The sequence below is a fragment of the Actinomadura sp. 21ATH genome, from assembly GCF_041951345.1.
Taxonomy (GTDB): Bacteria; Actinomycetota; Actinomycetes; order Streptosporangiales; family Streptosporangiaceae; genus Spirillospora.
The window spans coordinates 1,144,285-1,256,221 of record NZ_JBGNUR010000002.1 but is presented as its reverse complement, the minus strand read 5'-3'; the positions used below and the strand labels follow the sequence as shown (position 1 = coordinate 1,256,221).

Genomic DNA, 111,937 nt, shown 5'->3' with positions numbered 1-111,937 from the left:
CAGCCCGTACCCCGGGATGATCGTCGGCGAGATCGCCAGCCCGGAGAAGAACACCACGGCCATCATCAGATGGAGGTCGCCGACCAGTACCGGCGGGACCATCGCGACCGCCATCAGCGCGAGCCCCACCTGGAACCGCCGCTCCAGCGGGCTCCGCCAGCGCCGCGCCCCGTACCAGAGGGCCGCGACCCCGCTGCCGAGCGCGTAGCAGCCGAGCACGACCCCGGCCATCCCCGTCCGCCCCCGCTCCTCGGCGAACGCGACGACGCTGACGTCGATCGCCGCGAACACCACGCCCAGCAGCAGGAACACCGGCGTGATCACGCGGACCGCCGGGTTGCGCAGGACGTGCCCGCCGCGGGTGCCCGGCGGGCGCGGCACGGGCGGCGGCTCGGTGCCGCGCTGCGCCGCCAGCGCCAGGCAGCCCGCCAGCGTGAACCCGGCGGCCGACGCCAGCCCGGCGGCCGGATGGACGCCGGTGGCCAGCGCGGTCACGATCAGCGGCCCGGCGACGAAGATCGACTCGTCCACCACCGACTCGAACGAGAACGCCGCGTGCAGCCGGCCCGGCGTGTCCCGCAGCACGTGCGTCCACCGCGCCCGGATCCAGGCGCCCAGCGACACCTGCGTCAGCCCGGCCAGCGCCGCCGCCGGGAACAGCGTCCAGACCGGCAGCCCGAGCTGGGCGAACGTGATCAGCAGGGCGAAGGCGGCCGCGTTGGCCAGCACGAGCGGGACCAGCACCCGGTGCTGCCCGTACCGGTCGGCGAAGCGGGCGCTGAGCGGCGCCCCGACCGCGTAGGACAGGGAGAGGGTCGCGGCGACACTTCCGGCGATACCGTACGATCCGGTGACCGCGGACACGAGGAGGACGATCCCGATGCCGACCATGGCCATCGACATGCGCCCGACGAAACCCGCGGCCACGAAGGGACGTGCTCCGGGAACGGCCAGCAGTTCCCGGTAGGGACCGGACATCCGCGCCTTCTCTCCATCCTCGGAGGCGGTCGGCCCCCTGACCGGGCGCCCGACCCCGGCGCCAAGATCACGTTACCTGGGCGAAACAATCGAAAAGACCAGCACCCGGTCACGGCGACTCTCGTAGGGAATGGATGTGGCTGCTCCTTCACCCACGCGCGCACCCGGCGGCCCCGGCCGACCGCCGACCGCGCCGCCGCTCGGCAGGGGCCTGCGCCGGGCCGTCGCCGGCATCGCGGTGCTCGCCGCCGCGAACCTGGGCGGAGGCGTCTACGCCGCGGTGACGGCCCAGGACGAGCGGGACGGGCGCGCGGCCCCCCGCGCCGGCACGCCCTCCGGCCCGCCCTCCGGCCCGGTGACCAACGTCGCCGACGGCGGCCAGGTCGCCCCGCTGAAGCGGGTCGTGCCCCCGGACGTCCTCGCGGTCGGCACCCGCCCGATCGGCCAGGCGCAGATCCAGCGGATCGCCAAGCTCGGCCGGGTCCGGGACGTGATCGCCGTCGCGGGCGGCGCCGTCCAGCTCCAGGGCCGCCAGGTCAACGCGTTCGCCGTGGACCCGTCCACGTTCCGGTCCTGGACGCCGCCGGGAACGGCCCGCGACAACGACCTGTGGACGGCCCTGGCCGGCGACCAGTTCGTGACCTCCGCGGCCGCCGCCGACCAGCTCAAGCTCAGCAAGGGCTTCCCGTACCCGGTGGTCGGGCGGACGATGCCCAGCCTGATGATGGGCGGCTCCGGCCCCCTCGGGCTGCCCGGCATCGACATGCTCGTGCACAAGAAGACCGGCCAGTCGATGGGCCTCGTCCCCAACATCGCGGTGCTGGTCAACGCGCCGGGCGTCAAGCCCGCCACCACCGCCCGCGCCGTCGGCAGGATCCTCGGCTCCGGCGCGGACGTGATCAACCTGCACGACCAGAAGTACCAGGCGCCCGCCAGCGGGAACTACCTCGACCTGTACAAGAACGCCGCCAAGTCCTGCCGCGGCCTGTCGTGGACGGTCCTCGCCGCCATCGGCCAGGTCGAGAGCGACCACAACCGCAACCCCGGCCGCTCCAGCGCCGGGGCCCTCGGCCCCATGCAGTTCATGCCGGCGACCTGGAAGTCGTACGGCGTGGACGGCGACCGCGACGGCAAGGCCGACATCATGAACCCGTACGACGCCATCCCCGCCGCCGCCCGCTACCTGTGCGACCACGGCGCCGCGGGAGGCGGCCGGGCGCTGTACAAGGCGATCTGGCACTACAACCACGCCGACTGGTACGTGCAGAAGGTCCTCGCCCTGGCCAAGGCGTACGGCAACCGCTACGGGTGACACCCCGCACCCCTGACGGGGGCACCGCGGCGCGGCTGGTTGGATGGAGGCATGAGTGGAGAGAGCACGTACGACGCGTTGCTCCTGGTGTCCTTCGGCGGGCCGGAGGGGCCCGACGACGTCATCCCCTTCCTGGAGAACGTCACCCGGGGGCGGAACATCCCGCGCGAGCGTCTCGAGGTGGTCGGGGAGCACTACCACCTCTTCGGCGGGGTCAGCCCCATCAATCAGCAGTGCCGCGAGCTGAAGGCGGCGATCGAGGCCGACCTCGCCGGGCACGGCGTGGACCTGCCGGTCTACTGGGGCAACCGCAACTGGGACCCCTACCTCGCCGGCACGCTGCGGCGCATGAAGGACGACGGCGTGCGGCGCGCGGCCGCGTTCGTCACCTCCGCCTACAGCGGCTACTCGTGCTGCGACCAGTACGTCGAGGACATCGAGCGCGCCCGCGCCGAGGTCCCCGGCGCGCCCGAGGTGGACAAGCTGCCCGTCTACTGCCTGCGGCCCGGCTTCGTCGACCCGTTCACGGACGCGGCGCGCGACGCCCTGGAGCGCCTGCCCGAGGGGCCGCGCCGGCTGGTCTTCACGGCGCACAGCGTCCCGCTGTCGCAGCCGGGCCGGCCCGACTACGAGTCCGAGCTGAAGCAGGTGGCCGAGCTGGTCGCGGAACGCGCGGCGCCCGGCGTCCCGTGGGACCTGGTGTACCAGAGCCGCAGCGGCCCGCCGACGCAGCCGTGGCTGGAGCCGGACGTCGTCGACCACCTGGACAAGCTGCACGGCGAGGGCGTGCCGGCGGTCGCGGTCGTGCCGATCGGGTTCGTGTCCGACCACATGGAGGTCAAGTACGACCTCGACGTGGAGGCCGCCGGGCGCGCCCGCGAGCTGGGCATGGCGTACGTGCGCGCGGCCACCCCGCACACCGACCCGCGCTTCGTCGCGCTGCCCCGCACGCTGCTCGCCGACCGCCGCTGACCGCGCACGACAGGGGGACCGAACGGATGAGCCTGCCCGAAGAGCTGCTGGAGCTGGCCGTCGCCACCGCCCGCGAGGCGGGCCGGATGCTGGTCGACAAGCGCCCGGCCGAGGGCCCGGACGTGGTGGAGACCAAGTCCAGCCCGACCGACGTGGTGACCCAGATGGACCGGGCCGCCGAACGCCTGATCATCGAGCGGATCGGCGCGGCCCGTCCCGGCGACGCCTTCCTCGGGGAGGAGGGCGGCACCCGCGCCGGCGGCAGCGGCGTCCGCTGGGTGATCGACCCGATCGACGGGACGGTCAACTACCTGTACGACCTGCCGGACTGGGCGGTCAGCATCGCCGCCGAGGTCGACGGCGAGGCCGTGGCGGGGGTCGTGGAGATGCCCCGGCGCGGCGAGACGTACACCGCGGTGCGGGGCGGCGGCGCCCTGCTGCACACCGCCGCCGGGACGCGCGAGCTGCGCTGCAACTCAGGCGTGCCGCTCGACCGGGCGCTGGTGGCCACCGGCTTCGGGTACGCGGCGGAGCGGCGCGCCCACCAGGCCGGGGTCCTCACCGGCGTGCTGCCGAACGTGCGCGACATCCGGCGCGGCGGGTCGTGCTGCGTGGACCTGTGCTCGCTGGCGGCCGGCCGCGTGGACGCGTACTACGAGCGCGGCGTGCAGGCGTGGGACATCGCGGCGGGGGCGCTCATCGTCGAGGAGGCGGGCGGCCGGGTCGAGGGCCTGGCCGGCGCCCCGGCCGGACCGGAGCTGACGCTGGCCGGCGGCCCGGGGGTCTTCGAGGCCCTGCACGACCTGCTCGTCCCGCTGGACCCGGCCCGCGACGCGTAGCCGTACGCGCGAGGGGCGCCCCCGCCGGGCGCTGCCGCCGGCGGGACCGCCCCTCTGGATCTGGCGTCTTTAGGGCGGGCCCTAGTCAGTCGCAGCGGGGTGGTTCGATGCCGATGTCGTGATTCGCTGCGATCCGGCGCAGTTCCATGATCTCCTCCTGGCGGATGTCGGCCAGGTAGATGTCGCCGTCGGCGTGGGCGTGACGCAACGACTCGTAGGCATCGTCGAGCCGCTGCTGGATGGTGCGTGACAGTTCGCCCATGGGCCTCCCTCCGGATCGTGACCTCCTCTACCCACGCCTACGCTGAAAATAAACCTGTTTCGGGCCCCCGGATTTCCGGTGAACTTCCGGTGAGTTCGCGGTGCCGCAGGAGGCCGTCCCGGGCAGGCTCTCCTGCCTGGGACACCGGCTTACGGGCGTCTTACGGGCGCCATGGCATACCTGGATCGGGCCCCCGGTGAGGGGCCCGCTCAGTGAGGGGGACGCAGTGCGTGTTCTGGTCGTCGAGGACGAGCGGGTCCTGGCGGACGCCATCGCCACCGGCCTGCGCCGCGAGGCGCTGGCCGTGGACGTGGCGTACGACGGCGCCGGCGCGCTGGAGCGGGCGGGCGTCAACGACTACGACGTGATCGTCCTGGACCGCGACCTGCCCCGCATCCACGGTGACGACGTCTGCAAGCAGCTCGTGACCCAGCGCTACCCGGCCCGGATCATCATGCTGACCGCGGCGGGCGAGCTGGACGACAGGGTCGAGGGGCTGTCCATCGGCGCCGACGACTACCTGGCCAAGCCGTTCGCGTTCGCCGAGCTGATCGCCCGGGTGCGGGCGCTGGGCCGGCGGGCCGCGGCGCCGCTGCCGCCGGTGCTGGAACGGGCCGGGATCAGCCTCGACCCGGGCCGCCGCGAGGTGGCCCGCGACGGCCGCCCCGTCGAGCTCACCCGCAAGGAGTTCGCGGTGCTGGAGGTGCTGCTGAGCGCCGACGGCGCGGTGGTCAGTTCCGAGCAGCTGCTGGAGAAGGCATGGGACGAGCACATCGACCCGTTCACGAACGTGGTCCGGGTGACGATGATGACGCTGCGCAAGAAGCTGGGCGACCCGCCGGTGATCGAGACGGTGCCCGGAGTGGGGTACCGCCTGTGAGCACCGCCCCGCAGCCGTCCCAGCAGGCGTCCCCGCCGGCCGCGCCGCAGCCTCAGCAGGGGTACCAGGCCGGGCCGCCCGCCCCGGGCGCCCAGCCGATCGCAGGGGCCTCGCCGCCCGCGGGGGCGGCGGCGAGGCTCCGGCCCGGCGTGAAGGGGCGGATGCCGTCCGGCCGGGTGAGCGTGCGGCTGCGGCTGACCGTCCTGTACGGCCTGCTGTTCTTCATGGCGGGCGCGCTGCTGCTCTTCGTGACCTACATACTGGTGGGGCAGATCCTCGACCAGGTGTTCCCGAAGGGCTACCTCATCATCACGCCCAACGGGTCCCTCGACCCCGAGGTGCTCAAGACGCTGACGATGAAGCAGCTGGTCAGCCGGTCGCTGGTGGCGCTGGCCGGGGTCGGGATCATCGCGCTGGCGCTCGGCTACTTCGTCGCCGACCGGGCGCTGGGCCCGCTGCAGCGGGTGACGACCACGGCCCGCCGGCTGTCGGAGAGCACCCTGCACGAGCGGATCGCGCTGGAGGGCCCGGACGACGAGATCAAGGAGCTGGCCGACACCTTCGACGCGATGCTCGAACGGCTCGGCCAGGCGTTCGACTCCCAGCGCCGGTTCGTCGCGAACGCCTCGCACGAGCTGCGCACCCCGCTGGCGATCAACCGGACCCTGCTGGAGGTGGCGCTGGGCGACCCGGAGGCGTCCGACGACCTGCGCACGGTCGGCCGCACGCTGCTGGCCACCAACGCCCGGCACGAGCGGCTGATCGAGGGCCTGCTGCTGCTCGCCCGCAGCGAGCGGGAGCTGACCACCCGCACCCCCGTGGACCTGGCGGACGTCGCCTCGACCGTGCTGGAGAGCACGGCCCGCCGGGCCGGCGAGCGCGACCACGAGGTGACCGTCCACGAGGAGCTGACCCCGGGCACGACGCTCGGCGACCCGGTGCTGCTGGAGCACTTGGTGTCCAACCTGGTGGACAACGCGATCAAGCACAACGACGACGGCGGCGAGGTCTGGGCCCGCACCGGCGTGCTCGACGGCTGGGCCACCGTGCAGATCGAGAACACCGGCGCGACCGTCCCCGCCTACGAGGTGGACCGGCTGTTCGAGCCGTTCCGCCGGCTCAACGCCGACCGGGTCGAGTCGGCCAAGGGCGCGGGCCTGGGGCTGTCGATCGTCCGGTCGGTGGTGCTGGCGCACCGCGGATCCGTGCACGCGGCCCCGCGCCCCGGCGGCGGCCTGATCGTGACCGTGCGGCTGCCGCTGACCCAGCCCGCCGCCTGAACGCCGCTGCACGGCCCTCAGCTGCCGCCTGCCGGGCTTACTTGTACGCCGCGGTCGCCAGTGTCGGATCGCCCTCGACGTCCATTTCGAGCCCTGTCAGCTTGTCGCTGCGCAGCGCCACGCTCCCCAGGAACATGACGGGGATGAGGGCCATGTCGTCCAGCGCCCGCTTCTCGGCCTCGCGCATCCGCTGGAGGCGGCCGTTCGCGTCGGCGGTCCGCGGCGCCTCGTAGATCAGCTGGTCGAACCGTGAGTCCTTCCAGCCGGAGTAGTTGGAGTAGCCGTTGTCGGCGGTCGCGATCAGGTCGCCCGACAGGAGCGGCCGCATCATGCTGAACGCCGTAGGGACGTCGGGCCGCCAGCCGAGCGTGGCCAGCCCGGACGCGTCGCCGGAGGTGATGTCGCGGACCCACGCCTTGTGGTCGTAGTCGTCCTGGACCTTCAGCTCGACCCGCCAGCCGAGGACGCTCTCCAGCTGCTGCTTCACCACCTCGCCCCAGCGCCGGTACGAGGGCAGCCCGCGCACGTGCAGCGGGACCTCGCTGCCGGGGCCGAGCCCGGCCGCCTCCGCGTACCGCCGGGCGGTGGCCGCGTCGGGGCGGTCGCACGACGGGCAGGAGCCGGCCTTCTCGAACCCGGGGACGGAGGGCGGGACGATCCCGCGCGCCGGTGGGTGCGCGCCGCCGTACAGGGTGTCGCTGATCTTGCGCCGGTCGAGCGCGTACGAGACCGCCAGCCGGGCGTCGCGGGACTTCATCGGCCCGCGCGCGGTGAGCGGGATGAGGTAGTGCAGGGTCTGGGTGGCCCTGGTGACCGCCGCGCGGTCGCGGGCGGTCGCGCCGATCCCGTCGCCCTGGAGGGCGGCCCACTGGTGCTCGCCGGACCGGAACCCGGCCGCGCCCGCCCCGTTCGTGTCCGACGACAGGGCGACCGTCACCCGGTCGAGCCTCGCCTTGCCGAACGCCCAGGCGTCGTTGCGGACGAGGACGATCCGGCGGTCCTTCTCATGCGACTCGATCTTGAACGGCCCGTTCCCGACCGGCTGCCGGTTGTACGCCTCGTTGTCATGCGCGAGCGCGCTCGCCGGCACCGGCGCCAGCACCGGATCGGCCAGCCGCCGGTCGAACTCGCAGTCGGGCGTGGTGAGGTCGACGTCGAACCCGTTCCCGGACGGCCGCAGTCCCGAGAACGTGCCGCTCTTGCCGGTGTTCACGTCCGCGAACCCCTTGACGTCCCCGATGTAGAGGGAGGCCAGGCCGGTGGGGTCCTGGGCGGCGCGTACCCAGCCGCGCACGAACGCCGCGGCGTCGACCGGGTCGCCGTTGCTGAACGTGGTCCCGGTCCGGAGCTCGATCCGCCAGCTGGAGCAGGTGGCGTCGGGGGTGAGCCCGGTCGCCATCCGGTTGCGCACCGCACCGGTCCCGGTGATCTCGACCAGGCCGGTGAACAGCTGCTTGGCGATCATCCGCTCGGTGCCGAACCCGGCGTTGGACGGCGACAGCTCCCGGTCGCTCGCGATCGTGGCGTAGGCCATCGAGAGATCGCCGCCGGTGCGGCCCGTACCGCCGCCGGCGGGCTCGCCGTCGTCCCGGAGCGCCACGGCGAGCGCGGTGCCGCCGACGATCAGCGCGACCAGCGCGGCGCCGCCCGCCCCGGCCAGGATGCCCAGGCCGCGCCGCCGGCCGCCGGGCCTCCCCGGTACGGCGGGCCCGGCGGGCCCGGCGGGTCCGGTCGGGCCGGTGCCGCCGGGCCACGTCGCGGGCGTGCCCCACTGCTGCGGCGGCGGAGCGGGCGGGGGCGCGGGGGCGTTCCACGGCGGGGGCGGCTGCCGGTAGGCCACCGGCGCGTACGGGACGGCCTGGGGCGGCGCCGGGGGAGCGGCCGCCAGGCGGGTCGTGGTGGTGCGGTCCGCGGCGGCCGCGGCGCCCTGGTTGAGCACCGCCGTCGACTGCGCGTCCTGCCCGCCGGGCCCGGCCCGGCCCTCGGCGGTGCCGGCGGCCGGCAGGCTGCCCGCCAGGTGCAGCAGGTGGACGAGGACCTGCTGCGAGCTGGGCCGGTACGCCGGGTCCTTGTGGAGGCAGGACTGGACGAGCCCGCGCAGCGGCTCGCCCAGCGAGCCCAGATCGGGCGGGAAGTTGAGGATGCGGTGCATGACCGCGGGGATCGAGTCCTGCCCGAACGCCGGCCGCCCGGTCGCCGCGTAGATCATCGTGGCGCCCCACGCCCACACGTCGGCCGCCGGGCCGATGGCGGTCCCGGAGAACTGCTCGGGCGCCATGTACGCGGGCGTGCCCACGGCGGTGCTGGACAGCGTGCCGGTGGCGTCCAGCGCCCGCGCGATCCCGAAGTCGATCACGCGCGGGCCGTCCGGGGCCATCAGCACGTTGTGCGGCTTGAAGTCGCGGTGGACCACGCCCGCCTGGTGGATCGCCGCCAGCGCGGTCATCGTCCCGATCGCCAGCCGGTCCAGCGCGGGCCCCTCGCGCGGGCCCTCGGCGGCCAGCACCTCCGACAGGGACGGCCCGTCGATGTACTCGCTGACGATGTACGGGCGGTCGCCCTCGACGTCGGAGTCCAGGACGCGGGCGGTGCAGAAGGCCGCCACCCGGCCCGCCGTCCGCAGCTCGTCGGCGAACCGCGCCCGCGCCTTGGCGTCGCCGCTCAGCCGCGCGTGCAGCAGCTTGACCGCGACCCGCCGCTTCCCGTCCTGCTCGTCCTGTCCTTCTGGCCCGTCCTGTTCGCGCTGGTCACCCTGCTCGCTCTCGCCGAGGTAGACCGAGCCCTGGCCGCCCTCGCCGAGCAGCCCGGTCAGCCGGTACGGGCCGAGCGTTCTCGGATCACCCTCGCGCAACGGGGCGATCTCGGGCATCGCGCTCCTCGGAGCCGGGGGGAAAAGTGATCGAGCGCGGGGGCCGATCACGGGGGATAGATCAACATTAGCCGGTGATCCGGCGCGCGGGGCGCCGGATCACCGGCCGTGGCCGGTACGGGCCGGGTTCAGCTCTTGGTGACGGTGCCGAACGCGGCGTACGTGGAGTCGGACTGGTTCTGCCGCCACTCCCACCGCATCGAGCTGCTGGTGATGTTCTTGAACGTCACGTAGCCGGCGGCGCACTGGTTCTCCGACTGGCCGGAGTAGGGCGTCTCCTGGTAGACGGCCTCACCGCTGCTCTCGCCGCCGGAGATCAGCGTGAGCCGCGTCCGGCAGGTCTCCGAGTCGGCGTAGACGTAGCTCGCCGAACCGGACCGGCCCAGCAGGTAGAACGTCGGGCGGAAGGTCGTGCGGCCCGACCCGGCGTTGGGCTGGTAGCCGGTGCCGCGGTAGGTGCCGATGACGCCGCTGGTGATCCCGCTGGTCGCCGGCGGCGAGTAGCGGAACGTCGGCGTCTCGTACGGGTCGACCTCGGGGTCGTCGTCGCCGCCGATCGCCAGCGCGACGATGAGCACCACGACCGCCAGCACCGCGAGGACGGCGCAGCCGATCCCGGCGATGAGCGGCCCGCTCGACGAGGACTTGCGGGCCGGCGGGGGCCCTGGCGGGTACGGCGGCCGCGGCCCCGGCGGCATGCCCTGCTGCATGGGCATCGGCGGCGGCGTCGACCCCTGCCCCTGGTACATCGGCATCGGCGGCGGGGTGATCGGCTGCGGCGGCGGCGTGTTGGGACCGGGCGCGCCCTGGTGCATCGGCATCGGGGGCGGCGTGATCGGCTGCGGCGGCGGGGTGTGCTGCGGCATCTGCGGCACCCGCGGCGGCGCCGGCATCTGCGCGGCGATCCGGGTGCCCTGGTTGAGCAGGTCCTCCTGCGCGTTCGGGTTGGCCGGGGCCGCCCCGACGTGGCCGAGCAGGTTGAGCAGCAGCTGGGCCGCCGGCGGGCGCAGGCCCGCGTCCTTGGACAGGCAGCGGCCGATCAGGTCGCGCAGCGGCCCGGCGGGCAGCGCCGACAGGTCCGGCTCCTCGTTCAGGATCCGGTTGATGATCACCGGCAGCGTGTCGGCCTCGAACGGCGACTGGCCGGTGCCCGCGAACACCATCGTCGCGCCCCAGGCGAAGATGTCGACCGCGGGCGTGAGCGGCGCGCCGGTGAGCTGCTCGGGCGCCAGGTAGCCGGGGGTGCCGACGACCATGCCGGTCGCGGTGACCGCGCTCTCCTGGGAGTTGACCGTGCGGGCGATGCCGAAGTCGACCACCCGCGGGCCGTCCGACGCCAGCATGACGTTGTTCGGCTTGAAGTCGCGGTGCACGATCCCGGCCTCGTGGATCGCGGCGAGCGCGGTCACGGTGCCGATCGCGAGCCGTTCCAGCTCGGCCGCGCCGAGCGGGCCGTTGTGCGCGACCACGTCGTGCAGCGACGGCCCGTCGATGAACTCGCTGACGACGTAGGGCTGGTCGCCCTGGACGTCGGCCTCCAGCACCCGGGCGGTGCAGAACGGCTCGACCTTCTGGGCGGCCGCGACCTCGCGGCCGAAACGGGCCCGCGCGGCGGGGTCACCGGCCATCTGGGCGTGCAGCAGCTTGACGGCGACGTACTCGCCGTTCGGCGCCTTGCCCAGGAAGACCGCGCCCTGCCCGCCCGCACCGAGCCGCCCGACGACCTCAAACTGACCCAGTGCCCGGGGATCGCCTGGCTCCAGCGGAGCGGCATCCGGCATTTCGACCCTCCATTGACCCGCAGTGGTGTTCCCGCGTGATAGTCCAGCGTCAGGCGGGCACGATATCGCGTAACTTCAGACGTTTCACCGCTGCGTCTGGTTCGCCTCGGGCGCCACCGATCTCGGTAGTCGGCCGGTCGCGGCCCGGTCCGCGCGCGCAAGCCGCGCGGGACCGATATGATCCCCGCCGCCGCGGCTTCCCGCGGCACGCGTTCCGACCCAGATCAACGTCGTGACCTTCGTCCGGATATGTGACATACGGCACATAGGCGGGGATGGTCGCGGGTGATCGGTGTCACCACTGGGGCCCGTCGCGCCTCGTGTGTCGCACGCCACCGCCCGTGACAGAATTTCCCGCCCGGATCGGGCACAAGAACGGTCCCCCGTGCGTTAGATCCGCGCGACGGGGCGCATAAAGCACTGAGGGGGATGGAGATAGAAGATGGCGACCGACTACGACAGCCCACGTAAGACGGACGACGACCTCAACGAGGACAGCCTCCAGGAGCTCCAGGCCCGCCGGGCGGACAAGGCCGCGAGCATCATCGACGAGGACCTGGACGCCGGCGAGGTCGCCGAGCTCCCGGGCGCCGACCTGTCCAACGAGGAGCTGACCTTCCGGGTCGTTCCGCGGCAGGCCGACGAGTTCACCTGCAGCCGCTGCTTCCTGGTGCACCACCGCAGCCAGCTGGCCAGCGAGAAGAACGGCCGGCTCGTCTGCCGCGAGTGCGCCGCCTGATCCGGGGTAACCCCGGAGTCTGGCAAAAGTGGCGCAAACGGCAGGGTGCCTTTGAGTAGAGGGCAATATGTCCTTAATGAGGGGGCGCCACCAGGGAGCGGTCCGTGACGGGAGAGACCGAACGCCACGAGGAGCGCGACGGCGAACTCGTGGCACGGAACGACGACGCGCCGGTGGACGACGAGCCGGTGCGGGACGAGCCGGCGAAGAGCGAACCGGCGAAGAGCGAACCGGCGAAGAGCGCGCCGGCGAAGGACGAGTCGGCCGAGATCGGTGAGCTGATCGGCCGGCTGTCCGCCGGCGACCGGATGGACGACGACACCCGCGGCCGCCTGCTCGGCCGGCTGTCGCGGCTGCTGGGACGCAGCGCGCGGCGGGCGGGCGCGGCGGGTGTCGCGCGCGGCCGCTGGCTCGCCGAGCTGATGATCGTCGCGGCCCCGCACATCCCCATCCGCGACGCGGCGACGCTCAGCGAGCACCACCACGGCCTCACCGGCGAGGAGCTGGCCGACAACCTCGTCCGGGTGGCCAGCAACGGCACCACCGCGGTCGGTGCCGCCGCCGGCGCGCTGGCGGCGGCGCAGTTCACCGCGCCGCCGCTGATGCTGACCGCCCCGGCCCAGCTGGCCGCCGAGACGCTGGTGGTCGCCGCGATCGAGACCAAGCTGATCGCCGAGCTGCACGAGGTGTACGGGGTGCGCGTCGAGGGCTCGGGCACGGTCCGCGGCGCCGCCTTCCTGACCGCGTGGGCCAGGCAGCGCGGCATCAACCCGCTGGAGGCGGGCTCGTTCACCAGCGCGCTCGGCTCGGCGGCCAAGTCGGCGCTGCGCAAGCGGCTGCTGAAGACGCTGGGCCGCAGCATGAGCACGCTGGGCCCGTTCCTGACGGGCGCGGCCGCGGGCGCGGTGCTGAACCGCACCGCGACCAAGAGCATGGCGGCGGCGATCCGCAGGGACCTGTCGCCCAGCCCCGAGCGGCCCGGCGCGCTGCCGGGCCCGTACGCCCCGATCGAGCCGGGCGGGCGCACCGGCCGGCAGAAGCGCGGAAAGAAGTAGCGGCCGGTCCCGCGAGCCACGGGACCGGCCGCGCGCGCCGCCGCGCGGGGGAGTGCTCAGACCTCGGCTTTGAGGTGGGAGGGGAGTTCGCCCGTGCCCTTGGCCCACTGCCGGGCCGCCGCGCGGGTGGCCAGCAGCCTGGCCACCTCCATGCCGATGCCCATCACCACGACCCAGCCGATCGCCTCCTTGAGCGCGACCTCCGGGGACTCGGGGTTGGTCGGCGGCTCCTTGCCGGTGGTCTTCTTCCAGGCCATCGAGATCGCCTTCTTGGCGACGAAACCGCCCGCGAAGGCCGCGGCGCCGGCCGTGACCTTCCAGCCGAGGTCGCCTCTGTCCGCCATGATCGTCCTTCCGTCGTCCGTGTGCCCGACGCTACCGGACCGGCCTTCCCGCGATGACCTTCGCCATGCGGCGGTTTAATCGCGTGCGCGGGGCCGCGCCGTCAATAGCATTGACGCATGACAGCACAGCCGCGTACGCCCGACGTTCCTTCCAAGCCCTCCCTGGACGGCCTGGAGGACAAGTGGGTACGCCGCTGGGAGGACGCCGGCACCTACCGCTTCGACCGCACCCGGCCACGGGCCGAGGTCTACTCGATCGACACGCCGCCGCCGACGGTCAGCGGCTCCCTGCACGTCGGCCACGTCTTCTCCTACACCCACACCGACACCGTCGCCCGCTTCCAGCGGATGCGCGGCCGCGCCGTCTTCTACCCGATGGGCTGGGACGACAACGGCCTGCCGACCGAGCGCCGCGTCCAGAACCACTACGGCGTCCGGTGCGAGCCGTCGCTGCCGTACGACCCGGACTTCGAGCCGCCCGCGAAGCCCGATCCCAAGAAGCAGCTCCCGGTCAGCCGGCGCAACTTCATCGAGCTGTGCGAGCGGCTCACCGAGGTCGACGAGAAGGCGTTCGAGGAGATGTGGCGCCGGGTCGGCCTCTCGGTCGACTGGACCCGGCTCTACACGACGATCGGCGCGGAGTCGCGGACGGCGTCGCAGCGGGCGTTCCTGCGCAACCTGGCGCGCGGTGAGGCGTACCTGGCGGAGGCGCCGACGCTCTGGGACGTCACGTTCCGCACGGCGGTCGCGCAGGCGGAGCTGGAGGACCGCGAGCAGCCGGGCGCGTTCTACAAGCTCCGCTTCCACGGCGAGGACCGGCCGGTCTACATCGAGACGACACGGCCGGAGCTGCTGCCCGCGTGCGTCGCGCTGGTCGCCCATCCCGACGACGAGCGCTACCGGGAGCTGTTCGGCACGACCGTCCGCACGCCGCTGTTCGGCGTCGAGGTCCCGGTCCTGGCGCACCGGCTCGCCGAGCCGGACAAGGGCACCGGCATCGCGATGATCTGCACGTTCGGCGACGTCACCGACGTCACCTGGTGGCGCGAGCTGGACCTGCCGACCCGCGCGATCATCGGCTGGGACGGCCGGCTGGCCGCCGAGCCGCCGGCCGGGGTCCCCGCCGCCCCGTACGCCGAGCTGGCGGGCAAGACCGTCTTCTCGGCCAAGGAGCGGGTCACCGAGATGCTGCGCGAGTCCGGCGACCTGGACGGCGAGCCGCGGAAGATCGTCCGGCCGGTGAAGTTCTACGAGAAGGGCAGCAAGCCCCTGGAGGTCGTCACCACCCGCCAGTGGTACATCCGCAACGGCGGGCGCGACCGCGGCCTGCGCGACCGGCTGCTGGCGCGCGGCGGCGAGCTGGCCTGGCACCCGGCGTACATGCGGGCCCGGTACGAGAACTGGGTCGAGGGCCTCAACGGCGACTGGCTGATCTCCCGGCAGCGGTTCTTCGGCGTCCCGATCCCGGTCTGGTACCGGCTGGACGCCGCGGGGGAGCCGCTCTACGACGAGCCGATCGTCCCGCAGGAGGCGGCGCTGCCGGTCGACCCGTCGTCGGAGCCGGCGCCCGGGTTCACCGAGGAGCAGCGCGGCGCACCGGGCGGCTTCATCGGCGACCCGGACATCATGGACACCTGGGCGACGTCGTCGCTGACGCCGCAGATCGCGGGCGGCTGGGAGCGCGACCCGGACCTGTTCACCCGCGTCTTCCCGTACGACCTGCGCCCGCAGGCGCACGACATCATCCGCACCTGGCTGTTCTCCACGGTCGTCCGCGCACACCTGGAGCACGACTCGCTGCCGTGGACGGACACCGCGCTGTCGGGCTGGATCCTCGATCCGGACCGCAAGAAGATGTCCAAGTCCAAGGGCAACGTCGTCACGCCGATCGGGCTGCTGAAGGAGTACGGCTCGGACGCGGTCCGCTACTGGTCGGCGAACGGGCGGCCGGGCGCCGACACCGCCTTCGACACCGGCCAGATCAAGGTCGGGCGGCGGCTGGCCATCAAGATCCTGAACGCCTCCAAGTTCGTCCTCGGGCTGGGCGAGGCGGGAGACGGCGAGACGGCGGCCCAGGTCACCGAGCCGCTGGACCTGTCGATGCTGGCCGCGCTGGGCGCCGTGGTGGACGAGGCGACCGCGGCCTTCGAGGGGTACGACCACACCCGCGCGCTGGAGCGCACCGAGCGCTTCTTCTGGGAGTTCTGCGACGACTACCTGGAGCTGGTCAAGACCCGCGCGTACGGGGACGGCCCGGCGGCGCTGTCGGCGCGCGCGGCGCTGCGCACGGCGCTGTCGGTGCTGCTGCGGCTGTTCGCGCCGTTCCTGCCGTTCGTGACCGAGGAGGTCTGGTCCTGGTGGCGGGAGGGCTCGGTGCATCTGGCCTCCTGGCCGGAGGCGGGCGCGCTGCCCGCGGGCGGCGACCCGGGCGTCCTGGCGGCCACCGCCGAGGCGCTGCGGCAGGTCCGGAAGGCGAAGTCGGAGGCCAAGGCGTCGATGCGCGCGGATGTCGCGCACGCCGCCGTCCGGGGCGCCGCCGCCGCGCGCGTCGCGCGGGCGGACCTGGTCGCCGCCGGCCGGATCGCGGATCTGTCGATGGAGGAGTCGCCGGGGGCCGACGGGGAGGGCCTCACGGTCACGGTCAGCATGGCCACCTAGATACGGCCCGGCCACGGGACGGGAGACCGAATGACATTCGGGTCAGCGCGCGCTAGCGTAAGCGGACGCTGACACCGACGTCTTCGGAGGAGCCGCCCCGTGACGGATCTGGACGAGTACGGGCGCCGCGCCCGCGCCTGGCTCGACGCCAACGCGAGCGACCTGCCCCGCGAACCCGACCTCGCGACCTGCCGTGCCTTCATGGCGAAGCTCTACGACGCCGGGTACTCCGGCATCACCTGGCCGTCGGAGTACGGCGGGCAGGGGCTCAGCGCCGCCGAGGAGCGCGCGTTCCAGCAGGCGTCGCGCGACCACCGGCTGCCCGTCGGGCCGTTCGGGATCGGCCTGGGCATGTGCGGGCCCACGCTGCTCTCGATCGGCACCGAGGAGCACAAGAAGCGCTACATCAGGCCGCTGCTGCGCGGCGAGGAGATCTGGTGCCAGATGTTCTCCGAGCCGGGCGCCGGCTCGGACGTGGCATCGCTGCAGACCCGCGCCGTCCTGGACGGCGACGCGTGGGTGGTCAACGGGCAGAAGGTCTGGACGTCGGTCGCCCGCCAGGCCGACTACGGCCTGCTCATCGCCCGGACCGACCCGGACGCGGTGAAGCACCAGGGCATCACGATGTTCATCATCGACATGCACGACCCGGGCGTCACCGTCCGGCCGCTGCGCGACATGAGCGGCGACTCGCACTTCAACGAGATCTTCTTCGACGACGTGCGGGTCGCCCCCGACCAGGTCGTCGGCGAGGTGAACGGCGGCTGGTCGGCCGCGGTCACCACGCTCCTGCACGAGCGCGTCTCGATCGGCATGGGCGCGACCCGTACCGAGCGGCCCGCCTCGTTCGGCAACATGGCCGCCGCGGCGCGCGAGCGCGGGCTGCTGGACGACCCGGCGGTGCGCGAGCAGCTCATCGACCTCTACCTCCAGGAGCGCGCGTTCGACCTGTTCAACGCGCGGCTCAGCCAGGAGGTCAAGGCCGGGATCCAGCCGGGCGCGCGCGGCTCGATCGCCAAGCTGCTGCTGGCCGAGCTGACCCTGTCCAGCTCGGACGTGGCGAGCGAGATCCTCGGCGCCGACGCCGTCGCCTACGAGGAGGGCGGCGGCACGATCGCGCGGGCGCTGGCGTTCGCGCCCGGCATGGCGCTGGGCGGCGGCACCAACGAGATCATGCGCAACATCATCGGCGACCGGGTGCTCGGCCTGCCGCGCGAGCCGCAGGTGGACCGCGGCGTCCCGTTCCGCGAGCTCAAGGTCGGCACCCAGGCGAAGGAGGCGGGCGAGTGAAGCTGATCCTCACCGATGAGCAGAAGGAGCTGGCGGGCTCGGTCCGGTCCTTCCTCGCGGACGTGGCGCCGATGGCGCGGGTCCGGGAGGTCGCCGAGTCGGCCGAGCCGTACGACGCCGGGCTCTGGCGGCGGATGTGCGGCGAGCTGGGCCTGGCCGGGCTCGCGGTCCCCGAGGAGTACGGGGGCGCGGGCGCCGGGCACGCCGAGGTCGCGGCCGTGCTGGAGGAGCTGGGCGCGGCGCTCACCCCCTCGCCGTTCCTCGCGTCCGCGGTGCTGGCGGCGAACGTGCTGCTGGAGGCCGGCGACGAGGAGGCCGTCAAGGCGTACCTGCCGGGCATCGCGGCGGGCACCACGGTCGCCGCGGTCAGCGTGCCGGGCGACGGCCCCGCCCCGGCGGTGCGCGCCGGAGACCGTCTCGACGGGACCCTCCCGCACGTGGTGAACGGCGCGGACGCCGACCTGGTCCTGCTGGTGGCCGACGGCGGGCTGTTCGCGGTCGAGTCCGGCGCCGAGGGCCTGACCCGCACGCCGCTGGCCGTCCTCGACCTGACCCGCCCGCAGGCGCGGCTGTCGCTCGACGGCACCCCGGCCCGCCGCATCGGCTCCGGCGAGGGCGTGCAGCGCGCGCTGGAGCTGGCCGCGGTGGCGCTGGCCGCCGAGCAGCTCGGCGGGCTGCGGCACTGCCTGGACGCGATGGTGGAGTACGCCAAGCTGCGCGTGCAGTTCGGCCGGTACGTCGGGTCGTTCCAGGGCGTCAAGCACAAGCTGGCCGACATGCACTGCACGCTGGAGCAGGCCGAGTCGATCGTCCGGTACGCGGCGTGGGCGGCCGACGAGAGCGCCGAGGAGCTGCCGGTGGCGGCGGCGCTGGCGCAGTCGTACATGGGGCGGGCCTACTTCCAGGTCGCGAAGGACAGCCTGCTGCTGCACGGCGGCATCGGCTTCACCTGGGAGCACGACGCGCACCTGTACTACAAGCGCGCCAAGAGCTCCCAGCTGCTGCTGGGCTCGCCGCGTCACCACCGGGCGCACCTGGCCGAGTCCCTGGGCCTGCTGGCCTGACCCCTCCGGGTCGACTCGTGGCGTGTCCCGCCCCGCCGCCCCCTCGCGAAGGGGAACACGCCACGAGTCGACCCCGTGCTCAGTAGTCGAACGGCAGGTGCTTGATGCCGTTGATGAAGTTCGAGAACAGGCGCTCGGGGCGGCCCGCCGCGCGGATCTCCGGGACCCGCGTGAACAGCTCCCGGAACATCACGGTGATCTCCCGCCGCGCCAGGTTGGCGCCCAGGCAGTAGTGCGGGCCCGGCCCGCCGAAACCGACGTGCGGGTTGGGCGCGCGCGTGATGTCGAACGTGTCGGGGTCCTCGAACACCGCCGCGTCGCGGTTGGCCGAGTTGTAGAAGAGCAGCACCTTGTCGCCCGGCCGGTACAGGTGGCCGTTCATCTCGTACTCGCGGGTCACGGTGCGGCGGAACTGGATCACCGGCGTCGCCATCCGGACGATCTCCTCCACCGCGCCGCCGATCCGGCCGTCGAAGTCCTCCATCAGCAGCGCCCGCTGCTCCGGGTGGTCGGTCAGCAGCTTCAGCCCGTGCGACATCGCGTTGCGGGTCGTCTCGTTCCCGGCCACGACCAGCAGGATGAAGAACGAGCCGATCTCCTGGTCGGTCAGCGACTCGCCGTCGACGTTCGCGTGGACCAGCGCGGACACCAGGTCGTCGCCGGGCTCCCGGCGCCGCCGCCGGGCGAGCTTCATCGCCAGGTGGTTCAGCTCGTACCCGGCGGCCATCACGGCGGTGAGGCCGTACAGGACGCCCGCGCGCGTGATGCCCTGCTCGTAGGTCCGCCCGCCGCTGTACTCGGGGTCGCCGAGGCCGAGGATGGTGTTCGACCGCTCGTACACCATCGGCCGGAGCCGCTCGGGGATGCCCATCATGTCGCAGATGACCTGGAGGGGCAGCCGGGCGGCCACGTCGGTGACGAAGTCGCCCGGCCCGTCCAGCTCGTCCACGATCCGGGTCGCGGTCGCCTGGAGGTCGCTCTCCAGCTTGGCCAGCACCCGCGGGGTGAAGGCCCGGGACACGACCCGCCGGATCTTGGCGTGCCGCGGATCGTCCATGTTGATCATCGACCCGAAGTACCGCGCCAGGTACGGGGGCAGGTCGGCGACGCAGTTGGAGCACGGCTCGCTGCTGAACACCTCGGGGTTGCGGCTGGCCTCCACCACGTCGGCGTGCCGGACCAGCGCGTAGTAGCCCGGCCCGTGCTTGATGAACGGGAGCTTGAGCTCGGGGAAGAACGCCGGGCGGTCCCGTTCCCGCAGCCGCGCGAAGCCGCGCTCGCGCTCGCGCCGCGGCCGCGCCCAGAAGTCCAGGTTCGACAGATCGGCCTCGGCGGGCACCGCCGCCTGCCGCATGTCGGTCGCCATGCCGCTCCCTCCGTGTCCGAACACGGTTCGGTTTCCATCGAAACCGCCCCCGCCTGGCCGCGTCAAGCGGCCGCGACGATCCGCCGGTGCAGCACCGCCCGCTCCGCGGCCGTCCAGGCCCCGGAGACCAGCAGGTAGAGCCCCGCCGCCAGCGGCACGAACGCCGCGACGGCCACGGTCGCGAACGGCAGCGCCCGCGCCACGTTCCCCAGCGGCCCCTCGGCGCTCACCCGCCGCGACGACCACCACGCCACCAGCGCCAGCAGCACCAGCAGCCCGGCGAACACGAGCGTCCCGGACGAGAACAGCCCCACGCTCAGCAGGTTCTGCCCCAGCGGAGCCCCCAGCAGCGTGTGCGCGAGCAGCAGGTTCTGGTGCCCGGCCACCGTGGCGGACACGAACAGCTGGTACATGACGGCGAAGAACGGCCACTGCGCCAGCGCGGGCAGGCACCCGGCGGCCGGCGACACCCCCTCCTTCGCGTAGAGGTCGGCGGTCTCCCGCTGGAGCCGCCGCGGATCCTTCGCGTGCTTCTTCCGCAGCGCCTGGAGCCGGGGCGCGAGTTCCATACGGCTGCGTTCGCCGCGCGCCTGGGCGATGCCCAGCGGCAGCAGGACCAGCCGTACGGCCAGGGTGAACAGGACGATGGCCGCCGCCGTGGCCGGCTCGCCGAGCGGGGCGAGCATCCCGGCGAGCGAGCCGACGATGTCATGGGCGGCGGAGACGGGCGTGTCGAGCAGGAACATGGAGGGCCTTCCAGGGGAGAGGGAGATCGGCTAGCGAGCAGCGATCTCCGGCCCCGGGGCCCTCGGCCGCGGCCGCCCGGCCGCGTCCGGATCGCGCTGCGGCAGGAAGGCCGTGCGCAGCGTGCGGTCGCGCAACGTCGTGCGGACGCTCGCCGGCGAGGCGTGCCGGTCCCGCCGCACGACGAGGGCGGCCCCCAGCACGAGGAGTCCCGCGACCGCCAGCGTGCCCAGGCCCACCGCGAGGCCCTGCCCGGAGAGCAGGTCCGCGACGGCCAGCAGCAGCGGCAGCAGCAGCGACACGGCGGGACCCTTCCACGAACAGGCGATCGCCAATAGAGACGTTCCACTCCGGGGAAGGGTTCCCGCGCGCTCCGCCGCGTGTCACGGACCGTTCAGCAGGAGGAGGGCGAGGGCCGCGGGGACGGCCAGGGCGGTGGTCCTCGTGATCCAGGGGAGGCGGGCGCCGACGCGGGCGTCGCGGCCGGGATCCCTGGCGGCGTAGGTGAGGGCGGCGCTGAGGGCCCGCCCGGCGCCGAACGCGGCACCGGCCAGGAGCGTCGGGAGCAGGGGCAGGCGGCTCAGGAGCAGCCCCAGGGCCAGGACGTACGGCGCGCTCGCGGAGACGTACGTGCGGACCCCAGTTCCGAGCTCGAAGCCGAACTGGAGGGAACCCCGGCGCATCCGGAACCGGAGGACCTCCTGCGGGATCTGCCGGGCGTTCTGCGGCAGCGGCACCGCCAGCAGGCCGAACTCGCGGGCCGCGCCCAGGACGGCGACGGCCGGCACCGCTCCCGCGCGCACGGGAGCGGGGACCGGCGCGGCGAGGCCGGACAGCAGCCAGACGGCCGCCGCGCTGAGGGTGCCCCCGAGCAGGAGCCCGAGGATGAAGACGGCCAGGACCTCGCCCTGCCGTACGTGGGCCCGCCAACCTGGCGAGAACAGCACCGACTCGCTGTTGCGCGTTCAAACGGAGCCGGACAGCGAGAAGCCCGCCAGCGCGCCGATCGAGGCCCAGCACAGGACGGCCGCGTCCAGCGCCCCGGCGGCGGCCGCGAGCAGCGCGAGGGCCGCGACGGGCAGCAGCGGCTCGGTGAGGCCCCGGCGCAGCCGCCCGGCCGCCTCTAGTTGCGGCACGAGGTGGCCTTGCGGCAGATGGTCTTGTACCAGTTGCCCTTCGCGGACTTCTTCCAGCCGTCGTGGCAGCGCCAGGTGACGCCCTTCTTGCAGCTGCCGCAGCTCTTGGAGTACGACCAGAGCCAGCCGTCCCAGCCGCTGCCGTAGCACTGGCCGGGCCGCAGCTTGTACCGGCCGGGGTCCGAGACGCCGGACCGGTGGAAGCCCTTGTACTTGCCGCTCGTCCGGCAGCAGACCGAGCACACGAGGCTCGGCCCGCAGCCGGGGGAGCAGTTGTGGTTGGCCGCGTACGAGGGGCAGCGCCCGTAGATGTCGTAGTAGCCGCGCATGCTGTACCCGGCCGCGATGGCCTTGCGGGCGGGCGGGAAGACGCCGAGCGCGTTCAGGCCGGCGGCGGCCCCGGCGGCGGCGACGCCGGACAGCACGCTGCGGCGGGCCACGCGGGCGCGCGGCGCCTCCTCGGCCGCACGGCGGCGGCGGACGCGTTCGGCGCCGGCCGGTCGGGGGCCGCGCAGCGGCGGGACGTCCTCTAGCTCGATCATCGCGTTCCCTCCAGATCCACCGTGGGGTCCATCAGCTCGCGCAGGGCCTCCGGGGACCCCACCGGCTCGGCGGCGCGGACCCGGCCGTCCGCGTCCACGAGCACGGCGAACGGGGTCGCGGGCACCCGGTAGTCGGCGAACAGCCCGTCCCGCTCGTGGGCCAGCGCCGCCGCGGGGGCGCCGTCGGGCGCCGGGCCGGAGAAGACCGCCGTGACCGGGCCCTCGACCGCATCCAGGACCTCGGCGCACACGCCGCAGTCGCGGTCGAGGAACAGCAGCAGCCCGGGGCCGAGGCGGTCGAACGCGGGCGCGCGCGAGCCGGGCGGCGGGCCGAGCGCGCGGCGCCGCGCCCCGGCGGCCCCCTGGCCGAGGGCGTGCACCTGCCGGACGAGCCCGGCGACGACCAGGGAGAGCAGCAGGATCGCGACCCACGACAGCAGGAGCGCGCTGGTCTGGAAGCTCATCCTGCGGTTCTCCCCTCGATCGGTTCGTTCATGGCCCGCGGGAGCGTCCAGAGAAGGACACCGAAGGTGAGCCCCGCGAGCACGGTCACCGCGGTCCCCTCGTCCGGCAGGGGCCGGGCGGCACCGGCGGCGGCCAGCGCGGCGAGGGCGGCGGCGCGCGCGGCGACCCAGCCGGTCATCGGCGTGCCGAGGTCCCCGGCGCAGCCGCAGGGGGCGGCGGGGCGGGTGCGTGCCACGCGCAGGCCGTACGCGGCGTACAGGGCCAGCAGCGCGGCGGCCAGGCCCAGCGCGGGGCGCAGCACGGCGTCCCGGCCCAGCAGCAGGCCGGCCAGGGCCGCGAGGCCGAGCAGCGCCTCGGCGGCCACGGCGAGGACGGCCGCCGGGACGACCAGCGGCGGCGGCAGCGTGCGCTGGGCGCGCAGGGCGGTGCGGAGGAGGCCGGGGCGGCGGAGATGGCCGGCGAGCGAGGCCAGCAGGACCAGCGGGACGGCCACCGCGCCGGTGCCCGCCAGCAGGCCCGTCACCGGACCGCCTCGACCGCCAGCCCGGCGAGGCGTCCCGGGATCTCGCGCACCCGCTCCTCGTCCGGCAGCACGGTCACCAGCAGCGCGCGCGTGGCGAGCAGGAAGTACGGGCCCTGCCCCTCGACGGTGTCCTGGAACAGCTCGCCGTCGCCGACGCGCGCGCCGCGCCAGGGCGGCAGCCGCCGGCGGGTCCGCGCGGTCAGCGCGGTGATCTCCAGAAGCCCCAGCTCGGGCACCTCCTTGACCAGCTCGGCGGGGTCGGGACGGGCGGCGCGGCCGCGCGGCTCGGCGGTGACGCCGTCGTCGTGCTCGCGCAGCTTCAGCGTGTTGAAGAACTCGATCGCGTCGGCCGCGACCCCGTGGTAGAGGTGCGTGAACACCGCGTGCCGGCGGCCCTCCCAGACCGCGGCGAGCACGGGATCGGCGACCCGGGTCTCGGCGTCGCGGGCGCCGGTGCGGCCGAGCCGCAGCCGGCCGCCCTGGAGCCGGTACTCCTGGTGGAAGCGCTCGACCCCGATGTCCTCCGCCCACGCGCGGGCGTCCGCCCGGGTGCCGCTGGAGATCTCGTGCAGCCGGCCGCCGTCGGCGATGCGGGCGACCGAGGTGGTGGGACGGCCGAGCTCGTACGGCCCGCGGAGCCGCACGCGCGTGCCGTCCAGGGACCGATGGGTGACGTCTCGCAGCAATTCGGACCCTCCGTACGAAAAGTACGGTTAGTGACTTCATTGACGCTACGCGCCTGCGGGCTCGCACGGGATGGCCGTGCCGGAAGTGGTCACCCGGCCGGGCCGCGCGGCGTCCCTCCAGTAGATCATGAAAACCCGGCCGTACCCTGCAAGGACGCGCCCGGGCGCCGGGCGGGGCGGCGGTACCCCCGTCCCCCGGTAGGGTTCGGGTCGGCCCGCGCCCCAGCGCATCCCGACCGTGAGGTGAAATCCGTGACGAACAAGGTCGACGTGCTCATCCGCCGGCTCGACCCGGGGCTGCCGCTCCCGTCGTACGCCCACGCGGGCGACGCGGGAGCCGACCTGTTCGCCGCCGTGGACGTCGAGCTGCCGCCCGGCGAGCGCGCCGTGGTCCCGACCGGTGTCGCGATCGCCCTGCCGGACGGCCACGCCGCCTTCGTTCACCCGCGCTCGGGTTTGGGCGCTAGGTTTGGGGTGACCATCGTCAACGCACCCGGTACGGTCGATGCCGGTTACCGGGGTGAGATCAAGGTGACCCTGCTGAACACCGACCCCCGCGCCACCGTACGGCTGCGGCGCGGCGACCGGATCGCCCAGCTGGTGGTGCAGCGGGTGGAGCCCGCGGTCTTCCACGAGGTCTCCGAGCTTCCGGGTGCGGCGCGCGGCACCGCCGGATTCGGTTCCACGGGCGGATTCGCGGATAATGGGTTGAGCGAAGAAGGAGCGTGAGTCGTGGCTTTTGGACGTCGCCGTCAGGCCGATGAGCCCGCGAAGGAGCCTGCGAACGAGCCACAGACGGCCGACGAGGAGACCGAGGCCGCCGCCTCGGCCGCGGACGGCGAGGCTCCCGAGACGGCCGGGGCGCCCGCGGAGGGCGGCCCCTGGGACTCCGAGGACGAGCACCCCGAGCTGCAGCGGCTCGACTTCGGGTCGCTCCAGGTGCCGGTCGCGCCCGGGCTGGGCTTCCAGGTCAACTTCGAGGCCACCCAGGTGGACGACGAGGGCAACCCGCTGGACGGGCGGCCGGTCGCGGTGCTGGTGCAGTACGAGGAGAGCGCCATGCAGCTGCAGGCGTTCGCCGCGCCCAAGCGGTCGGGCATCTGGGACGACATCCGGCGGGACACCGCCAACGACATCCAGGAGGACGCCGGCGGCCAGACGCAGGAGCAGGAGGGCCCGTTCGGCCCCGAGCTGCTGGCGATGGTCCCCGCGGCGCTCACCGAGGAGGTCCTCGCCGAGATGCCGCAGGAGATGCGCGAGCAGATCCCGGCGGAGTTCATCGAGCAGGGCTGGGCGCCGCAGGTGATCCGCTTCATCGGGGTGGACGGCCCGCGCTGGTTCCTCCAGGCGGTCGTGCAGGGCGCCGCGATCGAGGACGAGGAGCAGTGGCAGGTCCTGGAGGACGTGTTCCGCAACATCGTCGTCGTCCGGGGCGAGTCGCCGATGCCGCCGCGGGAGCTGCTCGAGCTGCAGATCCCCAAGGAGTTCAGCGAGGCCGCCGAGGAAGAGGGGGAGGAGAAGGTGGAGACCTTCGACCCCTTCGAGCGCGGCCCCGAGATCACCGAGGTGCGCTGAGCGCGCGTTCGCTCGGCACGAGAGCCCGCCGGGACGGCCGTCCCGGCGGGCTCCGCCGCGTTCGGGGTGTTTGGGCCTTGCCGAACGCGGTTCGCGGGTGGTGAATGCAGGCATGTCGAAGAAGACCCGCAAGCGCCGTACCCGCAAGCGCCGCAGGGCCAACGGCGGCAAGCGGCCCTGCGCCCGGCGCTAGCCGGGCGGAGCCTACTGGATCATTTCGAACGGCATCGCGTGGGTGACGCCGACCTCCTTGCCGGCGGGCTCGACCATGCCGGTGAGGAACTCGCGCGCGTCGAAGTCGGCGCCCAGGCCCGCGAAGTAGACCTTGTGGGCCTGGAGCGAGGCGATGCCGGCGTCCAGGTGGCCGGTCACGTCGACGTAGTGGGTGGCCTCGGGCGAGCCGCCGAACAGCGCGAACCGCACCCCCTGCCACGGCTCCAGCGCCTTTCCTCCTCCCGCCTCATCCCGCCCCAGGTCCCGGAAGACCCAGCGGTTGGCGGCGTCACGGATGGCGTCGACGACGGCCAGGCCGAGCACCCGGTGGTCGGCCATGTTGAAGAACCCGCCGGGGAAGGTGTCCCGGAAGTTCACCGAGATCACGACCTCGGGGCGGTGCCGCCGGATGGCCGCGGCGAGCGTGCGGCGCAGCGGCAGCCCGTACTCCAGCATGCCGTCGGGCAGGTCCAGGAACTCCACGGTCTCCACGCCGACCGCGCGGGCCGCCTCGACCTGCTCGACGCTGCGGACGCGGGCGGCCTCCTCCGGGTCCATCCCGTCGATGCCGGCCTCGCCGCGGGTGGCCAGGACCTCGACCACCGTCTTGCCCTGCGCGGTCCACTTCGCGACGGCGGTCGAGCCGCCGTACTCCAGGTCGTCGGGGTGCGCCACGATGGCCAGTGCCCGCGTCCAGTCCTCCGGTACCGGTTCCATCCTCCGATTCTGGCCGATCTCAGGCCAGATAGCGGAACCACAGGTACGGCGTGGCGAGCAAGATACTGATAAAAGTGACGATCAGACCATACTTCGTAAAGGTCCAGAAGCTGATCGGTGTACCGTTCCGGGCGGCGATGCCCAGGACGACCACGTTCGCGCTGGCGCCGATCGCCGTGGCGTTGCCGCCGAGGTCGGCGCCCAGCGCCAGCGCCCACCAGAGCACCTGGCCGTCCGGGCCGTGCTGGTGGACGAGCGTCTCGACGATCGGGCTCATCGTCGCGACGTAGGGGATGTTGTCCACGATCGCCGACAGCCCCGCCGACCCCCACAGCAGCGTCAGCGCCGCGAACGCCAGCCGCCCGTCGGTGGCCTCGGCCGCCGCCCTGGAGACCGACTCGATGACGCCCGTCTCGACCAGGCTGCCGACCATGACGAACAGGCCCGCGAAGAACACCAGCGTGGGCCACTCCACCTCGCGCAGCGCGTCCTCGGTGGTCACCCGGGTCGCGGCCACCAGCAGCCCCGCGCCGAGCAGCGCGACCACCGAGGGCTCGTAGTGCAGGACGGGATGCAGCACGAACGCGGCGATCACGATCCCGAGCACCGCCAGGCCCTGCACCAGCAGCCGCCGGTCGGTGATCGCCTCCCGCTCCTCCAGCGACATCACCTCGGCCGCGCGCTCCGGGTCGTACCGGAACGACTTCCGGAACAGCACCCGGCACAGCAGGCAGAACACCGCCATGAGCAGTACCACGAACGGCGCCAGATGGACCAGGAAGTCGTTGAACGACAGGTCGCCGCGGCTGGCGATGATGATGTTGGGCGGGTCGCCGACCAGGGTGGCGGTGCCGCCGATGTTGGACGCCATCACCTCGGCGATCAGGTACGGGACGACGTTCAGCGCGAGCCGCTCGCACACCAGGAACGTGACCGGCGCGATCAGCAGCACGGTCGTGACGTTGTCCAGCAGCGCCGACGCGGCCGCGGTGATGAGCACCAGCATGACCATGAGCCGGTACGGCCGGCCGCGGGCCCGCTTGGCCGCCCAGATCGCCACGTACTCGAAGACCCCGGTCTGCCGCAGCACCGAGACGATCACCATCATGCCGAGCAGCAGGAAGATGACGTTCCAGTCGACGCCGCTCCGCTCGGAGAAGAACGCCGCGTGCGCGTCGGTGATGTGCAGCAGGAGCATCAGCGCCGCGCCGCCGAGCGCGACCTTGGTGCGGTCGATCCTCTCCGTGGCGATCAGGACGTAGGCGATGACGAAGACCGCGATCGCGATGGTGGCCTGCACGGTGATCGACCCTAACGCCTCGTCATCGGCCGGGATCGGCGCAGGGGCCCGCGGCGCGGCGCGGCGCGCGGCGGGGCGCGAAAGGTGGGGTTTTGCCTACCCCGGTCGGCGGTGCAGGCCCATGTTCCGGGCCTCCGGCCGTCCATAGCGTCTCTACCGGACGCGGAAAGGGCGGTCTCGATGGGAGGACGGGCGATGATGGGTAATGAGGCGCTCCGGCTGGAGGACGTGCGGAAGGTCTACGGCGCGGAGGGCAACCGGGTGACGGCGCTGGACGGCGTGTCGCTGTCGCTGCCGGCGGGCTCGTTCACGGCGGTGATGGGGCCGTCCGGTTCGGGCAAGAGCACGCTGCTCCAGTGCGCGGCCGGGCTGGACCGGCCGACCGGGGGCCGGGTGTTCGTGGCCGGTGCGGAGCTGGCCGCGGGCGGCGGCGAGGCGGCGCTGACGAAGTTCCGGCGGGAGCGGATCGGGTTCGTGTTCCAGCAGTTCAACCTGCTGCCGGCGCTGACGGTCCTGCAGAACGTGACGCTGCCGCTCAAGCTGGCGGGCCGCAAGGCCGACCGGCGGCGGGCCGCGGAGATCCTCGGGCGGGTGGGGCTGGGCGACCGGCTCGGCCACCTGCCCTCGGAGCTGTCGGGCGGCCAGCAGCAGCGCGTGGCGATCGCCCGCGCGCTGGTCACCGAGCCGGAGGTGCTGTTCGGGGACGAGCCGACCGGCGCGCTGGACACCCGGAGCGCGCGCGAGGTGCTGGCGCTGCTCCAGGAGGCGGTGCGGGTGTACGGGCGGACCGTGGTGATGGTGACGCACGACCCGGTCGCCGCGTCGTACGCCGACGGGGTGCTGTTCCTGGCCGACGGCCGGCTGGTGGGGTCGCTGGCCTCGCCGACCGCGGAGGCGGTGGCCGAGCGGATGACGCACCTGGCCGACGAGGTCGAGCGGCAGCGCGCGCTGGCGGGGGTGTGACGATGTTCGCTCTGGCTCTGCGCTCGCTGCGGAAGCGGGCCGGCGGGTTCGCCGCCAGTTTCGCGGCGCTGTTCCTCGGCGCGGCGATCGTGATGGCGTTCGCCTCGATGCTGGACACCTCGATCCGGGGGAACGCGTCCGGCGCGGCCGCCGAGACGTTGACGATCATGGCGGCGGTGGTGGGGAGCTGGGGCCTGATCCTGGTGGTCCTGGCGGTCTCCTCCACGCTGGCGCTGTCGGTGCGGCAGCGCGCCGAGGAGATGGCGCTGCTGAAGAGCATCGGCGCGACCCCGGCGCAGCTCGGCCGGATGGTCGTGGGCGAGGCGGCCGTGCTGGCGGTGGCCGCGTGGGCGCTGGGGATCGTCCCGGGGCTGCTGGGCGGGCGGGCGCTGCTGGCGATGCTGCACGACACCGGCCAGGTGCCGGCGGGCATCGGGTACGCGTTCGGCCCGATCGCGCCGGCGATGGGCCTGGGCGTCACGCTGGTGTCGGCGGTCGCCGCCGCGATGATCGCGGTGCGCCGGACGGCCCGGGCGCGGGTGGCCGAGTCCCTGGCGGACGCGGCGGTCGGCGATGCCAGGCTCGGCTGGAAGCGGATCGCGGGCGGGATCGTGTGCCTGCTGCTGGGGCTGGACCTGGCGGTGATCACCTCGACCGTGCTGCGGGACGAGGGGGACGCGGCCATGGCCACCGCCGGGCAGGCCGACATCTTCGCCGCGCTGGGGCTGGCGCTGCTGGCCCCGTGGCTGATCCGGCGGATCGCCGGCGCGCTGGCCCGGCCGCTGGGGCTGCTGGGCGTGGCCGGGGATCTGGCGGTGAGCACGCTGCTCCGGCGGACCGGGCAGATGGCCGCGGTGGTGATGCCGATCATCCTGTTCAGCGGCATCGCGGCGGGCACGATCTACCTCCAGGAGATCGAGAGCGACGCCATCCGCGCCGCCGGGCTGCTCAGCACGGTCGAGCAGAAGAACATCGCCACGCTGAACTTCGTGGTCATCGGGATGATCCTCGTCTTCACCGCGGTGATGCTGGTGAACACGCTGCTGGCGGCGACCGCGTACCGGCGCCGGGAGTTCGGGCAGGCGCGGCTGGCCGGCGCCACGCCCGGGCAGGTGGTCGGCGCGGTGGCGCTGGAGGGCGTGCTGCTGACCGTGATCGGGCTGGTGTGCGGGGCGTTCGCGGCGGCGTTCACGGTGGTCCCGTTCGGCATAGCGCGGGCGGGCACGGCGCTGCCCGACCTGGGCCCGCTGACGATGGCCGGGGTCGCGGCGGTGGCCGCGGCGCTGACGATGGCGACGGCGCTGGGCGCGGCGCGGCGCGCGGTGCGGGTCCCGGCCGTCGAGGCCGTCGCCGTGTGACGGAGTGCGGGGGTGCGTGAGGGAGCCCGGGGGCGAGGGCACGCCCGCCCGGAACGGGGCGGCCGCGATGGCGCGGCCGCCCCGTTCCGCGTCCGGGCGCAGGGTCTAGGGTCCTGGTGTGGCTGATCGGGTGAACTGGGACAGGGGGCCGGCGCGCGGGCGGGTCATGCCGGAGGTGTTCGACGCCGCCGAGCGGTTCGAGCCGCCGACCGCGCCGGAGCCGGGCCTGGTCCCGTACCGCGATCCCAGCGATGTCGGCGACCCGGGCACCGCCGCCCGGCCGGGCTCGGACCGGGACGAGATCGGCGGCGCCGCGCAGGCCCCGCCGCCGGGGCTGGCGCGCTCCAGCGCGGTGATGGCGATCGGGACGGTGTTCTCCCGCGCGACCGGCTTCCTGCGCACGACGGTGGTGAGCGCCGCGCTCGGCGTCGGGCTGCTGGGCGACGCGTACCAGACCGCCGACATGATCCCGTTCACCGTGTACGCGCTGCTGCTGGGCGGGCTGCTGTCGAGCGTGTTCGTGCCGTTCCTGGTGAAGCGCCGCAAGCTGGACGCGGACGGGGGAGCGGCGACCGAGCAGCGGCTGTTCACCGCCATCGTCGCCGGCCTGCTGGTGCTGACGGTGGTCGCGGTGCTGGCGGCCGATCCGCTGGTCTCCCTGTACGCGCGGGACTTCGAGGACCGGCAGCGCGAGATCGCGGTGCTGCTGACCCGGCTGCTGCTGACGCAGATCCTGTTCATCGGCGTGAGCGGGGTGGCCGGGACGCTGCTGAACGCGCGGCAGGTGTTCGGCGCGCCGATGTGGGCGCCGGTGGTCAACAACCTCATCACCTGCGGTGCCGGGCTGGCGTTCATCTGGGTCGCGGGTCCGGGGCGCGGCGTGGGCACCGTCACCGACGGGCAGCTGGCGGTGCTGGGGATCGGGTCGGCGGCCGGGACGGCGGTGCAGAGCCTGCTGCTGGGCTGGTCGCTGTGGCGGGCCGGGTTCCGCTGGCGGCCCCGGCTGGACCTGCGCGGCTCGGGGTTCGGCGAGGCGGCGCTGGCGGCGCTGTGGATGTTCGTCTACATCGTGGTGGCGCAGGCGGGGCTGCTGGTGACGGCGAACGTGGCCAACCGGGCGGGCCGCGCCGCCGTGGCCGAGGGGGAGCCGGGGGCGGGGCTGGCGGCGTACAAGTTCGCCGAGGTGGTGTTCCAGCTGCCGTACGCGATCATCGCGGTGTCGGTGATCACCGCGCTGCTGCCGCGGATGAGCGCGCACGTCGCCGACGGCCGCCGGGACCTGCTGCGCGCCGACTTCTCGCGCGGCCTGCGGCTGGCGTCGGCGCTGCTGGTGCCGCTGTCGGTGGCGATGCTGGTGTTCGCCGTCCCCGGCGCGGTGCTGCTGTTCGCGTACGGGAGCACCACGCCGGACGACGCGGAGCGGATCGGCCTGGTGCTGATGGTGTTCGCGGTGATGGTCGTCCCGTTCACGCTGTTCCAGCTCCAGATGCGGGTCTTCTACGCGCTGGGCGACACGCGCACGCCGGGGCTGCTGGCCGTGCCGGCGGGGATCGTCCAGGCGGGCACGGCGATCGCGATGGGGGTGCTGCTCCCGGCCCGGTACGTGGTGCTGGGCCTGCCGGTGGCGTACGGGCTGTTCTACCTGGTGGGCACGGTCGGCGCGACGGGCGTGCTGCGGCGCCGGCTCGGCGGCATGGACGGGCGGCGGATCTTCCGCACGCTGGGGCTGCTGTTCCTGGCGGCGGTGCCGGGCGGGCTGTTCGGGGCCGCGTGCGTGTGGGCCTCCGGGCGGCTGCCGGGCGAGCGGATCCCGGGGCTGGCGGCGATGGTCGTGGGCGGGCTGGGCGGCGGGCTGCTGTACGTGTGGTGCGCGCGGCTGCTCAGGGTGCCGGAGGTGGGCTACTTCCTCGATGTGGCCCGTACCCGGGTGCCAGGTCTCCGTGACCGGGGTTGACAGGCGGCTGAAATTCTCTGCTAATCGGTCACATAGGAAATTAACCAACATCGGGGCGCCCCCATGACGATGACGACCCCCCTCCCTGCTCTCGGGCGCGTCGTCCTCCGGTTTTCCGCGTTCACCACGGACCCCGGCGGGGGCGGCCCCGCGGGCGTCGTGCTGGACGCGGCCGGGCTGGACGACCGGGCCATGACCGCCATCGCCGCCGAGCTGGGGTACCTCGAGACCGCGTTCCTGACCAGGCCGCCGCGCTGGGTCGGCGAACCGGGGCGCACGCACGCCGTGCGCTATTTCAGCCCCAAGGGAGAGGTGCCGTTCTGCGGCCGCGCCACCCTGGCCGCCGCCGCGGCGCTGGCCGAGGGCGGCGCGCGGGGACGGCCGCTGGAGTTCGCGACCCAGGTGGGGCGGGTGGCGGCGGTGGCCGGGACCGGGCCGGGCGGGCTGCCGCGCGCCACGTTCACCAGCGTCGAACCGTACGTGCAGGAGATCAGCCCCAGCTACCTGGCGGAGGCGCTGCGCGCGCTCGGCTGGAGCCCGGCCGACCTCGACCCGGCGCTGCCGCCGTTCGTCGGGTACGCCGGCGCCCGGTACCTGATCCTGGCCGCCGCGACGCGGGAGCGGCTGTCCCCGCTGGACTACGACTTCGACCGGCTCGCGGCATATCTGGTCCCGCGCGACCTGGCGGGCGTGCAGCTGGTGTGGCGGGCGGCGCCGGACGCCTTCCACGTCCGCTCGGCCGCGCCGCCCCGCGGCGCGCTGGAGGATCCGGCGTCCGGTGCCGCGGCCGCGGCGTTCGGCGCGTACCTCCGGCGCCTTGGAGCGGTCCCGGCCGTCGGCCGCGTCACCCTCCGCCAGGGCGAGGACCTGGAGCGCGCCGCGACGCTGCACGTGGAGCTGCGCGCGGGCGACCCGCGCGTGCACGTCTCCGGGACGGTCGTGCCCATCCGCACGTGACCTCCGCGCGGGCCCCCGGTCAGCGCTCCTCCCGGGGGTGGACCGGCTTGCCGAGCGCGCTCCCGGCGACCCAGCTCCGCCACGGGATCTGCCAGTAGCCCCAGCCGTTGTTCCATTCGAGGGGCCGGTCGGTGCCGGTCACGGTGATGACGTCGCCGCGCAGCGAGCGGGCGTGGAACCAGTGCGCGAACGCGGGCGGGGCGTTGACGCACCCGTGGCTGACGTTCCGCTTCCCCTGGTCCCCGACCGACCACGGCGCCGCGTGCACGTACTCGCCCGAGGCCGAGATCTGCACCGCGTGCCGCACCCGCTTCTTGTAGTAGCGGGGATCGTCCGGGTCGGTGACGCCCATCCACGCCGACGTCATCGTGACCGGGTCGTACTTCCCCATGGCCAGGTGGACGCCGCTGGTGGTCGTGTACGCGCGCTTGCCGCCCTTGCCGGCGCTGATCCCGGCGGACCGGACGACGCGGCCGTTCTCCCGCACGGTCATGCGGTGCCGCCGCACGTCGACCGTGCTGATCCGGCGGGGGCCCACGGTGAACGTGCCGGCGTGCCCGCCCGCGCCGTACACGCCGCGTGCGGCCCGCACCCCGGTGGTGCGGGCCAGCAGCGTGACCCGCTGGCCCGCCGGCCAGTAGTGCCGCGGGCGCAGGACGACCTGCCGCGGGCCCGTCCAGTGCCAGGCGGCGGTCACCGGGCGGGACATGCGCACCCTCAGCGCGCGCTCGACCGCGCGGCGCCGGGAGATCGGCCGGTCGAACGTCACGATCAGCGGCATGCCGGCCCCGACCGTCTCGCCCGGCCGCGGCGTCACGTCCGCGATCCGGAACGTCCCGGCGGGGCGCAGCGTGCTGAACCGGCCGGCCAGCGCGGTGCGCTCGCCCTCGGCGCCCGTGCCGGTGGCCGTCACCGTGTAGGACGTGGCGGGCCGCAGCGGCCACCGGGTGCGCCAGCTGCGCCGGTCGGCCGACAGCCGCCCGCCGGCGGTGGACCCGCCGCCGCGCACGATCACCCGGTCGAGCGTGCCGCGCACGGCGGAGACCACCACGGGCCGGTCGGGCCGCACGTCCCGGCTGCCGTCGCCGGGCTCGATCGCGATGGCGGGCGGCGGCGGGGCGGCCCCGGCGGGCGAGACCGCGGGCCGCGCCGACCCGTCCCCGCCGCCGGTGCATCCCGTGCAGCCCGTGGCCAGGAGGGCCAGGGCCGTGACCGGCCTGTACCCATGTCGCAGCATTCCGCCCCCGTTGTACCGCGTGCGACCCCTATGCAGGGATTCCGTTACCGAGAGTGACAATCGCTCGCCAAACTAGCGTCCCCGCGGCCGCCGGGTGGCCGTCTCGCGGAAACCCGCCGCCCGGCGCGCCGAACGGCCCGGACCGGCCGCCGGGCGGGCGGTTCCGGTATGCAGGCACTCCTCCGTTCAACTGGTGATTTGTCCGCTGGGGGCAAGGTTCGATTGGGGGTGGTATGCCGTAGGGTTTCGTGTATGGACGACGTTCCGGCCAGTACGCCGCCGGGTTCCGACGGCCCGGCGGCGCCCGAGCGCGGCCGCCGCGGGCTGCGCCGCTTCCTGCGGCGGATGGCGTCGAGCGACACCGAGCTGGAGGCCGAGGAGCTGCAGAAGACCTCCGGCGAGGAGGGGGCCACGCCCATCACCGCCTGCGCCACGCGCAAGCGGGCCTGCGTCGCGGGTACGCTACGGACCGTGACTCTGCGACCCCGAGGCGGTGCGCCGGCCCTGGAGGCCGAGCTGTACGACGGCACCGATGTGATCAACCTGGTCTGGCTGGGCCGGCGCAAGATCGCCGGCATCGACCCGGGCCGCCGGCTGCGGGCCGAGGGGCTGGTGAGCCTCCAGGACGGCCGCAAGGTCATGTTCAATCCGCGCTACGAGCTGCGCGGCAGCGCGTGACGGGCCCCGAGGAGACCGCGGGCCGGCCGCGGGCGGAGCGCGACGGCGCGGCCGGGGCCCCGGCCCGCGACGACGTGCCGGCCGAGGTGCTCGCCAAGGAGGTGCTCGCCGAGGAGGCGTCCGACGCCGAGACGGCCCTGAAGGCGGGGGCGCCGGGCACGTCCGGGCAGGCGTCCGGCGATGCCGGGGACGGCAACGCGCACGACACCGTCGAGGCGGCCGTGCGGGCGCAGCTCTCCAAGGCCCTGGGCGGCGTCCGGGGCATGATCGAGGCCGCCGTGCCGACGATCGCCTTCACGCTCACCTACGTCCTCACCAAGGAGGTGAAGACGGCCGTCATCCTGAGCGTGGGCGTGGCGGTGCTGCTGGTGCTGGTCCGGCTGGCGCAGCGGTCCAACCCGCAGTTCGTGCTCAACAGCCTGGTCGGCATCGCGGTCGCGGCGTTCTTCGCGCTGCGCTCGGGCAAGGCCGAGGACGCCTTCATGCCCGGCATCCTGCTCAACGCGGGGTACGGCGTGGCCATGCTGGTGTCGATCCTCGCCCGCTGGCCGGTCGTCGGCTTCATCATCGGGTCGGTCACCACCTCCGACCCCACCGCCTGGCGGTCCGACCCGGCGGTCGTGCGGCTGTGCTCCAAGCTGACCTGGATCCTGCTGACGCCCTGCGTCCTCCGGGTGGTCGTGCAGTACCCGATCTACATCGCCGACGGCGACCAGAGCGGGCTGCTGGGCGCCGCCAAGATCGCGATGGGCTGGCCGCTGCAGGTCGCGGCGCTGGCGACGATGGTGTGGGTGGTCGCGCGCGGCCGTACCCCGGTGGAGTCGCGCGGCGCCACCGGATAGTCCGCTTCCGGACATCTCTGCTGTAGAAGGTAATCGAGGGTGACTCCGGGGTAACCTGCCGGTAGGTGTGCCGGGAAGTCTGGTCGGCGTCGTAGCGAGCGAGCCCGCCGACAGGAGACGCGCATGACGCCGCCCGCACCCGCCCCGCTGCCCTCACTGTCCTCACCGTCCCCGCTGTCCCCACGGTTCCCGGCCCCCGGCGGCGCGCTGCGCGGGACGCTCGGCGCCGGGCTCGTCCACGTCCCGCCGGTCCCGTCCCGCGATCCGGCCGAGGCGGTGCTCGCCGACCCCGTGGTGCCCGAGCACCGGCGCTTCTGCGCCGGCTGCGACGCCCCGGTGGGCCGCGGCCGCGACGGCGCGCCCGGCCGTACCCGCGGCTTCTGCCCCAAGTGCGGGATCCGCTTCTCCTTCGTGCCCGGCCTGGCGCGGGGGGACATCGTCGCCGCGCAGTACGAGGTGCTCGGCTGCCTGGCGCACGGCGGCACCGGCTGGGTCCACCTGGCCCGCGACCGCGGCGTGTCCGGCCGCCGGGTCGCGCTCAAGAGCATGATCGGCTCGGACGACCCGGACCTGCGCGCCGCGGCCGCCGCCGAGCGCCGCTTCCTCGCCGCGGCCGATCATCCCAACATCGTCCGCATCCACAACTTCGTGCGGCACTTCGGCGAGGGCTACATCGTCATGGAGTACGTCGGCGGCCGCTCGCTCAAGGACCTCGCCCTGGAACGGCGCCGGGCGGGCGGGTCGCTGCCCCTCGCGCACGTGCTCGCGTACGGGCTGGAGGCGCTGCGCGCGCTCGGCCACCTGCACGGCCTCGGCCTCCTCTACTGCGACTTCAAGCCCGACAACGCCATCCACTCCGGCGACCAGCTCAAGCTGATCGACCTCGGCGGCGTCCGCCGGATCGGCGACCCCGCCGGGCCCGTGTACGGGACCGTCGGCTACCAGGCCCCGGAGATCGCCGAGCACGGCCCGTCGATCGGCTCCGACCTGTACACGGTGGCGCGGACGATGGCCGTGCTGAGCTTCGCGTTCACCGGCTACACCGGCGAGTACCGGGAGTCGCTGCCCGAGCGCGCGGACGTGCCGCTGCTGTCCCGGTACGGGGCGTACGACCGGCTGCTGCGCCGCGCCGCCCATCCCGACCCGGCCGAGCGGTTCGGCTCGGCCGGGGAGATGGCCGAGCAGGTCGCCGGGGTGCTGGCCGAGGTGTGCGCGGACACCGGCGGCCCGCCCCGGCCCTGGCGGTCGGGCCTGTTCCGGCCGGGCCCCTCGGCGCCGGGGCCGGGCCCGCTCCCCGGCGCGGCCTGGGTCGCCGACGTCCTGCCCGTACCCGCGCCCGGAGCCGCGGGCGCGGGCGGCGGCGCGACGCTGCGGGCGGCCGCGGAAGGGCTCCGGCAGGGCGATCACGAGGCGGTGCGGCTGCTGCTGGAGGGGCTGACCGGAGACTGGCGGTACGACTGGTACCGCGGGGTCTGCGCGCTGAAGGCCGGCGAGGTCGACGCGGCGGAACGGCACTTCGACCGCGTCCACGCCCTGGTGCCGGGGGAGCCGGCCCCCAGGTTCGCCCGCGGCCTGTGCGCCGAGCTGCGCGGCGACCACGCCGCCGCGGCCCGCCGCCACGCGGCCGTGTGGCGGGCCGACCCCGGCCAGGCCGGTGCCGCGTTCGGGCTGGCCAGGGCGCGGCTCGCGCTGGGGGAGCGGGACGCCGCGGTGGCGGCCCTGCTGGCGGTGCCCGAGTCGTCCGCCCACCACGCCGACGCGCAGGCCGCCGCGATCGTGGCGGTGCTGGCGGGCCGCGACCCCGCCGGCCTCGACCCCGCCGAGCTGGTCGCGGCCGGCGAGCGCCTGGAACGGCTCGGCCTCACCGGCGTGCCGCACCACCGGCTGAGCGTGCTGATCCTGCGCGCCGCGCTGGAGTGGCTGCGCACCCTGCCCCTGACCTCGGCCGCCGGCCTGGTCCTGCTCGGGCGGCCGCTGACCCAGCGGGGCGTCCGGCACGGCCTGGAACGCGGTTACCGCGCGCTCGCCCGGCTGTCGGACCGCCGCCGCGACCGCGTCGCCCTGATCGAACTGGCCAACGACGTCCGCCCCAAGACCCTGCTCTGACGTCCAGGGAGGCGAACACCCGTGACCACGTTCATGCCCGTGACCGGGCTCGGCGTACCGGACCCGGTACCGCCGCGCCGCCGCCGCTGGAGTACACCTGCCCGGCTCAGGGCGCTGACCGTACTGGCCGTCGTGCTCGCCGTCGCGTTCGGCGCCCTCGTGGCGGTCACCGCCGCGGACCTGCGCGGCGGGCTGCGCCGCGCGGGCGGCCGGGAGGCGCCGCGGTCGCTGGCGGCCGCGGACCTCCGGATCCGGCTCGGCGAGCTGGACTCCGCCCTCGCCGCGCTGCTCGCCGCCGGCGTCCGCGACCGGGACGAGCCCGCCCGCGTCCAGGCCCGGGACCGGTTCCAGCGGGCGCTGGCCCGGGCCAACGCGGACCTGCGGGAGCTGGCCGGCGCGCGCGCCGCCGCGCACGAGACCCGCACGATCATGGACGGTCTCGGCCGCTACCAGGTCCTCGCCGCCGCCGCCGGCGAGGCGCGGGGAGCGGATCGCGCGGCGCGGCACCGGGACGCCGCCGCCCTGATGCGGGAGACGCTGCTCCCCGCGGCGAAACGGCTGGCCGACTCCGCGCACCGCGACCTCGACCGCACGTACCGGGAGACGCACCGCACCGCGGGCGGCACCGCCACCGCGGCGAACTGGCTCGGGCTGGCGCTGCTGGCGGTCCTGGGCCCGCTCAACGCGCTCCTCACCCGCCGCCACCGCCGCATGATCAATCCGCCGGCCGCCGCGGCGTCCGTGCTCGCGCTCCTGCTCGTGGCGCAGGCGGCCGGCATGATGCGGACCCAGGCGGACGGGCTGCGCACGCTCAAGACGGGCCCGTACGAGTCGGCGCGGGTGTACTCCGAGGTCAGGGCGTCCGAATGGACCCGCGAGCCCGCCGTGCACGGCTCGCCGGAACCGGCGGCGCGGCTGAAGCGCGCCTCGCTGTACACGGCGACGATCGCCGGGGACGTGTCGGCCGTGGACGAGGAGTTCCTGCGCGCCCGCCACGAGGAGGGGAGCGCAGGGGCATGGGAGGCGTACGACCGGCTCCTGGCCACCCTGACGGACGTCAACCGGCGCGATCTCGACCGGCGGGCCCGCGCCGCGTCGCGCGAGGTCGAGCCCTGGGCGACGCTCCCGCTCGGCGGCGCGGCCCTGCTGTCGGCCCTGCTGATCGCCGGGGTCCGGCCCCGGCTCGCCGAGTACCGCTAAGCAGCGCCCCGGAGCCGGCAGGGGCCGGGGGCGTGGCCGCGCGGCTCAGCGGGGGCTGAGCAGCTCGGCCAGCTCGTCCTCCACGTCCTGGCTGGCCACGAACATCAGCTCGTCGCCCGGCTCCAGCGTGTCGTCGTCGGCCGGCACCAGCACCCGGCCCTCCCGCAGGATCGCCACCAGCGCCGTGTCGCGCGGCCAGCTCACCGACCCGACCCGCTCACCGCCCAGCGGGGCGTCGTCGGGCAGCGTCAGCTCGACCAGGTTGGCCTCGCCCTGCCGGAACGTCATCAGCCGGACCAGGTCGCCGACGCTGACGGCCTCCTCGACCAGCGCCGACAGCAGCCGCGGCGTGGACACCGCGACGTCCACGCCCCACGACTCGTTGAACAGCCACTCGTTCTTGGGGTGGTTGATCCGCGCGACCACCCGCGGCACCCCGTACTCGGTCTTGGCCAGCAGCGACACCACCAGGTTGACCTTGTCGTCGCCGGACGAGGCCACCACGACCTGGCAGCGCTCCAGCGCCGCGTCGTCCAGCGAGGCGATCTCGCAGGCGTCTGCCAGCAGCCACTCGGCCCGCGGCACCATCTCCACCTTGATGGCCTTGGGGCTCTTGTCGATCAGCAGCACCTCGTGGCCGTTCTCCAGCAGCTCCTGGGCGATGGAGCGGCCCACCGCGCCGGCCCCGGCGATCGCGACCCGCATCACGCGTCCTCCTCAGTGCGCACCGCGACCGCGGCGTTGACCCGTTCGAGATCGCCGGCGCGGGCGATGATGTGCACGATGTCGCCGTCCTGGATCACCGTGTCGGAGTGCGGGACGACCGCCTCGCCCATCCGCGTCAGGAACGCCACCCGCGTGCCCGCCGCCTCCTCCAGCGCGGCGACCTTGTCGCCCACCCAGATCGGGCCGGTGTCCAGCTCGGCCAGCACCACGTCCCCGGTCGGGTCGCGCCACAGCGGCTCGGCGCCCTCGGGCAGCAGCCGGCGCAGGATCTGGTCGGCGGTCCACCGCACCGTCGCCACGGTCGGGATGCCGAGGCGCTGGTAGACCTCGGCGCGTCGGGGGTCGTAGATCCGGGCCACCACGTTGTCGACGCCGAACGTCTCGCGCGCCACCCGGGCGGAGATGATGTTGGAGTTGTCGCCGCTGCTGACCGCGACGAACGCCGACGCCTGCTCGATCCCCGCCTCGGCGATCACATCGCGGTCGAACCCGAACCCGGTGACCCGGCGCCCCCGGAACCCGCTGCGCAGCCGGCGGAAGGCCTCGGGGTTCTGATCGATGATCGCCACCGAATGGCCCTTGTCCTCCAGGATGTGGGCGAGCGTCGACCCGACGCGGCCGCACCCCATGATCACGATATGCACGCCCGTTCCTTCCCCGTTACCGCGGGACCAGTGATCCTTGCCGGGCTGCAAAACTACACATCCGCCCAGGCAAGTTACTACCCAGCCGCCCCGCCGCCTGCCCCTCCCCGGGCCCGCCGGCGGGCGTTTCGGGCCAGGCGGTGATCCGCCCGGGGGGCCGTCGCCCCCAAGGGCTAGAGTCGCCTCCGTGTCGAAGGCCTCGGACCTAGCCAAACGCGCGGTGCTCGGGCGCGCCCTGCGCAGCGCCCAGCAGCACGAGCAGCTGCTCCCCAAGCGGATCGCGCTGCCCGTGTTCGCCAGCGACGCCCTGTCGTCGGTGGCGTACGCCCCGCAGGAGATCCTCATCACCCTCGGCGTCGCCGGGATCGCCGCGTACCACTTCACCCCCTGGGTCGCCCTGGCCGTCGTGGTCGTGCTGCTGACCGTGGTGGCCTCGTACCGGCAGAACGTCCGCGCCTACACCAGCGGCGGCGGCGACTTCGAGGTCGCCACCGAGAACCTGGGCGGCAACTGGGGCGTCGTCGTCGCCAGCGCCCTGCTGGTCGACTACGTCCTCACGGTCGCGGTGTCGATCTCCTCGGCGGTCGACAACCTCGGCGCCTTCGTCGGGATCGTCCGCGAGCACCAGGTCGCGTCGGCGCTGGTGCTGGTGCTGGTGATCACCGTGCTCAACCTGCGCGGGATCCGGGAGTCGGGCTTCGCCTTCGCCATCCCGACGTACCTGTTCATGTTCGCGGTCTTCTCGATGCTCATCTGGGGCTTCGGCCGGCTGGCCATGGGCGCCGACCTCAAGGCCGAGACCGCCGACCTGGAGGTGCACGGCGCCGAGATGGGCCTGGGCGGCTTCGCGCTGGCCTTCCTGCTCATGCGGGCGTTCGCGTCCGGCTGCGCCGCCCTCACCGGCGTCGAGGCGATCAGCAACGGGGTGCCGGCGTTCCGCAAGCCCAAGGGCCGCAACGCCGCCGCCACCCTGCTCGCCCTCGGCGTCATCGCGATCACGATGTTCTCCGGCGTCACCGCGCTGGCCTACATCACCGACGCCAAGTTCGCCGACCCGTCCCACCACAGCACCCTCGTCGACCCCGCCACCGGGCAGGTCGTCACCCAGCAGGACCCGGTCATCGCCCAGGTCGCCCACACCGTCTTCAGCAACTTCACCCCGATGTTCGGGTTCATCACGCTGATGACCGCGCTGATCCTGGTCCTGGCCGCCAACACCGCCTACAACGGGTTCCCCGTCCTCGGCTCCGTCCTGGCCCAGAACCGCTACCTGCCGCGCCAGCTGCACACCCGCGGCGACCGGCTCGCCTTCAGCAACGGCATCATCATCCTGGCCACCATGGCCGGGGTGCTGATCTTCGCGTACGGCGCCGACGTCTCCCGGCTGATCCAGCTCTACATCGTCGGCGTCTTCGTGTCGTTCACCGTCAGCCAGACCGGCATGGTCCGGCACTGGAACCGGCTGCTGCGCACCGAGGAGGACCCGGCAGCCCGCCGGCAGATGCGCCGGTCCCGCGCGATCAACGCGTTCGGCCTGCTCCTGACCGGCACCGTGCTGATCGTCGTGCTGGTCACCAAGTTCACCCACGGCGCCTACATCGTCTGCATCGCGATGCCGCTGCTGTTCCTGCTCATGCGCGGCATCCGGCGGCACTACGACCGCGTCGCCGACGAGCTGGTCCCGTCCGGCGAGGACGTCGCCCTGCCCGCCCGCAACCACGGCATCGTGCTGGTCTCCCAGATCCACAAGCCGACCCTGCGCGCCCTGGCGTACGCCCGCGCGACCCGCCCGTCCACGCTGGAGGCCGTCACCGTCGCCGTCGACGCGCAGGAGTCCCACCGGCTCCAGGAGGAGTGGGACGACCTGGACGTCCCCGTCCCGCTGAAGATCCTCGACTCGCCGTTCCGGGAGATCACCCGGCCGGTGCTCAACTACGTCAAGAGCGTCCGCCGCAAGAGCCCGCGCGACGTGGTGACGGTGTTCATCCCCGAGTACGTCGTGGGCCACTGGTGGGAGCACCTGCTGCACAACCAGAGCGCGCTGCGCCTCAAGGGCCGGCTGCTGTTCGTGCCCGGCGTCATGGTCACCAGCGTCGCCTGGCAGCTGCGCTCGTCGGACCGGCTCAAGGGCCGTCCCGAGCCGGTCGCGCCCGGTGCGTCCCGCCGTCCTCCGCGTCCTCCGAGGGCGCCTGAACAGCCTCCGTCCGGCGGTATCGTTTCCGAACGTGAGTGAACCCGAACTGCTCGACCTCGAGGTCGGCAATGTCGCCAACGGCGGATTCTGCGTGGCCCGGCACGAGGGCCGGGTGGTGTTCGTCCGCCATGCCCTGCCCGGCGAACGGGTTCGCGCCCGCGTGACCGACACCACCAAGAACTTCCTCCGCGCCGACGCCGTGGAGATCATCACCGCGTCCCCGGACCGGGTCGAGGCCCCGTGCCCGTTCGCCGGGCCCGGCCGCTGCGGCGGCTGCGACTGGCAGCACGCCTCCCTCGCCGCCCAGCGCCGCCTCAAGGCCGCCGTCGTCGAGGAGCAGCTCCAGCGCCTCGCGGGCATCACCCGGACGGTCACCGTCGAGGAGATCGACAACCCCGAGTCGCCGCCCGGCCTCGGCTGGCGCACCCGCGTCCAGTTCACCGCCTCGCGCGGCACCATCGGCCTGCGCAAGCACCGCTCGCACGACATCGAGCCCATCGACGAGTGCCTGATCGCCCACCCGGGCGTCGAGGCGATGGGCATCGAGCGCAAGTCCTGGCCCGGCGCCACGTCCGTCGAGGGCATCGTCTCCGCGACCACCGGCGACCGCCTCGTCGCGCTGAAGGGCTCCCGCAAGGCCCGCGTGCCCCGCCTCGACGTCCCCGTACGGCTGGCGCGCAAGGGCGCGGAGAAGACCCCGTACGTCCGCGAGGAGGTCGGCGGCCGCCTCTTCCAGATCAGCGGCAGCGGCTTCTGGCAGGTCCACCCCGGCGCGGCGTCCGTGCTCGCCGACGCCGTGCTCAAGGCCCTGGACCCCCGCCCCGGCGACATCGCCCTCGACCTCTACTGCGGCGTCGGCCTGTTCGCCGGCCTCCTCGGCGACCGGATCGGCTCCGACGGCCTCGTCGTGGGCGTCGAGTCCGACGCCCAGGCCGTCCGCGACGCCAAGTTCAACCTCCGCGACCTGCCGCACGTCGCCATCGAGCGCGGCCAGGTCGAGGAGGTCCTGCCCGACCTGGAGTTCGGCGTCGCCGACGGGACGGGCCGTACCCAGACCAAGCGCGGCGGCGGCCACCACCGCGGCACCCGCCGCCGCGGCGCCGACATCGTCGTCCTGGACCCGCCCCGCGCCGGCGCCGGCCGCGCGGTCGTCGACCAGATCGCCCGCATCGCCGACCGCAAGATCGCCTACGTCTCCTGCGACCCCGCCACCCTGGCCCGCGACCTCGCCTACTTCAGCGAGCGAGGCTGGACCCTGGAGTCCCTCCGCGCCTTCGACGCCTTCCCCATGACCCAGCACGTCGAGTGCCTGGCGGTACTGGTCAAGGGCTGATCGCTTTTCGGAGGGTGTGGAGGCAGAGGGTCAGGGCCCTGTGCTTGGGGGTGGCCTCGCGGGTCTGTTCCCAGGCCACGTACAGGAGGGCCCACAGGACGTTCTGGACCCAGGCGGCGTCCATCTCGGGGTCGATGGTGCCCTCGGCACGGCCGCGTTCGATGAGTTCGGCGAGGGCGCGGTCGGCGTCGGTCTCCTCCTCCCAGCCGGACCAGTCCGCCAGCTGCGGGGTGTCGAAGAGGAGGGTGAGGCGGTCGCCGAGCTCGAAGAGCTCCTGGCAGAGGCGTTCGAGGGCCTGGGGGGCCGGGCCGTCGCCGAGGCGGGCGCGGTCGGTGGCCGCGGCGACCTTGTCCAGGACGTCGGCGCCGATGGCCGTGAGCAGGTCGGAGCGCTCGGGGAAGTAGCGGTGCACGGTGGTACGGCCCACGCCGGCGGCCGCAGCGACGTCGCCGAGGGAGGCGGTGGCGTCGGCTGAGAGGACGGCGACCGCGGCATCGAGGATGGCGCGCCTGGTACGGGTCCGCGTCCCGCTCTCGGTGGGCATGGTCATAAGGTAGCGCGCCGTGCCGTTCCGGAAATCATTTGCCCTCCATGGAACAACTGTGTTCCACTCGGAAGCATGACCGTTCCGTCTTCTCGGCTCTCGATCCTGTGGTCGTACGCGCGGCCGCACCGGGGCACGCTGGTGCTGGGGCTGCTGCTGGCGCTGCTCGGGTCGGCGATGGGGCTGGCCACCCCGATGGTGACCAAGTGGGTGCTCGACGCGCTGGGCGGGTCGGCGTCGCTGAAGGGGCCGGTGCTGGCGCTGCTGGGGCTGGTCGTGGTCGGCGTCAGCGTGTCGTACTGGCAGTGGACGCTGCTCGGGACGCTCGGGGAACGCGTCGTGCTGGAGGCCCGCGAGTCGATGGTGCGGCGGTTCCTGCGCGCCACCGTGCCCGCGCTGGCCCCTCGGCCGCCCGGCGAGCTGGTCACCCGGGTCACCTCCGACACCGTCCTGCTGCGCGAGGCCGCCACCGGCGCGCTGATCGGGCTGATCAATGGGTCGGTCATGCTGGTGGGCACCCTCGTGCTGATGGGGGTGCTGGATCTCGTGCTGCTCGGCACCACCGTGGCGGCGGTCGTGCTGGTCGGGGTGCTCTTCGGGGTGCTGATGCCCGGCCTGGCCAGGGCGCAGCGGCTGGCCCAGGAGCACATCGGGCGGCTCGGCGGGACGCTGGAGGGGACACTGCGGGCCGTCCGCACCGTCAAGGCGAGCCGCGCCGAGGAGCGGATGGCGGACCTGATCGTGGCCGACGCCCGCTCGTCGGCCGAGTTCGGCGTCCGCGCGGTGCGGAGAGAGGCGCTGGCCTGGACGATCTCCTGGTCCGGCCTCCAGCTGGCGATCATCGCGATCCTGGGGCTGGGGGCGTGGCGGGTCGGCGCGGACCTCCTGGAGGTGTCAAGCCTGATCGCGTTCCTGCTGTACGCGTTCGGCCTGATGGAGCCGATCACCGAGCTGAGCCAGAACCTCACCGCCCTCCAGTCCGGGATCGCCGCCGCCGAGCGGATCCGCGAGCTCGGCGGCCTGGAGACCGAGCGGGCGGCGGACCGGCCCGCCGCGGCGGCGGGGCCGGCGGGCGACGGTCCCGTGCTGGAGCTGCGGAACGTCACCGCGGCCCATGGCCCGGACGTGGAGCCCGCCGTACGGGGGATCGACCTGGCCGTCCCCAGGCGCGGCCACATCGCGATCGTGGGGCCGTCCGGCGCGGGCAAGACGACCCTGTTCTCCCTCATCCTGCGCTTCCTGGAGCCGCGGGACGGCGAGCTGCTCCTGGACGGCCGCCCGTACGGCGCCCATTCCCACGGCGAGATCCGCGCCCGGCTGGCGTACGTGGAGCAGGACACGCCGATCGTTCCCGGCACCGTCCGCGACAACCTGCTGTTCGCCTGCCCGGCCGCGCCCGAGGAGCGGCTGCGCCGGGTCCTGGACGAGCTGCGCCTGGCCGGGCGGATCGAGTCGCTCGACCAGGGGCTGGACACGCCGCTGTCGTCCACCGTGCTGTCGGGCGGCGAGCGGCAGCGCGTCGCGCTGGCCCGCGCGCTGATCCACCAGCCGGACGTGCTGCTCCTGGACGAGGCCACCGCGCAGCTCGACGGCCTGACCGAGGCGGCCGTCCAGGAGTGCGTGCGGACGCGGGCCCGCACCGGCGCCGTGATCACGATCGCCCACCGGCTGTCCACCGTGCTCGACGCCGACGCCATCGTGGTGCTGGGGGCCGGCCGGATCCGCGCCCGCGGCACGCACGAGGAGCTGCTGGAGACCGACGCGCTGTACCGCGAGCTGGTCGAGGCGCTCCGCATCGCGGCCCGGCCGGCCCAGCCGGTCACGGGGCGTTGAGGGCCTCGGTGGGGGAGAGCCGCGCCGCCCGCAGGGCCGGGTAGAGGCCGGCCAGCGCGCCGATGAGGAGGGTGGCCAGCAGGCCGCCCGCCATGGCCCACGCGGGGACGACCGTGGGCCAGCCCTGGCCGACCGCGTACACGGCGGTGACCAGCGCGCCGAGCGCGACGCCGCCCATCCCGCCCAGCGCGGCCAGGAGCTGCGACTCGGTGAGGAACTGGAGCCGGATCTGCCCCTTCGTGGCGCCCAGCGAGCGGCGCAGCCCGATCTCGGAGCGGCGTTCGAGCACCGAGATGACCATGGTGTTGGCGACGCCGACGCCGCCGACCAGGAGGGCCACGCCGCCGAGGCCGAGGAGGAGCCCGGTGAACGCCTCGTCGGTGGCGTTCCGCGCGGCGAGCGCGTCCGAGGGGCGGCTCACCTCGATCTCGCTGGGGGACTCCGGCTGGGCGGTGGCGGCCAGGAGCTCCCGGACCTTCTCCACCGAGTCCTTGCGGGCACGGGTGTAGACGGTGGTCGGATGCCCGTCGAACGAGAGCCGCGCGGCGGCCGCTTCCCAGCCGACGAGGGCGGCGGCGTCGAGTTCGGGCACCAGCGCGCTGGGCGCCAGGACGCCGACGACGGTGAACCACTGCCCGCCCAGCCACACCTGGGCGCCGGTGCCCGCGACGCCGAGGCGGTCGGCGGCGGACGCGCCCAGCACGACGGCCGGGTAGCGCGCCGTCGCGGGGTTGAGCCACCCGCCCGCGGCGATCTCCAGCCCGACCGTGCGGGAGAGGTCGAGGCGGGCGGCCTGGACGGAGATCCCGCCGCTCTCCCCGGCCGGGATCCGGTCGTTGCGGTAGACCTTGGCGTCGAGCGTCGCGGTCGCGGACGCCGACTCGACCGCCGGGATCCGGGCGATCATCCCGACGGACTCGGCGGGCAGGGACGTCTCGTCCCCGAACAGGTCGCGACCCGGGGCGACGGTCAGCAGGTTGGTGCCGAGCCGGTCCAGGGTCTCCTGGAGCTGGGCGCGGCTGGACGTGGAGATGCCGACGACGCCGATCATGGCGGCGATGCCGATCGCGATGCCCAGCGCGGACAGGAAGACGCGCAGCGGCCGGGACCGGAGTCCGGCGGCGCCGACGCGGAGGACGTCCGGCGGGCTGAGCCTGGCGGCGTTCACCGGGCGGCTCCCGCGTGCGCCTCGACGATCCGGCCGTCGCGCATCCGGACCCGGCGGGGGAGCGTGGCGGCGATGTCGCGGTCGTGGGTGATCACGATGACCGTGGTGCCGTGGTCGGCGAGCTCGCGCAGCAGGTCCAGGACGCCCGCACCGGACGCCGAGTCCAGCGCCCCGGTCGGCTCGTCGGCCAGCAGCAGCGCGGGCGAGCCGGCGACGGCGCGGGCGATCGCGACGCGCTGCTTCTCGCCGCCCGACAGCTGGTGCGGCCGGTGGCCGAGGCGGTGGCCCAGGCCGACGCGTTCGAGGGCGTCCCGCGCGTGCCCGCGCCGCGCCGCGAGCGGCTCGCCCGCGTAGAGGAGGCCGTCGGCGACGTTGTCCAGGGCCGGGACGCCCGCGGCGAGGTGGAACTGCTGGAAGACGAACCCGATCCGGCGGGCCCGCAGCGCCGACAGCCGCCGGTCGGACATGCGGGAGACGTCCTGCCCCTCGATGAGCACGGTGCCCGACGTGGGCCGGTCGAGCGTGCCGATCATATGCAGCATCGTCGACTTGCCCGAGCCGGACGGTCCCACGATCGCGAGCGGCCCGCCGGCCTCGACGGTGAGCGAGACGGCGTCCAGCGCGGTCACGCCGGGATAGGTGCGGGTGACCTCGCGGAGCTCCACGACGGGGGTCATGACGGCACCCCCACCTTCATGCCCTCGGCGAGGCCCGTCCCCGAGATCTCGACCCTGCCCTCGCTGAACACGCCCGTCTCGACCGGGACGGTCCGGACGCGCCCGTCCTCGACGGCCTGGACCGCGTAGCCGCCGCCCGGCCGGGCCATGAGCGCCCCGACCGGCACGGCGAGGACGTCCGCGTGCCGCCCGGCGGTCAGGTGGACCTCGACCGGCGCCTTGTCGTACGTGCCGAGCGCCCGCTGCCCGCGCACCGCGACGGTGACCGCGACCGTGGTCGGCTCGTCGCCCCGCCCTTCCTTGGCGACCCTGCCCACGCCCGTGATCGTGCCCTTGGTGGTGGTGCCGTCCGGGAGTTCGACCGTCACCGCGGCGCCCTCCTCGGCGAGCCGCTGGTACTCGACGTCGAGGTCCACGCTCACCTTGCGGGTGGTGCCGGTGCAGGTGAGGAGCGCGCCGCCCGCCCGGTCGCCCACGGCGGCCTTGCGCTCGGCGACCCGGATCTCGCCCGGGGCGATCAGCACCGAGCCGGGGGCGACCGTCCCGGTCTCGGGGAGCCCGAGGTCCTCCTGCCAGCGGCGCACGGCGGCGGCCGTGGCGGCGTCGTACGCCTCGTCGACCGTGAAGCCCGTGTGGCCGAGGGCGCCGAGGTTGCGTTCGAGCTGGCGCACGTCCGGCCCCTCGGTGCCGGCGGAGAGGGTGCGGTAGACGGGCAGCGACCCGTACAGCAGAGGCACCGGCCGGTTGTCGATCTTGTAAGCCCAGCGGCCGCGGGCGATCTCGGTGCCCGCCCGGGCCAGCCAGGTGACCGTGCCGCGGGCGTTCCCGCCGGTCACGGTACGGGCGGTGCCGTAGCCGAGCGTGCCGTCCACCGTCCGCGTCTCGACCAGCGTGGTCCGCTCGACCGGGGCGGTGGCGGGCGGCAGCGCGCCGCGGGCGGCGGGGGCCTGGCCGCCGCCGAGCCGGGGGGGGGCCCGGCCCGCGCCGGCGGCCGCGACGGCGCCGGCCGCGGCGAGCGCGGTGGTGCGCGCCCTCCTGCGCGCCCGCTTCACTCGCCGCTCCCGCCGGAGAGGCCGGGACCGCCGCCGTCGTCCCGCTTGGAGTCCAGCCGGCCGCCGCCGTTCTTGTTGCAGATCTTGTCGGCCTTCTTGAAGGCGGTGCTCTGGGGATCGATGCCCCCGCCGCCCTTGCGCCCCCGGATCTGGATGCCGCCCGTCTCGGGATCGGGGTCGGGGAAGTCCGGGACGCCGTTCTCCCGCATGCACTTGGACATGGCGCGCATCTCGGCCAGCTGCTTCGCGTCCGGCCTGCGGGGCTCGCCGCCGTTGGGCATGAGCCTGCGGCACTTCCGCTCGGCGGCCTTCATCTTCTCCTCGCCCGCCTTGCCGCCGCTCACCTTGACCTCGACGCGGCCGTCCGCCGAGGGGTCGGGCATGTCCGCGCCGTTCGCCCGCATGCACTTGGCGTACTCGCGCATCTTCTCGCCGTCGCCGGCCGCCTTCTCCGTACCGTCGCCGCCGCTGCCGCCGCCTCCGCAGGCCCCGAGGGCCAGCATCGGGAGCAGCAGGAGCGCGACGAGCGCGTGTCGTCGCATGAACCGCCTCCGTGTCCCCCGCCGGGACGGTCCCGGCGGGCGAGCAGAAGTCCAGCGGCCCGGCGGTAACCCCGGCGTAACCGCTCCGGGTTATGCCGGCGTTACGCCCCTTCCTCCAGGCTTGGGCGGCGGACGGCGCACGGCACGGGAACGGGGTACGAGCATGCGGATACTGGTCGCCGAGGACGAGCGGATGCTCGCCGACTCGGTCGCCGAGGGGCTGCGGGCCGAGGCGCTCGCGGTGGACGTGGCCTACGACGGGGACGCCGCCCTCGAACGGCTCGGCGTCAACGACTACGACGTGCTGGTCCTGGACCGGGACCTGCCGGTCGTGCACGGCGACGACGTCTGCCGCGCGGTCGTGGAGTCGGGCGCGCCGGTGCGGATCCTGATGCTCACCGCCGCCGGCACCGTCCCGGCCCGGGTGGACGGGCTGCGCCTGGGCGCCGACGACTACCTGACCAAGCCGTTCGCGTTCGAGGAGCTGGTGGCCCGGATCCACGCGCTGGCCCGCCGCGCCCGCCCCGCCGACCCGCCGCTGCTGGAACGGGCCGGGATCCGCCTGGACCCCGCCCGCCGCGAGGTCTACCGGGACGGCCGGTACCTGCACCTGGCGCGCAAGGAGTTCGGCCTGCTCGCCGAACTGCTGCGCGCGGGCGGCGCCGTCGTCCCGGCCGAGCGGCTGCTGGAGAAGGTGTGGGACGAGCACACCGACCCGTTCACCAACACCGTCCGCGTCACGCTGATGAAGCTGCGCCGCAAGCTCGGCGACCCGGCCGTCATCGAGACCGTCCCGGGAGCGGGGTACCGGATCCCATGACCGCCGTCGCCGGGCGGCTGCGGCCCACGATCCGGGCCCGGCTCACGCTGCTGTACGGGGGGCTGTTCATCGCCGCGGGCATCGTCCTGCTCGCGCTGACCTACCTCCTGGTCCAGAACAACCTCCGCGACCAGGGCGAGCCGGAGGCGTCGTTCACGCAGGTGGCGGGGCAGCCGCCGCAGCGGGCGCCCGCCCTGGCCGCGCCGCCGCCCCCGCAGGACCGGCTCAGCGCGGGGCAGGTCAAGGGCGTGCTGGTCGAGGGCCGCAAGAACTACCAGGAGGAGACGATGCGGTCGCTGCTGACGCAGGGCGGCATCGCGCTGGGCGTGGTGAGCGCGGCGGCGCTGGGGTTCGGCTGGCTGCTGGCCGACCGGGTGCTGCGCCCGGTGCACGCGATCACCGACACCGCCCGCCGGGTGGCGCACAGCCACGACCTCACCGAGCGGATCGCCTACGACGGGCCGCGCGACGACGTCAAGGAGCTGGCCGACACCTTCGACACCATGCTGGAACGGCTGGCGCGCGCGTTCGACGGCCAGCGCCGCTTCGTCGCCAACGCCTCGCACGAGCTGCGCACCCCGCTGGCGATCAACCGGACGCTGGTGGACGTCGCGGTCCGCCGCCCCGACGCGACCGAGGACGTCAAGCGGCTCGGGGAGTCCCTGCTGGTCGTGAACGGGCGGCACGAGCGGCTGATCGACGGGCTGCTCACCCTGGCCGGCGGGGAGAACGCCGTCGCCGACGCGAGCCCGCTCGACCTCGCCGACGTCGCGCGGCACGTCCTGGACCAGGCCGCGGCCGAGGCCGCCGAGCGCGACGTCACCGTCCGCCGCGCGACCGGCACCGCCCCCGCAGCCGGCGATCCGGTCCTGATCGAACGGCTCGTGCAGAACCTGGTGGAGAACGCGGTCCGCCACAACCACGACGGCGGCGAGGTGCGCGTCGCCACCGGCGCCCGGGACGGGTGGGCGGAGCTGACGGTCGCCAACACCGGGCCGGTGGTGCCGCCGTACGAGCTGGAGACGATCTTCGAGCCGTTCCGCCGGCTCCGGCAGGACCGGGTGCGCTCCGACCGCGGCTCGGGCCTCGGCCTGTCGATCGTGCGGGCCGTCGCCACCGCCCACCACGGCCGCGTCACGGCCGAGCCCCGCCCTGGCGGCGGCCTCGCGGTGACCGTCCGGCTGCCCGCGCGGGCGGCTAGCCCGCCGTGACGCGCAGCTTCGACTGCTTGTGCCTGTTGCCCTGCTCCCAGTCGTCCATGAACCGCGCCTCCAGCCCGTGCCGCCGGGCCAGCGCGACCAGCGTGGCGGTCCGGTAGTAGAAGTCCTCCCGCAGGACGTGGTGCTCCTGCCCCTCGGTGCGGTTGAACGTGAAGTCGAAGAACCCGCCCGGCGCGAGGATCCGCCCGACATGGGCCAGGCACTCGTCGACGACGGTGATCGGGGAGTGGGAGAAGACGCTGTGCGCGTGCACGACGTCGAAGTGCCGTTCCGGCAGGAAGTCGAGCCGCAGGTCCCGCACCGGCGTCAGGTGGGGCAGCTTGCCCTGGAGCTTGTACGCCGCGACCGTGTCCTCGGCGGCGAACAGGATGTCGGGCGAGATGTCCACGCCGTAGTAGTGCCCGGCGTCGAGATGTTCGATGAAGAGCCGGCCCGCGCGCAGGTTGCCGCAGCCGATCTCCAGCATCCGGTGCGACGGCCGCAGCCCGTGCTCCACCAGGTAGTCGAACTGGAGCCGGCCGATCGCCGCCCACCGGTCCTGGTCGGCCGTGCCGACCGCGCCGTACGGGCTGCGCGCCGCGTCCGAGCGCATCACCGACCGGTAGTACGCCACATGGTCGCGGGCCCGCGCGCGCAGCCACGTGTCGCGGGCGAGCCGCCGCGCGTACGGGACGATCCGCTCCGGGTTCCGTGCCGCGTACCGCAGCTGGTACGCCAGCCGGGCGCGGTCTCTGCTCATCCGGTTCTTGAGCTCCATCGTCCCAGTCAAGGTCGGCCGGAGGCCGCCCGCAAGACTCCCGCCTATTCGGGCGTTTCGGCGCCCTCCTGTCGGCAATGCATGACTCATGCATGATGACCGCACGGCCAACCTGCTCGGTGCCGCCTCGCTGGCCGTCACCGACCTCGTCCTCGCCGCCGCCCGCAAGAAGGGCGTCGGCCCGAGCGCGGCGGCGGCGCTGGTCGCACTGTCCGCGGCGCCCGAGATCACGGTCACCGAACTGGGCCGCCGCATCGGCCTGTCGCAGTCCGCGGCCGTCCGGATGGTCGACGGCCTGGCCGCCGCCGGCCTGGCCGAACGCGGCGGCGGCCGGGGCCGCGCGGTGCCCGTGCGCCTCACCGCCGAGGGCCGTACGGCGGCGGCCGAGCTGCTCGCCGCCCGCGGCGCCGTGCTCTCCGGCGCCCTCGCGGACCTGCCCGGCGCGGACCGCGAGGCCCTGAACGGCCTGCTGTCCCGGCTGCTCGCGAGCCTGTACGGCCGGATCGGCGACACCGACCTCATCTGCCGCCTGTGCGACCGCGAGTGCTGCACGACCGGCGCGCCCTGTCCCGTCGGCGCCGCGGCCCGCGAGGCCGGGGGCGCCTGATGGGCGCCGCGCTCGCGCTCGCCTCGGCGGCCCTCTACGGGGCCGCGGACGTCGCCGGCGGGCTGCTGTCGCGGCGGGCCGCGGCCGCGGCGGTGGCGCTGTGCGGGCAGCTCGGCGGGCTCCTGTTCACGCTGCTCGCCGCGCCGCTGTTCTCCACGGGCGCCCCGGCTCCGGCGGATCTCGCGTGGGGCGCCCTGTCGGGGATCGGGACGGGACTCGGCATGGTGTTCCTCTACCGCGGGCTGGCCCGGGGCGCGATGAGCCTGGTGGTGCCCGTCAGCGCGGTGAACGGGCTGGCGGTGCCCGTGCTGGCCGGGGTGGTGCTCCTCGGCGACCGGCCGTCGGCGGCGGCCTGGCTGGGAGTGGCCGCGGCCGTGCCCGCCCTCTGGCTGGTGTCGCTGGACCCGTCCGCGGACGGGGACGTGACGCGGGCCGCGACCCTGGACGCGCTCGTCGCGGGAGCGGGCATCGGCGTGCAGTACCTCGCGCTCGCGCAGGCGGAGGCGGGCTCGGGCCTGTGGCCCGTGGTGGCCGGGCGGTGCTCGGCGGCGCTGGTCGTCCTTCCGATGCTGCGCGGCGGGCGGCGCCTGCCCGCGCGGATGCTGGCGCCCGCGGCGCTGACCGGCGCGCTCGCCGCGCTGGCACTGGTCTGCTACATGCTCGCGGCGCGCCTGCAACTCGTCACCGTCGCGGTCGTGCTGGCGTCGCTGTACCCGGTGATCCCCGTCCTGCTCGGGATCACGCTGCTGCGGGAACGGCTCGGCCGGGCGCAGGCCGCCGGGCTGGCGGTCGTCGCGGCCGCCGTCGTCCTGTTGACGGCGGGCTGACCCCGCCGCGAGTCCCGGCCCGCCGGGTCAGTCTTCGAGGCGCCACTGGCCGTAGTCGTCCCGGGTGGCCCGGTCGTGGTCCACCGCGACGCCGTCGATCTCGTGCCCGTTGGAGTACTGCTGGATGTGGGCGCGCTCGTCCCACTTCCCGCCCGACCAGGCGTGGGTCTGCCACGCCCACGCCGCCTTCCCGGCGTCCAGCACGCGCTTGGCGGGCCCGTACCCGGCGTACACGCCCACGCGGTCGCGGCCGAGTACCTCGGCGGCGCCGTCGAGGTAGGCGTCCACGGTCTCCTGGTGGTGGGGCTGGGCGTCGAAGTCGACGGCGAAGTAGATCGGGCGGCCGTCCGGCATCCCGGCCTCCCCGGCCTGCCGCGCGGCGTGCCGGGCGTCGGCGACGCCGCCGGCGCGGCCGGACAGAGCGCGGCGGGCGGTCGTCTCCCACACCACGACCAGCGCGATCCCGGCCGCGGACAGCTTCGCGGCCTCGTCCCGGGTGAGGTTCTTGCCGGTGGTGTCGTGCGACAGGTAGCGGCACACGAACGCGACGTCCTTCTCCTTCAGCGCGGCCGGATCGGGGCGGCCCCACGAGTAGTCGACACCGAAAATCGTCATGGCCCCATTCAAATCGTGATGACCCCGTCACGGTATGCGCTTGGCCGATACTTGAACGTGCGCCGCGCGTGGTTCGATGGTCCCATGCGTCTACGGATCTTCACCGAGCCCCAGCAGGGGGCGAGTTACGAGACACTGCTCAAGGTGGCGAAGGCCGCGGAGGAGCTGGGCTTCGACGCCTTCTACCGCTCCGACCACTTCCTGAAGATGGGGGACGTCTCCGGGGAGCCGGGCCCGACCGACGCCTGGGTCACGCTGGGCGCGCTGGCCCGCGAGACCAGCCGGATCCGGCTCGGCACGCTGATGACGGCGGCGACGTTCCGGCTGCCCGGGCCGCTGGCGATCGCGGTCGCGCAGGTCGACCAGATGAGCGGCGGCCGGGTCGACTTCGGCGTCGGCACCGGCTGGTTCGACGCCGAGCACACCGCGTACGGGATCCCGTTCCCGAGCCTGAACGAGCGGTTCGAGCGGCTGGAGGAGCAGCTGGAGATCGTCACCGGGCTGTGGCGGACGCCGGCCGGGGAGACGTTCGACTACGACGGCCGGCACTACCGGCTGGCCGAGTCGCCCGCGCTGCCCAAGCCCGTGCGGCCCGAGGGCCCGCCGGTGCTGATCGGCGGGTTCGGCGCCAAGCGCACGCCGCGGCTGGCCGCCGCGCACGCCGACGAGTACAACGTGCCGTTCCACCAGGTGGACGACACGGGACTGGCGTTCGACCGGGTCCGCGCGGCCTGCCGGGACGCGGGCCGCACCCGGCCGATGGTGTACTCGGCGGCGCAGGTCGTCTGCTGCGGCCGGGACGAGGCCGAGATCGCCCGGCGGGCGGAGGCGATCGGCCGCCAGGTGCCGGAGCTGCGCGAGAACGGGCTGGCGGGCACGCCGGCCGAGCTGCAGGACAAGATCGGCAGGTTCGCCGAGCTGGGGGCCGAGACGCTCTACCTCCAGGTCCTGGACCTGCACGACCTGGACCATCTGGAGCTGCTGGCCACCGAGGTGCTGGGCAAGGTCTGACGCGCGGCCGCGGGCCGTCCCCCCGAACGGAACGGCCCGCGGTGCCCGGCCTCACGCGGACGCCGCGCGGCCCGGCGGCGTCAGCGGCCGAAACCCGCGAAGACCGCCTCGAACGCGGCGTGCCGCGGCGCGCCCGCGGCCGTGTCCCAGACGGCGAAGACGACGTGCTCGAACACGCCCGCGTAGTCGCCCCGCAGCGGCTCGGCGAACGCCTCGGCCACCTCGTACGGGTCGTTCCGGAAGACGCCGCAGCCCCACGCGCCCAGCACCAGCCGCCGGTGGCCGTGCGCGAGCGCCGCCGCGAGGACCTTGCGGGCGCGCCGCCGCAGCGCGCCCGGGAGCAGCTCCAGCCGCTCCGGGTCCTTGATCGCGCCGCGGTTGGGCGCGGCCGAGGTGAGGAAGGCGACCTCGTACGGCTCCTCCAGCAGCCGCCCGGCGTCGTCGCGGAACACCGGCACGCCCGGCGAGTAGATCATGTGGTCGCTGTAGAGCAGGTCGCGCTGCTCGCGATGGAAGTCGTAGAACGCGCGCGCCGACAGCAGCGAGGTGTACAGCCCGGACGAGCGGGCGAGCCCCTCCTCCTGCGCGTGCGCGCCATTGAGGAATCCGCCGCCGGGATTCTTCGCGGAGGCGAAATTGAGCGCCAGCGGCACTTCGCCGCCGCCGTCGCCCAGCCGCCGCGCCGCCGCCAGCGTGGTCTCCCCGGTGACCTCGACCAGGGTCGCGCCGCGCTCGCCCGAGGGCGCGGACTCCAGCTCGGACGGGGTGTGCAGCACGGTCCCGCGCACCGCGCGGTCCAGCGCCCCGGCGATGCCGACCGTACGGCCGGAGGGGGCGGTGTACGCGCCGCGCTCGAGGATGGCCACGGTCTCCTGCGCGGTCGCGCGCCTCGGATGTCTGCTCATTTCCCGTGAATTGTGTCGGCCGCTCGCGGGCCGCGCCAAATCCTTTTCGGAAACGCCGGTTATTCGGCCACACTGTGGGGCGTGCTTTTGACCATCACCACGACGGCGGCCCCGGCGGACGACCTCGGATACCTGCTGCACAAGCATCCCGATCGCGTGCAGGCGTTCTCGCAGTCCTACGGCACCGCCCACGTCTTCTATCCCGAGGCCGGCCGGGAGCGCTGCACGGCGGCGCTGCTGCTCGACGTCGACCCGGTGGCGCTGGTGCGCACGCGCGGCCGCAACACCCCCGACTTCTCGCTCGGTCAGTACGTCAACGACCGGCCGTACGCGGCGTCGTCGCTGCTCGCCTCCGCCATGGCGAACACGTTCCGCACCGCCATGCGGGGCCGCTGCGACGCCCGCCCCGAGCTGGCCGCCGCGCCGATCCCGCTGGAGATCACGCTGCCCGCGCTGCCCTGCCGGGGCGGCCCGGAGCGGGCGGAGCGCTTCTTCGCGCCGCTCGGCTGGCGGGTGGCGGCCGAGCCCGTCCCGCTGGACGCGGGGTTCCCCGAGTGGGGCGACTCGCGGTACGTGACGCTGCGGCTGGCCGGCGAGGTGCGGCTGGCGGACGCGCTCAACCAGCTGTACGTGCTGCTGCCCGTCCTGGACGACGCCAAGCACTACTGGATGGCGCCGGACGAGGTGGACAAGCTGATCCGCGCGGGGGAGGGCTGGCTGGCCGCGCATCCGGACCGGGCCGCGATCACCCGCCGCTACCTGGCCGACCGGCGCGGGCTGGTGCGCGCCGCGCTCGGCCGGCTCGCCGACGCCGACGACTCGCCCGAGGACGCCCTCGACCGCGACCCGCTGGAGGAGGAGCCGCCCCCGGCCGACCCGACCGCGGCCGAGCCGGGCGCCGCGCCCGAGCCGGAGCCGGGGACGGAGGCCGCGCCGCCGCCCGTCCCGCTGGCCGAGCGGCGCATCCAGGCCGTCCTGGAGGCGCTGCACGCCGAGGGCGCCGCCCGCGTCGCCGACCTGGGCTGCGGCACCGGCAAGCTGGTCGCCCGGCTCAAGCAGGATCCCCGGTTCACGAGGATCACGGGGGTGGACGTCTCGTACCGGGCCGTCCAGATCGCGAACCGGCGCGGGCGGCCGGACGCGCACGGCCCCGAGCGGGAGCCGCGCGTGGAGATCCTGCAGAGCGCGCTGACCTACACCGACGAGCGGTTCCGCGGCCACGACGCGGCGGTGCTCATGGAGGTCATCGAGCACATCGACCCGCCCCGGCTCGGTGCCGTCGAGCGGGTCGTGTTCGGCGACGCCCGGCCCCGCGCCGTGCTCGTCACCACCCCGAACTCCGAGTACAACGTGCGCTACGACGGGCTCGCCCCCGGCGCTATGCGCCATCCCGACCACCGCTTCGAGTGGACCCGCGCCGAGTTCGCGGCGTGGGCGGAGCGGGTCGCCGCCGCCTACGGCTACCGGGTCCGGTACGTCCCGGTCGGCGACGACGACCCCGAGGTCGGCGCGCCCACCCAGATGGGCGTCTTCGTGAAGGAGGCGGGCTGATGGAGATCAAGGTCCCGGAGATGGGGCTCGTCGTCCTCGTGGGCGTGTCGGGCTCGGGCAAGTCGCACTTCGCGGCCAAGCACTTCGCGCCGACGCAGGTGGTGTCGTCCGACCGCTGCCGCGGCATGGTGTCCGACGACGAGAACGACCAGTCGGCCACCGGCGACGCGTTCGACCTGCTGCACTACATCGTGCGCAAGCGGCTGCGGCGCGGCCTGCTGACCGTCGTGGACGCCACCAACGTCCAGCCGAAGTCGCGCGAGGCGCTGCTGCGGATCGCCAAGGACCACGACGTGCTGTCGGTCGCGATCGTCCTGGACGTCCCCGAGCACGTCGCCGCCGAGCGCAACGCGGCCCGGCCCGACCGCCGCGAGCTGCCGCCGCACGTGATCCCGCGGCAGCGGCGCGAGCTGCGCCGGGGCCTGCGGGCGCTCCAGCAGCGCGAGTTCAAGCGGTCGTACGTGCTGGAGGGCACCGAGGCGATCGACGCCGCGACGATCACCTTCGACAGGGCGTGGAACGACAGGCGCGAGCTGACCGGGCCGTTCGACATCGTCGGCGACGTGCACGGCTGCCGCGCCGAGCTGGAGGACCTGCTCACCGACCTCGGGTACGAGATCGAGCGCGACGCCCTCGGCCGCGCCGCCGGGGCGAACCACCCGGGCGGCCGCACGGCCGTGTTCGTCGGCGACCTCGTCGACCGCGGCCCCGACAGCCCCGGCGTGCTGCGCCTGGTCATGGGCATGGTCGCGGCCGGGCAGGCGCTGTGCGTGTCCGGCAACCACGAGGCCAAGCTGGTCCGCGCGCTGCGCGGCCGCAAGGTGCGGATCGCGCACGGGCTGGCCGAGTCGCTGGAGCAGATGGAGGCCGAGCCCGCGGACTTCCGGGACGAGGCGCTGCGCTTCATGGACGGCCTCATCAGCCACTACGTGCTCGACGGCGGCCGGCTCGTGGTCGCGCACGCCGGGCTGAAGGAGGACTACCACGGGCGCGCGTCCGGCCGCGTCCGCTCGTTCGCGCTCTACGGCGACACCACCGGCGAGACCGACGAGTACGGCCTGCCGGTCCGCTACCCGTGGGCGCGCGACTACCGCGGCAAGGCGATGGTCGTGTACGGGCACACGCCCGTCCCCGTCCCCGAGTGGATCAACAACACGATCTGCCTGGACACCGGCGCCGTGTTCGGCGGCAAGCTGACCGCGCTGCGCTACCCCGAGCGCGAGCTGCACGCCGTTCCGGCCCGCCGGGTCTGGTACGAGCCGACCCGCCCGCTGGAGTCCGAGCGGTCGATCCCGGCCGCCGGCGGCCACCGGGAGAGCGACGTGCTCAAGATCGAGGACGTCCTCGGGACCGGCGGCGTGGAGACCCGGCTGATGGGCCGCGTCACGGTACGGGAGGAGAACGCGGTCGCGGCCCTGGAGGTCATGAGCCGCTTCGCCGTCGACCCGCGCTGGCTGGTCTACCTGCCGCCGACGATGGCGCCCGCCGACACCTCGCCGCTGGAGGGTTACCTGGAGCATCCGGCGGAGGCGTTCGCCGCGTACCGGAGCCTCGGCCTGGACCGCGTGATCTGCGAGGAGAAGCACATGGGGTCGCGGGCCGTGGCCGTCGTGTGCCGGGACGCGGAGGTGGCCGCCGCGCGCTTCGGCGTGGACGACGGCACCACCGGCGCGCTCTTCACCCGCACCGGGCGGGCGTTCTTCCGGGACGGGGCCCGTACCGCGGGGGTCCTGGACCGCGTCCGCGCCGCGATCGGGGCGGCCGGGCTCTGGGACGAGTTGGAGACCGGCTGGCTGGTCCTGGACTGCGAGCTGCTGCCGTGGTCGGCCAAGGCCATGGACCTGATCCGCACGCAGTACGCGGCGACGGGCGCGGCGGCGGGCGCCGCGCTGCCGGTGGCCGCGGACGCGCTGGCGCGGGCGGCCGGCCGGGGCCTGGACGTGGCGGGCCTGCGCGACCGGATCGACCGCCGGGCCGCCAACGCCCGGCTCTTCCGGGACGCGTACGCGCGCTACTGCTGGCCGGTCGACGGCCTGGACGGGATCAGGCTCGCGCCGTTCCAGATCCTGGCGGGCGAGGGCGCCGCGTGGGGCGCGCTGCGCGGCCACGACTGGCACCTGGAGGTGCTCGGCCGGCTCGTCGCCGCCGACGCCTCGGGACTTCTGCAGGGCACGGAGTCGCACGTGGTCGACCTCGGCGCGCCGGAGTCGGTGGACGCCGCGGTGCGGTGGTGGGAGAAGCACACCGCCGAGGGCGGCGAGGGGATGGTGGTCAAGCCACTGGGGCCTCTCCCCGAGGACAGGAAGGTGCAGCCGGGCATCAAGTGCCGGGGCCGGGAGTACCTGCGGATCATCTACGGCCCGGACTACACCGAGCCGGCCCATCTGGACCGGCTGCGGAAGCGGTCGCTCGGCCGGAAGCGGTCGCTGGCGATGCGCGAGCACGCGCTGGGCGAGGAGGCCCTGACCCGCCTCACCGGCGGGGAGCCGCTGTGGCGCGTTCACCAGGCGGTCTTCGCCGTGCTGGCGCTGGAGTCCGAGCCCGTGGACCCGCGCCTGTAGCCACGCGCCTTCGGCCCGTGCCCGGTGTACGGCGCCCGTGTTACCGGGCGCGGTGTGCGGAACGCCCGCGGGATCGGCCGATCCCGCGGGCCTTCGCCTACGTCCCCCCTGAGCCGCTCAGGTGGACGCTCAGGTGGAGAAGAGCATGTGGAAAACGCCGCCGCCGTACGGGCGGTGGTGCCCGCCGTGGTGGTGGTGGTGCACGGCGGCGGGGGCCGCCGGGGCGCCCCACGCGGGTGCCGCGGGCGCCGCCGGCGGGGCGGGCCGGTACTGCGCCTCCGCCCTGCTCAGGGCCTCCAGCTCGCCGTAGTCGAGGAAGATCCCCCGGCAGTTGTCACATTGCTCGATGTGGACGCCGTTGCGGGTGTAGGTCCGCATCACGCCACGACACTTGGGACAGTGCATCGCCTTGTCGTCCTTCCGGTATGGATCCCCAGGTAGAGGCTAAATGTAGGGCAGGGTCGGCGCCAGGTCATGCCGGGGTGCCCACGCTGGAGATTCTGCTGCAGGTGCCGACGAGGGCCTGTGCGGCCTCGTCGAGCGGCCGGTCGCCCGCCCGCGCGGATTGGACGCACGTGGCGGCGATCTGGATCACCAGAGTCCGCGCGGGCACGTCCAGGACCTCCCACGGATCCCCCTCCGCCGGCACGGCCGGACCGCCGGACGCCCGGTAGGCGCCCAGCAGCCGGGCCCAGTGCTCCGGGTCCAGCACCCCGGCGGAGTAGAGCGCCGCGGGCCGGGCCAGGTCCCACGCCGGGTCCCCGAGCCCCAGATCCTCGACGTCGATCAATCGCCACGTGTTTTGGACGCGCACCATCTGCCCCAGGTGCCAGTCCCCGTGAACGAGATGCGTCCGTTCCGTGTCCGGCGGGTGCCCCTCGCCGCGCAGCCAGCCCGGCAGCGTGCCGAACGCCCGCCGGACCACTTCGGTCTCCGGCCCGCCGGGAAGCTCCGCGACCAGCCGCACCAGCCGCTCCCGCCGCCCGCGCACCGGGGTCCCCTCCGGCGGCGGGACGGCGTGCAGCCGCGCGAGCAGCCGGCCCGCGTCCTCCCACGGCAGGTCGGCCTCCGGATCGACCGGCTCCCCGTACGGCCACAGCGTGACCACCCGGCCGTCGACCTCCAGCGGCGGGCCCAGCGAGGTGAGCAGCAGGCCGGGCAGCGCGTCGGCGATCCGCATCCGCAGGGCCAGCGGCGGACCGCCCTCCCGGTTCGGCTGGTGCGCCTTGACGACCACGTCCCCGACCCGGACGACCAGCACCCCGTGCCGGTCGTACACGACCGTTCCCCCGGCCCCGGGCGTGCCCGCCCGTTCCCGGCCGATCTCGACAAGACGCTCCAGAAGCACCCGAGTAGTCAACCACGCGTCATCGGCCCCGATTTCCCGCCACGGGCGTCAGCGGTCGAAGACCTCCATCTCCCACAGCGAATAGCCGTACACGGTCGCGCGTTTGACGCCGTACATGCGGACCCATCGGGCGTCGCGCGGCGTGAACCGGACCTCGTCGAGCTGGCCGTCGCCGTTCGCACGGGTGTGGACGGTCGTCCAGACGCCGCCTCCCGTGGACGTCTGGACGCGGTACTCCTTGCCGTAGGCGGCCTCCCAGCGCAGCAGCACGTACCCCACGCTGCGCACCGACCCGAGGTCGACCTCGATCCACTGGGCGTCGCCGCGCGCGCTGGACCAGCGGGTGCCCGGCGGTGGGTTGGCCGGGACGCCGTCCACCGCTTTCGGCCCCTCCAGCCCGGCCTTCTCCACGCTGGACACCTTCGTCGGGCGCTTCAGCGCGAGGTTGGCCTTCGGCCTGAACCTGGCGGTCAGCGTGAGCGGGGACCCGGACGCGGTGACGTTGTGCGTCGCGGCGCCGCCGTCCGACCAGCCCTCGAACTCGTACACCCTGTTGCCGACCAGCGTGGCCTGGGTCGGCGCGGAGACCGACACGGTGGAGCCGTCGATGACCGTGCCGGTGAACGGGGCCTGCTGCGTCCTCTCCAGGAGCGTCAGCGGCACCCCGGGCGGGTCGCTGGCCAGCGTGACCGAGCCCGTCCTCGGATGCAGCTCCACGGACCGGGTGTCGGACAGCCCGTCGGAGTCGGTCGCGGTCAGCCGCAGCTCCAGCCACGACGGATGCTCGTGGTCGGGCGCGGTGAACTCGCCGCTCGCGCCGTCCTGCCCGGTCAGCGTGTGGGTGTGGCAGTCGCTCGGGCAGTGGTGCATGATCAGCTGCCATTTCAGCGCGGAGCCGGTCAGCGCGCCGTCCTCGGCGTCGGCGGCCTGCCCGGAGAACGCGATCCGGTCGCCGACCTTCCACGTCAGGCCCGCGCCCGGGGAGGTGATCGACGCCGCCGGCGGCGTCGAGCCGGCCGTGATGACCGTGCTCGCCGTGTCGCTCGCCCCGCGCGTGTCGGTCACCTTGAGCCCGACCGTGTGGCGGCCCCTGCCGGTGTACGTGTGGGACGGCCTGGCCTCGGCCGAGTCGTCGTACGCGCCGTCCCCGTCCAGGTCCCACGCGTACGTCAGCGGGACGTTCCCGTCGGCGTCGCTGGACGTGCTGCCGTCGAACGCCACGGTCAGCGGCGTCGCGCCGCTCGTCACGTCCGACTTGATCGCGGCGACCGGCGGGTTGTTGACGCCGTTGTAGGTGTAGCGGACGACGCGGCCGTTGAGGACGTCCACGCCGAAGACGTCGCCGCCCGGCCCCTGCTGGAGCTCCACGATCCCGCCCGCGTCGGTGGCGAACGTCTCGATCCTGCCGCTGTCGGGCAGCCCGTCCGCGCCCGCCTTCATCACCCACACGCAGTCGCGGGCGTAGTCGGTGAAGAAGAGGCCGTTGCGGTACTGCGCCGGGTACGTGCTCCCGGCGTAGAACGCCAGCCCGCTGATCGACGAGCTGCCGGTGTCGCAGTTCTCGCCCGGCACGATCAGGTCGCTGTGCCGGTACGTGTAGCGCGGCGCGGTCACCGCGGAGGCGCCGGCGGCGTAGAGGTTCTCGCAGATGGTCAGGTTGGCGGCGTCGTACCCGGCCGTGCGGCCGTTCCCCTCGTAGCAGGGCCAGCCGAAGTTGCGCACCTCGGTGGTCGGCGACACCACCCGGTCGATCTCCTCCCAGGTCGTGTAGCCGACGTCGCCGAGCCACGCCTCGTTCGTGCCGGGCCGCATCGTGAAGCGGTAGGGGTTGCGCAGGCCGTACGCGACGATGCGCTTGGCGTTCTCGTCCCCGCTGGTCGTGGGGTTGCCCGCGGCGGCGCGGCCGGTGTCGGGGTCGAGCCGGACGATCGTGCCGTCCAGCGTCGTCGGGTCCGCGGGCGTGCGGCGGTCCTGCGAGCGCAGCGCGCCGCCCTCGGCCGCCGGCGCGGCCAGCGGCGTCCCGGCGGGCCGGTTCGGGTCGCCGCAGGCGTTGTTCTTCTGCCCGTAGTCGGCGTACTGGAAGCTGGCGCCGTCGCCGCCGCCCGCGTACAGCATGCCGTCGGCCCCGAACGCGATCGTGCCGACCGAATGGCTGGAGAACTGCTGGCAGTAGTCCTCCAGCAGCACCTGCTCGCTCGGCGCCGCCCGCGCCGCCCGCGCCGCCCGCAGCGCGCCGTCCGCCTGGACGGCCGGCGTCAGCACCGAGATCCGCCCGGCCACCACGCAGCCCTCGTTGTTGGGCCCGGGCGGGTCGGGGCACTGCTCGTTGCCGCCGTCGGCGGACGGCCAGCGCGGGAACGGCCCGCCCAGCACGCCGTTGTAGGTGTACATGACGTACACCCGCGGGTCGGCGGGGAAGTCCGGGTGCAGCGCCATGCCGAGCAGCCCGCGGTCCCAGCCGTTGAACGTCTGCGGGCGCAGGTCGGCGAACACCGTCGCGCTCGTGTCGGTCAGCGAGTCGAAGACCTTGATGATCCCGCTCTTCTCGGCCACGAACACGCGGCCGTCCGCCGCGAACTCCACGTTCGTCGGCATCGTCAGGCCCGAGAAGACCGTCCGTTCCTGGAAATTGGCCGGGAGCGCCGCGCGCGCCTCGCGCGGGAACGCGGCGATCGACAGCAGCGTGGCGGCGAGGACCGCGACGAGCGTGCCCGCGACGAGTGGACGGGACCGGTGAGCGACCACGGACGGAAACCCTTCTCTGCCCCTGAGGAGAACTGCCGTTCTCCTGGGGACGATGAACGATTTCCGGCGCTTTTGGAGTGATCGGACCGTACATGGCCACGTTCCAACCGCATGCGGTCACCGCGTCAACGCGATGGGTGCCGGGCGCGTCCCCGGCCCGGCGTCAGCGCCCGCGGCGCGGCCGCCGCCCGGCCCGCTCCAGCACCTCCACCCGCTCCGGATCGACGCCGAGCGCGCGCAGGTGGTCGCGCGGGCGGTCCGAGCGGCGCGGGAGCCGCCCGTCCCGGTGCGGGTAGGGGAGGACCCGCACGTCGCTCACGGCGGGGACGGGGGCGCGCAGCCCGTCCAGCTTCGACCGCGCGCGCTCGTGCCACAGGCCCAGCCAGCCGCCGCCGGGGCGCTCGGCGAGGGCGCCGCCCGGCAGGCCGAGATGCTCGGCCCACAGGTCGCGGCGCAGCCGGCCCGCCTCGTCCCCGTCGACGGCGAGGTTGACTTCCGAGGCGCGCGCCTGCCACGGGTCGCCGCGCAGCGACGCCGCGCCCAGCGGCCGCCCGAGCCGGATCAGCGGGGGCCGGCGCAGCTCGTGCTGGCTGTGGCTCAGCGACAGCCCGTCGAGGTTGGCCGAGCCGACCGTCAGCCAGGAGTCGTCGACGATCGCGACCTTGGAGTGCACGTGGTCGCGCAGGATCCGGGTGCGCCCGCCGCCGCCGTCGCCTTCGCGGGTCTCGTGGCTCCAGAGCGTGAAGACGCCCACGCGGTCGCGCCCGGCCGCGCCCACGCCCGCCAGCAGCCGTTCCAGCGCCTCGCGCTGCCAGCCGACGTAGTACGGCACGTCCGGCCTGATGTTGAGCAGCAGGATCAGCTCCAGGTCCGGCGCCCGCCGCACCGCCCCGACGAGCGCGTCCACCATCTCGGGGCAGGTCAGGTACTGGTTCTCCAGGTAGACCAGCCGCTCGGCGGCGGACAGGGCGCGCAGGTACGAGTCCCGGATCCCGGTCTCGCCGCCGGGCCGCCCGGCGAAGCGGCCGTTCCCGGCGAGGGTACGGGTGACCCGCGCCGCCGTCTTCCCCGCGGGCCCGGGCGAGGGGCGCGGCCACGTACCGCCGGGGGTGCCCAGGGACGGCTCGGCGTGCTCCCAGTGGAGGCGCACCGCGTCGTCCAGGTCGGCGACCGCGGGCCCCTCCACGCGGACGCTCACATCGTGCACCGGCACCCCGAGCGCCCCGCGCCACCGCGGCGCGCCCCGGCGCGGGTCCTCGATCAGGTGCCGGCGCCCGTCGAAGTACTCCTGGGAGAACACCGACCCGACCAGGTACGCGACGCGGTCGTCGATCACGATCACCTTGGCGTGGATCGGCAGCGTCTGCGGGGTGCGCAGGCGCCGCACCCGCACCCGCCCCTCGGGGTCGTGCCGCCGGAAGAACCGCTCGACAGGCCAGGTCGTGTTGGCCGGCGAGAACGCGGGCGTGACGTGGTTCAGCACCAGCCGCACGTCGGCCCCGCGCCGCGCCGCCTCCAGCAGCAGCACCTCCGGCCGCACCGCCGCGGGCGGGTCCCGCTCGAACGCCAGCCGGACGTACGGGGCGTCCAGCATGAACACCATCGCCCGCACCGACGACCGCGCCGCCGCGATGTCGCCCGCGAGCCGCCCCCAGGCCGCCTCGTTGTCCACCAGGAACTCCAGCGCGTTCCCCTCGGTGATCCCGGCGGTCCCGGAGGGACCGGCAGGGCCGGTGGGACGGGGCGCCCGCTGCTCGGTCGACGGCATGGCGCCGAATATAACCGGCTCGCGATCAGGCGGCGGGCGCGCCGAACCAGCGGGGGAGATGGGCGAGGAGGTCCTCCTGCTCCTCGCCCGCCCAGGCCACATGGCCGTCCGGGCGCAGCAGCACGGCGGGCACGTCCAGCTCGTCGCTCCCCTCGGCGACGAGGTCGACCCGGTCCGCCCAGCCCGCGACCGAGAGCCGGCCGGTCCGGTCGAGCAGCAGGCCGCGGCCGCCGTGCATGCGCTCGTACAGGCGGCCCCGCTTGAGCCGCACGTCCCGCAGGCGGCGGCCGAGCAGCGGGTGGCCCGCGCCGAAGTCGTACCGGATCCCGATCGCCGTGGTCCGCTCGACCAGATGGCGGCGCACCTCCTCGAAATCCATCAGCTCCGACATCAGTTCCCGGATCGCCCGGGAGTTGGGCTCGGGGGACATCAGCCCGGTCTGCGCGCGGGTCAGGTCCAGCACGGCCGCGGCCACCGGGCGCCGTTCCGCCTGGTAGGTGTCCAGCAGGCCGTCCGGCGCCCGGCCCGCGATCTCGGCGGCCAGCTTCCAGCCGAGGTTGAACGCGTCCTGGACGCCCAGGTTGAGGCCCTGCCCGCCGACCGGCGGGTGGACGTGCGCGGCGTCGCCCGCCAGCAGCACCCGGCCGGACCGGTAGCGCTCGGCCAGCCGGGTCCCGTCGCCGAAACGGGTGACGAAGCGCGGCGAGCGCGCGCCGAAATCGGTGCCGGCCAGCACCACCAGCCGCCGCCTGAACTCCTCGAACGCCGGCGGGGCCGTGCGGTCCTCGGCCACGTCCTCGGCGCGCAGGACGAAGGCGTACGCCCCGTCCCCGCCCTCGCCCCCGCCTCCGTGGACGGCGGGACCGAACCGGATATGCGGCGAGCCGAGCTCGGCGGCCGCGGCGACCATCGCCTCCGGCGCCTCGGACACCTCCACCTCGCTCATCAGCCACTCGACCGTGGCGGGCTCGCCGGGGAAGCCGATGCCGAGCAGCCCGCGCACCGTGCTGCGGCCGCCGTCGCAGCCGACGAGGAAGCGCCCGCGCAGCCGGGAGCCGCCGGCCAGCTCGGCGGTCACCCCGCCGCCGTCCTGGCTCAGCCCGACCAGCTCGCGGCCGCGCCGGATCTCGGCGCCCAGCTCGGCGGCGCGCTCGGTCAGCAGCCGCTCGGTGACGGGCTGCGGGATGCCGAGCAGGTACGCGTGCGCGGTGTCCACGCCGTCCGGCAGCGGCTTGGCGATGCCCGCGAAGCCACCGCCGAGCGGATACTTCCGGCCGTGCGCGAGGAACCGTTCCAGCAGGCCGCGCTGGTCCAGCACCTCGATGCTCCGGGCGTGCAGGCCGAGCCCGCGGGCCCGGCCGGCCGGCTCCGCCTCCTTCTCCAGCACGACCACGCCCACCCCGTGCAGCCGCAGCTCGGCGGCCAGCATCATTCCGGCCGGCCCGCCGCCGACGATGATCACGTCGACCATGAAATGCCCCCCATCGCCATTCGCGAATTCCGCTGGTCATGGCGTCGGCTGCAGATTCTGCAACGCGACCGGGGCCTTGCCGCAAGTCCCCCTGTGCGCTATATATTGAAAATGGCAGGGAGAGCGTTTTCTCCTTGCCTTTTTCGGTGACGGGGATTCCGCCGGGTGGCTATCATCCGTTGATCATGAGCGGTGGTTGGCGCAGGTTCGCGCCGTGGGCGCTGATGGCCGTGCTGACCGCGGCCCTCGCCGCGGCCTGGTGGGGCGGGCTGCTGGACGTCCTCGACAAGACGGCGGGCCCGGTGGCGGTGCTGCTCCAGCTCGGCATCTTCCTCAGCGGCTGGGCGGTGGCCGGCCGGCCCGGGGGCGACGCCGGCCCGTCCGGGGACGGCCTGGACGGGAGCGCCGCCAAGCTCGCCGACGCCGTCGAGGCGTTCTGGGCGGACGAGGTCGCCAAGCGCGGCCTCACCCGCGAGCACGGCCTGATCCCGATCGACCTGAGGCCGCTCGGCCCGACCGGGCACCCGGCCGGGCCGGACGGGCCGGACGCGCCGCTGACGCTCGACTCGGCGCGCTCCGCGGTCGACGCCTACTCGGCGATCGGCTCCCGCTGCTGGGTGATCCTCGGCGGGCCCGGCGGCGGCAAGACGCTGCTGGCCGCGCTCATCACGGTCGGGCTGGTCCACCAGTGGAAGCGGCGCGCCCGCGAGGAGGACGGCGTCCCGCGCGCGCCCGTCCCGGTCTACGTCTCGCTGGCCGGCTGGGAGCCCTCGGACCGCAGCACCCTCGTGGACTGGATCGCGGCGCAGCTGGAGGAGAGCCACGCGTACCTGACGGGCGCGCGGGCGCTGCTGGAGGCCGGCCGGGTCCGCCCGATCCTGGACGGCCTGGACGAGATCGGCGTCCCCGGCGACCGGCCCGGGAGCGCGGCGGAGACGCGCCGGCTGCGGTCCGAGGCGCTCGCGCGGATCGCCGACTGGGCCGCCCGCTGGGACCAGGAGGACCCCGAGCGTCCCGGCGTCGTCCTCACCGGCCTGACCGGCGCGTACCGCGGCGCCGTGTCGCTGACCCGCGCCGGCCGGCGGCGCGCCGCGATCCCCGGGGCGCGGGTGGACGAGGTCCGGCCGCTCGGCCTCGACCGGCTGCGGGAGCACGCCGCGCGGACGGTGTCGCCGGGGCAGCGGGACCGCTGGGCGTCGGTGCTCCGGCACCTGGAGCAGCCGGTGCCCGCCGCCGGGGTGCTCGCCAACCCGCTGATGGCGACGCTGGCGTTCGAGATCTACGACGACGACCGCCGCGACCCGCACGACCTCCTCTCGTACGCCGACACCGCCTCCCTCGAACGGCACCTGCTGAGCTCGCTCGTCGACCACGCCTACCCGGACGACGCGGACGCGGGCGCGGCGGACGACGGCGGGGACGCGCGGCCGCGCGAGTGGCTCGCGCACCTGGCCCGGCGCATGCGGGACGAGGACCGCAACGACATCAGGTGGTGGGAGCTGACCGGCCGCTGGGAGCGGATCCTCGCGGCCCTCGTCACCGTGCTCACCGTCGGGCCCGCCGCCGGGCTCGGCTTCGGCCTGCTGTTCCACGAGTGGCTGCACGTCTACCGGTGGGCCGATCCGATGTGGGGCGCCGCGGCCGGCGCGCTGCTCGGCGCCGGGTGGGGGCTGGGCCTGGGCGCGGCGGCCGCGCTCAAGCAGCCGCCGCCGTCCCGGCTGCGGTTCCGGGGCGCGCGGCGCCGGCGGCTGCCGCAGATGTTCCGGGCGGGCGCGCTGACCGCGATCTTCGGCGGTGCCGCGGGCTGGGCGTTCACCCACGACTGGGCGGGCCTGGCGGCCGGTGTCGCGTTCATCCTCCCGATCGCCCTGGTGTACTCCGCGGCCTCGCCCGACGCCACCGTGCAGGTCGCGCACCCGCAGCGGCTGCTGCGCACCGACCGGACGGTCGCGGCCGTGTTCGGGGCGGCCTACGGTGTGCCGATCACGCTGCTGACCGCGTTCACCGTGGACCCGCTGATCGGGGTGGTCCTCGGCCTCTTCTGCGCGGCCGCGGGCGCGTTCACGTACGGGGCGCCGTGGGTGGCCGCGATGCCGAGCGGCCAGGCCGGCGCGGTCGCGATCGTCCGGCTGTGGCTGGCCAGGGTGGTGAGCCGGGGGCGCCTGCCGCGGGACGTGCTGGGCGCGCTGGACGACGCGTACCGCCGCAACGTGCTGCGGCGGGTCGGCCCGGTGTACGAGTTCCGGCACGCGTCCCTGCGCGACGTGCTCGCGGGCCCGCTCCCGCCCGGGGACGGCCGCCCCGAAGGTTGACTCGTGGCGTGTCTCCCCCCGGCGGCCACGCGAAAAGGGAGACACGCCACGAGTCAACACGGGGGGTGCGAGAGCGTGGGGTGGCGGGCGGCGAGGAGGGGCTCGGCGCGGCGGGCGGCCAGGCAGGCGGCGCCCGCCACGGCCAGCCCGGCCAGCAGGTCCGCGATGTAGTGCTGGTGGACCAGCAGCGTGGACGCCATGATCAGCACGCACCAGGCGGCCGCGTACCGGCCCGCCCGATGCCCCGACCACAGCCAGTGCAGCCCGATCACCACCGAGAACCCGGTGTGCAGGCTGGGGAAGCAGTTGTACGCCTGGTCGCTGCCGTAGACCAGGCGCAGCAGCGCCGAGAACGGGTCGTCCCCGGTGATCTCCGGCCGCTCCATCCGCGTCTGCGCGAAGACGTAGAAGAGGAACGCCGTCACCAGCAGCATGATCCCGGCCAGCAGCGCCGAGTGGGCCAGCCGCGGCCGTTTCACGGCGAAGTACACCAGCGTCGCGGGGCCGAGCAGCAGCGCCGAGACGTACGGCACCACCATCGGCTCCCACAGCGGGATGTGCGCGTCCAGCGGCATGCGTGGGCTCCACCGGGCCGGGCCGTGGTTGAGCACCGGATACAGCGAGAACAGCGCCGCCAGTACCGCGGTGAGCACCACGGTGGTGATCGTCTCGCGGCGGCGCTGGTCGGCGGTGGTCATGCGGCCCCTCCGGCGGTGATCGTTTCGGACCACCTTAGAGCCGGCGGTCAGCGCCCGTGCGCGGCCGGCCGGAGGCCCTCCTCGCGCAGCACCCTCCGCAGGACCTTGCCGAGGAGGTTGCGGGGGAGGTCCTGCCGCGGCCGGAACTCCGCCGGCACCTTGTAGTGCGCCAGGCTCCGCTCGCAGTGGCGGCGCAGCTCGTCGGCCGAGAACGGGTACGCCGGATGCTCCACCACGTGCCCGATCACCCGCTCGCCCCGCCGCTCGTCGGGCTCACCGGTGACCGCGCAGTCGTACACCGCCGGATGGCGGCGCAGCACCTCCTCGACCTCCGACGGGAAGACGCTGAAGCCGCTCACCTTCACCACGTCCTTGCGGCGCTCCAGCATGGTGAGGAAGCCGTCCCGGTCCATCACGGCGATGTCGCCGGTACGGAGCCAGCCCTTCGACAGGACCTCCGCCGTCGCCAGCGGCGCGTTCCAGTACCCGGCGAACACCTGCGGCCCCCGCACGACCAGCTCGCCGGGCCGTCCCGGCGGCAGCGCGCGCGTCGGCTCGTCCGGGTCGACGACGACCGCCTCGGTGCCCGGCAGCGGCACCCCCACGGTCAGGTTGCGGGCGCGCGGCCCGATCGGGTTCGCCGTCACCGCCGGGGACGCCTCGGTGAGCCCGTAGCACTGGATCAGCCGGCCCGGGCAGGCGGCCTCGATCAGCTCGATCGTCCGCTCGGTCAGCCCGGCCGCGCCCGAGATCAGCACCCGCACCCGGCGCAGGTCGCCCGGCCGCAGCCGCGGATGCACGAGGACCTGGTCGTACAGCGTGGGGACGCCCGGGAAGATCGTCGGCCGGTGCCGCCGCATCGCCCGGACCATCTGCGCGCAGTCCAGCCGCGGCAGCAGCACCACCGCGCCCGCCTTCATCACCGGCGCGACCAGGCAGCTGATCAGCCCGAACGAGTGGAACAGCGGCAGCACCCCCAGCGTCACCTCGCCGCCGTCCCGCGCCCTGGTGTCCCAGGCGTGCTGCTGGCAGGCGTTGGCCACCAGGTTGCGGTGCGTGAGCATCACCCCCTTGGGGCGCCCCTCCGTACCGCCGGTGTAGCTGATGGCGGCCAGGTGCCGGGACGGGTCCAGCGGGTACTGGCGCACGTGCCGGTGCGGCGGCCTGCGCATCTCGTCCCACCGCACCACGCGCGGCTCGTCCGGCACCTCCGCGGTCAGGCCGCTCCGCCGCCGCTGCGCCTCCACCACCGGCAGCCGCAGCGCCGCCCGCAGCCGCCACGGCAGGTAGTCGGCGAGCGAGGCCACGACGATCCGCTCCAGCGGGAGGTCGCGCACCGCCGCGTACGACAGGTCCAGGACCACGGCCACCCGCGCGCCGCAGTCGGTGATCTGCTGCGCCAGCTCCTCGCCGGTGTAGAGCGGGTTGTGCGGCACCGCGATCGCGCCGCGCCGCAGCACGCCGAAGAACGCGATGACCTGCTGCGGGCAGTTGGGCATGACCAGCGCCACCCGGTCGCCGGGCTGGACCCCGAGCCGGTGCAGGCCGGACGCGAACCGGTCCACGGCCTCCCTGAGCCCCCGGTACGTCAGCGTCCTGCCGTAGAAGTGCAGCGCGGGGCGCCGCGGATGGCGCTCCGCGGCGCCGTCCAGCAGCGAGATCACGGAGACGTCCGGGACCTCCGGCTCGGTCGGGACGCCCGGCTCGTACCACCGAAACCACGGTTTTTGTGACGATGGCCACATATCCGTGGATTAAAACATCATTCCTCTGCGCGTGTCGGCGTCCCGCGACAATGAGGGTAGACCGATCCACGGAGGTGCCCATGATCCGCAAGCTCTCGTCCCGCGTCGTCTACGAGAACCGGTGGATGACCGTGCGCGAGGACGAGATCGAGCGCCTCGACGGCTCGCGCGGCATCTACGGCGTCGTGGAGAAGAGCGACTTCGCCCTCGTCATCCCCGCCGAGAACGGCGGCTTCCACATGGTCGAGGAGTACCGCTACCCGATCGGCCGCCGCACCTGGAACTTCCCGCAGGGCTCGTACCCGGACGGCCGTGCCGGCGACCCTGAGGACCTGGCCCGGCGCGAGTTGGCCGAGGAGACCGGCCTCCGCGCCGGCACGATGACCCGTCTCGGCTACCTCAACTGCGCCCACGGCACCAGCTCCCAGGGCTTCCACGTCTACCTGGCCACCGACCTGACCCCCGGCGACACCGCCCGCGAGATCGAGGAGCAGGACATGGTGCAGCGCTTCGTCTCCCGGGACGAGTTCACGTCACTGATCCGCTCGGGCGCCGTCACCGACGACTCCACCGTCGCCGCGTACACCCTGCTCCGCCTCCACGAGGACGGGCTCAGAACCTGACGAACGCGAACACGATCCCGCCCACGACGTGAGCGATCACGGTCAGCCACAGCCCCACGACGAAGACGTTCTTGGCGGTGGGATGGTCGAACTGCGAACCCGGCGTCCGCGCCGTGGACCGGCTCTGCGCCCGGTCCTCCAGCTCGTCCAGCGAGGGCAGGAACGACGGCCTCCTGATGGGCATCCGGCCCCTCCTCAGTGCAGGTAGACGGCGAGCACGATCCCGCCCACGACATGGGCGGCGACGGTCACCGCCAGCGAGATGACGAACAGGTTCTTGGCGACGGGGTGGTCGAACTGGCTGCGCGGGTCGCGCGGCGGCAACTCGGCCTGGCGCTGCGCGATGCGCTCCTCCAGCGACTGCTTGCGGAACATCCGTCCTCCGTTGCCCGACCAACGATTGGCGTACAAAGTATTGTCGTACTAACGTTTATAGCCCATGACACCCGCGCTTGGAGGACCGGTGGCCGGTGATCTGACCGACATCCAGGACCCGCTGGCACTGGAGAACCAGGTCTGCTTCGCCCTCGTGGTGGCCTCCCGCAGCGTCCTGTCGCTCTACCGCCCCATCCTGGAGCCCATGGGCCTGACCCACCCGCAGTACCTCGTCATGCTCGCCCTCTGGGAACACCGGCGCCTCTCCGTCAAGGAGCTGAGCCGCCTCCTCCAGCTCGACCCGGGAACCCTCTCCCCCCTCCTCAAGCGCCTGGAGGCCGCCGACCTGATCACCCGCCAGCGGGACACCCGGGACGAACGCCTCCTGGCCGTCACCGTCACCCCCGCCGGCCAGGCCCTCCGCGCCGAGGCCGAGAAGATCCCCGCCACCGTCATGAGCCGCCTCGGCATGACCGTGGACGAGCTCAAGTCCCTCCACGCCACCCTCACCCAGGTCATCAAGGCCGCCACCGAAGCCTGACCCATGAGCCGGGACCGCTTCACCGATCCGGGCGTCCGCCTGTGGGCGTTCGCCGACGACATCCTCGTCCGCTGCCCCCGCTGCGGCGGCCGCGCCGTCGTGTCGCCGTACCCCGAGCACCGCGAGTCGCATCCGTCCCCCGCCGTCCGGCTGACCGCACCGCACCGGCTCGTCTGCCCCGCCTGCGCCCACACCGCCGAATGGACCGCCCGCCACGAGCGCGGCTACGCCCGTCCGCCGCGCCTCACAGGCCCGAACGGCCCGTTCTTCGACCTGCCGCTGTGGCTGAGCCGCCCCTGCTGCGGCCACGTCCTATGGGCCTACAACGAGCCCCACCTGACCCTGATCGAGTCCTACGTGTCCGCCCACCTGCGCGAACGCGGCGGCTGGACGGGCTCGGGCAGCATGCTGGAACACCTCCCGGCCTGGATCAAGGCCGCCAGCAACCGCCCCGAACTCCTCAAGACCATCCAAGCCCTGCGCTCAACGCTCTGAACCCGAACCCGTCCGGGTGCTGGTCAGGGTGCCGAGGGGGCCGTACCGCTCGGCGAGCAGGTGCGCGAGGAGGTCGGTGGGCACGCAGCCGTCGGCGGCGGCCGGAACGACGGTGTCGGCGGCGCTGCGCGCCGTCCACGGCGACCCTGCGCACCCGTGGACGGTCGAGGAGCTCGCCGCCCGAGGACGGCTGTCCCGCGCGGCCTTCGCACGGCGCTTCACCCGCCTGGTCGGCCGGCCGCCGCTGACGTACCTGACCTGGTGTCGGACGAGCGGAGCAGGTGGGCGGCCGCCGTTCTGGAAGCACCCCACGACCCCTCGGACACGGGCCGGAACGGCCTGCCGTTACCTGGGACGTAATCGACGCCGTTATGTTCCGGTCGGCATGCTGGACGCATGATCACTGAGAGTGCGACGCGTAAGGCCGTTCAGGAGTTCCTTCAGACGATGGCGGCCGGAGAGGACCTCGGGCCGCTCTTCGCCGAGACCGTCGATTGGCAACTGGATTGGCCTGAGGAAGGGCACCCGGACGTGCCGTGGATTCGTTCCCGTACGACCCGGGGAGAGGCCGCCGCGCATTTCCGCGAGCTTCGCGAGTACCACGTTCCGGAGAAGGACGCCTCGCAGGTGCACCAGATCCTCGTGGACGGCCCGGACGCGGTCGTCCTCGCGACGATCGCCCAGACCGTACGGGCCACGGGCCACGCGTACACCGCCCGCTGCGCCCTCCACCTGACCTTCGAGAACGACCTGATCACCCGCTACCACGTCTACGAGGACAGCCTCTCGGTCGCGAACGCCCTGTCGCGCCACCGCTGAGGATTCTCGCGAGGGCGTGTCCATCGCGGCCAGGGCTGTTCGTGGTGATGGCGTACATCGCCGACACCCGAGGAGCCCGAGATGGACCAGACCCTCGCCTGGCTGGAGACCGAACGCCTCGACCTGGCCGGCTTCCTGGACGGCCTGTCCGGCGCCGAGTGGGCGGCGGACTCCCTGTGCCCCGGCTGGACCGTACGCGACGTCGCCGCGCACCTGACCCTGTCCACCCGCGTCACGTTTCCCGCCACGGTCAAGGGCATGATCCGGGCCCGCGGCGACTGGGACCGGATGACCGGCGACATGGCCAGGGAACGCGCCGCCCGCTTCGAGCCCGCCGACCTCGTCGCGCAGATCCGCGAGACGGCCGGCTCGTCCCACCGGGCCCCCGGAGCCGGCCTGCTGGACCCCCTCGTCGACACCCTGGTGCACGGCCAGGACATCGCCCGCCCCCTCGGCCGGGTACGCCGGATGCCCACCGGGCCGGCCATCGCGGGGCTCGACCACGTCCGTACCAGCCGCTTCTACGGAGCCCGCAAGCGCCTGCGCGGCCTGCGCCTGGCCGCCACCGACGCCGACTGGTCGGCCGGCGAGGGCCCCGAGGAGATCCGGGGCCCGGCCGCCGACCTCCTCCTCATCGCGACCGGCCGCCGCGCCGGCCTGACCGGCGTGTCCGGCTCGGGTCTCGACCGCCTCACCGCGGCCATGCGGCCCTAACGCGTCAGCCGACGAGGGCCTCCGTGATCTGCCGAGCGGTCTGGGACGCGACCCTGGGATCGACCGCGGCGTAGTTGATGTAGGCGTTCAGGCCGGTGGCCAGGGCCCAGCCCCGGCCGCGGGTCCAGGTGGCATCGTCCACGCCGAGCGCGCCCCGGAAGACCTTCCGCGTCCTGGGTGTCATCAGCGTGAAGGCGACCATCAGATCGCGGGCAGGGTCACCGGCGGCCAGCTCGCCGAAGTCGATGACCGCGCTGACCCGTCCGTCCACGGTCAGCAGGTTGCCTGTATGGAAGTCGCCGTGAAACCACACCGGCGGACGCCCCCAACCAGGAGCGCCCAACGCAGCGTCCCACAGCCGTGTCATGGCAGCCGCGTCGAACACACCCCGGACCTGCGCGATGGCCTCGCGGGTCTCCCGATCCCGCGCGGCGAGGCCCTCGTCCGTGACCAGTTCACCGGCGGGCGGGACCCGCTGGAGCGCCGCCAGGAACTCCGCGAGCCGGTGGGCGGCCTCCGCCGAGCCGGCCAGCGCCTCGACGGTCGCCGTCTCGCCGTCCAGCCAGCGGGTCACCGACCAGGGCCACGGATACCCGAACGCAGGCTCGCCCACCGCGACCGGCACCGGAACGGCGAGCGGCAGATGCGGGGCCAGCCGGGGCAGCCACTCGAACTCCTTCCTGGCCTGCCCGAGCGCATCCGCGTGCCGCGGCAGCCGCACCGTAAGCCTGCCGCCCAGCCGAAAGATCACATGATCGGACCCGGCGGCTTCGAGCGGCTCCAGCGGCAGCCCGGCCCACTGCGGAAACTGCGCCTCGACCAGCCGCCGAGCCAGCCCGGCACCGATCGCGGGACCTTCGATCACGTCGTTCGTCAACACGGCTCCAGCACTAAGCAACAGCGGCCGCGGCCATCCCAACGCGCCCCCGCCCCACCTGTCGACCGCTTTTCGCCAGGCACGTCGAGCGCCCGCCGAAACGCTCCCCGAAGCTGGGGCTCAACGGTTCCTCAATAACCGATCTTGAGCCCGCCCACGTCAGAGGCGTGCCGGCCCGCTTCTATCTCTCCGGGGAGCGCATCCGGGAGCCCGCGCCTACGCTGATCTCCGCTAACACCAAAGACCTCGTTCAAAGGCTCAGCGGCGTCATTACCTCGGGGTTGAGCTGGTCCGGGGAGGTTCTGCGTGATCGTCGTGTTCTTGTGCCAGATGAGGTCGCTGATCTGCTCGATCGGTACGCCGTGATCGCCTATGAGCGAGACGAACGTGAGTCGCAGTCCGCGCGGCGTCCACTCCTCGCCGTTTGATGCCCGCCGCGTCCAAGACCCTGCGGAAGCGGAACCGGACGTGTCCGGCGGTGTACGGGGCGCTGTCCTGGTGGCAGTACACGAAGTCGTGATCCTCGTACTCGTCACCTGCGGTGAGCTTCTCCTTGCCTGCTCATTACGCAGACTACGGAGCGAGCGTAAGCCGCTCATCATCCAGCAAGGTAGCTCGCCTGCGTTCCACATGTGGTTGCTGTCCCAGGTAACGAGTGAGCGATCTGTATCTCCCAGCGTAGATAAACAGTATTCCATTTCTTCTACTAGAAGACGGCATCTCTGGCCAGAAGAGGACAATCCTGTGCAAGATGGGCTTGTCGACCTAGGTCTAGTTTAGAGTATGTCCTCCGAAGTCTGTAAGGCGGAAGTGTTGAACCCAGAAAGGCTGGCGAGGGGTGGACAAGACACAACTCGTACAACGAGTTGCTGAGTTGATGGGCCTCGCCGACTGCGATGTGAGCACTAGCGTGCGAATCAACTCGCGCGAGATCGATGTTGTAGCCGAGGAGCGTTTCGGTATCTCCCGTAAGACTATCTTCATCGAATGTGCCGACTATACTAGGCCGGTCGGTGTGGGGAAGTTGCAAGAAGATCTCTCTAAACTTAAGGCTGCGCAAGAGGAGTATAAGTACTCCAGTCATCTCATGCATGTGGCGATGAATGGGTACAGTACCGATGCGAATGCTTTCGCTAGAGCGAATCGCTTGGAGGCACTCTCCTTCAATGCGCTCGTTTCGAGGCTGATGAACTTTGATGGGTATGTCGAAGCTGTTCGCCGAGACCCTTTGCGATCCATAGTTCTAAACGAGTACCAACCAACGACCATCCACTCGGAAGGCAAGCCGAGGGATCGTAAGCCGGCTCTTGTGTACATTCGCGACTGGCTTGGCGGCGACCAAACTTGGCTGACAGTCCTCGGCGACTATGGAGTGGGTAAGTCTTGGATGCTGAAAAGGCTGCTTTATTCTTTGATTGACGACTATGTGGCAGACCCGCTCAATGAAGCAATTCCCCTTTTCGTCCCTCTGCAGAATTTCACCAAGGCTTTCGATTTCGAAACGCTGGTAACAGCCACTCTTCAACGCTCAGGTGTCACTACGGTGAATTATAAGGCATTTGAGTATCTCGCCTCCCTGGGGAGAGTCACCTTCCTGCTTGATTCTTTCGATGAGATGGCTCAGACAATTCGTCCTGATGTCATTCGGGAAAACCTTGCCAATCTTCTCATAGGTGTATCTAATGGGTCGAAAGCTGTACTTACCTCGCGTCCGACGTACTTCGAGAGTCGCGCTGAAAGGTTGGTGGTAGTCGAGAAAGACGGGGGTCTCGTCTGGGAGCAACTGGACCGTGAGACTAGTGCGCGTAGGACCCAGCTCGCAGAGTTGCTAGCCGAACGGCTATCCACTACCTCCTATGCTCGACTCAACGATCTTACCCGCATACAGCGCCAAGCGCTTTTCGATCGTGTACTCGCAGGAAAGCCTGAGGCTCTGGCCAAGCTAAATGAGCTGCATGAAAGATTCACTTCCCTGGGAGGGGTTAGTCAGCGGGCGGTTATAGCCCGCCTTTTGACGACTGTAGCTGAGACGTTAGCTGATAACGCTCAAAGCGTCACGGCTGACGGATATAGACTTATCCCAGAGGATCTGGGAAGCATTAACGAAGCTAAGATTTTTGAGATCGTAATCGCAAATTTGCTATACCGCGATCTCAACTCTGGAGGCTTGACTGCGGGCGAGCGCCGGCTCTTCCTCCGTGCCTTCGCGCTAAGACTTCAGCAACCCGGTAGGCAATTGTTCGCCCCTCCCGAGGAAGTTCGGTCTCTCGTAGAAAGTCTGTTCAGGGGCGCTCTCGAGAAGTCAGATACTCCTCAAGCCGACTTGGAAAACTACTACAGAACCTGTAGGCGTCACTCTGGGCTGACGACTGAGCGTCAATTTCTAGACACTTCGGGCGCGATCGATACTTTGGTCGAAGATATCGATTCTGACGCGCCGGTGGGATTCTCGCATAACTCACTGCGGGAATTCTTGGTGGCGGATGCAATAGCGGAGTATCTTTCGAACGGCAGGATTATTGATGGGCTGTACTCTGCGAGGGTTACAGAGACGGTCGCCGCATTCTTTGTTGGTCTGACGCAGTATGATTCGGGGCTTAAGCGAGCACTCATCGAGGCATATGCAACTGCGCCACCCAGCCCTAAACGTCAATGGCTGTTTCGATTGATCGTCGGCTTCTTGCGTGTTGAGCCGGATGCCGAAAAGTTGCTGGGGTCGCCTGCACTATTGCGCGACCTTGATCTGGCAGGTATCGACTTGTCGGCTCTCGATATCTCTCACGCCGACCTTAGTGAGTCTTTGCTGCTTGAGACTGACTTGCGGTCAACTAACCTCCGTGGAGCAAAGTTCGCTGGAGCAATACTCGACCGAGTCCAGCTTGATGGTGCGCAGTTAAAGGGCGCTGATTTCAGAGATGCGGAAGTCCTGTCTATTTATGTGCACGATCCGTTCGTGCGTGACACTACGGCAATGCTTCACGGCGTTGAAGCTTCGCAGTGGTTGTTCTCGTCAGGCGCTCTGGTCGCCAATCCGCATCTGCTAAACCCCTATCTGGGGAGACCTTGGTATGACGCAGCCCGCGAAGTTGCAGTGTCATTGAAGGGAAGACTTGCTGGCACACACCGTAAGCGGGGACTCATTAGAGGTACCCGATTGAGGTACCGGGGACTGGCTGCCCAGTTCACAGATTATCTTTTGCAGCGGGGCATACTTACTGTGGTTCGCAAGAACCGTTCGGGAGGAGATATTGTCGTTCAGGTAGTGGCTGAGTATAGGGCCGTCATTGTAGAGTTCGCTGATCAAGGTAAGATCGCGGACGAACTGGAGCCCTTCTTTGCGAGATTCGTAAGAGAAGTATCGCGAGATTAGAGACAGGCTTTTTGTGATCGAGTGTTTGTCTGCGAGTGTGATAGCTGTCGCGATGCAGGTACCAACTTGCTGCGAAGCGCCTTCTGTGGCCAACGATTAGATGGCTTCTAAGTTGCCACATTTCAAGTGATATGCCGCTCCGTATCCTTTCTCATTGGAAGAGCGTCCAAGAGCCCGCGTCTACGCTGACCTTGGCTTAACGCGGAAGATCTCGTTCATGTGCTCGGCGCCGTCACGCACCTCGGGCCTGAGCTGATGCCGGTAGATGGTTTCGGTGATCTTTGTGTTCTTGTGCCCGACGAGGTCGCTGATCCGCTCGATCGGTACGCCGTGATCGCTCATGAGCGAGACGAACGTGTGCCGCAGTTCGCGCGGCGTCCACTCCTCGCCGTTGATCCCTGCTGCGTCCAAGACCCTGCGGAAGCGGAGCCGGACGTGGCCGGCGGTGTACGGGGCGCCGTCCTCGTGACAGAACACGAGATCGTGATCCTCGTACTCGTCGCCTGCGCTGAGCTTCTCCTTGGCCTGCTCCTTCCGCAGACTCCGGAGCGAGCCGACCGCCATATCAGCGATGCCGAGACCGCGTCGACTCTTCGGTGTCTTGGTCTCTTCTCGATGCCTCTCGGAACGGACGACGTAGACGGTCGCCTTGTCGAGATCCACGGCGCTCCACTTGAGCTTGCGGAGTTCCTCGGTACGGAGTCCTGAGACGATCGCGAGGACGACGTACGCCCCGATCCGATGCTCTGGCTTGCTCGCTTCGGCCAGCACCGCCGTTGCCTGCTCCAGCGACAGTGAACGCGACTTGCGGCCGGCCCTGCCAACCGGAGTGTCCACCAGGTGCGCGACATTCCGCACGACCTTGTCGTGACGCTCGGCTCGGCGGATCGCTCGCTTGAGCAGGCCGTGTGCGAGCGTAAGTGTGGCCGTTGTGAGGTGCGCGGACCGCTTGTGAAGCCATCGTTCGACGTCGTCCGCCGAGAGATCCTTGAGCCGGATTCTGCCGAGGAACGGGATGATCTGGTGCTCGGAGATCGACTGGTAGACGTCGTTCGTCCTCGGCGAGCGGCCGGTCTTGGCGAACGCGGTGAGGAAGTCGTGAACCGCGTCCTTGACGTAGTAGTTCGGGTCGGGCTTGACGCCCTTGGCGAGTTCGTCCAGGGCTTCGATGAGCTTGTCCTTGACGGCGGCCTTGGTCGCTGCCTTCCTCTTGAGCCGCTTGCGCCTGCCGTCCGGTCCGTAGCCGAGTGCGATGGCTCCGGTGTAGCCCTCACCTTCCGGATAGATCGTTCCCTCGTACTTGCCGATGAGGATCTTGGACATCGGATCCCTCCTCTTATCGGTTGAGGTCACCATCGACGTTAACTCAAGACGTCCCTAGACGTCCCTGTCTCGCCGAGACCGGATCCGGGCGCCTGCTTCGGCCTTCAGCGGGTCTCTTCGAGAGAGGCGATGAACTCGGCGAGGTGCTGATCAGTGATCCGGCGCAGCTTGCCGATCTTGATGCTGCGAAGCCGTCCGGTTCGGATGAGGGCGTAGACCTTGTCTCGGCCGATCTGGAGGATCTCGGCGACCTGCTCGACCGTGTATGCCTGCAAGCTCACCTCCTAAGTTCGTGTGGCGATCATCTCCGTTCGTTACGGGGTGTGTTTGTCTACGTCTTTGTCTATGGCCCGTCTATGCGCCATACGTGCAGACGCGTAGGGGGAGACGTAGACGTAGACGAGTCACTGAGCGTGTTCGGTGACGGCGCGCCAGCGGCCTCGGGAGACCTGCGTGACGCGATCGGCCTCGGCGAGGTCGCGTAGCCGTTGGTAGATCCACGGTCGGCTCATGCCGGTTGCCGTCATGAGGAGGGAGACCGGTGTGCCCTCGTCCGGTGCGCTGTTCAGCAGGTCCCACAGGATTGCCTCGGGTCCCTTCGCCTCGGCGACGTTCGGAACGCTGGTCACCTTGTCCGGATGCTCGTTCGTGCGCATGCCGATGCCGGCTTGGGCCTCCTCGATCGCCGTACGGGACACCTCGTCCAGCCTCGGGCGCAGGTCGGCATGCTGCTGGGCAGCGTTGGCCACGCGCTCATCAGTGAGGAGGTACGCGCGGCCTCGGCGAGGCGTGTCGTGTTCGGGTGCCGAGAGCAGGAACTTGCCAGGCGCGTTGAGAGTGTGGGCATGCCATCCGGCGGCGAGCATGCCTTGCCCGAGAATGAGATCGATGTCCTTGCGCTCCCGTACGCGGAAGCTCACGCGTACGTCCATCTGTGAGCGGACGGCGCCCTTGCCCATGGCCTTCTGCGTCGGGCGCTGTGTGGCCGCGATGAGTGTCACCGCGACGGCCCGTCCTCGGCGGGCGATCGAGTCGGTGTCGCTGGCGCTCTCGGGTGCGTCCTCGGCGAGTTCGGCGTACTCATCGATGATGACGACCAGTGCTGGCATGTCCGGGGACGGTTCCCATACGCGCCGTCCCCGCGCGGCGAGCGTCTCCGCGCGGGCCTCCAGGACCGCTACGGCGTCACGCAGCAGGACGCAGGCTTGCTCGGGTGTGGTGGCGAGTCGATCGATGCAGGATGCCCACGGCTGGAGTTCCATCCCGCGTTTGAGGTCGATCGCCCAGATCACCACGTCCCGGCATGCGGTGAGGTTGCCCATCAGGACGTTGATCCCGCCGCTCTTGCCCGAGCCGGCCACGCCACCGATGAGCCCGTGGCGACGCAACAGCAGGACCCGCGCGTTGGACGCGTCTTCGAACGGCCCCAAGTCGATCGGCTCTGAGATGAACGCGACTGATGGCCCCTGCCACGGGATCGCGTCGGCGTGCGGATCGGTATCGAGTACGCGCAGCTCGAACCGGTTGGCCTTGTCGTCCCGCGTCGGGTAGACGCGCACCGCTCCGCGGAACGTCCCGAGTGCCGATTCGATCGCGGGCACCTTGGCGGTCACGTCCTGGATCGTCTGGCCTCTGGCGAGCGCGAACCGTGCGCGCCATCCCCACACGTCCACGCCTGCGGACTGTGGACGCGAGCCAGGGAGCCCGATCGAGTGCGCGATCTCGGGCCATGCCGCGATCTGCCGATCTACCCGGACCTTGGCGCGCCGGCGCCGGTGGGCCCACCACGGCACGGCCAGTACGACCGTGCCCGCGAGAAGGCACTGAGGAAGCGGCCCGTACCCGATGCCGAGGGCGGTCGCGGCGGCGAGCCACGTACCGCCGCTCATGGCCACGGTCGCGGCGTACAGCCGTTCTCGCCGCACCGTGAGCCCGAAGCGTCCGCCGAGAACGGCCAGCGTCCATGCGGCCGCCATGGCGGTGCTGAGAAGGTACGGCCACCACTCCGGACGGGTGAGATGCAGCACCGTCCCGCCCACGGCGAGCGCGCTCCCCGCATAGAACGGGGCAAGTTCGGAGCGGTAGCGCCACAGCGCACGGGCGATGAGAACGGCCGCGAGGTCGGGAAGCTGATCGTCGTTGTTAATGACGATCATTGGCTGTAGCCCATGGCGGCGCATCTTGCGGGCATGCCGCCGCATCTGCCGCGCGCGGGTCATGAGCGCCTCCACCAGTCGGGCGGAAGCTGCCCCTGTGCCCGCAGTTCATCGCGCAGGTAGTACAGCGGGTCCGGTTCGGCGTCACGGTCGGCCAGGAGCGATGCCCGCGCGGCGGCGGCGAGATTCGCGCGGTCACGTCGCGCCTTCACCACCTCGGCGGCGAGGCGGTTGACCTGCGACAGCAACGTCAGAGTGTCGGTCAGTGCGGCATGGATGCGAAGCCACAGATCACCGATGCCGGGCAGCGCCTCGGCGAGCGCGGCGACGATCTCACGCGCGGCACGGTTGCGGTTGCGGACCTCCTGAGGATCGAGTCTTGAGGACGGGGGAGTGCCAGGCACCAGGGCATCCCTCCCTTCGAATCGGGGGACGTCAGTGCAGAGAGAGGCTCTGGAGGAGGACGGTCACCATGCGGCGAATCTCCGGAGCGGCCTCGGTGGCGGCGAGGAAGAACCCGCACAGCAGGCACACGACCACGTGCCACGCGCGCAGGCCCATGTAGCGCCATGCCACCCAGACCACGGCGGCGAGGATGGCGACCAGCGGAACCGAGACGTTCACGACGTGCTCACCCCCTCATGGTCAGAGCCAGATGTCCGGGAAGCGGGACCCCTGCCGGCGGCGCTCCCATCGCGCCCGGGACCGGCACTTACGGCAGCGCCGGTTACCGGGCTCGACGCGAGCGCCGCACTGGCAGGAGTGACCGGTGATGATGCGCGGCATCCTCATCGCGACTCACCGCCCCGCCGGAACGCGTTCGGGGACGTCGTCACACGTCGTCCGCGTGCTCAGCACGCGACGGGAGACCGCGCCGGTGCGGGTGGAGGTGGCGCCGTTGCGCAGCGCGCGGCGCTCTTCGGAGTGAATGCCGATCACCAGCATCGCGAAGATGCCGCAAACGGTGCCGGCGAGGAAGACGGCGATGATCGAAGCCAGGACGAGAATCATGAAGATCACCTCTCTCGCGTGCGGCCTGTGTCGGCGGGGGCGGCTCGGGCGTTTGGTTTGCCTTGCGAGAAAGAGAGTCCTGCGAAACGCGGGGACGAGGTCACTACATGACTGGACCTGTTCAAGACGTCCTCATAGGGTTGACCGCGTCCCAGACGTCCTTGACCCCGGACCGGTGAATGCCGAACGAACGCCTACGCGCGGCCTTGCTCCAGCAAGGGCTGACCGTGGCCGCACTCGCCGAGTCGATCGACGTCGATCCCAAGACCGTCGAACGGTGGATCACCAAGGACCGGACGCCCTACCGGCGGCATCGCTACGCAGTGGCTTCGCGCCTCGGGCTCGATGAGACGTACCTGTGGCCTGAGGCACTGACCAAAGAGCAGGTCACCTCGGTTTCCGACAGCGAGATCATCACCGTCTATCCGCATCGCTGGTCCGTCCCGCGGGACGCATGGGGACGACTCTTCTCCGAGGCTGAGGACGAGATTGGCATCCTCGTCTACAGCGGCCTCTTCCTCGCCGAGGACAACGGCGCCCAACGCATCCTCGCCGACAAAGCGCGAGCCGGCGTGCGCGTGCGCGTCCTCCTCGGCGACCCGGACTCGTCACCAGTCGCCGAACGCGGCACGGACGAAGGCATCGGCGACTCCATGGCGGCGAAGATCCGCAACGTTCTGGTCCTCTACAAGCCGCTCAACACCGTCGAGAACGTCGAGATACGGCTACACGGGACCGTGCTCTACAACTCGATTTACTTCGCGGACGATCAGATGTTCGTCAACACCCACGTCTACGGCATCCCGGCGTCCAACGCGCCCTCATGGCACATGCGCAAGATGCCCGGCGGCGAGCTGGTGACGACCTACCGCGAGAGCTTCGAGCGCGTCTGGGAAGGCGCCAAGCCGCTACAACCGGGAGCATGATGGGCCGCAGGATCGATTACTACGATGACCCCAACGCCCCCAAGGCCAACAGCCTCGTCCCATCCGTCAACGTCGTCGTCACCAACGACAACGGCGAGATCCTCCTGATCCGCCGCACCGACAACGACAACTGGGCCGTCCCAGGTGGCGCGATCGACCTCGGCGAGTCCGTCAGTCAGGCAGCGGTACGCGAGACGCGCGAAGAGACCGGCATCGAATGCGAGATCACAGGGATCGTCGGGATCTACTCAGACCCCAAGCACCTGATCCACTACACCAGCAATGACGAGGTACGGCAGGAGTTCTCGATCCTGCTGACCGGCCGTCCGCTCAGCGGAGAGCCGACGCCAAGCGACGAGTCTCGCGAAGTGCACTGGAAGGCACCTGCGGACGTCGAGTCGCTACAGATGGATCGTTCAATGCGGCTACGCATCGGCCACTACCTAGAGCAGCGCGACAAGCCGGTAGTCATTTAGAGAGCGAGACCGGCACGCCGTGACTTGCTCTGCACGTCCCGTACGGCCCCGACAAGATGCGGTTCGGCAAGCTGAGTGAACCGCGTGACGAGGTGAGCATGACCGTACCGCTGGCGGATCTCAGCGAGCCGATCGGCCACGTCCACCGAATCGCCGTCCGGCGTAGTGGTCATGTCGCAGTAGATCAGGGCCCGGCTCAGACATGCGTCGGCCGCCGGGAACTCCCTGTGCAGCTCCTCGGCAAGGCCACGTTCGCCGGCTTCAATGCTGGCACAGGAGTGACCGGCGACCAGGCGGCACAGCACATCATCGGCTCGGGCCACGTCGCGCAGGTAGCGAGCGCCGTCAAGCGGATGGAAACCGGTCACGGCGATCCGGGGGCTATAGCCGATGTCGTGCAGCCACGCGGCCGCCTCAAGTAGGTCGGCCTGGTCGCCGAGGAGGGGAGCGAGATCCCGAGCCTTACGCGCCACGCCCTGTGTGTGAGCCCAGCGGCGAGGCAACGGCACTTCGAGCAGGTCACGGGCGATCTCGCTCGCCCAAGCAGCCTTGGCGTTCATGTTTCCGACGCTACGGGCACCTCAGCGGACGTCCACGGGCGCCGATGGATCATCTAGGGACGTCTTGCGGAGGACGAACCGTCCTCGCCCGTGCAAGCACTCGACGAGACGAGCCTTCTCCAACTCGGTCAGAGCCCGCTGTGCCGTGTAGCGAGAGACCCCGTACCGAGCCGCTATCCGCAGCTCACCCGGCAACCACGAACCAGGCAGGTAATCACCGCGATGGATCCCGGCTCTTAGGTCAGCGGCTATGCGCTGGTACCGAGCCTCGGCCTGGTCGGTCGAACGCTCACCCGGCCGGCGAACGAACCGGCCGACGCCCACCTGAACCCTGATCAGCCCCTCGTCCTGCAACGTATCCAGTGCCCGCCGGACCGTGCCGCGCGTGACACCGAACTCCTTACAGAGCGAAGCCTCGGAGGGGATTCGCGCACCGATCGGATATACACCCTTCACTACTCGCTGGCGCAGCTTCGCAGTGATGCGGACGTACACACGCCACGGTGTATCGCGCGGGCTCACGACTTGACTCGCTCGCCATGCGCGATCCGGATCACCAGATCGAGTAACTCGAAGACACACTCGAGTGCGCGTGATGGATCGGCACACGGGGCAAGCCGACCACCGCCCGAGTGCCGGTACCACCAAACCGGGTCCGCGCCATCCTCCCGCACCGGAACCGCGCTGATGCTCTCGCCGACGTTCGGCAACTTCGGATGGAAGACACGCAGCATCGGAACCGCCTCGGCATACCGCGTGACAGCGACCAGTTCGGTATCGGCGACAGCCCACCCAAGCCGGTCCAGGCAAGCGGCCGCTGTCGCGCGGTAGTCGTCCGTTATGGCAGGGACGGGAAGGTTCACGACCGGCCTTCCTCATCACTCGGCCACGCCTCCAGTTCGAACCACACGGCCTTGCCGTTGTCCGTCCGGTAGACCCCGTGCTGATGAGTCAGCACATCGAGAATGAACATGCCGCGGCCCGATTCGGCGAGCATCCCGGCATCCCGAATGCACGGAACTTCCGGGCTCTGATCATGAACCTCACAGCGCAGGCATGCGCCGATACGAAGCACGATCAGGCGCAGCGGACGTTCCTCGTCCGGGTCGGTGTGCTGGTAGGCGTTGGTCGCGACCTCCGAGACGCACAACTCGGCGGTCTCGCTGACATGGGAGACACCCCACGCGGCGGCGACACAGCGCAGGAAGCGGCGTGCCCTTCCAACCGCCTCGGGCGCGTACGGCAGCCTCAGCTCACCGAGAAGCGACCCAAGAAACTCCTCGAAGACGGGAGACCGGTACCAGGGCGCGATGTCCGGCAGTTGCTCGGCAGACATGGAGACACCCCCTCAGGGATGCGGATGCAGACAGGTTCGCCATGGCCCGGAAGCCTGCCGCCACCTGCGGGACCTCTCCACAGGCATCTAGGGACGTCTAGGGACGTCTTCTGTTAGCGTCGTCCATGACACAGACGCCCGGGAGGTCCTGTGAACGAGATGCTGCGACACGCCCTCGCCGACGCTCAGCTCTCTGAGGCTGATCTAGCCGAACGCATCGGCGTAGACCCCAAGACCGTTCACCGCTGGCTAGCCGGCCGCGTCCCCTACGCGCGGCACCGAGCGAGACTCTGTGGTCTCCTAGGGCAACGCACCGAAGATCTGTGGCCCCAACTCGCCGCACCACGACCAATCAGCGAGCCGCCGGCCGCCCAGATCCTCGCTACCTATCCGCACCGTTGGGCCGTTCCTTGCGCAGTCTGGCAACACCACTTCGCCAACGCCCAACGCGAGATTGGCATCCTTGCTTACGCAAGCCTCTTCCTGGCCGAAGACCAAGGCGTCATGCGGACTATCGCCGACAAGGCTCGCGACGGCGTCGCGGTACGCGTCCTCCTCGGTAACCCAGACGGCCCACGCATCTCCGAACGGGGCACTGACGAGGGCGTAGGCGATTCTCTAGCCGCCAAGATCCGCAACGCGCTGGTGCTTTACCAGCCCCTCTGCGACCTGGACAACGTAGAGATCCGCCTGCACGACACAGTCCTCTACAACTCCATCTACCGAGCCGACGACGATCTATTGATCAACCCCCACGCCTACGGCATCCCGGCGTCACACGCACCAGTCCTCCACGTCCGCCACTCTCAAGCCGACGACATGGCCACCACGTACCAACACAGCTTCGACCGCGTCTGGTGCAGCGCCGGAGCGTCGAGTCTGTGCCGAGTCAGCACAGATGCCATAAGCCACCTGCGGTGAGCAATTTCCCTATGCCGTAAAGGGCGCCGCTACGAGTTGCTGGCAGCGCGCCCTACTCTGCGAGCGGGCATGTGGCATCTCCTGTCCGGTCCGTCTCACAGAGCCGTACATGCCCGTCCAACGTTGCAGTGAATAGACATCACAGCTTCCCGTCGTTAGGAATGCGACGAGAACACCACCATTGACACGCGTGCGATAATTAACTCATGGACCCCAACAGTTTGCGGAAAGTTATCGCTAGTCTTATCGCATCCTTCGAGGGCAATTCATTTCAAGCTTTCTGTGATCGACTCGCTTCGGAACTGTATCCAGGCGACTACCAGCGCGTGCGTCCGGGCGGTAGGCATGGGGACACGAAAAATGACGGCTACTGCCCGCAAGCTCGAATATTTTTTGCTGCCCACGCCACACGTGGTGAAGCGGCAACGAAAACAAAAAGGAAGATTAAGAGCGATTTGGAAGGCTGCATTGCTCAGCATCGTGATATGCGAGTATGGCGATATTTAACGAACGACACTCTGATCGGGGAAGTGGACGCGTTCGTAGACAATGAATTGCGTCCCACCTACCCAGGACTCACCATCGAAGTCTGGGATCACGAACGGTTGGCCGAGGAAATCGGCAAACTCAAAGTAGCGCAGATCGAGAAGATCCTTGATGTGCTCATTAGGTCGGATGGCCTCTTTTTTAAGGGAGAAGCCGCTAATAGGCCGATGCGGGTAGTGCCAGATCCTGACCAACCGAAAGGGATGATGCTGCGCGAGCTTACTACAGGCCTAGACGTCTGGAACGTAGTCGCGAACGCCCACCAGTATAAATTCGGCCATCCAGGGGATGGAACGGATGACGAGCTCGATGAGTTGTCAGTGATTTATGACCAGATTAAGGACTGGGGTGAGGTGGCCGGTGATCTGCTATCCATGATCCATCAACGTGATGCGCAGCGAAACCTGTCCAAACTTCTCGAACGGGCCAAAGAAGCGGGCTTTATTCTGTTCGGCGCTCAGGAGCGAATGCTGTTGACTGGAGGTGCGTACGCTACCCCATCGCCATGGATCCGGGCGATTATAGATGCACTGCGGGTCGGCGAAGTCGAGAAGCTGAAGAGGAGTAGAGCTGGTGCCTCTCGGTCGGGAGAAAACGAGTTAGATCAGCAAGACATGTGAGCATGACGCGATAGGTGAAATCAGAAGCCGGTCGCCTCGCTTCGACGAGCCGCTCACATGTAGAATTCAACTTCGCACTCGCTTGGTGATCCTCGAACTTCAGGATCATCAGGGAGGCGAAAATTGGCCGATTGGCAGAGTGTCCGTCTAAGCTGAGTGAATGAAAGTCTATTAGACTAATTGCCTTTCGCAGTTCATGGCCACTTCAGCAGATCAACGAATTTTTTTTCGATATCGAGTACAAAACTCCGGCAACCCGCTGCAAGTTTCGGCACGGTTGTCATAGTAGGATGCATCCTGTTTCCGCTCACACTAACGTCGATGCATTTCATGCGAATACCTAGCCTCTCCTCTGAGAGCAAGATCTCGGTGAGATTTCCTAGGCCGTGAGCTAGACAGTTGCGGAGGGCGATTCCTGCATTGACACGCTCCCAGCCACTGAGTGTTTTCAGGACGATCCCGTGTTTGTTGTTATAGTGCTTGTGGCGCTGTGGCCATGTGAACGGAGATTTTGGTGGGGGTGACGATGTCTTGGTGAAGAACAGTGCGGAAGCTGCATTTGTGTACGCTTCGATCGTGGATATGAGACGAAGTATTGCGGTCTCGCGTAGCCACAGTTCGTCAGCAGTTGTCCCGCCAAGTTGCTCTGTCAACCTCATTCCAGAAAGGGGTCGATTGCCCTGCACTTTCTCACCTATGTCGTTCTCTGCGTGAAGGATGAGAGTCAGTGCATCGTCCGTGAGTGACCATGAGGGTGCAACGTCAGTCATTTTGTGTCTCTTGGGAGACCTTATGAAGCAAAATATCGATAAGCCCGTGACTTTCCTTGAGTGCTTGGAGTCGACTCTGATTTACGTTGGGAATTGCTCTAGCCGCCAAGGCATACCAAGGGAGTAGCGCTTCGGGTTCAGTACGGACTGCGCGGTCAATCTCATCGAAAGAGGCCAATCTATGCGGGGCTAGGGCCAGAGTTGCTTCGGCTCGCAGCAGCGGATCGGCGGCTGCTCGCTGTGCCTGGACCCATGCATGACGGGTGGAGTCCGTCAACAGTTTGCTGACGCGTGCGACATATGCCAGCCACACTCGTTGCCAGGCGTTATAGACGGCACTTCGGGTGACCAACATGTCCCAAGTAGAGCCCACATCCGTGCCTGATTTATGGAGCGTAACCAGGTACGTTCCAAGCCGATGACTGAGATGGGGCGCATACTCGAATAGTCTGGCGACATGGGCGAGACCAGCCGGATCGGCTTGCGCTGTGAGGATTCCGATCGCCCGCCTGAGGGAGTAGTTGTCGTCTGAAGAGAGGTTTGCCAGATCTAGGTGATCCGGCATACCGGGCGCGGCCTCCAACCTAGTGAGTGTTTCGTGTGCGACGCTCGCGAGAGCGTCAGCATCCATCTCGCCATAGTCACTGGTTATTGTGATCAATTCGGGTTTGAACTCCACGTCCCCTTCACTTGGGGCCTCTCCCCAGTACTTCCAGAAGTACCTCTTAAATTTTGTAATCCGGGTTTTGCGCTCGTTGAGAACGAGCCCAACAACGCCGGCCTCGTGTGCAAGGGCTTCTAGGTAGGCTTGAGCCTCGTCGTAGACGTCGGCGGTCACACGGAAGTCATCGTTGTAGCGCCATACATTGATTCCGCGTCGGCGCAACTCGCGTTCGATAATTCGTACGTAGACCTCGGATAGTTCATCGGAGGGGTCGAGCAGTTGCGGGAGCCCGAACGGACGACCTTGGATTTCCGTCAACAACTGAATTAGATAACGAGGGAGTTCGACTGTGGAAGTGCGTAGTTGTAGTTCGGCGAGTAGGCGGGAGTGGTCGACATATTCATAGAATGCGGTGATGTCGGACTCGACAACGTACTGTGTGGTGACGTTACTGAGTCGCCGCCTAAATCCTTGGCCATCGAACGCGGCAAGTATGGGGCCAGTGATGAATTTCTGATAGGCATTCGGTGATCGGTCAACCGGTTGCTTCGCGGCAAGGATATGATCGCATAGCGCGCGATAGGCGATTCGCTCGGGGATGCCGACTACTGGTACTGGGCGTGTCTGTTGGTGAGGTTTGCGGGCCCGAGTTACTACTGACGGCGCATTCGGAACACCAGCTTCGAGGCGCAGCCGGGCGTAGTCTCCGAATTTTAATGGGTGCTCACCAACCACGTGCAGCCACGGCTCTGGTGGTAGTAGATTTCTCCAGGTTTGCGATTCGGTGGCGGCGGCCTTCTCGAAATTGAGCGTGTTCAATGTCGATGATTGAATGGGATTCAATTATTCCTCAAACGACTAGTTCTAGCGTGAATACGCGCTTTTCAAATCTACTTTCCAGGTCGACCCACCAAACTAACGCGGCGGATGCGGGCGGGCAGTCCCTGAACTGACGGTGAGCGGTCCCTGTACAGCCAGCGACGAGCCGGGCGGCAGTGGACGAGAGTCGGGTCGATGTGTGTGCACACTTGCAGGACGCTTACCCGCAAGAAGAGGTTGGCAGAGCAAGCTGGTAGGTCGATATGTGAGCTCAAGGGGGCAGTGCGGGCTGCTTCCGGCGGCTCGGGGCAGGGCTGACCATGGGATTTTGCCCAGTTGAGGCCATCGACGGTGAACGAGGGCTGGCGTGCCGTGATGCGGGATCCCCGTGAGCGTTCACCAGTTCGTACGCGTGGCGGTAGAGATGGCTGCTGCTGCCACGACTAGAACGGCTACGGCTGTGGTGGTGCGAGTGAGGCGATCAGCTTTGGCGTAGCTCTTCGCGCCAGGCGATCACGACTGGGGTCGGTCGTGCTGTGGGTTGCCTCGCGTTCGGCGAGGGTCATGGCTGTGATGGCTTCGTTGTAGGTGAGCGGTGCTGGCCATGAGGTGGCGTGCCAGGTCCTGCCCTTTCGGGTGGCTGTGGCTATGGGGTTGCCGTTGACCGTGGCGGTCATCTGGTTGCCGGTGATTTCTAGGGCCATGGGGTGGCCTCCTGCCTGCTGGCGGGAGGGGAGCCACGGGAGCCGGAGACGGGAGCCATCGCATAGCGATCGCGAGCGACGTGCGCTGACTGTGCCGGACTCACCGGTGGCCTCCCTCTCCGGGTTTGTGCAGGTGGGGGGCTCCCAGGACGACTTCCTCGGACTGTGCCGGACGTAGTGACACAGGCCGTCTCTCAACGGTTCCTTAAGGGCGGTATAAACGGGTGGGCTCGGGCCAGGGGTGGTGCGAGGTTCAGGGGCGTGGCACTGCGATCCGGCAAAGACGGCGATTCGTACGCTCCCGGCGTGATGGGGGAGCGTGTGCGCCCGGTGAGCGTCGCCCGGGCGTTCCGGGCGCTGCCGACGGCGCACCGAGAGATCCTGAACGAGACGGTCTTCCGCGAGCGGTCGGTGAACGAGGCGGCCGCGACGCTGGGCGTTCCCGTGGACGAGGTCAAGGCGCGCGTCTACCACGCGCTCAGGGCGCTGCGGGTGGCGCTCGACACGCCGGAGCCGGGGCGATAGCGGACGTGGCGAGGGCGAGCGGCCGGGGTGGCCGCTCGCCCTCGGGTGGGTTCGGTCAGCGTGCCGAGTTGCCCGCGCCGGCGGACCTCGCGGTGGTCTTGCGGGTGCGGTCGGGGATGGACGAGAGGTTGAACGCGTAGCGGACGGTGGAGTCGGCGATGGCGTCCGAGTTGACGTCCAGGGCCGTGCGGTTCGCGTTGGCGAGGGTGTCGCAGGCCAGGTGGTAGCAGACGTCGTACGCGACGCCGGCGGTGCCGCCGAACATGGCGGCCTCGGCCGGGGTCTTGATGCCCTCGGCGCCGGTGAAGATGCCGCCGGCGGGGATGCCGACCGCGATGAACGGGCCGTAGTCGGAGCGGCCGTCGAAGTCGGTGCCGACGTGGCCGAGGCGGCGGGCGTCGAAGAAGCGCGCCAGCTGCGCCTCGATCTGGGCCGATCCGGGCGGGCCGGCGGGGGAGCCGGTCGCGTCCGAGTCGTCGCCGTCGTACAGCTTGTACGCGTAGTTCGGCGAGGCGACCATGTCGAAGTTCAGGTAGACGCGGATCCGGTCGCGCTGCGCTTCGGAGAGGCCGGCGACGTACTGGTCCGAGCCGAGCAGGCCGATCTCCTCGGCGGCCCAGAACGCGAACCGCACCTTGTTGCGCACGGGGTACCTGCTCATCTGGAGGGCGGTCTCCAGGATGGCGCCGCTGCCGGAGGCGTTGTCGTTGATCCCCGGCCCCTCGTGGACGCTGTCGAGGTGGGCGCCGACCATCACGACGTCGCGCGGGTCGCCGCCGCGGGTCTCGGCGATGACGTTGTGGTTGGTGCCCAGTACCAAGTTGGAGTCGACCTTGAGGCGTACGGTCGCGCCCGGCGTGGAGGCCAGCTCGTTGCCGACGGCGAAGCCGGCGAAGACCATCGGGATGCCGGCCCGCCACTCGCCGACGTCCAGCGGGAACGGGTCGGTACGGCCGGGCTGGCCCTCGTTGAAGACGATGATGCCGGACGCGCCGGCCGCCTTGGCGTTCTGGATCTTGTTGACGAACGCGCAGGTGCCGCGCTGGATCAGGGCGATGCGGCCGGCGACGAAGCCCTCGAAGTCGGACGCCTCGCAGCCGCTGGTGGAGCTCGGCTCCGGGGTCGGCGGGAGCGTCAGGTCCACGGCCTGGACCTGGGCGGTGACGTCGCCGGCGGGGGAGGGCTGGAAGGTGACGAAGTCGGTGCCGTGGGCGTACGGCTTCGGCGTCGGCGACTGCATCGACAGGATCGGCGTGGAGTTCTCGCTCCACTCCTTCACGAAGTTGATCGGGTTCAGTTGGACCTTGTAGCCGGCCCGCCGCAGCTTGTCCGCCACGTAGTCGCGGGAGGCGTCGTAGCCGGACGTCCCGGCGGCCCGGTTGCCGCCGTTGGCGTCGGCGATCGACTGGAACGCCCGCAGGTGCTTCTCGACGTTCTTGCCGGACACCTGCTTGACCAGGAGGCGGGAGAAGACCTCGTCCAGGGAACGGGTCCGGGCCTCGGCCGGGCCGGTCACGGTGAGCGGCACGGCGACGGCCAGGGCCAGCGCCCCGGCCATGGCCGCGCGCCGGCGACGGTGCATGCGCATACGACTCCTTTGTCAGTACCCGAACGTGTACACACCCCCGACACGCGCTGCCAGGACCGTAACTCCGGACGCGGCCCCGCGCCTCGGTCATGACCGCTCACGGCCACCGGCTCCGGTCGGGAAAAGGGTTTGCCGCGCGCGGGCGGGTGCGGCACAGTGAAGGTCGAACGAGCCGGAAGGAGCGGAGAGAATGCGAAGCCATCGAATGCACAGCCGCAGTGTCTCCGCGTGCCGGCGGACGTGAAACGTCCGTTCTGAACCGCCCGCGGAGTGTCCCGGGCGGTTTTTTCATTTCCGGAGGGTTGGCCGAGCGGTAAGGCAGCGGCTTGCTAAGCCGTCGTCAGGTTCACCCCTGCGCGAGTTCGAATCTCGCACCCTCCGCGGCGGGTAGGAACGCTGGTGCGTTCGGTGGCCTCATAAACCACTGCAGGTGGGTTCGATTCCCACACCCGCCATGTCTCCGTGGCGCAGTGGAGAGCGCGTCCGGTTGCGGACCGGAAGGTCGCGGGTTCGAGTCCCGCCGGAGACGCGGCGACCGTGGTGTGGTGGTCTGCACACCAGGTTGTGGCCCTGGAGGTTCTCGGTTCGATCCCGGGCGGTCGCCCTCGTGTGTCCGTGTGGATCTCGGGTACCTCCCCCGCTCAGGGGGAGGGAGTACGAGATGAGGCTGCGGACCGTACCGGGGCGCCTGACGACGGGCGCCTTCATCATGCACAGCGGGCTGGAGAAATGGAACGGGGGCGACGAGGCGGCCGCCGGGTACCACGGAATGGCGGCGGGGGCCTTTCCGTTCCTGAACGAGGTGCCGCCGCGGAAACTGCTGCGGGCGCTCGCGGCGGGGGAGATCGCGACGGGGGCGCTGCTGCTGGCGCCGTTCGTTCCGGCGGCGCTCGCGGGGGCGGCGCTGTCGGCGTTCTCCGGCGGCCTGGTCGCCTTTTACTGGCGGACGCCGGGAATGCGGAAACCCGGCAGCATCTGGCCGACCGAGCAGGGCCTGGGCGTCAGCAAGGACGTGTGGATGCTGGGCATCGGGCTGGGGTTGATGGCGGAGTGCTCGGGGAGGCGTGCCCGCTCGGAGAAGTGACGCGGAACCCCCTGGCGTGCCCGTCAGGGGGTTCCGTGCGTCGTCTCGGCGATCCGGTCACTCCAGGAGGGACGGGTCCGCGCGGAGTTCCTGGCGGACCATGGCCTCCCAGAAGCCGGCGAACGTGTCGCCGCTGCCGCGCCGCATCTTGTCGGCCCACCACCGCGGCAGCGGGGAGTCCAGCGCGCCGCCGGCGGCGCGGATGTACCAGGCGCGCTGGCAGCGCTGCTCCAGCGCGACGGCCCGCTGGTGGACGGCGCGGGCCGAGTTCCCCACGACGAAGACGCCGTGGCCCGCGAGGAGCGCGAGGTCGGCGTCCCCCATGCGGGCCACGGCCGAGCGGGCGGACTCCAGGCTGTTGACGGGCTCGTCGTACTCGTCGATCACGGTGAGGTCGCCGCCGCCCAGGGCGCTGCTCTGGTCCATGGCGGGCGGGGCCTCGCGCATGTCGGCCCAGACCGTGCCGAAGAGGGGGTGGTTGTGCATCGCCCAGCGGACGTCGGGACGCCGCTCGTGCAGGGCCAGGTGCAGGGGGATGCCCAGCGGCACGGGCCAGTCGCCCTCGACCGCGTTCCCGGCCAGGTCGATCCGGATGACCTGGTGGGGGCGCAGCTCGTCCCAGGTGATGAGCCACGGGTTGCACAGGAGGGTGCCGTCGCCGAGGGCGCGGGTGATGTGGCCGGCGAGGTGGTCGTTGTAGCCCTCACGCCACAGGCAGCGGGCCAGCAGGACGAGTTCCTCGCGCGGGGACAGGTCGGGGATCAGCTTGTCCGGGGTGGGTTCGAACGCCATGGTCAGTCCAGGGGGAGGACGGTCGCGGGCAGCGGGTGGCGGTAGAGGGCGGCGGCGTTCTCCGAGCACATCGCGCGGAGTTCGGCGGCCGGGATGTGCCCCCACGCCTTCTCGATGACGTCCTGGGTGTCGGGCCAGGTGCTGTCGCCGTGCGGGTAGTCGGTCTCCAGCATGATGTTCTCGACGCCGATCCGGTGCCGGGTGTCGATCGTGGACGGGTCGTCGATGGTGCAGAACCAGAAGTTGCGCTTGAGGACCTCGGCGGGGCGGACGTCCCAGCCCTGCCCGTAGCCGGAGCGGTCCACGATGTTGTCGAGCCGGTCGAGGAGCATCGCGACCCAGCCGATCCCGCCCTCGCTCATGGCGATCTTGAGGTCGGGGTGCCGCAGCGGGTGGCCCGACCACAGCCATTCGGCGCACGAGCGCAGCGACTGCTGGCCGAAGAGGGTGGCGCCGAGCTGGAGGCGGGGGGCGCCCTCGGGGTGCTGCGCGAGGCCGGAGCTGCCCACGTGCAGGGAGATCACCGTGCCGGTCTCGACGCACGCCTCGATGATCGGGTCCCAGTGGTCGCGGTCCCACAGCGACGGCAGGCCGATCGCGTGCGGCCGCTCGGGGAAGGTGACCGAGGTGAAGCCGCGGGCGGCGTTGCGGCGGATCTCCTCGACGGCCAGCTCCGGGTTCGTCAGGTGGGTGATGCCGAGCGGGACGATCCGGTCGGGGTACCTGGAGTGCCACTCCTCGTACAGCCAGTCGTTCCAGGCGCGGACGCAGGCGTGCCCGAGCTCCTGGTCGTGGGTGGCGAAGAAGACCCGCCCGCAGAAGCCGGTGATCTGGGACGGGAAGTTGACCGAGGCCCAGACGCCGTTGACGTCCATGTCCTTGATCCGCGCCTCGATGTCGTAGCAGCCGGGGCGCATCTGGTCGAAGCGGAACGGCTCGAACGTGACCGTCTCGGGTCGCCGGCCGGCGACCGCGTTCATGCCGACCTGGGTGTAGCGGTCGCCCTCGAACTCCCAGACCTGGTGGCCCTCGGGCGTGTCGACGATGCGCGGCGCGCGGGCCTGGAGCCGGGCGGGGAGGCGGCCCTCGAAGGTGTCCGGCGGCTCCACGACATGGTCGTCCACGGAGATGATCGTGTATCTCGCCTCGCGCGGGGCGGGCTCGGGCAGGAACAGGTCCTCCGGCGTCACGGCGCCTCCAGGCACACTCGACTGTGTTACTGTGTGACACAGATGTGTCACTTTTGATCCTAGGTTGGTGGAATGAGCACGGTCAAGCAGGTGCGCTCCGTCCGCAACGCCTGCGCGCTGGTCGAGGCGATCGCCGCCGGGCAGCCGGTGGGCGTGAGCGAGCTGGCGCGCCGTACGGGGCTGGACAAGAGCGCCGCGCACCGGATCGCGGTGACGCTGCACGAGGCGGGCTGGATCAGGCCCGCCGCCGGGCCGGCCACCCGGTGGGAGCTGGCGCCCGCGTTCGTCGGGCTGGCCCGTGCGGGCGGCGCCGCCAGCCTGGCCGCGGCGGCGCGCCCCCTCATGGAGCGGCTGCGCGACGACAGCGGTGAGACCGTGCTGCTGGCCGTGCGGGACGGGGACCGGCTGGTCGTCGCCGAGGCGGTCGAGAGCCGCCGGCCGGTACGGCTGAGCATGGCCCCCGGCGCGGACATGCCCGTCCCGGGGAGCGCGGCGGCGCGGGCGATCGCCGCGCACCTGCCGGCCGGCGAGGTGGCCCGGCTGCGCGCCGTCCACCCGGGGTTCGACGGCGATGCCGCGCTGGAACGGGTCCGCGGCCGGGGCTGGTCCACCAACGACGAGGAGGTTCAGGAGGGGGCCAGGGCGGTGTCGGCCGCGCTGCTCGGCCGCGACGGCTACCCGCTCGGGGCGCTCGTCGTGTGCGGCCCGAGCGACCGCATGCCCCCCGCGCGGATGCGCGAATGCGGCGAGCTGGCGGCCGCCGCCGCGGCCGCGTTCGCCCCCGAATGACGCCCGCAATGCCGTGTTTACCCTGGTCACGATCGGAAACACAGGTAGTAGTCAGACAACTCCGGTACTTCGGTATCCGGGGTACGGGTACGGGGGAAGCCCCGCTCAGTGGGGGTACGCGCCGCGGCACGCCGCCGCGGGTCCGGCCTGGGGAGCCCTGACCCGTCGCGCACGGCGCCGGACCGGGTCAATGGAGACGGCAGCACGTCCGCCCGCGCGCGGACGGGGTCCGCCCGCCCACAGTCACGTTCAGTGGAAGCAGGGGTGTTTCGCGTGCAGACGCAGACGAACGTCAAGGAGCTGATGGACTGCGATGTGACCGACAGTTCCGGTCACAAGTGCGGGACCGTCAAGCAGGTGTATCTCAACGACGTCACCGGCGAGCCGGAATGGGTCCGGGTGCACACCGGGTGGTTCGGGACGAGGGAGAGCTTCGTCCCGCTGTCCGACGCGCGCCGTACCCGCGACGGGCTCCAGATCCCCTACGACAAGGACAAGGTCAAGCACGCGCCGAACGTCGACGCCGACCAGCACCTGTCGCGGGAGCAGGTCACCGACCTGTACGGCTACTACGGGCTCCGGCCGCCGACGGGGCGGCAGCCGAACGTGCCGGGGCAGCAGCCGCGCAGGGAGACCGGGGAGGCCAGAGGGACCAAGGAGAGCAAGGAGGCGCTGCGCGGCGGGCCGGTGGCCGGTGAGCAGAGCGCCCGCGAGCACGGGACGACCCGCGCGACGCCCACGGCGGGGACCACGTCCAGGACCGACCGGATGCAGACCTCGCAGGGCAAGGTGGCGGGGGAGCGGACCATGGCCGGGGACCGGTCGATGGCCGCCGACAGGACGGCCGACGACGGCATGGTCGAGATGACCCTGTCGGAGGAGCGGCTGCGGGTCGGCACCGAGCGGCACGAGGCCGAGCGGGTGCGGCTGCGCAAGCGCGTCGAGGTCGAGCGGATCGAGCGGACCGTCCCCGTCTACCGCGAGGAGCTGCGGATCGAGCGCGAGCCGATCGCCGAGGGCGAGCTGGGCGACGCCGCCGGCCGGTTCCGGATCGGCGAGGACGAGCGGGAGTTCATCCTGCACGAGGAGCGCCCGATGATCACCAAGGAGACGGTGCCGGTCGAGCGGGTCCGGGTGCGCGCCGAGCGCATCGCGAGCGAGCAGACCGTCCGGGACGAGATCCGCAAGGAGCGGATCGACTTCGCCCACGAGAGCGACGCCGCCGGCCGCCGGCGCGGCCAGGGCGGCGAGTCGGGCCGGCACGAACGCAGGTGACCCGAGGCGCGCGGGCCCCGGCCGGAACCGGCCGGGGCCTCTTCATGCTCACCGGCGACATCGGTGGCCACGGGCCGTCATAGGGCGTCACGGGTCGCCTGGGGTATTGCCGCGGCGCCCTGGACGCTCTACTTTGCGTTTGTTGGGGGGGAAGACAAATTGGCCCGATGAGCCCCTAGCGGAGGCGATGATGCACCGCAGCCCACCCCGGTCCCTGGTAGTCGGCCTGACGGCGGCGCTCGTGCTCGCCGGAACGGGCGGCAGCGCGACCGCGGAGACCGCCGCCCACCTCGATCCGAAGCGGCCCGTCCACGATCGGGTGGAACGGCTGCTGGACCGCATGACCCTGGACGAGAAGATCGGCCAGATGACGCAGGCGGAGCGCGGCAGCGTCACCGCCGGTGACGTCACCGCCTACCGGCTGGGCTCGCTGCTGTCCGGCGGCGGCTCGGTGCCCACGCCGAACACGCCCGAGTCGTGGGCGGACATGTACGACGGCTTCCAGCGCGCCGCCCTCGCCACCCCGCGGCGGATCCCGCTGATCTACGGCGTGGACGCGGTGCACGGCCACAACAACGTGGTCGGCGCGACGATCTTCCCGCACAACATCGGCCTCGGCGCCGCCCGGAACCCGGAACTGGTCCGCCGGATCGGCGCCGCCACCGCCGAGGAGGTCACCGGCACGGGCCCGGACTGGAACTTCGCCCCCTGCGTGTGCGTGGCCCGCAACGACCGCTGGGGCCGTACGTACGAGTCGTTCGGCGAGATCCCCGAGCTGCCCGCGCAGATGACGACGGCCGTCAGCGGGCTCCAGGGGCCGCGGCTGGGCGGGCCGGCGTCCGTGCTGGCCACCGCCAAGCACTACGTCGGCGACGGCGGGACGACCGGCGGCGTCGACCAGGGGAACACCGAGATCTCCGAGGCGGAGCTGCGGAGGATTCACCTGCCCCCGTTCCAGGCGGCGATCAGGCGCGGCGCCGGCTCGGTGATGATCTCCTTCAACTCGTGGAACGGCGTCAAGGCGCACGGCCACCGGTACCTGATCACCGACGTGCTGAAGAAGGAGCTGCGCTTCTCCGGCCTCGTGGTCTCCGACTGGAACGGGATCGACCAGATCGACGGGCAGCCCGGCTTCACCGCGGCCGAGGTCCGCACCTCGATCAACGCGGGCATCGACATGGTGATGGTGCCGAACGACTGGAAGCGGTTCATCGAGACGCTGAAGGCCGAGGTCGAGGCGGGCCGGGTGCCGATGTCGCGGATCGACGACGCCAACCGGCGCATCCTGACCAAGAAGGTGCAGCTCGGGCTGTTCGAGCGGCCGCTGGCAGACCGCCGCTACCTGCGCACGGTCGGGAGCGGGGAGCACCGCGAGCTGGCGCGCCGGGCCGTCGCCGAGTCCCAGGTGCTGCTGAAGAACGAGGGGAACGTGCTGCCGCTCGACCGCCGCGACGGCAGGATCTTCGTGGCCGGCAAGAACGCCGACGACATCGGCAACCAGAGCGGCGGCTGGACGATCACCTGGCAGGGCTCGTCCGGCGACATCACCCCGGGGACGACGATCCTTGAGGGCATCCGGCAGACCGCCGGCAAGCGCGGCACGGTGACGTACAGCAAGGACGGCAGCGGCGTCGACGGCTCCTACGACGCGGCCGTGGCGGTGGTCGGCGAGACCCCGTACGCCGAGTTCATGGGCGACCGGCCCGGCGCGATGGGGCTGGACGCCGAGGACCTGGCGACGCTCCAGCGGCTGCGCGCGTCCGGCGTGCCGGTGGTCGTGGTGCTGGTCTCGGGCCGCCCGCTGGACGTCTCCGCCCAGCTCCCGCAGTGGAACGCCCTGGTCGCGTCCTGGCTGCCCGGCACCGAGGGGCGGGGCGTGGCGGACGTGCTCTTCGGCGTCCGGAAGCCGACCGGGAAGCTGCCCGTGACGTGGATGAAGGACGTCGGCCAGCAGCCCATCAACAAGGGCGACGGCAAGGACCCGCTGTTCCCGTTCGGGTACGGCCTGACGTACCGCCGGTAGGCGCGGCGGGGACGGCCCGTCCGTGAACGGGCCGTCCCCCGCCGTCCCCCGCCGTTCCGCCGGCCGGGGCCGGGCGTTGTCAGCGGGCGAAGATGCCCAGCGCGTCGTACACGTGCCAGGAACCGGCCTGCTTGTCGATCGTCAGCACGTTCTCACCGGCCTTCAGCGCGGCGGCGGGCAGCGGCAGCTCCACGTACGAGGGCTTCAGCGGGGTGCCGGGAAGCGTCGCGTCCCCCTCCAGGGAGCCGCGCGTCCCGCCGAACTCCAGCTCCACCTCCCGCACGGGCGTGCCGTTGAGGGCGAGCTTGACCGTCCCGGGAAGGGAGGCGTGGGTGTCCACGAGCCAGACGGCCAGCCACGTCTCCCCGGACGGCACCTCGTCCAGGGGGAACCGGAACGTGGCGCGGCTCGGCCGGCCGCCCGCCCACGAGTCCGCCGGGCCCGGCTGGATGTAGGCCCAGTCGTTCCCGGGGGTGCTCTTCCCGTACGTGTAGTCGGGCCCGTCGCCGAACCGCGCGCGGTACTGGGCGTAGCCGTTGGGCGCGAGCGCGAGTTCCAGCGACCGGTGGTCGAAGTTCCCCACCGTCGCCAGCGCCCGGCCGGCGACGGTGACGGACTCGACGCTGTGGGCGGAGAGCGCGGCCGAAGGGCGGCTGCGGTTGCCGGCGGCGTCCACCGTGACGACGCGGTAGTGCCAGTCCTGCCGCGCGCCGCCCATGCGGTCGTGCACGAAGTACCCGTACACGGTCTTGCCGACGAGGGTGCCGGGACCGATGCCGAAGCCGGCCGAGCGCGCGCCGTAGATCGCGTAGTGGTCGACGAGCGGCGCGTACGCCTCGCCCTTCCACGACAGCCGGATCCGCCCGATCCCGGACTCGGCGCGCAGCGCGTGCACCGGGCGGGGGCGGCGGGCGGCGGCGCCCAGGCCGAGGGCCGAACGGCGGGTGACGGTCATGGCTCAGACCTCTCGGTTCAGGCCGGGCCGGCCGGCCTCGGTGACGAAGCGCGCCGCGGTGCGGACCGGGGCGCCGGGGCGGGTGACGTACTCCACGGTCCGGAACTCGGACGTGAGCCGCTGCGGCGTCAGCGCGCAGCTCACGTACCCGCGGCGGGCGTTGTAGAGCTTGACGTGCGGGTTGCCCAGCCAGACCCGGGCCAGCGAGTCGGTCTCGCCGCCGTCGCCGTCCGAGCCGATGGAGCCGGTGACCAGCTCGGTGCCGATCGTCTTCGAGCCGGGGTCCTTGAAGTCGGCCTTGAGGTCGGCCGCGACATGGCGGTGGATGTCGCCCGACAGCACCACCGGGTTCGCGATCCCGTGCCGCTCCAGCGCCGACCACAGCCGCTTCCGGTTGGCGGGGAAGCCGTCCCACATGTCGTTGCTGTACAGCTCGCCCGCTCCCGTGTCGCGGTCGATCTCGGCGACGACGACGCCGCTGCCCAGCAGGTTCCACGTGGCGTCGGACCGCCCGAGGCCGTCGTACAGCCACTTCTCCTGGCGGGCGCCCAGGATGGAGCGCTCGGGGTCGTGCCGCTCGGGCGAGTTGTCGGTAACGGCGCCCGCGGGGTAGGTGTCGCGGTACTGCCGGTTGTCGAGCATGTCGATCTGCGCGAGCCGCCCCCACCGGTAGCGGCGGTACAGGTCCAGGTCGGGCCCCTCGGGGCGCATGACGCCGCGCAGCGGGAGGTTCTCGTAGAACGCGCGGTACGCCACGGCCCGGCGCCGCAGGAAGTCCGCCGGCGGGACCCCCGTCTCCGACCAGTCGCCGGCGTGGTTGTTCTGGACCTCGTGGTCGTCGGTGGTGAAGATCCAGGGCGCGACGGCGTGCGCGGCCTGGAGGTCCGGGTCGGTCTTGAAGAGGGAGTAGCGCAGGCGGTGCTGCTCCAGCGTGTTGATCTCGACCGCGTGTTCCGGCCCCGGCAGCGGGACGCCCTGCCGCCACATGTTGGCCGCGGTGATGCCGTACTCGTAGATGTAGTCGCCGAGGAAGAGGACCATGTCCGGGTCCTCCCGGGCCATGTGCTGGTACGCGGTGAAGTGGCCGTGGTACCAGGCCGCGCACGACGCCGTCGCGAACCGGAACGAGTCCGGCGTCGACCGCGGGTCGGGCGCCGTGCGCGTCCGCCCGGCCGGGCTGACCTCCGTACCGGCGCGGAAGCGGTAGAAGTACTCCCGCCCCGGCCGCAGCCCGTGCACCTCGGCGTGCACGGAGTGGGCCAGCTCCGGCGTGGCGAGGGCCTGCCCCCGCTTGACGACGCGCTTGAACCCGGCGTCCTCGGCGACCTCGTACCGGACCGTGAACGGGCGGAGCGGCATCCCGCCGTGCCCGTCAGCCGCGAGCGGAACGGGCGCGAGCCGCGTCCAGAGGACGAACCCGTCGGGCAGCGGGTCGCCGGACGCGACGCCCAGCGTGAACGGGTCGGCCGGGACCTTGCCGCCGGCGTTCTCCTCGGCGGCGGCGTGGCCGGTGCCGGCGGCGAACGCGGCGGCGCTGACGCCGGTCATCGCCAGGAACGTCCGCCGTCGCGGTGCGGGCAGGGGTGATCTCATGCGGCGCTACTCCAGGGGGAGGGGGTGACCACTACTTCAGGCCGCCGGAGGTGAGGCCGGCGACGATGCGGCGCTGGAAGGCCAGCACCACGAGCACGAGCGGCACGGTGACGATCACCCCGGCCGCCATCTGGGTCCCGAACGGCTGGTCGTAGCCGTGCTGGCCGGTGAACTGCGCGACGATCACGTTGGCGGTCTTCATCGTCTGGTCGTTCACCATGGACACCGCGATCAGGTACTCGTTCCACGCCACCACGAACGTGATGATCGCCGTGGTGAACACCCCGGGCGCGGCCAGCGGCAGGATGATCTTCCGGAACGCCTGGCCGGCGGTGCAGCCGTCCACCATCGCGGCCTGCTCCAGCTCGAACGGCAGCCGCCGGAAGAACGCCGTCAGGTTCCAGATCGCCAGCGGCAGCGCGAACGACAGGTTCGGCACGACCATCGCCTGGTAGCTGTTGATCCACCCGATATCGGTGAACAGCTTCAGCAGCGGGACGATCAGCAGCGCCCCCGGGAACATCGAGGTCGACACCACCAGCGCCAGCACCAGCCGCTTGAACCGGAACCGCAGCCGGGCCAGCGCGTACGCGGCCGCCGTCCCGACGACCAGCGTCAGCACGGTGGTGGTCCCGGCGACCACCACGCTGTTGCCGAGCGCGCGCAGGAAGCCGTTGCCCGGCTGGAAGACGGCTCGGTAGTTCTCCAGCGACAGCGGGTTCGGCAGCACCGACATGTCGAGGACGTCGTTGGGCCGGCGCAGGCTGGAGACGACCATCCAGTAGAACGGCAGCAGGCAGAACACCGCCATGAGGACCGGCGACAGCCGGTCGGTCCACCGCCGGATCACTTCTCGTCCTCCTCGCCGATCATGTCGGCGCCGAGCAGCCGTACGAACACGTACGCGGCCAGCGCGATGTAGAGGAACAGCACGGTCGCGGTCGCGGCGGCGGGCCCGTACCGGAGGTTCATCGCCTCGTCCCAGGCCAGCTGCGACAGCGTCTCGACCGACGGCTTGCGGGTGCCGATGAGCACCTGCGGCAGGTCGAACATCCGCAGCGCGTCCATCATCCGGAACATCACCGCGACCAGCAGCGACGGCATGACCAGCGGCAGCGTCACGTTCCGGAACCGCTGCCAGGCGCCGGCGCCGTCGACGCGCGCGGCCTCGTACACCTCGTCGGGGATCACCTGGAGGCCGGCCAGCACCAGCAGCGCCACGAACGGCGCGGTCTTCCAGGTGTCGGCGATGATGACCGCGAACTTCGCCTCCAGGCCGTCCGCGGTCCACAGGATCTCCCGGCCGAGCACCGCGTTCGCGACGCCGTCCGCCGAGAAGATCCACCGCCACAGCAGCGCGGAGATCGCGGTCGGGATCGCCCACGGCACCAGCACGCTGGCCCGGAAGATCCCGCGGCCGCGGAACGCGCGGTGCATCAGCAGCGCCATCGCCAGCCCGATCACCGTCTCGATCGCGACCGTGGTGACGGTGAAGAACGTGGTGTTCCACAGCGCCGTCTGGAACCGGCCGGACCCGATGAGGGCGGTGTAGTTGGCCAGGCCGCTGAAGCGCTCGGCCTCCACCACCAGCCCGTCGGCGTCGAGTTCCTCGCTGGTGCGGTGCAGCGAGTCCCAGATGGCCGCGACGATCGGGAACGCGATCACCACGGCGAGGACGGCGAAGGTGGGGGACAGCAGCAGGGCGGCCAGCCGGCCCTCGCCGCCGCGGCGCCGCTTCCGGGCGGGCCGTCCCCGGCCGGAACCCTCGTGGCCGGCGGGAGCGGCCCCGGCCGGGGACGTGACCGGCGGGCCGGCGGGGTCCCGGCCGGTGCCGGTGGTCAGCTCGTTCATCAGTGGGAGGTCCGGTCGGCGGTCAGTCGGTCAGGCCCGACAGGGCGGCCTGGAGGTCGGTGGCGGCCTGGTCCACGCTCTTCTTCCCGGTGATCGCGGCGGTGACGTGGTCCTGAACGGCGGCGGTCACCTCGCTGTACTTGACGACCACCGGGCGCGGCTCGGCCTGCTCCAGGGCCTTCTTCATGATCGGGAAGTAGGGGTACTGCTTCACCAGCGCCGCGTCGTCGTACAGCGCGGTCCGCGACAGCGGGAACGACTGCTCCTTGTTGTACTCGCGCTGCACGTCGAGGCCCACGATGTACTGGATGAAGTCGCGGGACGTCGCCTGGTTCTTGGAGAACGCCGACACCGCCAGGTTGTTGCCGCCGAGCGTGCCCGAGCCGGGGCCGTCCTTGCCGGGCAGCGGCGCGACGTCGAACCTGCCGTTCACCTTGGACGTGCCGTCCTTGGCGGCGGCCAGCGCGTACACGTAGGCCCAGTTGCGGTGGAAGACCAGCTGCCCGTCCTGGAAGGCGCGGCGGCTCTCCTCTTCCTTGTAGGTGACGCTCTTGTCGGGGATGGTGCCGCTCTCGAACCCGTCCACGAGGAACTGGAGACCGGCCTTGGCCTGCGGCGTCGCCACCTGCGGCTTGCCGTCGGCGTCGAACACCTGGCCCCCTGCCGACTGGACCGCCTCGGAGTAGTTGACGGTCAGGCCCTCGTACTTGTCGTACTGGCCCGCGTAGCAGCCGACGTCCTTGCCCTCGTCGGTCTCCTTCACCTTCGCGCAGGCGTCCCGCATCTCCGCCCAGGTCTTCGGCGGCTCCTTGACGCCCGCCGCCTCCAGCAGGTCGGTGCGGTAGTACAGGATCCCCGTCCCGGTGAGCCACGGCGCCGCGTACAGCTTGCCGCGGTACTTGCCGGTCTCCAGGGACGCCGGGACGAACGTGCCCGGGTCCAGCCTGCCCTCGTCCAGCGGCAGCACCCAGCGGCGCGCGGCGAACTCGGCCGTCCACACCGCGTCCAGCCGGACCACGTCGTACGCGTCGGACTTGATCTGCGCGTTCTGGACGAGCTGCTGCCGGGTCTGGTCGCCGTCCTCGGGCAGCTCGACGATCCGCACCTGCTCCTTGGGGTGCGCGTCGTTCCACTTCTTGACCAGCTTCTGGATGGTGCCGGTCAGGTCCTTGCCGGTGGCGAACGTGATGGGCCCGCGCCCCTCGTTGGTCGCCGGGGCCGAGGCGTCGCCGCCGTCGGACCCGCCGCACGCGCTCAGCGCCAGCGCGAGGGCCAGCGTGCCGGCCGCACCGGTCCACACTCTTCTAGTCATGGCGTCGGGATACCTTTCGCGGGGGGTTGCGGGGCGAATACTGCGGGGAGGGGGCGCCGGCCGCGTCGGCGGCGGCGTGCGGGTCGGGCACGGCGACGATCGCTCCCGCGTGGCGGGCGCGCTCGGCCGCCCACACGACGCGGTGCGAGTCGAGGCTCTCGCGCCCGCCGGAGCCGAGCGCGGCGGGGTCGCCGGCGGCCAGCGCCGCGACGAAGGCGTCGGCCAGCGCCGCGTCGGCGGCGTCGTGCCGGCCGTCGGGGCTGGCGTGGTCGGGCTCCGGCTCGAAGGTCTCGACCTCGCCGGTGACGAAGTCGCGCAGCGCGACCCGGACCCCGTCGCCCTCGATGCAGCCGGCCGAGCCGAAGATCCGGGTCTGCCGCTGCGCGTACGGGGAGAACGCCGTCACGGTGAACGTGCCGGTGGCGCCGGACGGGAACTCCATGTTCACGACCTGGTGGTCGACCACGTCGTTGTCGCAGGCGTACACGCAGCGCCCGTACGGGCCGTCGCGCAGCGCCGCGAGCACGCCCGCCTCGGTGTGGTCGGGCGTGACCGCGCCCAGCGGCCAGGTCTCCCGCTCGGGGTCGCCGAGGCAGGAGAGGTAGAGCCGGGTGGCCGAGTACGGGCAGCTCGCCTCGACCTTGCAGTCCAGGCAGCGGTCGGCGGCCCCCGCGGGGCGGTTCTCCGCCCGGAAGTGCGAGCGCCGCCCGAACGAGCCGACCCGGGACGGCCGCTCGCCCATGATGTGGATCATCCAGTCGATGTCGTGGACCGACTTGGTCATCAGCATCGGGCCCGACTCGTCCTCGCGGCGCCAGTTGCCCCGCACGTACGAGTGGGCGTGGTGCCACCAGCCGACCGGCTCCAGGTGCTGGACGGTGATCGGGGTGCCGATCCGGCCGTCTTCCAGGAGTTTCCGGATCATTCTCGTGTAGGGCGTATAACGGAGCACGTGACAGACCGCCAGCATCGTCCCGGCCCGTTCGGCCGCCGCGACCACCCGTTCCGCGTCGGCCTCGGTGGTGGCCATCGGCTTCTCCAGCAGGATGTGGTAGCCCTGCCCGGCGAGCCGCACGGCGGGTTCGGCGTGCTCGGCGTCCTGGGTCGCGATGATCGCGCCGTCGGCCAGCCGGCCGGCCGCGCCCGCCGCGACCAGGTCGGTCCAGCTCGCGAAGACCCGTTCCGGCGGGATGCGGTGCTCGGCGGCGAACCGCTCGCGGCGCAGCGGGTCCGGTTCGGCCACCGCCACCACCCTGCCGCGCGCGGTCGCGCGGATCCGGCGGGCGTAGGTGCTCCCGCGCAGTCCGGCGCCCACGACCGCGATCGTGGGTCCCCTGGTCTCGGCTGTCACCGCCCGGTCACCTGCCCTCTGAGCTCGCCTTCCGTCCCGTCCGGGACGGTGCCCGCCTTTACGAAAGTGCCTTTCGTAAGTAGGTTGGCATTAATGTCCACGGTCCGTCCGTCCCTGTCAAGGCCCTGAAACCGAGCAAGAGGTGCCGTGTCCGAAATATCCCTGCATGGGGGAGATCCCTCGGTACTCCGCCGTCTCAACTCCGCCGCCACCCTGCGCGCGCTGCGCGGCGGCGGCGAGCCGACGCTGAGCGAGCTGGCCAAGCAGGTCGGGCTGTCGCGGCCCACCACCGAAGGCGTGCTCGGCGAACTGGCCGGCCGCGGCCTGGTCACCGAGGTCGCGCCCCGCTCCGGCACCGGGCTCGGGCGCCCCGCCCGCCGCTACCGCTTCCGCGCCGAGGCCGGGTACGCGCTGGGCCTGGACATCGACGCGCACTGGGTCCAGCTGTTCGTCGCCGACCTGAACGGCGAGGTCGTCGGCTCGCACCGGGCCGACCTGGACGTGGGCTGGGCACCGCCGGAACGGCTCGCCGCCGTCCGCGCCGCCGTCAAGACCTGCCTGGCGGCCACCGGCGTCGAGCGCTCCCGCCTGTGGGCGGTGGCCGCCGGCACGCCCGGCGTCGTCACCGCGGACGGCGAGGTCGCGTTCTGCACCGTCGTCCCCGGCTGGCAGGGCCTCAACCTGGGCCGCGAGCTGGGCCGCTCGTTCCCCTGCCCGGTGTACGTGGAGAACGACGCCAACCTCGCCGCCATGGCCGAGCGCTGGCGCGGCGTCGCCGAGGACGCCGACGACGTGATCTGCGTGCTCGCCGGCCTGCACACCGGCGTCGGCGCCGTCATCGGCGGCCGGCTGCACCGCGGCCGCTGGGGCGCCGCGGGCGAGGTCGGCATGCTGCCCGAGCTGGGCCTGCGCGACACCACCGCCGCGCTGACCGGCGTCCCGACCGCCGCCGGCCGCGCCCCCGAGGGCGGCGGCGCCGCGGCCGTGCTCGCCGCCGCCCAGCACGACGACCCCGAGGCCGTCGCCCTGGTGGAGCGCCTCGCCGCCCGGATGTCCCGCGGCATCGCCGCGATGGCGCTGGCCATCGACCCCGAGATGATCGTCGTCGGCGGCGCGCTCATCCGGGCCGGCGACCGCCTGATCGACGAGCTGCGCCGCCAGGTCCGCCCGCTGTGCCTGAGCCCCACCCGGATCGAGGCGTCCACCCTGGGCGACGAGGCCGTCGGCGTCGGCGCCGTCCGGCTGGCCCTCGACCGCATCGACGAGAACCTCTTCAAACTCGACTGAACCCGGGCCCCGGAAGCCTCCGTCTCATCAGAGATCGATGAAGGGGAGGGCCGGTGGCCGTACGGGCGGAGAGCGGGCGGGACGCCGAAGGAGCCGTGGCGGGACGGCCGCGCCGGGGGTGGCTGAGCGGCGTCCTGGTGGCGGCGGTGGTGCCGTTCGCCGTCTGGGCACTGCTGCGGGCCTCCGGGTGGGAGCCCGCGTTCCGGTGGAAGCAGCTGGTGGCGTTCACGCCGTACGTCGCGGCCGCCTCGGTGGCCGTCCCGCTGGTGGCGCTGGTGCTGCGGCGGTGGTACGTCGCGACCGCGGCGCTGGTGCCGGCCGTGATGCTGGTCGCGACGGTGGCGCCGCGGGCGTTCCCCGACGATGCCCCGGCCGCGAAGGGGCCCGCCGTGCGGGTGCTGGCGGCGAACCTGCTCCAGGGGAGCGCGCCCGCGGCCGAGGTGATGGACCTCGTCCGGCGCGTACGGCCCGACGTGCTCGCCCTCCAGGAGATCACGCCCGAGGCCGCCGGCGCGCTCGACGGGGCCGGGATCGGGCGGAGCCTGCCGCACCGGGTGGTGCGGGCCGAGCCGGGGGTGACGGGCTCGGCCGTGTACGCGCGGTACCCGCTCCAGGAGCAGCCGATCATCCACATCGGCTTCGGCCAGGCGCGGGCCCGGGTGGCGGTTCCCGGGGCGCCGCCGGTCGAGGTGGTCTCCGTGCACCCGTGCGCGCCCACGTACCCGGAGAACGAGGCGTGCTGGGAGGCGGGGCTGCGGGCGCTGCCCGCGGCGGACACCGGCGGCCCGGTACGGATCCTGGCCGGTGACTTCAACGCCACCCTCGACCACGCCGAGATGCGCCGGATCCTCTCCACCGGCTACCGCGACGCCGCCGACGCCACCGGCCAGGGCCTGCGGGCGACCTGGCCGGACGGCGCCGGCGGCCGGGACCTCCCCGGCGTGGCCCTAGACCGGGTGGTGGCCGACCGCCGCGTGGCCGTCCGCGGCTTCGGCGTCCACCCGCTGCCGATGACCGACCACCGCGCGGTGCATGCCGAACTCGTCCTGCCAGGACGTTGACTCGTGGCGTGTCCGCCTCCGGCGGCCGCGCGGGAGGCGAGACACGCCACGAGGCG

At 72.0% G+C, this 111,937-nt stretch carries 107 protein-coding genes, 4 tRNA genes and 1 pseudogene (1 of these 112 cut by a window edge); 52 read left to right on the top strand and 60 right to left on the bottom strand.

Going from position 1 to position 111,937, the window contains the following annotated elements:
* Positions 1 to 978 carry the 5' portion of an MFS transporter gene (locus tag ACA361_RS12170; RefSeq protein WP_375011967.1) on the bottom strand. The gene continues 249 nt to the left of window position 1, outside the view, so 978 of the gene's 1,227 nt are visible here — the first part of the coding sequence; the start codon lies at positions 976 to 978; its stop codon lies beyond the left edge, outside the window.
* Positions 979 to 1,108: 130 nt separating this feature from the next.
* Here ACA361_RS12170 and ACA361_RS12165 point away from each other — a divergent pair, with 130 nt between their 5' ends.
* From ACA361_RS12165 to ACA361_RS12155, 3 genes are read left to right on the top strand one after another with little or no spacing between them, the layout of a single operon-like run.
* Positions 1,109 to 2,290, top strand: coding sequence for a lytic transglycosylase domain-containing protein (locus ACA361_RS12165; protein WP_375011966.1), 1,182 nt, complete (start codon positions 1,109 to 1,111; stop codon positions 2,288 to 2,290).
* 51 nt (positions 2,291 to 2,341) lie between these two features.
* The gene (locus tag ACA361_RS12160; protein ID WP_375011965.1) at positions 2,342 to 3,262 is read left to right on the top strand and encodes a ferrochelatase; all 921 of its coding nucleotides are present in this window, start codon (positions 2,342 to 2,344) and stop codon (positions 3,260 to 3,262) included.
* 26 nt (positions 3,263 to 3,288) lie between these two features.
* Positions 3,289 to 4,101 carry an inositol monophosphatase family protein gene (locus ACA361_RS12155; RefSeq protein ID WP_375011964.1) on the top strand — a complete coding sequence of 271 codons (813 nt, stop codon included), beginning with the start codon at positions 3,289 to 3,291 and terminating at the stop codon, positions 4,099 to 4,101.
* Between the two features lie 85 nt (positions 4,102 to 4,186).
* Here ACA361_RS12155 and ACA361_RS12150 read toward each other — a convergent pair whose 3' ends face one another.
* Positions 4,187 to 4,363, bottom strand: a complete 177-nt coding sequence (locus ACA361_RS12150; protein WP_375011963.1) for a hypothetical protein — start codon at positions 4,361 to 4,363, stop codon at positions 4,187 to 4,189.
* Between the two features lie 226 nt (positions 4,364 to 4,589).
* Here ACA361_RS12150 and ACA361_RS12145 point away from each other — a divergent pair, with 226 nt between their 5' ends.
* Together ACA361_RS12145 and ACA361_RS12140 are read left to right on the top strand one after the other, a co-directional pair.
* Positions 4,590 to 5,243: a response regulator transcription factor gene (locus ACA361_RS12145; protein WP_375011962.1), complete on the top strand. Its 654-nt coding sequence runs from the start codon at positions 4,590 to 4,592 to the stop codon at positions 5,241 to 5,243.
* Positions 5,240 to 6,523: a sensor histidine kinase gene (locus ACA361_RS12140; protein WP_375011961.1), complete on the top strand. Its 1,284-nt coding sequence runs from the start codon at positions 5,240 to 5,242 to the stop codon at positions 6,521 to 6,523. The genes ACA361_RS12145 and ACA361_RS12140 overlap by 4 nt, the downstream gene beginning before the upstream one ends.
* A 37-nt stretch (positions 6,524 to 6,560) precedes the next feature.
* Here the strand turns inward: ACA361_RS12140 and ACA361_RS12135 are convergent, their stop codons facing one another.
* Entirely contained in the window at positions 6,561 to 9,392 is a 2,832-nt protein-coding gene (locus ACA361_RS12135) for an ABC transporter substrate-binding protein (protein ID WP_375011960.1), read from the bottom strand.
* A 128-nt stretch (positions 9,393 to 9,520) separates the two neighbouring features.
* Positions 9,521 to 11,173: a serine/threonine protein kinase gene (locus tag ACA361_RS12130; RefSeq protein WP_375011959.1), complete on the bottom strand. Its 1,653-nt coding sequence runs from the start codon at positions 11,171 to 11,173 to the stop codon at positions 9,521 to 9,523.
* A 442-nt stretch (positions 11,174 to 11,615) separates the two neighbouring features.
* Between ACA361_RS12130 and ACA361_RS12125 the strand changes: the two genes are divergently transcribed.
* Both ACA361_RS12125 and ACA361_RS12120 read left to right on the top strand, forming a co-directional pair.
* A complete protein-coding gene (locus ACA361_RS12125; RefSeq protein ID WP_366623268.1) occupies positions 11,616 to 11,912 on the top strand; it encodes a DUF4193 domain-containing protein in 297 nt (98 codons plus the stop codon).
* 104 nt (positions 11,913 to 12,016) lie between these two features.
* Positions 12,017 to 12,967, top strand: a complete 951-nt coding sequence (locus ACA361_RS12120; protein WP_375011958.1) for a hypothetical protein — start codon at positions 12,017 to 12,019, stop codon at positions 12,965 to 12,967.
* A gap of 56 nt (positions 12,968 to 13,023) precedes the next feature.
* On the opposite strand, the gene ACA361_RS12115 is transcribed toward ACA361_RS12120, so the two are convergent.
* Positions 13,024 to 13,311, bottom strand: coding sequence for a DUF4235 domain-containing protein (locus ACA361_RS12115; RefSeq protein ID WP_375011957.1), 288 nt, complete (start codon positions 13,309 to 13,311; stop codon positions 13,024 to 13,026).
* Positions 13,312 to 13,428: 117 nt separating this feature from the next.
* On the opposite strand from ACA361_RS12115, the gene valS reads away from it, so the two are divergent.
* From valS to ACA361_RS12100, 3 genes are all read left to right on the top strand, one after another.
* Complete coding sequence (gene valS, locus ACA361_RS12110) at positions 13,429 to 15,969, top strand: valine--tRNA ligase (protein ID WP_375011956.1); 2,541 nt, start codon at positions 13,429 to 13,431, stop codon at positions 15,967 to 15,969.
* 99 nt (positions 15,970 to 16,068) lie between these two features.
* Positions 16,069 to 17,259 carry an acyl-CoA dehydrogenase family protein gene (locus tag ACA361_RS12105; RefSeq protein ID WP_375011954.1) on the top strand — a complete coding sequence of 397 codons (1,191 nt, stop codon included), beginning with the start codon at positions 16,069 to 16,071 and terminating at the stop codon, positions 17,257 to 17,259.
* Entirely contained in the window at positions 17,256 to 18,323 is a 1,068-nt protein-coding gene (locus ACA361_RS12100; RefSeq protein ID WP_375011953.1) for an acyl-CoA dehydrogenase family protein, read from the top strand. Before ACA361_RS12105 ends, ACA361_RS12100 begins: the two co-directional genes overlap by 4 nt.
* Positions 18,324 to 18,402: 79 nt before the next feature.
* Here ACA361_RS12100 and ACA361_RS12095 read toward each other — a convergent pair whose 3' ends face one another.
* The 9 genes from ACA361_RS12095 to ACA361_RS12055 form a co-directional block, all read right to left on the bottom strand.
* On the bottom strand, positions 18,403 to 19,689 hold the full coding sequence (locus tag ACA361_RS12095; protein ID WP_375011952.1) for a cytochrome P450: 1,287 nt from the start codon (positions 19,687 to 19,689) through the stop codon (positions 18,403 to 18,405).
* 62 nt (positions 19,690 to 19,751) lie between these two features.
* Positions 19,752 to 20,435, bottom strand: coding sequence for a YidC/Oxa1 family membrane protein insertase (locus tag ACA361_RS12090; RefSeq protein WP_375011951.1), 684 nt, complete (start codon positions 20,433 to 20,435; stop codon positions 19,752 to 19,754).
* Positions 20,436 to 20,465: 30 nt separating this feature from the next.
* Positions 20,466 to 20,735, bottom strand: a complete 270-nt coding sequence (locus ACA361_RS12085; RefSeq protein ID WP_375011950.1) for a DUF6412 domain-containing protein — start codon at positions 20,733 to 20,735, stop codon at positions 20,466 to 20,468.
* A gap of 81 nt (positions 20,736 to 20,816) precedes the next feature.
* The gene (locus ACA361_RS12080; RefSeq protein ID WP_375011949.1) at positions 20,817 to 21,380 is read right to left on the bottom strand and encodes a hypothetical protein; all 564 of its coding nucleotides are present in this window, start codon (positions 21,378 to 21,380) and stop codon (positions 20,817 to 20,819) included.
* Between the two features lie 18 nt (positions 21,381 to 21,398).
* Complete coding sequence (locus ACA361_RS12075; protein WP_375011948.1) at positions 21,399 to 21,569, bottom strand: hypothetical protein; 171 nt, start codon at positions 21,567 to 21,569, stop codon at positions 21,399 to 21,401.
* Positions 21,557 to 22,111, bottom strand: a complete 555-nt coding sequence (locus ACA361_RS12070) for a hypothetical protein (protein WP_375011947.1) — start codon at positions 22,109 to 22,111, stop codon at positions 21,557 to 21,559. The genes ACA361_RS12075 and ACA361_RS12070 overlap by 13 nt, the downstream gene beginning before the upstream one ends.
* A complete protein-coding gene (locus tag ACA361_RS12065; RefSeq protein ID WP_375011946.1) occupies positions 22,108 to 22,575 on the bottom strand; it encodes a hypothetical protein in 468 nt (155 codons plus the stop codon). The genes ACA361_RS12070 and ACA361_RS12065 overlap by 4 nt, the downstream gene beginning before the upstream one ends.
* Positions 22,572 to 23,099 carry a MauE/DoxX family redox-associated membrane protein gene (locus ACA361_RS12060; protein WP_375011945.1) on the bottom strand — a complete coding sequence of 176 codons (528 nt, stop codon included), beginning with the start codon at positions 23,097 to 23,099 and terminating at the stop codon, positions 22,572 to 22,574. The genes ACA361_RS12065 and ACA361_RS12060 overlap by 4 nt, the downstream gene beginning before the upstream one ends.
* Positions 23,096 to 23,785 (bottom strand): hypothetical protein, encoded by a 690-nt coding sequence (locus ACA361_RS12055; protein ID WP_375011944.1) that lies wholly within the window; start codon positions 23,783 to 23,785, stop codon positions 23,096 to 23,098. The genes ACA361_RS12060 and ACA361_RS12055 overlap by 4 nt, the downstream gene beginning before the upstream one ends.
* Before the next feature lie 252 nt (positions 23,786 to 24,037).
* Between ACA361_RS12055 and dut the strand changes: the two genes are divergently transcribed.
* Positions 24,038 to 24,514, top strand: a complete 477-nt coding sequence (gene dut, locus ACA361_RS12050) for a dUTP diphosphatase (protein WP_375011943.1) — start codon at positions 24,038 to 24,040, stop codon at positions 24,512 to 24,514.
* A gap of 3 nt (positions 24,515 to 24,517) precedes the next feature.
* A complete protein-coding gene (locus ACA361_RS12045) occupies positions 24,518 to 25,360 on the top strand; it encodes a DUF3710 domain-containing protein (protein ID WP_375011942.1) in 843 nt (280 codons plus the stop codon).
* Between the two features lie 204 nt (positions 25,361 to 25,564).
* Here ACA361_RS12045 and ACA361_RS12040 read toward each other — a convergent pair whose 3' ends face one another.
* Positions 25,565 to 26,290, bottom strand: a complete 726-nt coding sequence (locus ACA361_RS12040) for a PIG-L deacetylase family protein (RefSeq protein ID WP_375011941.1) — start codon at positions 26,288 to 26,290, stop codon at positions 25,565 to 25,567.
* Between the two features lie 19 nt (positions 26,291 to 26,309).
* A pseudogene (locus tag ACA361_RS12035) lies at positions 26,310 to 27,632 on the bottom strand (ArsB/NhaD family transporter); the annotation flags it as partial.
* A 153-nt stretch (positions 27,633 to 27,785) separates the two neighbouring features.
* Here ACA361_RS12035 and ACA361_RS12030 point away from each other — a divergent pair.
* The 4 genes from ACA361_RS12030 to ACA361_RS12015 all read left to right on the top strand — a co-directional run bounded on the left by ACA361_RS12030 (position 27,786) and on the right by ACA361_RS12015 (position 32,822).
* Positions 27,786 to 28,553: an ABC transporter ATP-binding protein gene (locus tag ACA361_RS12030; RefSeq protein WP_375011940.1), complete on the top strand. Its 768-nt coding sequence runs from the start codon at positions 27,786 to 27,788 to the stop codon at positions 28,551 to 28,553.
* A 2-nt stretch (positions 28,554 to 28,555) separates the two neighbouring features.
* Positions 28,556 to 29,911, top strand: a complete 1,356-nt coding sequence (locus ACA361_RS12025; RefSeq protein WP_375011939.1) for an FtsX-like permease family protein — start codon at positions 28,556 to 28,558, stop codon at positions 29,909 to 29,911.
* A gap of 166 nt (positions 29,912 to 30,077) precedes the next feature.
* Complete coding sequence (gene murJ / locus ACA361_RS12020; protein WP_375012015.1) at positions 30,078 to 31,865, top strand: murein biosynthesis integral membrane protein MurJ; 1,788 nt, start codon at positions 30,078 to 30,080, stop codon at positions 31,863 to 31,865.
* Positions 31,866 to 31,928: 63 nt separating this feature from the next.
* Positions 31,929 to 32,822, top strand: a complete 894-nt coding sequence (locus ACA361_RS12015; RefSeq protein WP_375011938.1) for a PhzF family phenazine biosynthesis protein — start codon at positions 31,929 to 31,931, stop codon at positions 32,820 to 32,822.
* A 19-nt stretch (positions 32,823 to 32,841) separates the two neighbouring features.
* Here the strand turns inward: ACA361_RS12015 and ACA361_RS12010 are convergent, their stop codons facing one another.
* On the bottom strand, positions 32,842 to 34,059 hold the full coding sequence (locus ACA361_RS12010) for an Ig-like domain-containing protein (RefSeq protein WP_375011937.1): 1,218 nt from the start codon (positions 34,057 to 34,059) through the stop codon (positions 32,842 to 32,844).
* 252 nt (positions 34,060 to 34,311) lie between these two features.
* Between ACA361_RS12010 and ACA361_RS12005 the strand changes: the two genes are divergently transcribed.
* The 4 genes from ACA361_RS12005 to ACA361_RS11990 all read left to right on the top strand — a co-directional run bounded on the left by ACA361_RS12005 (position 34,312) and on the right by ACA361_RS11990 (position 38,885).
* Complete coding sequence (locus ACA361_RS12005) at positions 34,312 to 34,737, top strand: OB-fold nucleic acid binding domain-containing protein (protein ID WP_375011936.1); 426 nt, start codon at positions 34,312 to 34,314, stop codon at positions 34,735 to 34,737.
* Positions 34,734 to 35,579, top strand: coding sequence for a DUF3159 domain-containing protein (locus tag ACA361_RS12000; RefSeq protein WP_375011935.1), 846 nt, complete (start codon positions 34,734 to 34,736; stop codon positions 35,577 to 35,579). The genes ACA361_RS12005 and ACA361_RS12000 overlap by 4 nt, the downstream gene beginning before the upstream one ends.
* Before the next feature lie 123 nt (positions 35,580 to 35,702).
* Positions 35,703 to 37,685, top strand: a complete 1,983-nt coding sequence (locus ACA361_RS11995; protein WP_375011934.1) for a tetratricopeptide repeat protein — start codon at positions 35,703 to 35,705, stop codon at positions 37,683 to 37,685.
* A gap of 21 nt (positions 37,686 to 37,706) precedes the next feature.
* On the top strand, positions 37,707 to 38,885 hold the full coding sequence (locus ACA361_RS11990; RefSeq protein WP_375011933.1) for a hypothetical protein: 1,179 nt from the start codon (positions 37,707 to 37,709) through the stop codon (positions 38,883 to 38,885).
* Positions 38,886 to 38,930: 45 nt separating this feature from the next.
* On the opposite strand, the gene ACA361_RS11985 is transcribed toward ACA361_RS11990, so the two are convergent.
* Positions 38,931 to 39,590 (bottom strand): potassium channel family protein, encoded by a 660-nt coding sequence (locus ACA361_RS11985; protein ID WP_375011932.1) that lies wholly within the window; start codon positions 39,588 to 39,590, stop codon positions 38,931 to 38,933.
* A complete protein-coding gene (locus ACA361_RS11980; protein ID WP_366621455.1) occupies positions 39,590 to 40,255 on the bottom strand; it encodes a TrkA family potassium uptake protein in 666 nt (221 codons plus the stop codon). The genes ACA361_RS11985 and ACA361_RS11980 overlap by 1 nt, the downstream gene beginning before the upstream one ends.
* Positions 40,256 to 40,442: 187 nt before the next feature.
* Between ACA361_RS11980 and ACA361_RS11975 the strand changes: the two genes are divergently transcribed.
* On the top strand, positions 40,443 to 42,488 hold the full coding sequence (locus ACA361_RS11975; RefSeq protein WP_375011931.1) for an APC family permease: 2,046 nt from the start codon (positions 40,443 to 40,445) through the stop codon (positions 42,486 to 42,488).
* Positions 42,481 to 43,782, top strand: a complete 1,302-nt coding sequence (locus tag ACA361_RS11970; RefSeq protein WP_375011930.1) for a class I SAM-dependent RNA methyltransferase — start codon at positions 42,481 to 42,483, stop codon at positions 43,780 to 43,782. Before ACA361_RS11975 ends, ACA361_RS11970 begins: the two co-directional genes overlap by 8 nt.
* Here the strand turns inward: ACA361_RS11970 and ACA361_RS11965 are convergent.
* The gene (locus ACA361_RS11965; protein WP_375011929.1) at positions 43,772 to 44,326 is read right to left on the bottom strand and encodes a TetR/AcrR family transcriptional regulator; all 555 of its coding nucleotides are present in this window, start codon (positions 44,324 to 44,326) and stop codon (positions 43,772 to 43,774) included. The genes ACA361_RS11970 and ACA361_RS11965 overlap by 11 nt on opposite strands.
* Before the next feature lie 75 nt (positions 44,327 to 44,401).
* Here ACA361_RS11965 and ACA361_RS11960 point away from each other — a divergent pair, with 75 nt between their 5' ends.
* The gene (locus ACA361_RS11960) at positions 44,402 to 46,159 is read left to right on the top strand and encodes an ABC transporter ATP-binding protein (protein WP_375011928.1); all 1,758 of its coding nucleotides are present in this window, start codon (positions 44,402 to 44,404) and stop codon (positions 46,157 to 46,159) included.
* Here ACA361_RS11960 and ACA361_RS11955 read toward each other — a convergent pair.
* The 4 genes from ACA361_RS11955 to ACA361_RS11940 are packed head-to-tail and all read right to left on the bottom strand — an operon-like array spanning position 46,146 to position 49,598.
* Positions 46,146 to 47,327: an ABC transporter permease gene (locus tag ACA361_RS11955; protein WP_375011927.1), complete on the bottom strand. Its 1,182-nt coding sequence runs from the start codon at positions 47,325 to 47,327 to the stop codon at positions 46,146 to 46,148. The two genes, ACA361_RS11960 and ACA361_RS11955, sit on opposite strands and share 14 nt — an antisense overlap.
* Positions 47,324 to 48,004 (bottom strand): ABC transporter ATP-binding protein, encoded by a 681-nt coding sequence (locus tag ACA361_RS11950; RefSeq protein WP_375011926.1) that lies wholly within the window; start codon positions 48,002 to 48,004, stop codon positions 47,324 to 47,326. Before ACA361_RS11950 ends, ACA361_RS11955 begins: the two co-directional genes overlap by 4 nt.
* On the bottom strand, positions 48,001 to 49,056 hold the full coding sequence (locus ACA361_RS11945) for a peptidoglycan-binding protein (protein WP_375011925.1): 1,056 nt from the start codon (positions 49,054 to 49,056) through the stop codon (positions 48,001 to 48,003). Before ACA361_RS11945 ends, ACA361_RS11950 begins: the two co-directional genes overlap by 4 nt.
* Positions 49,053 to 49,598, bottom strand: a complete 546-nt coding sequence (locus ACA361_RS11940; protein WP_375011924.1) for a hypothetical protein — start codon at positions 49,596 to 49,598, stop codon at positions 49,053 to 49,055. The genes ACA361_RS11945 and ACA361_RS11940 overlap by 4 nt, the downstream gene beginning before the upstream one ends.
* 163 nt (positions 49,599 to 49,761) lie before the next feature.
* Between ACA361_RS11940 and ACA361_RS11935 the strand changes: the two genes are divergently transcribed.
* Complete coding sequence (locus ACA361_RS11935) at positions 49,762 to 50,418, top strand: response regulator transcription factor (RefSeq protein ID WP_375011923.1); 657 nt, start codon at positions 49,762 to 49,764, stop codon at positions 50,416 to 50,418.
* The gene (locus ACA361_RS11930; protein WP_375011922.1) at positions 50,415 to 51,629 is read left to right on the top strand and encodes a sensor histidine kinase; all 1,215 of its coding nucleotides are present in this window, start codon (positions 50,415 to 50,417) and stop codon (positions 51,627 to 51,629) included. Before ACA361_RS11935 ends, ACA361_RS11930 begins: the two co-directional genes overlap by 4 nt.
* Here the strand turns inward: ACA361_RS11930 and ACA361_RS11925 are convergent.
* Entirely contained in the window at positions 51,616 to 52,377 is a 762-nt protein-coding gene (locus ACA361_RS11925; protein WP_375011921.1) for a class I SAM-dependent methyltransferase, read from the bottom strand. The two genes, ACA361_RS11930 and ACA361_RS11925, sit on opposite strands and share 14 nt — an antisense overlap.
* A gap of 106 nt (positions 52,378 to 52,483) precedes the next feature.
* Between ACA361_RS11925 and ACA361_RS11920 the strand changes: the two genes are divergently transcribed.
* Both ACA361_RS11920 and ACA361_RS11915 read left to right on the top strand, forming a co-directional pair.
* Positions 52,484 to 53,002 (top strand): MarR family winged helix-turn-helix transcriptional regulator, encoded by a 519-nt coding sequence (locus tag ACA361_RS11920; RefSeq protein ID WP_375011920.1) that lies wholly within the window; start codon positions 52,484 to 52,486, stop codon positions 53,000 to 53,002.
* Positions 53,002 to 53,829, top strand: a complete 828-nt coding sequence (locus ACA361_RS11915) for an EamA family transporter (protein ID WP_375011919.1) — start codon at positions 53,002 to 53,004, stop codon at positions 53,827 to 53,829. The genes ACA361_RS11920 and ACA361_RS11915 overlap by 1 nt, the downstream gene beginning before the upstream one ends.
* A 27-nt stretch (positions 53,830 to 53,856) precedes the next feature.
* Here ACA361_RS11915 and ACA361_RS11910 read toward each other — a convergent pair whose 3' ends face one another.
* A complete protein-coding gene (locus ACA361_RS11910; protein WP_375011918.1) occupies positions 53,857 to 54,444 on the bottom strand; it encodes a DUF1906 domain-containing protein in 588 nt (195 codons plus the stop codon).
* Between the two features lie 84 nt (positions 54,445 to 54,528).
* Here ACA361_RS11910 and ACA361_RS11905 point away from each other — a divergent pair, with 84 nt between their 5' ends.
* Positions 54,529 to 55,455 (top strand): LLM class F420-dependent oxidoreductase, encoded by a 927-nt coding sequence (locus ACA361_RS11905; protein WP_375011917.1) that lies wholly within the window; start codon positions 54,529 to 54,531, stop codon positions 55,453 to 55,455.
* 80 nt (positions 55,456 to 55,535) lie between these two features.
* Here ACA361_RS11905 and ACA361_RS11900 read toward each other — a convergent pair whose 3' ends face one another.
* Positions 55,536 to 56,360 carry a TIGR02452 family protein gene (locus ACA361_RS11900; protein ID WP_375011916.1) on the bottom strand — a complete coding sequence of 275 codons (825 nt, stop codon included), beginning with the start codon at positions 56,358 to 56,360 and terminating at the stop codon, positions 55,536 to 55,538.
* An 81-nt stretch (positions 56,361 to 56,441) separates the two neighbouring features.
* Here ACA361_RS11900 and ACA361_RS11895 point away from each other — a divergent pair, with 81 nt between their 5' ends.
* Positions 56,442 to 57,911: a 3' terminal RNA ribose 2'-O-methyltransferase Hen1 gene (locus ACA361_RS11895; RefSeq protein ID WP_375011915.1), complete on the top strand. Its 1,470-nt coding sequence runs from the start codon at positions 56,442 to 56,444 to the stop codon at positions 57,909 to 57,911.
* A complete protein-coding gene (locus tag ACA361_RS11890; protein ID WP_375011914.1) occupies positions 57,911 to 60,472 on the top strand; it encodes a polynucleotide kinase-phosphatase in 2,562 nt (853 codons plus the stop codon). Before ACA361_RS11895 ends, ACA361_RS11890 begins: the two co-directional genes overlap by 1 nt.
* 129 nt (positions 60,473 to 60,601) lie before the next feature.
* Here the strand turns inward: ACA361_RS11890 and ACA361_RS11885 are convergent, their stop codons facing one another.
* The 5 genes from ACA361_RS11885 to rox form a co-directional block, all read right to left on the bottom strand.
* Positions 60,602 to 60,877 carry a zf-TFIIB domain-containing protein gene (locus tag ACA361_RS11885; protein ID WP_375011913.1) on the bottom strand — a complete coding sequence of 92 codons (276 nt, stop codon included), beginning with the start codon at positions 60,875 to 60,877 and terminating at the stop codon, positions 60,602 to 60,604.
* Positions 60,878 to 60,944: 67 nt separating this feature from the next.
* Positions 60,945 to 61,820, bottom strand: coding sequence for a phosphotransferase family protein (locus ACA361_RS11880; RefSeq protein WP_375011912.1), 876 nt, complete (start codon positions 61,818 to 61,820; stop codon positions 60,945 to 60,947).
* A gap of 48 nt (positions 61,821 to 61,868) precedes the next feature.
* Positions 61,869 to 64,565, bottom strand: coding sequence for a PQQ-dependent sugar dehydrogenase (locus ACA361_RS11875; protein ID WP_375011911.1), 2,697 nt, complete (start codon positions 64,563 to 64,565; stop codon positions 61,869 to 61,871).
* A gap of 163 nt (positions 64,566 to 64,728) precedes the next feature.
* Positions 64,729 to 66,333, bottom strand: a complete 1,605-nt coding sequence (locus ACA361_RS11870) for a phosphatidylserine/phosphatidylglycerophosphate/cardiolipin synthase family protein (RefSeq protein WP_375011910.1) — start codon at positions 66,331 to 66,333, stop codon at positions 64,729 to 64,731.
* Between the two features lie 25 nt (positions 66,334 to 66,358).
* Positions 66,359 to 67,804, bottom strand: a complete 1,446-nt coding sequence (gene rox / locus ACA361_RS11865; protein ID WP_375011909.1) for a rifampin monooxygenase — start codon at positions 67,802 to 67,804, stop codon at positions 66,359 to 66,361.
* A 185-nt stretch (positions 67,805 to 67,989) separates the two neighbouring features.
* Between rox and ACA361_RS11860 the strand changes: the two genes are divergently transcribed.
* The gene (locus ACA361_RS11860; protein WP_375011908.1) at positions 67,990 to 70,116 is read left to right on the top strand and encodes a hypothetical protein; all 2,127 of its coding nucleotides are present in this window, start codon (positions 67,990 to 67,992) and stop codon (positions 70,114 to 70,116) included.
* A 53-nt stretch (positions 70,117 to 70,169) separates the two neighbouring features.
* Here the strand turns inward: ACA361_RS11860 and ACA361_RS11855 are convergent, their stop codons facing one another.
* Positions 70,170 to 70,814 carry a phosphatase PAP2 family protein gene (locus ACA361_RS11855; RefSeq protein ID WP_375011907.1) on the bottom strand — a complete coding sequence of 215 codons (645 nt, stop codon included), beginning with the start codon at positions 70,812 to 70,814 and terminating at the stop codon, positions 70,170 to 70,172.
* A 47-nt stretch (positions 70,815 to 70,861) separates the two neighbouring features.
* The gene (locus ACA361_RS11850) at positions 70,862 to 72,478 is read right to left on the bottom strand and encodes an AMP-binding protein (protein ID WP_375011906.1); all 1,617 of its coding nucleotides are present in this window, start codon (positions 72,476 to 72,478) and stop codon (positions 70,862 to 70,864) included.
* A 161-nt stretch (positions 72,479 to 72,639) separates the two neighbouring features.
* Here ACA361_RS11850 and ACA361_RS11845 point away from each other — a divergent pair, with 161 nt between their 5' ends.
* The gene (locus ACA361_RS11845) at positions 72,640 to 73,182 is read left to right on the top strand and encodes an NUDIX domain-containing protein (protein ID WP_375011905.1); all 543 of its coding nucleotides are present in this window, start codon (positions 72,640 to 72,642) and stop codon (positions 73,180 to 73,182) included.
* On the opposite strand, the gene ACA361_RS11840 is transcribed toward ACA361_RS11845, so the two are convergent.
* Together ACA361_RS11840 and ACA361_RS11835 are read right to left on the bottom strand one after the other, a co-directional pair.
* Positions 73,172 to 73,366: a hypothetical protein gene (locus ACA361_RS11840; RefSeq protein ID WP_375011904.1), complete on the bottom strand. Its 195-nt coding sequence runs from the start codon at positions 73,364 to 73,366 to the stop codon at positions 73,172 to 73,174. The two genes, ACA361_RS11845 and ACA361_RS11840, sit on opposite strands and share 11 nt — an antisense overlap.
* Before the next feature lie 11 nt (positions 73,367 to 73,377).
* On the bottom strand, positions 73,378 to 73,557 hold the full coding sequence (locus ACA361_RS11835; RefSeq protein WP_375011903.1) for a hypothetical protein: 180 nt from the start codon (positions 73,555 to 73,557) through the stop codon (positions 73,378 to 73,380).
* Between the two features lie 64 nt (positions 73,558 to 73,621).
* Between ACA361_RS11835 and ACA361_RS11830 the strand changes: the two genes are divergently transcribed.
* On the top strand, positions 73,622 to 74,098 hold the full coding sequence (locus ACA361_RS11830) for a MarR family winged helix-turn-helix transcriptional regulator (protein ID WP_375011902.1): 477 nt from the start codon (positions 73,622 to 73,624) through the stop codon (positions 74,096 to 74,098).
* A 3-nt stretch (positions 74,099 to 74,101) separates the two neighbouring features.
* Positions 74,102 to 74,593, top strand: a complete 492-nt coding sequence (locus ACA361_RS11825; RefSeq protein WP_375011901.1) for a hypothetical protein — start codon at positions 74,102 to 74,104, stop codon at positions 74,591 to 74,593.
* Here ACA361_RS11825 and ACA361_RS11820 read toward each other — a convergent pair.
* Positions 74,582 to 74,815: a hypothetical protein gene (locus ACA361_RS11820; protein WP_375011900.1), complete on the bottom strand. Its 234-nt coding sequence runs from the start codon at positions 74,813 to 74,815 to the stop codon at positions 74,582 to 74,584. The genes ACA361_RS11825 and ACA361_RS11820 overlap by 12 nt on opposite strands.
* Before the next feature lie 174 nt (positions 74,816 to 74,989).
* Here ACA361_RS11820 and ACA361_RS11815 point away from each other — a divergent pair, with 174 nt between their 5' ends.
* Both ACA361_RS11815 and ACA361_RS11810 read left to right on the top strand, forming a co-directional pair.
* Complete coding sequence (locus ACA361_RS11815; protein WP_375011899.1) at positions 74,990 to 75,412, top strand: nuclear transport factor 2 family protein; 423 nt, start codon at positions 74,990 to 74,992, stop codon at positions 75,410 to 75,412.
* 81 nt (positions 75,413 to 75,493) lie between these two features.
* A complete protein-coding gene (locus ACA361_RS11810; protein WP_375011898.1) occupies positions 75,494 to 76,126 on the top strand; it encodes a maleylpyruvate isomerase family mycothiol-dependent enzyme in 633 nt (210 codons plus the stop codon).
* 4 nt (positions 76,127 to 76,130) lie between these two features.
* Here the strand turns inward: ACA361_RS11810 and ACA361_RS11805 are convergent, their stop codons facing one another.
* Complete coding sequence (locus tag ACA361_RS11805) at positions 76,131 to 77,003, bottom strand: aminoglycoside phosphotransferase family protein (protein ID WP_375011897.1); 873 nt, start codon at positions 77,001 to 77,003, stop codon at positions 76,131 to 76,133.
* An 838-nt stretch (positions 77,004 to 77,841) separates the two neighbouring features.
* Here ACA361_RS11805 and ACA361_RS11800 point away from each other — a divergent pair.
* Positions 77,842 to 80,373, top strand: coding sequence for a pentapeptide repeat-containing protein (locus tag ACA361_RS11800; protein WP_375011896.1), 2,532 nt, complete (start codon positions 77,842 to 77,844; stop codon positions 80,371 to 80,373).
* A gap of 180 nt (positions 80,374 to 80,553) precedes the next feature.
* Here the strand turns inward: ACA361_RS11800 and xerC are convergent, their stop codons facing one another.
* From xerC to ACA361_RS11770, 6 genes are all read right to left on the bottom strand, one after another.
* Positions 80,554 to 81,696, bottom strand: a complete 1,143-nt coding sequence (xerC, locus tag ACA361_RS11795; protein WP_375011895.1) for a tyrosine recombinase XerC — start codon at positions 81,694 to 81,696, stop codon at positions 80,554 to 80,556.
* 104 nt (positions 81,697 to 81,800) lie between these two features.
* A complete protein-coding gene (locus ACA361_RS11790; protein WP_375011894.1) occupies positions 81,801 to 81,971 on the bottom strand; it encodes a helix-turn-helix domain-containing protein in 171 nt (56 codons plus the stop codon).
* A gap of 129 nt (positions 81,972 to 82,100) precedes the next feature.
* Positions 82,101 to 83,915 carry an FtsK/SpoIIIE domain-containing protein gene (locus ACA361_RS11785; protein WP_375011893.1) on the bottom strand — a complete coding sequence of 605 codons (1,815 nt, stop codon included), beginning with the start codon at positions 83,913 to 83,915 and terminating at the stop codon, positions 82,101 to 82,103.
* On the bottom strand, positions 83,912 to 84,256 hold the full coding sequence (locus ACA361_RS11780; protein WP_375011892.1) for a hypothetical protein: 345 nt from the start codon (positions 84,254 to 84,256) through the stop codon (positions 83,912 to 83,914). Before ACA361_RS11780 ends, ACA361_RS11785 begins: the two co-directional genes overlap by 4 nt.
* Positions 84,257 to 84,287: 31 nt before the next feature.
* Positions 84,288 to 84,476 carry a hypothetical protein gene (locus ACA361_RS11775; protein ID WP_375011891.1) on the bottom strand — a complete coding sequence of 63 codons (189 nt, stop codon included), beginning with the start codon at positions 84,474 to 84,476 and terminating at the stop codon, positions 84,288 to 84,290.
* Between the two features lie 174 nt (positions 84,477 to 84,650).
* Complete coding sequence (locus tag ACA361_RS11770; RefSeq protein WP_375011890.1) at positions 84,651 to 84,863, bottom strand: hypothetical protein; 213 nt, start codon at positions 84,861 to 84,863, stop codon at positions 84,651 to 84,653.
* A 179-nt stretch (positions 84,864 to 85,042) separates the two neighbouring features.
* On the opposite strand from ACA361_RS11770, the gene ACA361_RS11765 reads away from it, so the two are divergent.
* Complete coding sequence (locus tag ACA361_RS11765) at positions 85,043 to 85,789, top strand: XRE family transcriptional regulator (RefSeq protein ID WP_375011889.1); 747 nt, start codon at positions 85,043 to 85,045, stop codon at positions 85,787 to 85,789.
* Positions 85,789 to 86,265, top strand: a complete 477-nt coding sequence (locus ACA361_RS11760) for an NUDIX hydrolase (RefSeq protein ID WP_375012014.1) — start codon at positions 85,789 to 85,791, stop codon at positions 86,263 to 86,265. Before ACA361_RS11765 ends, ACA361_RS11760 begins: the two co-directional genes overlap by 1 nt.
* Here the strand turns inward: ACA361_RS11760 and ACA361_RS11755 are convergent.
* Genes ACA361_RS11755 through ACA361_RS11740 form a run of 4 tightly spaced genes read right to left on the bottom strand, consistent with a single transcriptional unit; the run spans position 86,262 to position 88,161 of the window.
* The gene (locus tag ACA361_RS11755) at positions 86,262 to 86,825 is read right to left on the bottom strand and encodes an HD domain-containing protein (RefSeq protein ID WP_375011888.1); all 564 of its coding nucleotides are present in this window, start codon (positions 86,823 to 86,825) and stop codon (positions 86,262 to 86,264) included. The two genes, ACA361_RS11760 and ACA361_RS11755, sit on opposite strands and share 4 nt — an antisense overlap.
* A 21-nt stretch (positions 86,826 to 86,846) precedes the next feature.
* On the bottom strand, positions 86,847 to 87,320 hold the full coding sequence (locus tag ACA361_RS11750; RefSeq protein ID WP_375011887.1) for a GntR family transcriptional regulator: 474 nt from the start codon (positions 87,318 to 87,320) through the stop codon (positions 86,847 to 86,849).
* Between the two features lie 23 nt (positions 87,321 to 87,343).
* Positions 87,344 to 87,688 (bottom strand): hypothetical protein, encoded by a 345-nt coding sequence (locus ACA361_RS11745; protein WP_375011886.1) that lies wholly within the window; start codon positions 87,686 to 87,688, stop codon positions 87,344 to 87,346.
* Entirely contained in the window at positions 87,685 to 88,161 is a 477-nt protein-coding gene (locus ACA361_RS11740; RefSeq protein ID WP_375011885.1) for an ATP-binding protein, read from the bottom strand. Before ACA361_RS11740 ends, ACA361_RS11745 begins: the two co-directional genes overlap by 4 nt.
* 159 nt (positions 88,162 to 88,320) lie before the next feature.
* Between ACA361_RS11740 and ACA361_RS11735 the strand changes: the two genes are divergently transcribed.
* Both ACA361_RS11735 and ACA361_RS11730 read left to right on the top strand, forming a co-directional pair.
* Entirely contained in the window at positions 88,321 to 89,082 is a 762-nt protein-coding gene (locus ACA361_RS11735; RefSeq protein ID WP_375012013.1) for a multiprotein-bridging factor 1 family protein, read from the top strand.
* Between the two features lie 206 nt (positions 89,083 to 89,288).
* A complete protein-coding gene (locus ACA361_RS11730) occupies positions 89,289 to 90,248 on the top strand; it encodes a hypothetical protein (RefSeq protein WP_375011884.1) in 960 nt (319 codons plus the stop codon).
* Between the two features lie 194 nt (positions 90,249 to 90,442).
* On the opposite strand, the gene ACA361_RS11725 is transcribed toward ACA361_RS11730, so the two are convergent.
* From ACA361_RS11725 to ACA361_RS11715, 3 genes are all read right to left on the bottom strand, one after another.
* Positions 90,443 to 91,018 carry a hypothetical protein gene (locus ACA361_RS11725; protein ID WP_375011883.1) on the bottom strand — a complete coding sequence of 192 codons (576 nt, stop codon included), beginning with the start codon at positions 91,016 to 91,018 and terminating at the stop codon, positions 90,443 to 90,445.
* Complete coding sequence (locus tag ACA361_RS11720; protein WP_375011882.1) at positions 91,011 to 92,501, bottom strand: reverse transcriptase domain-containing protein; 1,491 nt, start codon at positions 92,499 to 92,501, stop codon at positions 91,011 to 91,013. The genes ACA361_RS11725 and ACA361_RS11720 overlap by 8 nt, the downstream gene beginning before the upstream one ends.
* A 452-nt stretch (positions 92,502 to 92,953) precedes the next feature.
* Positions 92,954 to 93,205 carry a hypothetical protein gene (locus tag ACA361_RS11715; RefSeq protein ID WP_375011881.1) on the bottom strand — a complete coding sequence of 84 codons (252 nt, stop codon included), beginning with the start codon at positions 93,203 to 93,205 and terminating at the stop codon, positions 92,954 to 92,956.
* A gap of 309 nt (positions 93,206 to 93,514) precedes the next feature.
* On the opposite strand from ACA361_RS11715, the gene ACA361_RS11710 reads away from it, so the two are divergent.
* Complete coding sequence (locus tag ACA361_RS11710; RefSeq protein ID WP_375012012.1) at positions 93,515 to 93,730, top strand: sigma factor-like helix-turn-helix DNA-binding protein; 216 nt, start codon at positions 93,515 to 93,517, stop codon at positions 93,728 to 93,730.
* A gap of 55 nt (positions 93,731 to 93,785) precedes the next feature.
* Here the strand turns inward: ACA361_RS11710 and ACA361_RS11705 are convergent, their stop codons facing one another.
* Positions 93,786 to 95,318, bottom strand: a complete 1,533-nt coding sequence (locus ACA361_RS11705; protein ID WP_375011880.1) for a M28 family metallopeptidase — start codon at positions 95,316 to 95,318, stop codon at positions 93,786 to 93,788.
* Between the two features lie 296 nt (positions 95,319 to 95,614).
* On the opposite strand from ACA361_RS11705, the gene ACA361_RS11700 reads away from it, so the two are divergent.
* From ACA361_RS11700 to ACA361_RS11680, 5 genes are all read left to right on the top strand, one after another.
* A tRNA-Ser gene (locus tag ACA361_RS11700) sits at positions 95,615 to 95,699 on the top strand.
* A gap of 1 nt (position 95,700) precedes the next feature.
* A tRNA-Met gene (locus ACA361_RS11695) sits at positions 95,701 to 95,773 on the top strand.
* 1 nt (position 95,774) lies between these two features.
* Positions 95,775 to 95,847: transfer RNA gene (locus ACA361_RS11690), tRNA-Arg, on the top strand.
* A gap of 2 nt (positions 95,848 to 95,849) precedes the next feature.
* Positions 95,850 to 95,922: transfer RNA gene (locus ACA361_RS11685), tRNA-His, on the top strand.
* A gap of 57 nt (positions 95,923 to 95,979) precedes the next feature.
* Positions 95,980 to 96,402, top strand: coding sequence for a hypothetical protein (locus ACA361_RS11680; RefSeq protein ID WP_375011879.1), 423 nt, complete (start codon positions 95,980 to 95,982; stop codon positions 96,400 to 96,402).
* A 57-nt stretch (positions 96,403 to 96,459) separates the two neighbouring features.
* Here ACA361_RS11680 and ACA361_RS11675 read toward each other — a convergent pair whose 3' ends face one another.
* Entirely contained in the window at positions 96,460 to 97,194 is a 735-nt protein-coding gene (locus ACA361_RS11675; RefSeq protein WP_375011878.1) for a class II aldolase/adducin family protein, read from the bottom strand.
* 2 nt (positions 97,195 to 97,196) lie between these two features.
* Positions 97,197 to 98,384, bottom strand: coding sequence for an amidohydrolase family protein (locus ACA361_RS11670; RefSeq protein WP_375011877.1), 1,188 nt, complete (start codon positions 98,382 to 98,384; stop codon positions 97,197 to 97,199).
* A gap of 72 nt (positions 98,385 to 98,456) precedes the next feature.
* Here ACA361_RS11670 and ACA361_RS11665 point away from each other — a divergent pair, with 72 nt between their 5' ends.
* The 3 genes from ACA361_RS11665 to ACA361_RS11655 all read left to right on the top strand — a co-directional run bounded on the left by ACA361_RS11665 (position 98,457) and on the right by ACA361_RS11655 (position 102,471).
* Entirely contained in the window at positions 98,457 to 99,173 is a 717-nt protein-coding gene (locus tag ACA361_RS11665; RefSeq protein WP_375011876.1) for an IclR family transcriptional regulator, read from the top strand.
* A 273-nt stretch (positions 99,174 to 99,446) separates the two neighbouring features.
* Entirely contained in the window at positions 99,447 to 100,448 is a 1,002-nt protein-coding gene (locus tag ACA361_RS11660) for a PRC and DUF2382 domain-containing protein (protein ID WP_375011875.1), read from the top strand.
* Positions 100,449 to 100,689: 241 nt separating this feature from the next.
* Positions 100,690 to 102,471: a glycoside hydrolase family 3 protein gene (locus ACA361_RS11655; protein ID WP_375011874.1), complete on the top strand. Its 1,782-nt coding sequence runs from the start codon at positions 100,690 to 100,692 to the stop codon at positions 102,469 to 102,471.
* A gap of 79 nt (positions 102,472 to 102,550) precedes the next feature.
* Here the strand turns inward: ACA361_RS11655 and ACA361_RS11650 are convergent, their stop codons facing one another.
* Genes ACA361_RS11650 through ACA361_RS11625 form a run of 6 tightly spaced genes read right to left on the bottom strand, consistent with a single transcriptional unit; the run spans position 102,551 to position 109,533 of the window.
* Positions 102,551 to 103,426 carry a polysaccharide lyase family protein gene (locus ACA361_RS11650; protein WP_375011873.1) on the bottom strand — a complete coding sequence of 292 codons (876 nt, stop codon included), beginning with the start codon at positions 103,424 to 103,426 and terminating at the stop codon, positions 102,551 to 102,553.
* Positions 103,427 to 103,429: 3 nt separating this feature from the next.
* Complete coding sequence (locus ACA361_RS11645) at positions 103,430 to 105,019, bottom strand: alkaline phosphatase D family protein (protein ID WP_375011872.1); 1,590 nt, start codon at positions 105,017 to 105,019, stop codon at positions 103,430 to 103,432.
* Between the two features lie 31 nt (positions 105,020 to 105,050).
* Positions 105,051 to 105,869 (bottom strand): carbohydrate ABC transporter permease, encoded by an 819-nt coding sequence (locus tag ACA361_RS11640; protein ID WP_375011871.1) that lies wholly within the window; start codon positions 105,867 to 105,869, stop codon positions 105,051 to 105,053.
* Positions 105,866 to 106,870, bottom strand: a complete 1,005-nt coding sequence (locus ACA361_RS11635; protein WP_375011870.1) for a carbohydrate ABC transporter permease — start codon at positions 106,868 to 106,870, stop codon at positions 105,866 to 105,868. The genes ACA361_RS11640 and ACA361_RS11635 overlap by 4 nt, the downstream gene beginning before the upstream one ends.
* Positions 106,871 to 106,892: 22 nt before the next feature.
* Positions 106,893 to 108,182, bottom strand: a complete 1,290-nt coding sequence (locus tag ACA361_RS11630; RefSeq protein ID WP_375011869.1) for an ABC transporter substrate-binding protein — start codon at positions 108,180 to 108,182, stop codon at positions 106,893 to 106,895.
* On the bottom strand, positions 108,175 to 109,533 hold the full coding sequence (locus tag ACA361_RS11625; protein ID WP_375011868.1) for a Gfo/Idh/MocA family protein: 1,359 nt from the start codon (positions 109,531 to 109,533) through the stop codon (positions 108,175 to 108,177). Before ACA361_RS11625 ends, ACA361_RS11630 begins: the two co-directional genes overlap by 8 nt.
* A gap of 147 nt (positions 109,534 to 109,680) precedes the next feature.
* On the opposite strand from ACA361_RS11625, the gene ACA361_RS11620 reads away from it, so the two are divergent.
* Together ACA361_RS11620 and ACA361_RS11615 are read left to right on the top strand one after the other, a co-directional pair.
* A complete protein-coding gene (locus ACA361_RS11620) occupies positions 109,681 to 110,820 on the top strand; it encodes an ROK family protein (protein ID WP_375011867.1) in 1,140 nt (379 codons plus the stop codon).
* Between the two features lie 53 nt (positions 110,821 to 110,873).
* The gene (locus tag ACA361_RS11615) at positions 110,874 to 111,881 is read left to right on the top strand and encodes an endonuclease/exonuclease/phosphatase family protein (protein WP_375011866.1); all 1,008 of its coding nucleotides are present in this window, start codon (positions 110,874 to 110,876) and stop codon (positions 111,879 to 111,881) included.
* Positions 111,882 to 111,937 lie beyond the last annotated feature (56 nt).

Coding starts and splice junctions, on each gene's coding strand:
- ACA361_RS12165 (WP_375011966.1), top strand. CDS start 1,109: ATGGATGTGGCTGCTCCTTCACCCACGCGCGCACCCGGCGGCCCCGGC.
- ACA361_RS12160 (WP_375011965.1), top strand. CDS start 2,342: ATGAGTGGAGAGAGCACGTACGACGCGTTGCTCCTGGTGTCCTTCGGC.
- ACA361_RS12155 (WP_375011964.1), top strand. CDS start 3,289: ATGAGCCTGCCCGAAGAGCTGCTGGAGCTGGCCGTCGCCACCGCCCGC.
- ACA361_RS12150 (WP_375011963.1), bottom strand. CDS start 4,363: ATGGGCGAACTGTCACGCACCATCCAGCAGCGGCTCGACGATGCCTAC.
- ACA361_RS12135 (WP_375011960.1), bottom strand. CDS start 9,392: ATGCCCGAGATCGCCCCGTTGCGCGAGGGTGATCCGAGAACGCTCGGC.
- ACA361_RS12130 (WP_375011959.1), bottom strand. CDS start 11,173: ATGCCGGATGCCGCTCCGCTGGAGCCAGGCGATCCCCGGGCACTGGGT.
- ACA361_RS12125 (WP_366623268.1), top strand. CDS start 11,616: ATGGCGACCGACTACGACAGCCCACGTAAGACGGACGACGACCTCAAC.
- ACA361_RS12115 (WP_375011957.1), bottom strand. CDS start 13,311: ATGGCGGACAGAGGCGACCTCGGCTGGAAGGTCACGGCCGGCGCCGCG.
- valS (WP_375011956.1), top strand. CDS start 13,429: ATGACAGCACAGCCGCGTACGCCCGACGTTCCTTCCAAGCCCTCCCTG.
- ACA361_RS12095 (WP_375011952.1), bottom strand. CDS start 19,689: ATGGCGACCGACATGCGGCAGGCGGCGGTGCCCGCCGAGGCCGATCTG.
- ACA361_RS12090 (WP_375011951.1), bottom strand. CDS start 20,435: ATGTTCCTGCTCGACACGCCCGTCTCCGCCGCCCATGACATCGTCGGC.
- ACA361_RS12070 (WP_375011947.1), bottom strand. CDS start 22,111: ATGATCGAGCTAGAGGACGTCCCGCCGCTGCGCGGCCCCCGACCGGCC.
- ACA361_RS12065 (WP_375011946.1), bottom strand. CDS start 22,575: ATGAGCTTCCAGACCAGCGCGCTCCTGCTGTCGTGGGTCGCGATCCTG.
- ACA361_RS12040 (WP_375011941.1), bottom strand. CDS start 26,290: ATGGAACCGGTACCGGAGGACTGGACGCGGGCACTGGCCATCGTGGCG.
- ACA361_RS12030 (WP_375011940.1), top strand. CDS start 27,786: ATGATGGGTAATGAGGCGCTCCGGCTGGAGGACGTGCGGAAGGTCTAC.
- ACA361_RS12025 (WP_375011939.1), top strand. CDS start 28,556: ATGTTCGCTCTGGCTCTGCGCTCGCTGCGGAAGCGGGCCGGCGGGTTC.
- murJ (WP_375012015.1), top strand. CDS start 30,078: ATGCCGGAGGTGTTCGACGCCGCCGAGCGGTTCGAGCCGCCGACCGCG.
- ACA361_RS12015 (WP_375011938.1), top strand. CDS start 31,929: ATGACGATGACGACCCCCCTCCCTGCTCTCGGGCGCGTCGTCCTCCGG.
- ACA361_RS12010 (WP_375011937.1), bottom strand. CDS start 34,059: ATGCTGCGACATGGGTACAGGCCGGTCACGGCCCTGGCCCTCCTGGCC.
- ACA361_RS12005 (WP_375011936.1), top strand. CDS start 34,312: ATGGACGACGTTCCGGCCAGTACGCCGCCGGGTTCCGACGGCCCGGCG.
- ACA361_RS11995 (WP_375011934.1), top strand. CDS start 35,703: ATGACGCCGCCCGCACCCGCCCCGCTGCCCTCACTGTCCTCACCGTCC.
- ACA361_RS11985 (WP_375011932.1), bottom strand. CDS start 39,590: ATGCGGGTCGCGATCGCCGGGGCCGGCGCGGTGGGCCGCTCCATCGCC.
- ACA361_RS11965 (WP_375011929.1), bottom strand. CDS start 44,326: ATGCCCACCGAGAGCGGGACGCGGACCCGTACCAGGCGCGCCATCCTC.
- ACA361_RS11960 (WP_375011928.1), top strand. CDS start 44,402: ATGACCGTTCCGTCTTCTCGGCTCTCGATCCTGTGGTCGTACGCGCGG.
- ACA361_RS11950 (WP_375011926.1), bottom strand. CDS start 48,004: ATGACCCCCGTCGTGGAGCTCCGCGAGGTCACCCGCACCTATCCCGGC.
- ACA361_RS11940 (WP_375011924.1), bottom strand. CDS start 49,598: ATGCGACGACACGCGCTCGTCGCGCTCCTGCTGCTCCCGATGCTGGCC.
- ACA361_RS11935 (WP_375011923.1), top strand. CDS start 49,762: ATGCGGATACTGGTCGCCGAGGACGAGCGGATGCTCGCCGACTCGGTC.
- ACA361_RS11930 (WP_375011922.1), top strand. CDS start 50,415: ATGACCGCCGTCGCCGGGCGGCTGCGGCCCACGATCCGGGCCCGGCTC.
- ACA361_RS11925 (WP_375011921.1), bottom strand. CDS start 52,377: ATGAGCAGAGACCGCGCCCGGCTGGCGTACCAGCTGCGGTACGCGGCA.
- ACA361_RS11920 (WP_375011920.1), top strand. CDS start 52,484: ATGCATGATGACCGCACGGCCAACCTGCTCGGTGCCGCCTCGCTGGCC.
- ACA361_RS11915 (WP_375011919.1), top strand. CDS start 53,002: ATGGGCGCCGCGCTCGCGCTCGCCTCGGCGGCCCTCTACGGGGCCGCG.
- ACA361_RS11910 (WP_375011918.1), bottom strand. CDS start 54,444: ATGACGATTTTCGGTGTCGACTACTCGTGGGGCCGCCCCGATCCGGCC.
- ACA361_RS11905 (WP_375011917.1), top strand. CDS start 54,529: ATGCGTCTACGGATCTTCACCGAGCCCCAGCAGGGGGCGAGTTACGAG.
- ACA361_RS11900 (WP_375011916.1), bottom strand. CDS start 56,360: ATGAGCAGACATCCGAGGCGCGCGACCGCGCAGGAGACCGTGGCCATC.
- ACA361_RS11890 (WP_375011914.1), top strand. CDS start 57,911: ATGGAGATCAAGGTCCCGGAGATGGGGCTCGTCGTCCTCGTGGGCGTG.
- ACA361_RS11885 (WP_375011913.1), bottom strand. CDS start 60,877: ATGCACTGTCCCAAGTGTCGTGGCGTGATGCGGACCTACACCCGCAAC.
- ACA361_RS11870 (WP_375011910.1), bottom strand. CDS start 66,333: ATGCCGTCGACCGAGCAGCGGGCGCCCCGTCCCACCGGCCCTGCCGGT.
- rox (WP_375011909.1), bottom strand. CDS start 67,804: ATGGTCGACGTGATCATCGTCGGCGGCGGGCCGGCCGGAATGATGCTG.
- ACA361_RS11860 (WP_375011908.1), top strand. CDS start 67,990: ATGAGCGGTGGTTGGCGCAGGTTCGCGCCGTGGGCGCTGATGGCCGTG.
- ACA361_RS11855 (WP_375011907.1), bottom strand. CDS start 70,814: ATGACCACCGCCGACCAGCGCCGCCGCGAGACGATCACCACCGTGGTG.
- ACA361_RS11845 (WP_375011905.1), top strand. CDS start 72,640: ATGATCCGCAAGCTCTCGTCCCGCGTCGTCTACGAGAACCGGTGGATG.
- ACA361_RS11840 (WP_375011904.1), bottom strand. CDS start 73,366: ATGCCCATCAGGAGGCCGTCGTTCCTGCCCTCGCTGGACGAGCTGGAG.
- ACA361_RS11835 (WP_375011903.1), bottom strand. CDS start 73,557: ATGTTCCGCAAGCAGTCGCTGGAGGAGCGCATCGCGCAGCGCCAGGCC.
- ACA361_RS11830 (WP_375011902.1), top strand. CDS start 73,622: ATGACACCCGCGCTTGGAGGACCGGTGGCCGGTGATCTGACCGACATC.
- ACA361_RS11825 (WP_375011901.1), top strand. CDS start 74,102: ATGAGCCGGGACCGCTTCACCGATCCGGGCGTCCGCCTGTGGGCGTTC.
- ACA361_RS11815 (WP_375011899.1), top strand. CDS start 74,990: ATGATCACTGAGAGTGCGACGCGTAAGGCCGTTCAGGAGTTCCTTCAG.
- ACA361_RS11810 (WP_375011898.1), top strand. CDS start 75,494: ATGGACCAGACCCTCGCCTGGCTGGAGACCGAACGCCTCGACCTGGCC.
- xerC (WP_375011895.1), bottom strand. CDS start 81,696: ATGTCCAAGATCCTCATCGGCAAGTACGAGGGAACGATCTATCCGGAA.
- ACA361_RS11785 (WP_375011893.1), bottom strand. CDS start 83,915: ATGACCCGCGCGCGGCAGATGCGGCGGCATGCCCGCAAGATGCGCCGC.
- ACA361_RS11770 (WP_375011890.1), bottom strand. CDS start 84,863: ATGATTCTCGTCCTGGCTTCGATCATCGCCGTCTTCCTCGCCGGCACC.
- ACA361_RS11765 (WP_375011889.1), top strand. CDS start 85,043: ATGCCGAACGAACGCCTACGCGCGGCCTTGCTCCAGCAAGGGCTGACC.
- ACA361_RS11760 (WP_375012014.1), top strand. CDS start 85,789: ATGGGCCGCAGGATCGATTACTACGATGACCCCAACGCCCCCAAGGCC.
- ACA361_RS11755 (WP_375011888.1), bottom strand. CDS start 86,825: ATGAACGCCAAGGCTGCTTGGGCGAGCGAGATCGCCCGTGACCTGCTC.
- ACA361_RS11740 (WP_375011885.1), bottom strand. CDS start 88,161: ATGTCTGCCGAGCAACTGCCGGACATCGCGCCCTGGTACCGGTCTCCC.
- ACA361_RS11735 (WP_375012013.1), top strand. CDS start 88,321: ATGCTGCGACACGCCCTCGCCGACGCTCAGCTCTCTGAGGCTGATCTA.
- ACA361_RS11730 (WP_375011884.1), top strand. CDS start 89,289: ATGGACCCCAACAGTTTGCGGAAAGTTATCGCTAGTCTTATCGCATCC.
- ACA361_RS11725 (WP_375011883.1), bottom strand. CDS start 91,018: ATGACTGACGTTGCACCCTCATGGTCACTCACGGACGATGCACTGACT.
- ACA361_RS11715 (WP_375011881.1), bottom strand. CDS start 93,205: ATGGCCCTAGAAATCACCGGCAACCAGATGACCGCCACGGTCAACGGC.
- ACA361_RS11710 (WP_375012012.1), top strand. CDS start 93,515: ATGGGGGAGCGTGTGCGCCCGGTGAGCGTCGCCCGGGCGTTCCGGGCG.
- ACA361_RS11705 (WP_375011880.1), bottom strand. CDS start 95,318: ATGCGCATGCACCGTCGCCGGCGCGCGGCCATGGCCGGGGCGCTGGCC.
- ACA361_RS11680 (WP_375011879.1), top strand. CDS start 95,980: ATGAGGCTGCGGACCGTACCGGGGCGCCTGACGACGGGCGCCTTCATC.
- ACA361_RS11675 (WP_375011878.1), bottom strand. CDS start 97,194: ATGGCGTTCGAACCCACCCCGGACAAGCTGATCCCCGACCTGTCCCCG.
- ACA361_RS11665 (WP_375011876.1), top strand. CDS start 98,457: ATGAGCACGGTCAAGCAGGTGCGCTCCGTCCGCAACGCCTGCGCGCTG.
- ACA361_RS11650 (WP_375011873.1), bottom strand. CDS start 103,426: ATGACCGTCACCCGCCGTTCGGCCCTCGGCCTGGGCGCCGCCGCCCGC.
- ACA361_RS11645 (WP_375011872.1), bottom strand. CDS start 105,019: ATGAGATCACCCCTGCCCGCACCGCGACGGCGGACGTTCCTGGCGATG.
- ACA361_RS11635 (WP_375011870.1), bottom strand. CDS start 106,870: ATGAACGAGCTGACCACCGGCACCGGCCGGGACCCCGCCGGCCCGCCG.
- ACA361_RS11630 (WP_375011869.1), bottom strand. CDS start 108,182: ATGACTAGAAGAGTGTGGACCGGTGCGGCCGGCACGCTGGCCCTCGCG.